Origin of the sequence: Nonomuraea sp. B19D2 (assembly GCF_040137845.1) — a bacterium.
Taxonomy (GTDB): domain Bacteria; phylum Actinomycetota; class Actinomycetes; order Streptosporangiales; family Streptosporangiaceae; genus Nonomuraea.
In genome coordinates, this window is sequence record NZ_JBEFAK010000005.1 from 280182 (window position 1) to 393642 (window position 113461).

Annotated in this window: 109 protein-coding genes and 3 pseudogenes (1 of these 112 running past the window's edge); 35 read left to right on the forward strand and 77 right to left on the reverse strand. The window is 70.2% G+C overall.

The genetic code is table 11. From position 1 onward, the window contains the following. Window positions 1-7 precede the first annotated feature (7 nt). The 12 genes from ABN273_RS12555 to ABN273_RS12610 all read right to left on the reverse strand — a co-directional run bounded on the left by ABN273_RS12555 (window position 8) and on the right by ABN273_RS12610 (window position 13040). Window positions 8-223, reverse strand: a complete 216-nt coding sequence (locus ABN273_RS12555) for a helix-turn-helix domain-containing protein (protein WP_020547488.1) — start codon at window positions 221-223, stop codon at window positions 8-10. Window positions 224-336: 113 nt separating this feature from the next. After that, window positions 337-1935 (reverse strand): ABC-F family ATP-binding cassette domain-containing protein, encoded by a 1599-nt coding sequence (locus ABN273_RS12560; protein ID WP_349448900.1) that lies wholly within the window; start codon window positions 1933-1935, stop codon window positions 337-339. Window positions 1936-2049: 114 nt separating this feature from the next. After that, complete coding sequence (locus ABN273_RS12565; protein ID WP_349448901.1) at window positions 2050-4629, reverse strand: exo-rhamnogalacturonan lyase family protein; 2580 nt, start codon at window positions 4627-4629, stop codon at window positions 2050-2052. Then, window positions 4626-5246, reverse strand: coding sequence for a rhamnogalacturonan acetylesterase (locus tag ABN273_RS12570; protein ID WP_349448902.1), 621 nt, complete (start codon window positions 5244-5246; stop codon window positions 4626-4628). Before ABN273_RS12570 ends, ABN273_RS12565 begins: the two co-directional genes overlap by 4 nt. Continuing rightward, window positions 5243-6142 carry a carbohydrate ABC transporter permease gene (locus tag ABN273_RS12575; protein ID WP_349448903.1) on the reverse strand — a complete coding sequence of 300 codons (900 nt, stop codon included), beginning with the start codon at window positions 6140-6142 and terminating at the stop codon, window positions 5243-5245. The genes ABN273_RS12570 and ABN273_RS12575 overlap by 4 nt, the downstream gene beginning before the upstream one ends. A gap of 12 nt (window positions 6143-6154) precedes the next feature. Further along, complete coding sequence (locus ABN273_RS12580; protein ID WP_349448904.1) at window positions 6155-7126, reverse strand: ABC transporter permease; 972 nt, start codon at window positions 7124-7126, stop codon at window positions 6155-6157. A gap of 56 nt (window positions 7127-7182) precedes the next feature. After that, the gene (locus tag ABN273_RS12585) at window positions 7183-8616 is read right to left on the reverse strand and encodes an extracellular solute-binding protein (protein WP_349448905.1); all 1434 of its coding nucleotides are present in this window, start codon (window positions 8614-8616) and stop codon (window positions 7183-7185) included. A gap of 116 nt (window positions 8617-8732) precedes the next feature. Next, complete coding sequence (locus ABN273_RS12590; RefSeq protein WP_349448906.1) at window positions 8733-9347, reverse strand: YesL family protein; 615 nt, start codon at window positions 9345-9347, stop codon at window positions 8733-8735. Window positions 9348-9485: 138 nt separating this feature from the next. After that, window positions 9486-10142: a DUF1961 family protein gene (locus ABN273_RS12595; protein ID WP_349448907.1), complete on the reverse strand. Its 657-nt coding sequence runs from the start codon at window positions 10140-10142 to the stop codon at window positions 9486-9488. A 117-nt stretch (window positions 10143-10259) separates the two neighbouring features. Beyond that, complete coding sequence (locus tag ABN273_RS12600) at window positions 10260-11279, reverse strand: LacI family DNA-binding transcriptional regulator (protein ID WP_349448908.1); 1020 nt, start codon at window positions 11277-11279, stop codon at window positions 10260-10262. A gap of 273 nt (window positions 11280-11552) precedes the next feature. After that, on the reverse strand, window positions 11553-12164 hold the full coding sequence (locus ABN273_RS12605) for a Uma2 family endonuclease (protein WP_349449008.1): 612 nt from the start codon (window positions 12162-12164) through the stop codon (window positions 11553-11555). A gap of 201 nt (window positions 12165-12365) precedes the next feature. Next, window positions 12366-13040, reverse strand: a complete 675-nt coding sequence (locus ABN273_RS12610) for an acVLRF1 family peptidyl-tRNA hydrolase (protein ID WP_349448909.1) — start codon at window positions 13038-13040, stop codon at window positions 12366-12368. Window positions 13041-13158: 118 nt separating this feature from the next. On the opposite strand from ABN273_RS12610, the gene ABN273_RS12615 reads away from it, so the two are divergent. Then, window positions 13159-14184: an EAL domain-containing protein gene (locus ABN273_RS12615; protein ID WP_349448910.1), complete on the forward strand. Its 1026-nt coding sequence runs from the start codon at window positions 13159-13161 to the stop codon at window positions 14182-14184. A gap of 107 nt (window positions 14185-14291) precedes the next feature. Here the strand turns inward: ABN273_RS12615 and ABN273_RS12620 are convergent, their stop codons facing one another. Further along, the gene (locus ABN273_RS12620) at window positions 14292-15575 is read right to left on the reverse strand and encodes an MFS transporter (RefSeq protein WP_349448911.1); all 1284 of its coding nucleotides are present in this window, start codon (window positions 15573-15575) and stop codon (window positions 14292-14294) included. 166 nt (window positions 15576-15741) lie between these two features. On the opposite strand from ABN273_RS12620, the gene ABN273_RS12625 reads away from it, so the two are divergent. Next, the gene (locus tag ABN273_RS12625; protein ID WP_349448912.1) at window positions 15742-16647 is read left to right on the forward strand and encodes a LysR family transcriptional regulator; all 906 of its coding nucleotides are present in this window, start codon (window positions 15742-15744) and stop codon (window positions 16645-16647) included. Window positions 16648-16730: 83 nt separating this feature from the next. Beyond that, window positions 16731-18023 carry an aminotransferase class V-fold PLP-dependent enzyme gene (locus ABN273_RS12630; RefSeq protein ID WP_349448913.1) on the forward strand — a complete coding sequence of 431 codons (1293 nt, stop codon included), beginning with the start codon at window positions 16731-16733 and terminating at the stop codon, window positions 18021-18023. A gap of 42 nt (window positions 18024-18065) precedes the next feature. On the opposite strand, the gene hisG is transcribed toward ABN273_RS12630, so the two are convergent. The 3 genes and pseudogenes from hisG to ABN273_RS12645 form a co-directional block, all read right to left on the reverse strand. Then, the gene (gene hisG, locus ABN273_RS12635; protein ID WP_349448914.1) at window positions 18066-18911 is read right to left on the reverse strand and encodes an ATP phosphoribosyltransferase; all 846 of its coding nucleotides are present in this window, start codon (window positions 18909-18911) and stop codon (window positions 18066-18068) included. Window positions 18912-18975: 64 nt separating this feature from the next. Continuing rightward, window positions 18976-19239: a phosphoribosyl-ATP diphosphatase gene (locus tag ABN273_RS12640; protein ID WP_020547470.1), complete on the reverse strand. Its 264-nt coding sequence runs from the start codon at window positions 19237-19239 to the stop codon at window positions 18976-18978. A 126-nt stretch (window positions 19240-19365) separates the two neighbouring features. Then, window positions 19366-19650, reverse strand: a pseudogene (locus tag ABN273_RS12645) (acetylxylan esterase); the annotation flags it as partial. A gap of 128 nt (window positions 19651-19778) precedes the next feature. On the opposite strand from ABN273_RS12645, the gene ABN273_RS12650 reads away from it, so the two are divergent. The 4 genes from ABN273_RS12650 to ABN273_RS12665 all read left to right on the forward strand — a co-directional run bounded on the left by ABN273_RS12650 (window position 19779) and on the right by ABN273_RS12665 (window position 24212). Then, on the forward strand, window positions 19779-20795 hold the full coding sequence (locus ABN273_RS12650) for a LacI family DNA-binding transcriptional regulator (protein WP_349448915.1): 1017 nt from the start codon (window positions 19779-19781) through the stop codon (window positions 20793-20795). A 221-nt stretch (window positions 20796-21016) separates the two neighbouring features. Further along, window positions 21017-22273 (forward strand): extracellular solute-binding protein, encoded by a 1257-nt coding sequence (locus tag ABN273_RS12655; protein ID WP_349448916.1) that lies wholly within the window; start codon window positions 21017-21019, stop codon window positions 22271-22273. Window positions 22274-22344: 71 nt separating this feature from the next. Continuing rightward, window positions 22345-23256 (forward strand): carbohydrate ABC transporter permease, encoded by a 912-nt coding sequence (locus tag ABN273_RS12660; RefSeq protein WP_349448917.1) that lies wholly within the window; start codon window positions 22345-22347, stop codon window positions 23254-23256. Then, entirely contained in the window at window positions 23256-24212 is a 957-nt protein-coding gene (locus ABN273_RS12665) for a carbohydrate ABC transporter permease (protein WP_349448918.1), read from the forward strand. The genes ABN273_RS12660 and ABN273_RS12665 overlap by 1 nt, the downstream gene beginning before the upstream one ends. Here the strand turns inward: ABN273_RS12665 and ABN273_RS12670 are convergent. The 14 genes from ABN273_RS12670 to ABN273_RS12735 form a co-directional block, all read right to left on the reverse strand. Beyond that, the gene (locus ABN273_RS12670; protein WP_349448919.1) at window positions 24202-25197 is read right to left on the reverse strand and encodes a glycoside hydrolase family 5 protein; all 996 of its coding nucleotides are present in this window, start codon (window positions 25195-25197) and stop codon (window positions 24202-24204) included. The genes ABN273_RS12665 and ABN273_RS12670 overlap by 11 nt on opposite strands. After that, window positions 25194-27686 (reverse strand): glycoside hydrolase family 2 protein, encoded by a 2493-nt coding sequence (locus tag ABN273_RS12675; RefSeq protein ID WP_349448920.1) that lies wholly within the window; start codon window positions 27684-27686, stop codon window positions 25194-25196. The genes ABN273_RS12670 and ABN273_RS12675 overlap by 4 nt, the downstream gene beginning before the upstream one ends. 87 nt (window positions 27687-27773) lie before the next feature. Next, window positions 27774-28787, reverse strand: coding sequence for a LacI family DNA-binding transcriptional regulator (locus ABN273_RS12680; protein WP_349448921.1), 1014 nt, complete (start codon window positions 28785-28787; stop codon window positions 27774-27776). A gap of 140 nt (window positions 28788-28927) precedes the next feature. After that, window positions 28928-30841, reverse strand: a complete 1914-nt coding sequence (locus ABN273_RS12685; RefSeq protein ID WP_349448922.1) for a DEAD/DEAH box helicase — start codon at window positions 30839-30841, stop codon at window positions 28928-28930. 328 nt (window positions 30842-31169) lie between these two features. After that, window positions 31170-31532 carry a metal-sulfur cluster assembly factor gene (locus ABN273_RS12690; protein ID WP_349448923.1) on the reverse strand — a complete coding sequence of 121 codons (363 nt, stop codon included), beginning with the start codon at window positions 31530-31532 and terminating at the stop codon, window positions 31170-31172. Continuing rightward, window positions 31529-31966 (reverse strand): Fe-S cluster assembly sulfur transfer protein SufU, encoded by a 438-nt coding sequence (gene sufU / locus ABN273_RS12695; protein ID WP_349448924.1) that lies wholly within the window; start codon window positions 31964-31966, stop codon window positions 31529-31531. The genes ABN273_RS12690 and sufU overlap by 4 nt, the downstream gene beginning before the upstream one ends. Window positions 31967-31968: 2 nt before the next feature. Continuing rightward, window positions 31969-33225, reverse strand: a complete 1257-nt coding sequence (locus ABN273_RS12700) for a cysteine desulfurase (protein ID WP_349448925.1) — start codon at window positions 33223-33225, stop codon at window positions 31969-31971. After that, the gene (gene sufC / locus ABN273_RS12705; RefSeq protein WP_349448926.1) at window positions 33222-33968 is read right to left on the reverse strand and encodes a Fe-S cluster assembly ATPase SufC; all 747 of its coding nucleotides are present in this window, start codon (window positions 33966-33968) and stop codon (window positions 33222-33224) included. The genes ABN273_RS12700 and sufC overlap by 4 nt, the downstream gene beginning before the upstream one ends. A 5-nt stretch (window positions 33969-33973) precedes the next feature. Next, entirely contained in the window at window positions 33974-34294 is a 321-nt protein-coding gene (locus ABN273_RS12710) for a non-heme iron oxygenase ferredoxin subunit (protein ID WP_349448927.1), read from the reverse strand. Then, window positions 34291-35412: a Fe-S cluster assembly protein SufD gene (gene sufD / locus ABN273_RS12715; protein WP_349448928.1), complete on the reverse strand. Its 1122-nt coding sequence runs from the start codon at window positions 35410-35412 to the stop codon at window positions 34291-34293. The genes ABN273_RS12710 and sufD overlap by 4 nt, the downstream gene beginning before the upstream one ends. After that, a complete protein-coding gene (gene sufB, locus ABN273_RS12720; RefSeq protein WP_349448929.1) occupies window positions 35412-36824 on the reverse strand; it encodes a Fe-S cluster assembly protein SufB in 1413 nt (470 codons plus the stop codon). Before sufB ends, sufD begins: the two co-directional genes overlap by 1 nt. After that, window positions 36821-37519 (reverse strand): helix-turn-helix transcriptional regulator, encoded by a 699-nt coding sequence (locus ABN273_RS12725; RefSeq protein ID WP_349449009.1) that lies wholly within the window; start codon window positions 37517-37519, stop codon window positions 36821-36823. The genes sufB and ABN273_RS12725 overlap by 4 nt, the downstream gene beginning before the upstream one ends. A 95-nt stretch (window positions 37520-37614) precedes the next feature. Beyond that, window positions 37615-38832 carry a multidrug effflux MFS transporter gene (locus tag ABN273_RS12730; RefSeq protein WP_349448930.1) on the reverse strand — a complete coding sequence of 406 codons (1218 nt, stop codon included), beginning with the start codon at window positions 38830-38832 and terminating at the stop codon, window positions 37615-37617. A gap of 85 nt (window positions 38833-38917) precedes the next feature. After that, on the reverse strand, window positions 38918-39703 hold the full coding sequence (locus ABN273_RS12735; protein WP_349448931.1) for a VOC family protein: 786 nt from the start codon (window positions 39701-39703) through the stop codon (window positions 38918-38920). A 181-nt stretch (window positions 39704-39884) separates the two neighbouring features. On the opposite strand from ABN273_RS12735, the gene ABN273_RS12740 reads away from it, so the two are divergent. Together ABN273_RS12740 and ABN273_RS12745 are read left to right on the forward strand one after the other, a co-directional pair. Further along, the gene (locus ABN273_RS12740; protein WP_349448932.1) at window positions 39885-40793 is read left to right on the forward strand and encodes an ABC transporter ATP-binding protein; all 909 of its coding nucleotides are present in this window, start codon (window positions 39885-39887) and stop codon (window positions 40791-40793) included. Then, window positions 40790-41587 carry an ABC transporter permease gene (locus ABN273_RS12745; RefSeq protein WP_349448933.1) on the forward strand — a complete coding sequence of 266 codons (798 nt, stop codon included), beginning with the start codon at window positions 40790-40792 and terminating at the stop codon, window positions 41585-41587. The genes ABN273_RS12740 and ABN273_RS12745 overlap by 4 nt, the downstream gene beginning before the upstream one ends. Window positions 41588-41604: 17 nt before the next feature. Here the strand turns inward: ABN273_RS12745 and ABN273_RS12750 are convergent, their stop codons facing one another. Next, window positions 41605-42807, reverse strand: coding sequence for an MFS transporter (locus ABN273_RS12750; protein WP_349448934.1), 1203 nt, complete (start codon window positions 42805-42807; stop codon window positions 41605-41607). Between the two features lie 98 nt (window positions 42808-42905). Between ABN273_RS12750 and ABN273_RS12755 the strand changes: the two genes are divergently transcribed. Beyond that, window positions 42906-43820 (forward strand): EamA family transporter, encoded by a 915-nt coding sequence (locus ABN273_RS12755; RefSeq protein ID WP_349448935.1) that lies wholly within the window; start codon window positions 42906-42908, stop codon window positions 43818-43820. Window positions 43821-44104: 284 nt separating this feature from the next. Here the strand turns inward: ABN273_RS12755 and ABN273_RS12760 are convergent, their stop codons facing one another. The 7 genes from ABN273_RS12760 to ABN273_RS59440 form a co-directional block, all read right to left on the reverse strand. Beyond that, on the reverse strand, window positions 44105-44773 hold the full coding sequence (locus ABN273_RS12760; RefSeq protein ID WP_349448936.1) for a GntR family transcriptional regulator: 669 nt from the start codon (window positions 44771-44773) through the stop codon (window positions 44105-44107). Window positions 44774-44787: 14 nt separating this feature from the next. Next, window positions 44788-45732, reverse strand: coding sequence for an ornithine cyclodeaminase family protein (locus tag ABN273_RS12765; RefSeq protein ID WP_349448937.1), 945 nt, complete (start codon window positions 45730-45732; stop codon window positions 44788-44790). Then, window positions 45729-46700, reverse strand: coding sequence for a proline racemase family protein (locus tag ABN273_RS12770; RefSeq protein WP_349448938.1), 972 nt, complete (start codon window positions 46698-46700; stop codon window positions 45729-45731). Before ABN273_RS12770 ends, ABN273_RS12765 begins: the two co-directional genes overlap by 4 nt. Before the next feature lie 64 nt (window positions 46701-46764). Further along, on the reverse strand, window positions 46765-47766 hold the full coding sequence (locus tag ABN273_RS12775) for a proline racemase family protein (RefSeq protein ID WP_349448939.1): 1002 nt from the start codon (window positions 47764-47766) through the stop codon (window positions 46765-46767). After that, window positions 47763-48656: a dihydrodipicolinate synthase family protein gene (locus ABN273_RS12780; RefSeq protein ID WP_349448940.1), complete on the reverse strand. Its 894-nt coding sequence runs from the start codon at window positions 48654-48656 to the stop codon at window positions 47763-47765. Before ABN273_RS12780 ends, ABN273_RS12775 begins: the two co-directional genes overlap by 4 nt. A 26-nt stretch (window positions 48657-48682) precedes the next feature. Continuing rightward, window positions 48683-50029 (reverse strand): FAD/NAD(P)-dependent oxidoreductase, encoded by a 1347-nt coding sequence (locus ABN273_RS12785; RefSeq protein WP_349448941.1) that lies wholly within the window; start codon window positions 50027-50029, stop codon window positions 48683-48685. After that, window positions 50026-51426: an FAD-dependent oxidoreductase gene (locus ABN273_RS59440; RefSeq protein WP_502911008.1), complete on the reverse strand. Its 1401-nt coding sequence runs from the start codon at window positions 51424-51426 to the stop codon at window positions 50026-50028. Before ABN273_RS59440 ends, ABN273_RS12785 begins: the two co-directional genes overlap by 4 nt. A gap of 105 nt (window positions 51427-51531) precedes the next feature. On the opposite strand from ABN273_RS59440, the gene ABN273_RS12805 reads away from it, so the two are divergent. Both ABN273_RS12805 and ABN273_RS12810 read left to right on the forward strand, forming a co-directional pair. Then, on the forward strand, window positions 51532-52509 hold the full coding sequence (locus ABN273_RS12805; protein WP_349448942.1) for a COX15/CtaA family protein: 978 nt from the start codon (window positions 51532-51534) through the stop codon (window positions 52507-52509). 92 nt (window positions 52510-52601) lie between these two features. Then, a complete protein-coding gene (locus ABN273_RS12810; protein ID WP_349448943.1) occupies window positions 52602-53279 on the forward strand; it encodes a SanA/YdcF family protein in 678 nt (225 codons plus the stop codon). Here the strand turns inward: ABN273_RS12810 and ABN273_RS12815 are convergent. Together ABN273_RS12815 and ABN273_RS12820 are read right to left on the reverse strand one after the other, a co-directional pair. Next, window positions 53255-54445, reverse strand: coding sequence for a PrsW family intramembrane metalloprotease (locus tag ABN273_RS12815; RefSeq protein WP_349448944.1), 1191 nt, complete (start codon window positions 54443-54445; stop codon window positions 53255-53257). The two genes, ABN273_RS12810 and ABN273_RS12815, sit on opposite strands and share 25 nt — an antisense overlap. 70 nt (window positions 54446-54515) lie before the next feature. Beyond that, entirely contained in the window at window positions 54516-55460 is a 945-nt protein-coding gene (locus ABN273_RS12820; protein ID WP_349448945.1) for a heme o synthase, read from the reverse strand. 377 nt (window positions 55461-55837) lie between these two features. Here ABN273_RS12820 and tkt point away from each other — a divergent pair, with 377 nt between their 5' ends. The 6 genes from tkt to pgl are packed head-to-tail and all read left to right on the forward strand — an operon-like array spanning window position 55838 to window position 63903. Further along, entirely contained in the window at window positions 55838-57868 is a 2031-nt protein-coding gene (gene tkt, locus ABN273_RS12825; RefSeq protein WP_349449012.1) for a transketolase, read from the forward strand. Window positions 57869-57874: 6 nt separating this feature from the next. After that, the gene (gene tal / locus ABN273_RS12830) at window positions 57875-58966 is read left to right on the forward strand and encodes a transaldolase (RefSeq protein ID WP_349448946.1); all 1092 of its coding nucleotides are present in this window, start codon (window positions 57875-57877) and stop codon (window positions 58964-58966) included. Further along, complete coding sequence (locus tag ABN273_RS12835) at window positions 58966-60579, forward strand: phosphoglucose isomerase-related protein (RefSeq protein WP_349449013.1); 1614 nt, start codon at window positions 58966-58968, stop codon at window positions 60577-60579. Before tal ends, ABN273_RS12835 begins: the two co-directional genes overlap by 1 nt. Window position 60580: 1 nt before the next feature. Continuing rightward, window positions 60581-62182, forward strand: a complete 1602-nt coding sequence (gene zwf, locus ABN273_RS12840) for a glucose-6-phosphate dehydrogenase (protein ID WP_349448947.1) — start codon at window positions 60581-60583, stop codon at window positions 62180-62182. Continuing rightward, entirely contained in the window at window positions 62182-63096 is a 915-nt protein-coding gene (locus ABN273_RS12845) for a glucose-6-phosphate dehydrogenase assembly protein OpcA (protein ID WP_349448948.1), read from the forward strand. Before zwf ends, ABN273_RS12845 begins: the two co-directional genes overlap by 1 nt. A gap of 33 nt (window positions 63097-63129) precedes the next feature. Then, window positions 63130-63903: a 6-phosphogluconolactonase gene (gene pgl, locus ABN273_RS12850; protein WP_349448949.1), complete on the forward strand. Its 774-nt coding sequence runs from the start codon at window positions 63130-63132 to the stop codon at window positions 63901-63903. Window positions 63904-64168: 265 nt separating this feature from the next. Here pgl and add read toward each other — a convergent pair whose 3' ends face one another. Further along, window positions 64169-65194 carry an adenosine deaminase gene (add, locus tag ABN273_RS12855; RefSeq protein ID WP_349448950.1) on the reverse strand — a complete coding sequence of 342 codons (1026 nt, stop codon included), beginning with the start codon at window positions 65192-65194 and terminating at the stop codon, window positions 64169-64171. Window positions 65195-65258: 64 nt separating this feature from the next. On the opposite strand from add, the gene ABN273_RS12860 reads away from it, so the two are divergent. The 7 genes from ABN273_RS12860 (at window position 65259) to ABN273_RS12890 (ending at window position 69262) form a co-directional block, all read left to right on the forward strand. Then, complete coding sequence (locus tag ABN273_RS12860; protein ID WP_349448951.1) at window positions 65259-65468, forward strand: hypothetical protein; 210 nt, start codon at window positions 65259-65261, stop codon at window positions 65466-65468. Window positions 65469-65665: 197 nt separating this feature from the next. Then, complete coding sequence (locus tag ABN273_RS12865; protein ID WP_349448952.1) at window positions 65666-66565, forward strand: DUF8094 domain-containing protein; 900 nt, start codon at window positions 65666-65668, stop codon at window positions 66563-66565. A gap of 42 nt (window positions 66566-66607) precedes the next feature. Next, window positions 66608-66814, forward strand: a complete 207-nt coding sequence (locus ABN273_RS12870) for a hypothetical protein (protein ID WP_349448953.1) — start codon at window positions 66608-66610, stop codon at window positions 66812-66814. Then, on the forward strand, window positions 66811-67164 hold the full coding sequence (locus tag ABN273_RS12875) for a hypothetical protein (RefSeq protein WP_349448954.1): 354 nt from the start codon (window positions 66811-66813) through the stop codon (window positions 67162-67164). The genes ABN273_RS12870 and ABN273_RS12875 overlap by 4 nt, the downstream gene beginning before the upstream one ends. A gap of 129 nt (window positions 67165-67293) precedes the next feature. After that, entirely contained in the window at window positions 67294-67743 is a 450-nt protein-coding gene (locus ABN273_RS12880; RefSeq protein WP_349448955.1) for an RNA polymerase sigma factor, read from the forward strand. An 18-nt stretch (window positions 67744-67761) separates the two neighbouring features. Then, on the forward strand, window positions 67762-68742 hold the full coding sequence (locus tag ABN273_RS12885; protein WP_349448956.1) for a CU044_5270 family protein: 981 nt from the start codon (window positions 67762-67764) through the stop codon (window positions 68740-68742). A gap of 325 nt (window positions 68743-69067) precedes the next feature. Continuing rightward, a complete protein-coding gene (locus ABN273_RS12890) occupies window positions 69068-69262 on the forward strand; it encodes a hypothetical protein (RefSeq protein WP_349448957.1) in 195 nt (64 codons plus the stop codon). Window positions 69263-69405: 143 nt separating this feature from the next. Here ABN273_RS12890 and ABN273_RS12895 read toward each other — a convergent pair whose 3' ends face one another. Further along, a complete protein-coding gene (locus ABN273_RS12895) occupies window positions 69406-69831 on the reverse strand; it encodes a SigE family RNA polymerase sigma factor (protein ID WP_349448958.1) in 426 nt (141 codons plus the stop codon). An 18-nt stretch (window positions 69832-69849) separates the two neighbouring features. After that, window positions 69850-70098, reverse strand: a pseudogene (locus ABN273_RS12900) (STM4011 family radical SAM protein); the annotation flags it as partial. A 242-nt stretch (window positions 70099-70340) separates the two neighbouring features. Here ABN273_RS12900 and ABN273_RS12905 point away from each other — a divergent pair. Next, window positions 70341-71087, forward strand: a complete 747-nt coding sequence (locus ABN273_RS12905) for a class I SAM-dependent methyltransferase (protein ID WP_349448959.1) — start codon at window positions 70341-70343, stop codon at window positions 71085-71087. On the opposite strand, the gene ABN273_RS12910 is transcribed toward ABN273_RS12905, so the two are convergent. The 5 genes from ABN273_RS12910 to ABN273_RS12930 form a co-directional block, all read right to left on the reverse strand. Beyond that, entirely contained in the window at window positions 71076-71663 is a 588-nt protein-coding gene (locus tag ABN273_RS12910) for a TetR/AcrR family transcriptional regulator (protein ID WP_349448960.1), read from the reverse strand. The two genes, ABN273_RS12905 and ABN273_RS12910, sit on opposite strands and share 12 nt — an antisense overlap. A 53-nt stretch (window positions 71664-71716) precedes the next feature. Then, on the reverse strand, window positions 71717-73006 hold the full coding sequence (locus ABN273_RS12915; protein WP_349448961.1) for an RNA-guided endonuclease InsQ/TnpB family protein: 1290 nt from the start codon (window positions 73004-73006) through the stop codon (window positions 71717-71719). A 6-nt stretch (window positions 73007-73012) separates the two neighbouring features. Further along, window positions 73013-73357 carry an IS200/IS605 family transposase gene (gene tnpA, locus ABN273_RS12920; protein ID WP_349448962.1) on the reverse strand — a complete coding sequence of 115 codons (345 nt, stop codon included), beginning with the start codon at window positions 73355-73357 and terminating at the stop codon, window positions 73013-73015. A 101-nt stretch (window positions 73358-73458) separates the two neighbouring features. Beyond that, a complete protein-coding gene (locus ABN273_RS12925) occupies window positions 73459-74316 on the reverse strand; it encodes an oxidoreductase (RefSeq protein ID WP_349448963.1) in 858 nt (285 codons plus the stop codon). 45 nt (window positions 74317-74361) lie between these two features. Next, on the reverse strand, window positions 74362-75111 hold the full coding sequence (locus ABN273_RS12930; protein WP_349448964.1) for a hypothetical protein: 750 nt from the start codon (window positions 75109-75111) through the stop codon (window positions 74362-74364). 72 nt (window positions 75112-75183) lie between these two features. Here ABN273_RS12930 and ABN273_RS12935 point away from each other — a divergent pair. After that, window positions 75184-75600 (forward strand): annotated as a pseudogene (locus ABN273_RS12935) (Clp protease N-terminal domain-containing protein); the annotation flags it as partial. A 222-nt stretch (window positions 75601-75822) separates the two neighbouring features. Here ABN273_RS12935 and ABN273_RS12940 read toward each other — a convergent pair. Continuing rightward, window positions 75823-76845, reverse strand: a complete 1023-nt coding sequence (locus tag ABN273_RS12940; protein WP_349448965.1) for a GNAT family N-acetyltransferase — start codon at window positions 76843-76845, stop codon at window positions 75823-75825. A gap of 158 nt (window positions 76846-77003) precedes the next feature. Between ABN273_RS12940 and ABN273_RS12945 the strand changes: the two genes are divergently transcribed. Further along, window positions 77004-78611 carry an amidohydrolase gene (locus ABN273_RS12945; RefSeq protein WP_349448966.1) on the forward strand — a complete coding sequence of 536 codons (1608 nt, stop codon included), beginning with the start codon at window positions 77004-77006 and terminating at the stop codon, window positions 78609-78611. A gap of 61 nt (window positions 78612-78672) precedes the next feature. On the opposite strand, the gene ABN273_RS12950 is transcribed toward ABN273_RS12945, so the two are convergent. From ABN273_RS12950 to gap, 5 genes are all read right to left on the reverse strand, one after another. Further along, entirely contained in the window at window positions 78673-79017 is a 345-nt protein-coding gene (locus tag ABN273_RS12950; protein WP_080037068.1) for an RNA polymerase-binding protein RbpA, read from the reverse strand. A 73-nt stretch (window positions 79018-79090) separates the two neighbouring features. Next, complete coding sequence (gene secG, locus ABN273_RS12955) at window positions 79091-79321, reverse strand: preprotein translocase subunit SecG (RefSeq protein ID WP_139630497.1); 231 nt, start codon at window positions 79319-79321, stop codon at window positions 79091-79093. Window positions 79322-79420: 99 nt separating this feature from the next. Continuing rightward, on the reverse strand, window positions 79421-80203 hold the full coding sequence (gene tpiA / locus ABN273_RS12960) for a triose-phosphate isomerase (protein WP_349448967.1): 783 nt from the start codon (window positions 80201-80203) through the stop codon (window positions 79421-79423). A 7-nt stretch (window positions 80204-80210) separates the two neighbouring features. Continuing rightward, complete coding sequence (locus ABN273_RS12965) at window positions 80211-81398, reverse strand: phosphoglycerate kinase (RefSeq protein ID WP_349449014.1); 1188 nt, start codon at window positions 81396-81398, stop codon at window positions 80211-80213. Between the two features lie 62 nt (window positions 81399-81460). After that, complete coding sequence (gap, locus tag ABN273_RS12970) at window positions 81461-82465, reverse strand: type I glyceraldehyde-3-phosphate dehydrogenase (RefSeq protein WP_349448968.1); 1005 nt, start codon at window positions 82463-82465, stop codon at window positions 81461-81463. Between the two features lie 184 nt (window positions 82466-82649). On the opposite strand from gap, the gene ABN273_RS12975 reads away from it, so the two are divergent. Next, window positions 82650-83288, forward strand: a complete 639-nt coding sequence (locus tag ABN273_RS12975; protein WP_349448969.1) for a hypothetical protein — start codon at window positions 82650-82652, stop codon at window positions 83286-83288. 259 nt (window positions 83289-83547) lie between these two features. Here the strand turns inward: ABN273_RS12975 and whiA are convergent, their stop codons facing one another. The 7 genes from whiA to ABN273_RS13010 form a co-directional block, all read right to left on the reverse strand. Beyond that, window positions 83548-84528 (reverse strand): DNA-binding protein WhiA, encoded by a 981-nt coding sequence (gene whiA, locus ABN273_RS12980; RefSeq protein WP_138670245.1) that lies wholly within the window; start codon window positions 84526-84528, stop codon window positions 83548-83550. 71 nt (window positions 84529-84599) lie between these two features. After that, complete coding sequence (locus ABN273_RS12985; protein WP_349448970.1) at window positions 84600-85571, reverse strand: gluconeogenesis factor YvcK family protein; 972 nt, start codon at window positions 85569-85571, stop codon at window positions 84600-84602. A 269-nt stretch (window positions 85572-85840) separates the two neighbouring features. After that, window positions 85841-86707 (reverse strand): RNase adapter RapZ, encoded by an 867-nt coding sequence (gene rapZ / locus ABN273_RS12990; RefSeq protein ID WP_349448971.1) that lies wholly within the window; start codon window positions 86705-86707, stop codon window positions 85841-85843. Between the two features lie 82 nt (window positions 86708-86789). Further along, window positions 86790-88694 (reverse strand): excinuclease ABC subunit UvrC, encoded by a 1905-nt coding sequence (gene uvrC / locus ABN273_RS12995; RefSeq protein ID WP_349449015.1) that lies wholly within the window; start codon window positions 88692-88694, stop codon window positions 86790-86792. A 109-nt stretch (window positions 88695-88803) separates the two neighbouring features. Beyond that, window positions 88804-89211 carry a Rieske (2Fe-2S) protein gene (locus ABN273_RS13000; protein ID WP_349448972.1) on the reverse strand — a complete coding sequence of 136 codons (408 nt, stop codon included), beginning with the start codon at window positions 89209-89211 and terminating at the stop codon, window positions 88804-88806. 75 nt (window positions 89212-89286) lie between these two features. Continuing rightward, window positions 89287-89748: a Rieske (2Fe-2S) protein gene (locus ABN273_RS13005; RefSeq protein ID WP_349448973.1), complete on the reverse strand. Its 462-nt coding sequence runs from the start codon at window positions 89746-89748 to the stop codon at window positions 89287-89289. A gap of 104 nt (window positions 89749-89852) precedes the next feature. Then, complete coding sequence (locus ABN273_RS13010) at window positions 89853-90284, reverse strand: Rieske (2Fe-2S) protein (RefSeq protein WP_349448974.1); 432 nt, start codon at window positions 90282-90284, stop codon at window positions 89853-89855. 183 nt (window positions 90285-90467) lie between these two features. Here ABN273_RS13010 and ABN273_RS13015 point away from each other — a divergent pair, with 183 nt between their 5' ends. After that, window positions 90468-91184: a DUF2306 domain-containing protein gene (locus ABN273_RS13015; protein WP_349448975.1), complete on the forward strand. Its 717-nt coding sequence runs from the start codon at window positions 90468-90470 to the stop codon at window positions 91182-91184. Between the two features lie 377 nt (window positions 91185-91561). Here ABN273_RS13015 and uvrA read toward each other — a convergent pair whose 3' ends face one another. Then, the gene (gene uvrA, locus ABN273_RS13020; protein ID WP_349448976.1) at window positions 91562-94402 is read right to left on the reverse strand and encodes an excinuclease ABC subunit UvrA; all 2841 of its coding nucleotides are present in this window, start codon (window positions 94400-94402) and stop codon (window positions 91562-91564) included. A 216-nt stretch (window positions 94403-94618) separates the two neighbouring features. Between uvrA and ABN273_RS13025 the strand changes: the two genes are divergently transcribed. Together ABN273_RS13025 and ABN273_RS13030 are read left to right on the forward strand one after the other, a co-directional pair. Continuing rightward, the gene (locus tag ABN273_RS13025; protein WP_349448977.1) at window positions 94619-95092 is read left to right on the forward strand and encodes a maleylpyruvate isomerase N-terminal domain-containing protein; all 474 of its coding nucleotides are present in this window, start codon (window positions 94619-94621) and stop codon (window positions 95090-95092) included. A 142-nt stretch (window positions 95093-95234) separates the two neighbouring features. Then, window positions 95235-95891, forward strand: a complete 657-nt coding sequence (locus tag ABN273_RS13030; RefSeq protein WP_349448978.1) for an MBL fold metallo-hydrolase — start codon at window positions 95235-95237, stop codon at window positions 95889-95891. A 99-nt stretch (window positions 95892-95990) separates the two neighbouring features. Here ABN273_RS13030 and ABN273_RS13035 read toward each other — a convergent pair whose 3' ends face one another. From ABN273_RS13035 to ABN273_RS13095, 13 genes are all read right to left on the reverse strand, one after another. Then, window positions 95991-96266, reverse strand: coding sequence for a hypothetical protein (locus tag ABN273_RS13035; RefSeq protein ID WP_349448979.1), 276 nt, complete (start codon window positions 96264-96266; stop codon window positions 95991-95993). Between the two features lie 36 nt (window positions 96267-96302). Next, on the reverse strand, window positions 96303-97130 hold the full coding sequence (pssA, locus tag ABN273_RS13040) for a CDP-diacylglycerol--serine O-phosphatidyltransferase (RefSeq protein ID WP_349448980.1): 828 nt from the start codon (window positions 97128-97130) through the stop codon (window positions 96303-96305). Beyond that, entirely contained in the window at window positions 97117-97758 is a 642-nt protein-coding gene (locus ABN273_RS13045; RefSeq protein WP_349448981.1) for a phosphatidylserine decarboxylase, read from the reverse strand. Before ABN273_RS13045 ends, pssA begins: the two co-directional genes overlap by 14 nt. A 108-nt stretch (window positions 97759-97866) precedes the next feature. After that, a complete protein-coding gene (locus ABN273_RS13050) occupies window positions 97867-98850 on the reverse strand; it encodes a TerC family protein (RefSeq protein WP_349448982.1) in 984 nt (327 codons plus the stop codon). A gap of 179 nt (window positions 98851-99029) precedes the next feature. Next, a complete protein-coding gene (locus ABN273_RS13055) occupies window positions 99030-100169 on the reverse strand; it encodes a glycosyltransferase (RefSeq protein ID WP_349448983.1) in 1140 nt (379 codons plus the stop codon). A 77-nt stretch (window positions 100170-100246) separates the two neighbouring features. Beyond that, entirely contained in the window at window positions 100247-101920 is a 1674-nt protein-coding gene (gene murJ / locus ABN273_RS13060) for a murein biosynthesis integral membrane protein MurJ (protein ID WP_349448984.1), read from the reverse strand. Between the two features lie 73 nt (window positions 101921-101993). After that, on the reverse strand, window positions 101994-102857 hold the full coding sequence (locus ABN273_RS13065; protein ID WP_349448985.1) for a hypothetical protein: 864 nt from the start codon (window positions 102855-102857) through the stop codon (window positions 101994-101996). Window position 102858: 1 nt separating this feature from the next. Continuing rightward, window positions 102859-103836 (reverse strand): copper transporter, encoded by a 978-nt coding sequence (locus ABN273_RS13070; RefSeq protein ID WP_349448986.1) that lies wholly within the window; start codon window positions 103834-103836, stop codon window positions 102859-102861. Then, window positions 103833-105029: a putative cytokinetic ring protein SteA gene (gene steA / locus ABN273_RS13075; protein ID WP_349448987.1), complete on the reverse strand. Its 1197-nt coding sequence runs from the start codon at window positions 105027-105029 to the stop codon at window positions 103833-103835. The genes ABN273_RS13070 and steA overlap by 4 nt, the downstream gene beginning before the upstream one ends. 73 nt (window positions 105030-105102) lie before the next feature. Beyond that, the gene (recN, locus tag ABN273_RS13080) at window positions 105103-106812 is read right to left on the reverse strand and encodes a DNA repair protein RecN (RefSeq protein WP_349448988.1); all 1710 of its coding nucleotides are present in this window, start codon (window positions 106810-106812) and stop codon (window positions 105103-105105) included. A 95-nt stretch (window positions 106813-106907) separates the two neighbouring features. Continuing rightward, on the reverse strand, window positions 106908-107807 hold the full coding sequence (locus tag ABN273_RS13085; RefSeq protein ID WP_349448989.1) for an NAD kinase: 900 nt from the start codon (window positions 107805-107807) through the stop codon (window positions 106908-106910). Next, window positions 107804-108616 carry a TlyA family RNA methyltransferase gene (locus tag ABN273_RS13090; RefSeq protein WP_349448990.1) on the reverse strand — a complete coding sequence of 271 codons (813 nt, stop codon included), beginning with the start codon at window positions 108614-108616 and terminating at the stop codon, window positions 107804-107806. Before ABN273_RS13090 ends, ABN273_RS13085 begins: the two co-directional genes overlap by 4 nt. Further along, complete coding sequence (locus tag ABN273_RS13095) at window positions 108613-108771, reverse strand: hypothetical protein (RefSeq protein ID WP_349448991.1); 159 nt, start codon at window positions 108769-108771, stop codon at window positions 108613-108615. The genes ABN273_RS13090 and ABN273_RS13095 overlap by 4 nt, the downstream gene beginning before the upstream one ends. Before the next feature lie 126 nt (window positions 108772-108897). Here ABN273_RS13095 and ABN273_RS13100 point away from each other — a divergent pair, with 126 nt between their 5' ends. Together ABN273_RS13100 and ABN273_RS13105 are read left to right on the forward strand one after the other, a co-directional pair. After that, window positions 108898-109245: an SCP2 sterol-binding domain-containing protein gene (locus tag ABN273_RS13100; RefSeq protein WP_349448992.1), complete on the forward strand. Its 348-nt coding sequence runs from the start codon at window positions 108898-108900 to the stop codon at window positions 109243-109245. A gap of 279 nt (window positions 109246-109524) precedes the next feature. Continuing rightward, window positions 109525-109869, forward strand: coding sequence for an ABC transporter permease (locus tag ABN273_RS13105; RefSeq protein ID WP_349448993.1), 345 nt, complete (start codon window positions 109525-109527; stop codon window positions 109867-109869). Between the two features lie 37 nt (window positions 109870-109906). Here ABN273_RS13105 and ABN273_RS13110 read toward each other — a convergent pair whose 3' ends face one another. Further along, window positions 109907-110878, reverse strand: coding sequence for an HAD-IIA family hydrolase (locus tag ABN273_RS13110; RefSeq protein WP_349448994.1), 972 nt, complete (start codon window positions 110876-110878; stop codon window positions 109907-109909). Between the two features lie 388 nt (window positions 110879-111266). After that, on the reverse strand, window positions 111267-111689 hold the full coding sequence (locus tag ABN273_RS13115; protein ID WP_349448995.1) for a tetratricopeptide repeat protein: 423 nt from the start codon (window positions 111687-111689) through the stop codon (window positions 111267-111269). A 118-nt stretch (window positions 111690-111807) separates the two neighbouring features. On the opposite strand from ABN273_RS13115, the gene ABN273_RS13120 reads away from it, so the two are divergent. Continuing rightward, window positions 111808-113461, forward strand: the 5' portion of a protein-coding gene (locus ABN273_RS13120) for a DUF1015 family protein (protein WP_502911011.1). Its footprint extends 206 nt past the window's final position; 1654 of the gene's 1860 nt are visible here — the first part of the coding sequence; its start codon is at window positions 111808-111810; its stop codon lies beyond the right edge, outside the window.

Genomic DNA, 113461 nt, shown 5'->3' on the forward strand with positions numbered 1-113461 from the left:
GCGGCCGTCAGCGCTTGGACTTGCCTCGGGTCGCCCCGCCGCGCCCGCGCAGAGTCACACCGGACTCGCTCAGGATGCGGTGGATGAACCCGTAAGACCGACCGGTCGAAGCGGCCAGGGCGCGGATGCTCTCACCCGCGGCGTAGCGCTTCTTGAGATCGCCGGCCAGTTTTTCCCGGTCGGCCCCGGTGACCCGGGTGCCCTTCTTCAGTGTCTCGGCCACGAGTACCTCCTGTAGTGCCGGACTTCCGCAGCGTTACTCCGCCATGATCAGTCATTTCAGCGGGATCGGCTACCTACTCCACGGGAAAAGATCCGTACCCACTCAAATTAAGATCAGGCAAGTGCCACAAGATCGGAAAATTCGTCGCTCCATGCGTCTTCAGTTCCGTCAGGTAGCAAGATCACCCTATCCGGTGACAGGGCGTCAACGGCACCCTCGTCATGTGTGACTAGGACGATTGCTCCTGAATACGACCTCAGAGCATTGAGAACTTGCTCGCGACTGACCGGATCGAGGTTGTTCGTGGGCTCGTCGAGAAGGAGGACATTGGCGCTCGAGAGCACCAGGATCGCCAGCGCCAGCCGGGTCTTCTCACCACCCGACAGCACCCCAGCGGGCTTGTCGACGTCGTCGCCCGTGAACAGGAACGAGCCGAGCACCTTGCGCAGCTCGGTGTCGGTGAACTGGCCGCCGGCCGACTGCATGTTCTCCAGCAAGGTGCGGGCGGGGTCGAGGGTCTCGTGCTCCTGTGCGTAGTAACCGATCTTGAGGCCGTGACCGGGACGGACCTCGCCCGTGTCGGCCTTCTCGATGCCGCCGAGCAGGCGCAGCAGCGTGGTCTTCCCCGCGCCGTTCAGGCCGAGGATGACGACCCGGTGACCTCGGTCGATGGCCACGCTGACGTCGGTGAAGACCTCCAGCGAGCCGTACGACTTGGACAGCCCCTCGGCCGTGAGCGGGGTGCGCCCGCACGGCTGCGGCTCGGGGAAGCGCAGCCGCGCCACTTTGTCGCTTTTACGCTCTTCTTCGGTGCCCGACAACAACCGGTGCGCACGCCGCATCATGTCCTGGGCGGCCTTGGCCTTGGTGGCCTTGGCGCGCATCTTGTCGGCCTGTGCAAGCAGCGCACCTGCCTGTTTCTCGGCGTTGGCGCGCTCGCGCTTCCTGCGCTTCTCGTCGGTCTCGCGCTGGGCGAGGTACGCCTTCCAGCCGACGTTGTAGTGATCGATCATCGAACGGTTGGCGTCGAGGTGCAGGACCTTGTTGACCGTCGCTTCAAGAAGACCGACATCGTGGCTGATGATCACCAACCCACCTTGATGGGATCGCAAAAAATCACGAAGCCACCCGATTGAGTCGGCATCTAGGTGGTTTGTCGGCTCGTCTAGAAGGAGAGTTTCCGCCCCGCTGAAAAGAATTCGCGCCAATTCCACGCGCCGGCGCTGACCCCCGGAAAGCGTTTGCAACGGCTGTGAGAGCACGCGATCCGGCAGTCCGAGGCTGGAGGCGATGGAGGCCGCCTCGGCCTCGGCCGCGTATCCGCCCAGGACGTGCATCTGGTCCTCGAGCCTGCCGTACCGCTTGACCGCCTTCTCCCGGGTCCGGTCGTCGGCGGAGGACATGCCGAGCTCGGCCTCGCGCAGCTTGCGCAGCACCTCGTCGAGTCCGCGCGCCGACAGGATGCGGTCGCGGGCGAGCACCTGCAGGTCACCGGTGCGCGGGTCCTGAGGGAGGTAGCCCACGCTGCCGGTGGTGGTGACAGCGCCGGCCGCGGGCAGGCCCTCGCCCGCCAGCACCTTGGTCAGGGTCGTCTTGCCCGCGCCGTTGCGGCCGACGAGCCCGATCTTGTCGCCCGCGTTCACCCGGAACGAGGCCTTCTCGATGAGCAGCCGCGCGCCTGCGCGCAGCTCGATATCACTGGCGATGATCATGTTGGCGGAACACTCCCGAGCTAGGAAACGGAGGATTGGGCGTGGGACGCCAGATCAATCGGGAGTATGCATACAGATCAGTGTAGGGCCCCTGGCCCGGGGCCCCACCTCTGGTTAACGCTCCAGGTGCTTGCCGATCAGGGCCAGGTTGTGGATCGCGGCCAGGCCGTACTGGCTGGCGTCATTGGTGCTCACGAACGGCGCCTCCTGCACGGGAACGAGCACGTTCGGACCGTCCACCGGGGTCAGGCGCCAGTCCTTCTGCCGCTGCAACCCGTTGCGGTTGAGCTGGTCGCCCTCGTCCACGAAGAACTTGCGCCACGCCCAGGCCGCCAGGTCCGCGTCCCCGGTGCGGGCGGCCGCGTACGCGGTGAGCCTGCTGTGCGCCTGGATCAGCGAGATCCCGCTCAGCCGCTCCCCCACCTCCGCCTCCTGCTGCTCGGGCGTGGCGAGGTAGAGCCGGCAGTACTGCAGCCATGCCTGCTCGAACCCCGGCACGTCCAGGTCGAGCGCGATCAGCTCCGCGCACATCTCCGGCAGCCCGAACAACGACGACAGGTGCGAGACGAAGATCTTGTCGCGTGCGGTGTCGAACCGCCCGGTCGCCAGGTCCAGCCTGGCCTCGCCGGTGAGGAAGCCGTGCGGCAGCGCCCCGATGTCGGCCATCGTGCCCAGCAACCGGTCTCTGGCCCGCTCGTCGCCGTGCCGCTCCCACCGCGTCAGCCACGCGGCGGCCAGCGACCCCCAGTCGGTGCCGAGGCCGACCGACAGGGCCGACGGGTCCGGGGTGTAGACGTCCTCGCGCACCTTGCGCGTGGGGTCGATGACCACGAACGTCTCCTCGGGCGTGCTCAGCTCGTCCAGCAGGTCGCCCGTGCGCTCGTCGGCGGTCAGGTAGTAGTAGAAGCGCCGGTAGGCGGCGTTGGAGATGCGCAGCTGCTTGCAGCTGCACCCCCAGTGCTGCACGTTGTGCCTGGTGCCCAGGCCCTTCCACCTGCCCGCGTGGTAGACGTCGACCTCGCCGGTGTGGCGGGTCATCGACTCGGCGAAGCGGAAGACGTCCGATCGTCCCGTGCGCAGGTACTGCAGCCACAGCCACAGGTCGGGCGAGAGCTCGGAGTTGTCCCAGGCGTAGCCGCCCACGTCGTAGCGCCAGGTGTGGCGGTCCGGGTCGTAGGTGTGCATCACGTCGCCGTAGTCCCAGAAGCCGTACCACCTGCGCTGCTCGCGCTCGCGCACGTACAGGTCGAACAGGAAGTCCAGGCGGTCCTCGACCTGGGCCTGCGCGGGCGTGGAGCGGTCGGGCAGCTCCCACACGCCGAACACGCCGGCCTCGCGCATCCGCGAGGGGCTGACCGCCAGCAGCCCCGGCTGGTTCAGCGCGGCCGCGTGCTCCGCGAGGGCGCGCGACGGCGGCGTGGCGTCGTGGGCGAGCAGGGTCAGCTCGTGCGTGCGCGCCACGCCGTGGGCGTCGCCGAAGCCGGGCTCGTAGTCCTCGTACGTGATCTCCAGGCCCTCGAGCTGCTCGGCGAACGTGTCCTGGCCCATGCCGTCGTGGTAGAAGCGCAGGTCCATGGCCGGCGCGGACGGCGACCACATCCAGACGGTCACGGTGGCCAGGTCGGTGGCCGCGTTCCTGATGTCGAGGCGGGTGGGGTGCAGCCGCCAGAAGTCGCGCAGTCCGAAGCCGAGGCCGCCGCTGACGCCGCCGACGTAGCCGTACCCGGCCGAGCGGGTGCCCGAGGGGATCGTCACCCAGGCGTGGCCTTCCGCGGTGCGCTTGCGCAGGGTGAAGCCGTCGGCGGAGCCCTGGTCGAGCGTGTAGTCGTTCCAGGCGGGGATGAGGTGCAGGCGGCCGGCGACCTCGGGGGCGATCTCGCCGGCCGGCCGGCCCTCGACCTGCGCCCGCCGTGCGGGCTCGCCGGGGTCACGGCGCAGCCCGGTCAGCCCGCGCTCGGCCTCGGTGAGGAAGCCGCCGCTGCCGGCCAGGCGCACGTGCCGGTCGTGCGGCTCGTCGCGCATGACCACGTCGGCGCGCAGCCCGAGCCCGGCCAGGAAGTCGCGCTCGGGGTCGCCGTCCCAGACGAAGGTGTGCATGATCCGCACCTGTTCGGCGCCCGCGTGGAAGTACAGGCGGACGGTGAACGGCAGCCAGCCGCCGTGCCTGCCCTCCAGCCGCACGACGGCGCGCACCGGCCCGTCCTGCTCGACCGTGACCGCGGCGACCTGCCCGGTGGTCTGCGAACGGGCCACCGGGCCGCCCTCGTCGGGCGTGGGCTCGCTCTGGCGGAGGCTGACCAGGCGGACGTCCCGGGCGATCTCGCGGCTCCCGCGCGAGATCGAGCGGGCCAGCGTGCCGCCGGACTCCTCGATCGTCCAGGTGACCACACCGGTGCTCACAGTGAGCAGGCCGTTTTCGCGGACGACGGTGACGGGCGTGAGCGCGGCGGCGGGCTCGCGTCCCGGCTGGATCCGGTACGAGTACGCGGCCGGCTGCGCGCCGATCGCGTGAGCCGACCACTTGACCGAGCCGTCCGGCCAGGTGGCGGTCACCCAGCTCTGGACGGGCACCTCGCGCCCCTCCGCGTCGGCCAGCGCGAACGGCGCGTCCCGCTCGACCTCGCCACGCGGCCACGGGACTCCCCAGGTCACCCCCTGCTCGCCTGGTCGGTCCAGCCAGCGAAGCGCCGTCATCGAATCTCCTTCAGTCGCTCGGCGACGATCGCGGCCACCTCGTCGGCGCCGCGGAAGCTGAAGTGGGTGTCATCGGCCACCCCGTCCGGGTAGAGGGGGTGCTGCCCGGGCGGGAAGTGCGTGAACAGGGCCTTGGAGCCGTCGGGGCCGAGCCGCTCGTACAGCTCGGTGGTGGCGGCGGTCAGGTCGATCAGCGGCACGCCCTCGGCGGCGGCCAGCGCCCGCACCCGGCCGGGATAGTCACCGTGCGTGGGCGCCAGCCGGTCCCCGTCGAACCTGCGCCGCTGCACCGGCGTGCAGAGCACCGCCAGCGCCCCCGCCCTGCGCGCCTCCTCGACGAAGGCGCGCAGGTTGTCCTGGTACGGGATCGCGGGATCCTTCTGGTCGTTGTGCCCGAACTGGATCACCACCGTGTCCCCGGGCACGGCCTCGCGCAGCAGCGCCACCCACAGCCCTTCGGCCCGGTGGCTGGCCGTGGTGGCGCCGCCCTTGGCGAAGTTGCGCACGGGCTCGCCCGCGTACGCGCCGAGCTGCGCTCCCCACCCGGACATGGGCGCCTCCCACGCCGGGCACGAGGCGACCGTCGAGTCACCGGCCAGCAGGATGGCGCGGGTCACTCCTTGACGCCCCCGATCAGCACGCCCTTGGTGAAGTGCTTCTGCAGGAACGGGTAGAAGAACAGGATCGGCAGCGTCGCGATCACCACGACCGCGAACTTCAGCCCCTGCTCCGGCGGCACGAACGTCCTGTCCATGTTCGCCAGCGCGTCGGCCTGGTCGGCGCTGGTCAGCTGGCGCACCAGGACCTGCAGCGTCCACTTGCTAGGGTCGGTGATGTACAGCAGCGGCGACATGTAGTCGTTCCAGATGCCCACCGCGTAGAACAGCGCGAAGGTCGCGATGATCGGTTTCGACAGCGGCAGAACGATCTTGAAGAATACGCCCATCTCGTTGCAGCCGTCGATGCGCGCCGCCTCCTCCAGCGCCTGCGGCAGCTCCTGGAAGAAGCTCTTCACGATGATCAGATAGAACGGGTTGATCGCCAGCGGCAGGATCAGCGCCCAGTAGCTGTCCAGCAGCCCCAGGTCGCGCACCACCAGGTAGGTGGGGATCATGCCGCCGGAGAAGACCAGCGTGAAGATCACCAGGTTGAGCACCAGCGTCCGGCCCGGCAGGTACCGCTTGGCCAGCGGGTACGCCATGCTGAACGTCAGCACCAGCTGCACCACCGTGCCGACCGCCGTCACGACGATGGTCGTGAGCAGGGCGCGGACGAAGGTGGGGGTGGAGAAGATGAACGTGTACGTGTCCGTGACGAACTTCTCCGGCCACAGGAAGAACGGCCGCGCGGCGATCTCCGACTCGCTCGCGAAGGACCCCGCCAGCACGTACAGCAGCGGCAGCACCGTGATCAGCGCCAGGCCGACGAGTATGGCGACGTTGATCACGTCGAACACCCGGCTGCCCACGGTGCTGTATTCGGTGTTCAGCTTCTTGTGCTTCATGCTGTTCATATCCAGGGCCCCCTAGAGCAGTCCACGCTGGCCGAGGCGCTTGGCCAGCCAGTTGGAGCCGAAGATCAGGATGCAGCCGACGACGCCCTTGAACAGGCCGACGGCGGTGGAGTAGCTGATGGCGCCCTGGGTGATGCCGGTGTAGTAGACGTAGGTGTCGAACACGTCGGCCACCGAGCGGTTCAGCGACGTGGTCATGAGCCAGATCTGCTCGAAGCCCGTGTCGAGCAGGTTGCCCGAGGTGAGGATGGCCATGACGACGATCGTGGGGCGGATCGCGGGCAGCGTGACGTGATAGAGCTGGCGGAAGCGGCCGGCGCCGTCCATGCGCGCCGCCTCGTACAACTGCGGATCCACACCGGCCAGCGCGGCCAGGTAGATGATCGTGCCCCAGCCGGTCAGCTTCCACAGCTGCTGCAGGATGATCAGCGGCCGGAACCACTCCTCCTGCGCCATGTAGTCGATCTTCGCGGTGTCGCCGAGTATGTCGCGGATCCATCCGGAGATCACCCCGAAATCCGCGGAGAACAGCAGATACGTCAGCGACGCGACGATCGTCCAGGACAGGAAGTGCGGGATGTACATCACCGACTGGACCGAACGCTTGAGCACGTTGACCCGCAGCTCGTTCAGCAGCAGCGCGACGACGATCGGCGCGGGGAAGATGAAGACCACGGTCAGGAGCGCCAGGAACAGCGTGTTGAACATCAGCCGGCCGAAGTCCGGCCCGGTGAACAGATCCTGGAAGTGCTTGAAGCCCACCCAGGGGCTGCCGGAGTAGCCGAGGAACGGCAGGAAGTCCTGGAAGGCGATGGTGATGCCGTACATCGGCAGGTACTTGAAGAGCGCGAAGTAGACGACGCCCGGGATGAGCATCAGGTAGAGCCAGCGGTAGCGCGCCAGGGACGCGCCCAATCCAGGCCTCCGGCGTCGGCCGGGCTTGCTCGCCGCCCTCGCGGGAGGCGGCGCCAGGTCGGTGGCCACAGCGGCCTCCTTTCATAAAGGGGCCCGGGCACGGCGGCCCGGGCCCCCCGGGCGGGTCAGTTGGTGCCGAGCTTGGCGACCAGGTCGTTGATCTCGGTGGCGACCTGCGTGCCGCCGGCGTCGTACCAGCGCTTGATCTCGCCCTTCAGCTGCTCTTCCGTCATCTCACCCGACAGGTACTTGATCCGGGCGTCGGGGATGATGTCGTCGAGCTGCGCGCCCTTGGCGACCTTTGTGGGTGAGACCACAGGCAGCGCCGGGTTGAACACGGCCGTCTTGAGGTCCTCGTTCATCAGGTCCAAGCCCAGCTTGATGATGTCCTTGTACGGCTGGCCGGACGGCGTGCGCGCGTAGGCGAGGCCGCCGTACGTCGTGTCGCCCTGGAAGCCGAGCTGGGTGAAGGCCTGGTCGACGTTGTCCTGGACGGCCCGGACCGCGGGGTCGGTCTCGTTGATCAGCGCGGCGGTGTCGCCCTCGGCCTTGAAGTTGCGTCCCTCGATGCCGTTCTGGACCAGGACCTGGCCCTCCTTCGACCCCAGCTTGTCCAGGACCTTCAGGATGTTGTCGAGATCCTGCTCGGTCCGCACGTTCTGCTTGGAGATCGCGATGGCGTCGTTGTAGCCGGTGAACGGCATGGAGAACTTCTTGCCGTCGGAGCGCTTGAGGTTGCCGACCATGGCGACCTTGTCACCGTAGTTCTTGTCGCCGTCGTCCCTGAACTTGTCGAGCAGCGCCCGGGCGCGGACGTTCACGTCGATGATGATGCCGCCCTTGCCCTGGAAGAACGGATCGTCCCACTTGGCCGTGTCGTAGCTGGCGAAGTCCGGGTTGACCAGGCCCTCGTCGATCATCTTCTTCAGGAACTTGTTGGCCTCGAGGAACTCGGGGGTGTCGAAGCCGGGGACCAGCTTGCCGTTGCGCTCGCCCCACTCGTTCGGGGCGCCGAACCAGGTCTCCAGCACGTCATAAGGGCTGGAGCTGGCGTACTTGCCCGGCCACTTCGGGATGATCAGGCCGTAGGTGTCCTTCTTGCCGTTGCCGTCGGGGTCCTTCTCGGTGAACGCCTTGGCGATGTTGTAGAGGTCGTCGACGGTCTCGGGCTGCTTCAGGTCGAGCTTCTCCAGCCAGTCCTTGCGGAGCATGACCGCCGAACGCAGCATGGGCCGCATCCGGGGGATGGCGAAGGCCTTGCCGTTGATGGAGGCGTTGAGCACGCGGCGCTCGTCCGTCGGCTTCAGGTTCGGATACTTGTCCAGCTTGCCGGTCAGGTCCCAGAACGCCCCGGCCTGCGCGGCCTTGACGAACGCCGGGCCGTGCGGGTCCACGACCATGAGCTGCGGCACGTTGCCCGAAGCCAGCGTGACGTTGACCTTCTCGGCGTACTCGGCGTTGGGAACCCAGGTGATCTGGAGCTTCTTGCCGAGGAACTTCTCGACCGCCTGCTGCATCTCGCCCTTCGGGTCGGGCGCTGCGCCGAACAGCTTGGTCATGATGGTCACCGTGTTCGGATCGGTGGCGGGCGCGTCACCGCCTGAGCAGGCCGAGGCGGTGAGTGCAGCCGTTAGCGTTAACACCCCGGCAATGAGCCGCCGGCGACGGGATGCGCTCATGAGTTCCCTTTCGAATGCAATTGCGCCTCGTTCTCCGCGAAGAAGCGCTGGCAGAGCCACGTATTGAGGTAGGTCCACGCGCCGAAGCTGATCAACGGGGCGAGGATGGGCGCCGCCGAGGTCGCGTAGGCGATGGCTAGGAGTGCTAGCAGCAACAGCACGGACGAGGCCGGACGCATGAGCGCTAGCTGCGCCGCCTTGGGCCAGTAGGCCCGTAGCGGCAGGTCGTAGTGCGCGTAGAGCGGCCCTACGTACGCCCCCACACCGGCCAGTGCGAGGAGCGCCACGAAGGTCGCGATCCGCAACGCTCCCATGCTGGGCCCGAGTGCGGAGAGGTACAGATAGTTGCCGAACAGGACGGTGGCAAGTGCCGCCGCCGGCAGGACCAGCAGCGAGGCCCGGACGAACTCCCGTCGGTAGACGGTCCAGAATTCGGCCCAGGCATGAAACGTTTCATTGCGCACATGCCGCCGAGCCAGCGTGTAAGCGGCCACGGTAGCGGGCCCGAGCCCGAGAACCACGCCTCCAGCGAGCGTGAAGACGAGCCACATCAGGTTCAGGCGGACCGCCCAGATGAGCTCTGAGCAGGCAGCTTGGATCCTGATCGACATGGCGGGATGATTCATCCGGCACCACCTCTCGTGGCATGTGCACGGATACGGGGGTGGGTTGTTGCACCGTGGTTCCTGCCTAGTTACAAGCCAGTGAACGGCGGGTTGGTGCGAAATTAGTGTTGAATCGACTCAAAGTCAATGACGAGAGACCCGGAGATTTGCGTACTCTCCGATCAGCGGCGCCATCTGCCGAAAGCCGATCTTGCCTCCTGCCAGGGCGGGACCGCCGATCGAGCCGTCGTCGGCCCACCGGAACGAGACCAAATCGTTGACCGAGAACGTGATCGTCCCGGCCTCGACCTCGAGGCGCATCGCGTACGGGCCCTCTGCGTCGAGCACCGCCGGCAGCGGGTCAGGGCCCTGCGCGACCAGGTGGAAGCCGTGGCTCTTGCGCAGGTTGCAGGTGTGCAACGAGCGTTCCGAGGCCCACATGCGGCGGAAATAGGAGACGTGGTAGGCGTCGATGTCGCCGTGGTGGTACTGGTCGTAGGGGCCGGTGCGCGCCGCCAGGGCGGGGTCGAACAGGTCCTCGCCGTTCCTGCCCCTGGCGTGGAAGAACATGATGGCCAGGCCCGGCTCTCTTATGGGCCAGAAGTCCCATTCGATCCGCACGTCGGCGGGGAACTCCTCGGGGCACCAGAGGACCAGATTGGCCGCCTGGCCGTCTGAGGGCGGCCTGAGGCTCTCCAGGCGCATGCGTCCCTGGGGGAAGGACGTGGCGCCGTCCCCCTCCATGCGGAAGCCTTCCAGGTCAGCGGGGGTGGCCAGAGGGTTGCGGTAGAGCTCTGTCAAGGGGGCTCCTTCAGGGGTTCGCCCTGTGCGGCGCACGTGTCTCGCGCTCATGCGCAGGGTGTTTCAGGGCAGGCGGCGGCCCCGAATGAAACGGTTCATGGGTGACAGCGCCGGGGGTCAGGCGTCGCGGCGCAGCGCGCTGGACTCGCGGATCACCAGGTCCGGCTGGAAGATGACCTGCCGGTGGCGGTGCTGCTCGGGGTCCGCGACCTCCTCGAGCAGCAGGTCGATGGCCGTACGTCCGAGCAGCTCGCGCGGCTGCCGGATGGAGGACAGCGGCACCGCGGCCGCCGCGGCGAAGTCGATGTCGTCGTACCCGATGATGGCCAGGTCCTCGGGCACGCGCAGCCCGTGCGTGGCCATCGCCTGTAAGAAGCCCAGCGCCATCATGTCGTTGGCGCAGAACGCCGCGGTGGGCCGTTCCTCGGGGGGCAGGGCGGCCACGCGCTCGCCGACGGCCCGTCCCTCCGCGACGGTCAACGTCGGGGACGTGGAGGTGAGCAGCTCGACGGTGCCGTCGGCGGCCGCGACGGCGCTGCTGACGCCCGCGTGCCGGTCCGCCACCTGTCTTATGGACGGCGGTCCCCCGACGAACAGGATCCGCCGGTGCCCCCGCTCGATCAGGTGGGCGCCGGCGATCTGTCCGCCGAGCCGGTCGTCGACCGCCACCGAGCACTGAAGGCCGGTCGCCGGGCTGTCGACCAGCACCACGGGCGTGCCGCGGCCGGCCAGCTCCTCCAGCCAGGGGCTCTCCATCTCGACGGGGGTGATCAGTATGCCCATGACCCGCTGCTGTTCGAGCTGGTCGAGGTGGCGGCGCTCGCGGCCGGGGTCGCCGGCGCTGTTGCAGAGCACCACCATCGAGTCGTGGTCGTCGGCCACCGACTCGGCGCCCTGGGCCACGTCCACGAAGAACGGGTTGGAGACGTCGAGCACGACGAGGCCGACCGTGCGGCTGCGGCCCACCCGCAGGTGGCGGGCCACCTCATTGCGGACGAAGCCGAGTTTCTTGATCGCTTCGAAGACGCGTTCGCGTGTGGCAGGGGACACGATCTCCGGGCGGTTGAGCACATTGCTCACCGTGCCCACAGAGACGCGCGCCAGCTGCGCGACCTCCTTGATGTTCCTTGTCGCCATCGATCCTCACGAGGCCGTGCTGCTCTTGGGTGCAGAAATCGCTGGTGGACCGCTGGGCGCGGCCCATCGTGAACTCTGGCATCATAGCGGCATTCAAGATTCTTTTGAATCGTCTCAACCGCAAACCGGTCACGAGGGCGAAGCTGTGGCGTTGAACTGCATACGTGGAGCATCAGGGTCAGGTATTTCGCGGGGTTCGCCGCCACAGGCGGCGAAGTGCCAGATCGGTACGTTCACCCTCTATAGGGTGCGAGGTCGTGACTCCGACGGGTCTTAGAGCCCGGAGAAGACAGCGGTGTCGAGATCGAAGCCGATCGGGTCAGGGATGTGCATCGTGGATCCCATGGCGACACGGGTGACGGTCTGGTATTCGCCTTCTTTGGCATCGCTGAGCACAGTGACGGTGGGCGGTATGGCGACCGGGTCCACCAGAAGCATGACTGGAACCCCGCCTGCGGCGTACATGGGAGGCTTCTTCACCCGATCGTCTTCGGCGCTGCTCGGCGAGACCACCTCGGCCACCATGAGCAGACCCGAAGACAGCAACTCCCGGTCGCCCCAGCGGCGGCAGTCGGGCGGGGCGACCACGAAATCGGGCTCGACCGGGGTCCGCGGTCCATCGATGCAGACATCCACATTGCCCGCGAAGCCGTCCCAGCCGCGTTGAACGAGCAGAGGAAGCAACGCACGGTAGATCAGCATCGCGATTCTCGCGTGCTCGGGGGTGCCGACGGGACTCACGATCAATCTCCCATCGATGACTTCGGTGCGGAGGCCGGGAAGAGGCGGCAGCGCGTCGAACAGCTCGCGGACTGTGGCGGGTAGCCGTGCGGTGTCGGTCTCGGGCGTGAGCCTGCAAGGGCGCCTGCGTGATGCCATGACCATGATGGGCTCCCTACGTGTTCGTACAGACACGTAGAGTATCGCATGGTCGAAAGGCCGGACAGCCGATAGGTACGGCTGCCCGATGTCGCAACGGAACCCTTGTTGCCGCTCCTGCCAGACCCAAGTGACCGTCACCCCAGGGCGCGCCCTCGCCCGCCGGCTGCGCCGCCCACCGGACGGCCGTGTTCAAGGACCTTGAGCTCATCCCGGAGGGCTGACGTCCGGGGGATCCACCACGCGGACACGGACCGCGCGGAAGTTGGCCGGGGTGTCGCGGAGCACGGCCAGCCTCGGGTCCGGCACCACCAGGAACGGCTCGGCCTCCAGGGCGAGCAGGGGCGCCAGACGCCGGTCGGCGCGCAGGGCGTCCACGGTGCGGCGGTCCCCGCCCAGCACCACCCCCTCCAGCTCCCCCAGGTACGGCGTCAGCACCCGCACGGCCGTCTCCACCGCGTCGTCGTACGCCTGGACCGCCTGGTTGCGCCGGCGCCGGGCGAAGCGCTGCTGCGACCACCCGCCCGCCGCCGTACGCCCCTGCACCAGCCGCGATCCCACCTTGGACGCCACCAGCGAAGCCCCGGAGAAGACCCCGGCCGCGTAGCCCCCGAGCCGCACCAGGAACACCCCCACCCGCCGCTCCGCCTGGGCGTGGGCGACGAGCCGGGTGACGTGCGGCGGCCCGGGCGGCACCATTGGCGGGAACGGCACGTGCAGCTCGGCCAGCGCCCCGTCGGCGGCCACGAGCCGCACGACCCGGTCATCCCCGGAAGCCGAGAAGGGCCCGTGACGGCCCGCGAACCCGTCGATCCACGGATGCAGGCGCTCCGGCGGCACCGTCACCCACCGGCCGCCGCCCCTGGCCGGACGCGCACTCATGCCCCGAAGGTTAACCGAACACCATCGCCTCACAGCGCCCGCGGAGTCAAAGCGAAATGTCGGTTAATTTTGGCTCGCGGGACTTCTGCGCCACTCGCCGTTGCAGCAGCATCTGTACGTGTCCTCCCTGCTCACAAGCCCCTTGGTGGATCTCGACACCGGGGCGGTCATCGCCCACCCGGCCGTCGTCGACTCCACGGGCACGCTCAGGGCGGCCCCTCTGCCCATGGTGCTGGAGCTGCCCGTCGGGGTCGTCCTGGCGGGCGCGGGCGCGCTGGCGCCGCTGCACGAAGCCCTCAGAAGGGCGGGCAGGCATCCGCGCGAGGCCATCCTGCTGCTCACTGGAGCGTGCCAGAAGCAGGACCGCCCGCTCCTGAAGGTCGGGCTCGACGGCCTGCGCACGATCGGCTACCTGCTCGGCTTCGCCGACGTCGGGACGGTCGGCGCGCCACTCGACCTGGCCACGGAGGCGAGCCCGTACCTGCTGGCCCTCGACCCCGAGCTGGTCGCGCGCATCCCGGGCGACCACCGCGCGTCGGCGGTGGCGCGGGCGGTGGTCGCGCTGGCCCGCGGCATCGGCGCCCACGTGCTCGCGCCAGGCGTCGAACGCGAGCCGCAGCTTGCGGTGGCCCGCGGCATCGGGGTACGCCTCGCGCACGGCCCGCTGCTCGCCCCCGGGCCTGACGGCAAGGTACGGGTGCCGCTGCCCGTCACCGACGAGCCGGCCGCGGTCATGCTGGGCCCGCGCGTCCAGGAGCTGCTCATCCCAGCGGTGACGCTGCCCGCGGAGGCCAAGGCGGAGGACGCGGTGAAGGCGTTCGGGCAGGAACCGACGATCACCAGCGTGATCCTGGTGGACGAGTTCCAGCGGCCCGAGGCCAGCCTGGACAGGAGCCGCTTCCTGCTGTCGATCGCGGCCCGCTACGGGCACGCCCTGCACGGCCAGAAACCGGCGCGGCGGCTGGCCGACCCGCCCCGCACGGTGCCGCGGACGACCCCGGCGATAGCGGCCATGCAGGCCGCGGGCCGGGACAGGGCCCGCGTCTACGACGACCTGGTGGTCACCGACGAGATGAACCGCTGCCTCGGCATCGTCCGCGTCTCGGACCTGATCAGGCAGGTGACCTCGATCAGCGGCCGATGACTGGCCGGCGGCGCGGGCTCAGAGCGGCACGGGCTCAGACCGGCGCAGACTCGGAGCGACGCAGGCCCAGAGCGGCGCGGCACCCGGTCAGAGCGGACCGCCGGGACTCAGGCCCGCCTGCGCCACCACGTGACGAGCACGCCGCCCGCCAGGACCACGGCCGCCACGACGCGGTATCCGACGCTCATCCCGTACGTGGTCATCACCGTCCCCATGACGGCGACCCCGACCGCGCTGCCGAGCTCACGGGTGGCGCTGTTGAGCCCGGAGCCGAGCCCGGCCCGCTCGCGCGGCAGCGCGGCCATGATCTCGTGCGACAACACCGGCAGGCAGACTCCCATCGCCGCCCCCATGATCAACAGTCCGGCGGCGTACGCCGGGTAGGGCATGGCCGCGTCGGCGAACGACAGCAGCACCAGCCCCGCCACGATCCCCGCCAGGCCGGCCGGGACAGCGCTCCGGGCGGGCAGGCGGCCCGAGAGCCGCGACAGGACGATCATGGGGATGGTGAGCGGCAGGATCGCCAGGCCTGTGACCAGCGGCGAGAAACCCTTGACCGCCTGCAGGTAGCGGGCGTTGACGAAGAACATCGCGAACAACCCGAAGAACGTCACCGCCACGCCCAGCGTCCCTGCCCGCAGACGCGGCAGCGCGAACAGCCGGGGGTCGAGCAGCGGCCGCCGCGCGCGAAGCTGGTGCCCGGCGAAAACGCAGAACAGCACGGCCGCCACGCCGAACGCCGACAGCACGAGCCCGCTGCCCCATCCGGCCTCGGGCCCTTCGATGAGCCCGCCAAGCAGCGCCACGGACGCGGCCGTGAGCAGCGCCGTCCCCGGCAGGTCGAGCGGGGTGGCCGCCAGGCGGGGCACCCGCGGCACGACCACGGCGATCAGCACGGCCAGCACGCCGGCCAGCAGCACCGGCACGCCGAACAGGGCCCGCCATGGCAGGTACTCCATGACCACACCCCCGCCCACATTGCCGACGACCCCGGCGGCGCCGGTGGCGGCGGTCCACGCGGCGACGGCGTGCCCGCGTTCGGCGGCCGGGTAGGCGCCCACCGTCAGGGCCAGGGAGGCGGGCATAGCCATGGCCGCTCCCGCGCCGCTCACCGCCCTGGCGGCGATCAGCGTGGCGACGTCCGGCGCGAGCGCGGCCACCAGGCAGCCGGCGGCGAACACGCCCATGCCCGAAAGCAGCACCCCCTTGCGGCCGAACCGGTCCCCGGCCGCTCCGGCAGGAATGAGCAGACAGGCGAAGACGATGACGTACGCGTCGACGATCCAGAGGATCTGCGACGGCGATGGGCGCAGCTCGCTCGCGGCGAGCGTGGGGATGGCGAGGTTGACGGCGGCGACTAAGGCGACCGCGAGTATCACGGATGAGGCCATCGCGGCCATGATCCGCGTTCGGGCCGGATGTCCGGTTTCCAGCATCGTTGCGGGCATGCGAAACCCCCGGTTGTGGAGATGGGTGATGAGTGAGCGGAGGCCTCCCGCGGGTTCACCGTAGACTCGGCGCTGGCCTTACCTCAAATGCATCTTTGACAGGTGATATATGCGTCAGACGCAACCGAGCCTGGACCTGCTGATTGCCCTGGACGTGCTGCTGGAGGAGTGCAGCGTCTCGGCGGCCGCGCAGCGGCTGCACCTGTCGGAGCCCGCCATGAGCCGCACGCTCGGCCGCATCCGCAAGGCGATGGGGGATCCCGTGCTGGTGCGCTCGGGGCGGCAGATGGTGCCGACGCCGCGGGCGCTGGCTGTGCGGGGGGAGGTCCGGGCGCTGATCGAGGCGGCCAGAAAGGTGTTCACGCCCCCTGGCCGGCTGGACCCGGCCACGCTGGTGCGGCGGTTCACCATCCTGGCCTCGGACGCGGTGATCACTGCCATGAGCGTGGCGCTGCTGACGGAGGCGGCCGCGTCGGCTCCCGGCGTGCGATTCCATTTCATCCCCGAGGGGTACGGCGACGCGCGGGCGCTGCGTGACGGGAGCGCGGATCTGGAGGTGACCGTGATCTCGGACCCGGCGCCGGAGACGCGCGTCGAGCCCATCATGGTGGACCGGGCAGTGGGCGTCGTACGTCCCGGGCACCCGCTGCTCGACGGCCCGATCACGGCGGAGCGGCTGGCGGCGGCCGAGCACGTGATCGCCACCCGGCGGGGCCGCGCGCAAGGACCCGTGGACGAGGTCCTGGCCGGCATGGGGATGACGCGCCGCGTCGCGGGCTCGGTGCCGACGTTCGAGGCCTCGCTGATGGTGGTGCGACAGTCCGATCTGGTGGGAACGACGCCGGAGCGGCTGACCAGGCCGCTGGTGGAGGCGCTGGGGCTGGTGACGTTCCCGATCCCCTTCCCGTTGCCGGAGATGAGGCTGTCGCAGGCGTGGCATCCCCGATACGACATGGACCCCGCGCATGTGTGGCTGCGGGAGCTGGTGCGCGAGATCCTCGGCGGCCAGGACTGAGCGACGTCAGCCGGGGCGGCGCGGGGACGGTGCGGCTCGCGTGGTTCCTGGGCGGCGGCGCGTCGCCGGGATAGGAATGAGGCATGCGTCTGAACAGGAGGGCATTCCTGGGGGCGGGAATGCTGGCCGGGGTGAGCGCCGGATGCGCCACCACGTCATCGGGCCAGACTGGGAAGGGGCCCGGGTTCGACTCCCAGGACTGGGCGTCCGTGCGGGCCCAGTTCCAGCTGGACCCCGCGTACGGGCAGTTCGCCGCGTTCATCCTGGCCCCTGCCCCGGCCCCGGTCCGCGAGGCGATCGCGAAGTACCGCGACGCCCTGAACGCCGACCCCGAGTACACCCCGCCCGGCCCGCAGGCCCCCGACCAGGCGATACGCGAGGCCGCGGCCCGCTACCTGGGCGCCCGGGCCCAGGAGATCGCGCTGACCGACAGCACCACCATGGGCCTCGCCCTGGTCTACTCCGGCATCAGGCTGCGCCCGCACCAGGACGTGCTGACCACCGAGCACGACCACCTCGCCACCCACGAGGGCCTGCGCCTGCTGGCCGGGCGCACGGGCGCGGAGGTCCGCAGGGTCCGCCTGTACGACGACCCGGCCCGCGCCGCCGAGGACCGGATGGTGCAGGCGCTCAAGGCCGGCCTCGGCCCGCGTACCAGGGTGGTCGCGATCACCTGGGTGCATTCGAGCACCGGCGTCCGCGTGCCCGTCCGCGCCATCGCCGACATGATCGCCGAGGTGAACGAGGGCCGCGACGAACACGACCGGGCGCTGCTGTGCGTGGACGGCGTGCACGGGTTCGGCGCGCTGGCCGACGGGATCGCCGACCTGGGCTGCGACTTCCTGGCCAGCGGCACGCACAAATGGCTGTTCGGGCCGCGCGGCACCGGCATCGTGTGGGGCAGGACCTGGGAACCGGTGGCCCCGATCATCGCCAGCTTCAGCAGGGCGGCGTTCCAGGCCTGGCTGCACGGAGGGTCCCCGGGGCCGAGCACGGCCGAGCTGGTCACGCCGGGCGGGTTCAAGGCGTTCGAGCACCGGTGGGCGATGCCGGAGGCGTTCGCGTTCATGACGGCGATCGGCAAGGACCGCGTGCAGCGGCGCACGCAGGAGCTGGCCACCCGGCTGAAGGCCGGCCTGAGCGAGCTCCCGCACGTCACGCTGGCCACCCCCATGGCGCCTGAGCTGTCGGCGGGCATCGTGTGCTGCGCCGTCGCGGGCATGCAACCGTTCGAGGCCGTGGAGCGGCTGCGCGCGAGCAAGGTGATCGCGAGCGCGACGCCGTACAACCCGTCGCTGCTGCGGTTCGGCACGAGTATCGTGACCAGCCCCGAGCAGGTGGACCATGCGGTCGAGGCCGTGGCCGGGCTGAGCTGAGCCGAACGGCGCCGGACACTCCAGCCCGGCGCCGGGGCAGGCTCAGAGACGGCAGGCGTAGATGTCGGTGACCAGGATGGCCCGTGCGCCGATGTCCCACAGCTGGTCCATCACCCGCTGGTGGCCGTGGCGGCGGACCATGGCGCGCACGGCGACCCAGCCCTCGCGGTGCAGCGGCGAAACCGTGGGGCCCTCCATGCCGGGCGTGAGCGCGATGGCCTCCTCGATGCGCTCGGCGCGGATGTCGTAGTCCATCATGACGAAGTCGCGGGCGTGCACGACTCCCTGGAAGCGGCGGACGAGCTGCTCGACGCCGGGTGTGTCGGGCGAGCTCTGCTGCTTGATCAGCACGGCCTCGGAGCGCATGATCGGCTCGCCGAACACCTCGAGACCGACGTTGCGCAGCGTGGTGCCGGTCTCCACGACGTCGGCCACCGCGTCGGCCACGCCGAGCCGGATAGCGGTCTCGACGGCGCCGTCCAGCTTGATCACGCGGGCGTCGACGCCGGCGTCGGAGAGGTATTTGTCGAGCAGGCCGGCGTAGGAGGTGGCGATGCGGCGGCCGTTGAGGTCTTCGACCGAGCTCATCGTGCCCGCCATGGCGGCCAGGCGGAAGGTGGAGCCGCCGAAGCCGAGCGGCATGATCTCCTCGACCGGGGCGCCGGAGTCGACCAGCATGTCCCTGCCGGTGATGCCGACGTCGAGCGTGCCTTCGCCGACGTAGACGGCGATGTCGCGGGGGCGCAGGAAGAACAGCTCGCAGCCGTTGGCCTCGTCGACGACGACGAGCTCCTTGCTGTCCCTGCGTGACCGGTAGCCGGCCTCTTTGAGCATGTTTTGAGCGGCTTCGCTGAGCGCGCCCTTGTTGGGTACTGCCAGACGCAGCATGTTCAGGTCCTCGAATTGTCTCGCTGTTGCTTCTCCAGGGGCTTGGTGGCGGGCGCCGGGCGCCCTAGAGATGCTTGTAGACCTGGTCGAGGCCGATGCCCTTGGCGATCATGAGCACCTGCACGTGATAGAGGAGCTGCGAGATCTCCTCGGCTGCCCTGTCGTCCGACTCGTGCTCGGCGGCCATCCAGCTCTCGGCGGCCTCCTCGACGACCTTCTTGCCGATGGCATGGACACCGGCGTCGAGCGCGGCCACGGTGCCCGAGCCCGCGGGCCGGGTCCTGGCCTTCTCTGACAGCTCGGCGAACAGCTCTTCGAAGGTCTTCATGGTCTCTCTCGTCGTTCGGCTGACGTGCTTGATAAGCCTAGTCTGCGCGACGGGGTGACGCCGCCTTCCGTCCGCCACACGAGACGGCGTCACCCTCTCACTCATCCGAGCGCCCTCACCTGCGTAGTGGTTGTAGGCGGCGGACACCGTGGACGGCGGCGTGATCCCGTCCTGCAGCCCGACCGAGAACAGCGCCGGCGTGGTGGTGCGGGCCTCGGCGAGCGTTCGGTCCCAGAAGGCGGCGAAGTCGGCGGGCTCGGGGAGGTACTCGCGCAGCTGCGCGAGCGCGGGACTCCATAGGACATATCGGACGAGGTGCTCATCCGGCCTCGAGCGGGGATCGGCTGACATGCCAGCACCAAACCCGTCCAGTGGCAATGGCCGTCCCTCTTGATTACTGAACCGCTTCATGGAAGCCTGGCACGTCCTTCCTGGTCACCGCCTCGCGTGGCCCGGAAGCACTTCTCGGAGACGAAAGACGGCAGGGCGGCGGACAATATCGCTGATACGGTTCAGTCAGTTCGCGAGAGGAGTACGGGGTGAAGAGGCCAACGATCGCCGACATCGCCAGGCGGGCCGGCGTGTCCAAAGGTGCCGTCTCCTACGCCCTGAACGGCCAGCCCGGCGTCTCCGCGGAGACCAGGGCGCGCATCCAGGCGATCGCCCAGGAGATCGGCTGGCGCCCCAACCTGGCCGCGCGCTCGCTCAGCGGCGCCAGGGTCGACGCCATCGGCCTCGTCCTGTGCCGCCCCGCCCGGTTCCTCGGCGTGGAGCCGTTCTTCATGGAGCTGATCAGCGGCATCGAGGGCGAGCTGGCGGCCAGCTCGTGCGCGCTGATGCTGCAGGTGGTGCCCGACCACGAGGCCGAGATCGCGATCTACCGGCGCTGGTGGGGCGAGGGCAGGGTGGACGGCGCGATCCTGGTCGACCTGCACGCCGACGATCCCCGGGTGCCGGTGGTCGAGCGGCTCGGCATGCCGGCGGTGGTGACCGGGCACCCGTCGGGCGCGGGCTCGCTGCCCGCGGTGTGGTCGGACGAGGTGGCCGTGTTGCGCGAGGTGATCGAGTATCTCGCGGCGCTCGGCCACCGGCACATCGCCAGGGTGGCCGGGCTGCCGGCGCTGCTGCACACCAGGATCAGGGACGAGGCGTTCTCGGAGATCTGCGCCGAGCTGGGCGTGAGCGAGCATCCGGTCGCCCACACCGACTACACGGGCGAGCAAGGTGCCCGGGCGACCCGGCGGCTGCTCAGCTCCCGCTCCAGGCCCAGCGCGATCGTCTACGACAACGACATCATGGCGGTGGCCGGGCTGTCGGTCGCCCAGGAGATGCGCCTCGACGTCCCCGCCGAGCTGTCGATCGTGGGCTGGGACGACTCCCCGCTCTCCCAGGTGGTGCGGCCGGCGCTCACGGCGGTGACCCGGGACATCCCCGCCTCCGGCGCGCACGCCGCGCGGACCCTGCTCCAGCTGATCGGAAGCGGGGAGCCGGGGAGCCTGGAGGGGCCGCCGGCGCGCCTGCTGCCCCGGGGCAGCACCGCTCCCGCACGGCCGTGACCGAACCGTTTCACAGGCCATGTAGCCACAGGTCAGCGGCGCTGCGAGGGGAAACATTTCAGCAACCTCAGAGACTGGCTATTGTAACTTATCCGTTTAAGTGGTGAGATCCCTACACCCATAGAAATTGGGCACCGGTCGTGGGGATGCCCTCGCACATCCGCACGCCCCGCCGACGGGGAGCTCCGGCGCCCATCCGACCGATAGATCGGATAGCCCCCATGCGACGAACGATGGCAGCGTGCAGCACGGTCCTGCTGACGGTCCTGAGCGCGGCCTGCGCCACGAGCGGCCAGACCCAGACCAAGCAGGCCGACCAGAACGCCCCCGCGACCCTGTCCTTCTGGTCCACGGGCGGAGATGACGAGACCGCCACCTTCCAGAAGGCGGCCGACCTCTATCACCAGAAGCACCCGAACGTGACGATCAAGGTGCAGACCCTGTCGTGGAGCGATGCGTACGCCAAGCTGCTGGCGGCGGCCACCAGCCGCAGCGGACCCGACATCATCTCCGGCGGCATGACCTGGACCATCCAGTTCGGCGCCAGGGGCGCCATGGTGGATCTGCGCAAACACGGCGTCGACGCGCTCAAGGCGCAGGCGCTGCCCGCGCAGTGGGAGTCGGCCGTCTCCCCCGACGGCTCGGTGTACGGCGTGCCGCTGGACATGTCGACCCTCGCCCTCTACTACCGCACCGACCTGCTGGAGAAGGCCAAGGTCGAGCCACCCAAGACCTGGGACGAGCTGACCGCGGCCATCGACAAGCTCAAGGCGGCCGGCGTGAAGAAGCCCTACAGCCAGGACTGGGGCAACCTGGACTGGATCGGCTACTTCAACTACCTCTACCAGGCGGGCGGCTCGTTCTACACACCCGACTGCAAGCCCTCGCTCAACACCCCGCAGGCCGAGCAGGCGCTGAAGTACTGGGTGGACCTCTACCGCAAGCACGGCGCGCCCACCGCCACCGTGGAGGGCTCCGACGCGCTGGACACCGGCACCGCGATGGTGGTGGCGGGCAACTGGATCGCCAAGGGCATCGACGTCAACAAGCCGAAGCTGAAGGACAAGTGGGCGATGACCACGATCCCCGCGGGCCCCTCCGGGCCGACCGCGTTCATCGGCGGCCGGGCGATCGGCGTGACCTCCTTCAGCAAGTACGTCCAGACCGGTGCCGACTTCGTCAACTTCATGTACAGCGACGAGGCCGTCACCGCGATCGCGGACGAGGCCAGGAAGCGGAACATCTCCTACATCCCGCCGCGTCCCGACAAGATCGTGGACGGCTCGGTGTTCGCGCCCGAGCAGGCGAAGGTGTTCGAGGCCTCGATCAAGACCGGCAAGGCCGCGCCGGGCTGCCCCGGCTGGGACGAGAGCGCGCCGGACGTGGCCAAGCAGCTCCAGTCGGCCATCCTGGGCAAGTCAGACGCCAAGACCGCGCTGGCGGAAGCCGCCAAGGTCATGGAGCGCAACGCCGGATAGCCGCCCGCCGGGACCGGCGCGGCTGCCGGTCCCGGCACTCCGATCCCAGGAGTCCGACCCAGGAGTCTGACATGGCCTCCCCCATCCCCCTGCGCAGCAGGCTGCGCCGCTACGGCACCTCGTACGCGATGCTGCTGCCCTTTCTCGCGCTGTTCGCGGGGTTCCTGCTCTGGCCGCTGGCCAACTCGCTCTACCTGAGCTTCACCAAGTTCGACGGGATCAATCCCGCGGCGTTCACCGGTCTGGACAACTTCCGGCAGCTGGCGGAGGACGCCAGGTTCCGCCACGCGCTGGGCAACACCGCCCTGTACGTGGTGGGGTCGGTCGTGCTCGGCACGCTGCTGTCGCTGGGCCTCGCCCTGGCGTTCAACGGCACCAGCTGGCCGCACCGGATCATGCGTACTGTGTTCTTCCTCCCCTCGGTGACCTCCTCCATCGCGCTCATGCTGATGTGGAAGTGGGTCCTGTTCCCCAGCGACGTGGGCCTGGCCAACACGATCGTGGCCTGGTTCGGCGGCGACGCCGTCGCCTGGCTGGCCACACCGGGCCTGACGATCCCGATCCTGGTGCTGATGTCGGTGTGGGGCGGCATGGGCTACGGCATGGTGCTGTACGTGGCCGGGCTCGGCGCGATCCCCCAGGAGTACTACGAGGCCGCCAAGATCGACGGCGCGTCCACCTGGCGGCAGTTCCGCCACATCACGCTGCCGCTGCTGCGCCCCGTCACCACGTACGTGGTGGTGACCGGCCTGATCGGCGCCTTCCAGGTGTTCGAGGCCGTCTACATCGTCTTCCAGCAGGGCGCCAACACCATCGGCGGCGTGCTCGACTCGGGCCTCATGATCGTCCCCTACCTCTACGACCAGGGATTCACCCACTTCAGGCTGGGCTACGCCTCGGCGATCGCCTGGGTGCTCTTCCTGATCATCTTCGCGCTCAGTCTCGTCAACCTGCGCCTGGGCCGCGCCACGAAGGAGCTGTGATGGCCGTCGCCCCGATGGACACGATCGCCCCGGTCCAGCAGTCCGGGCACAGCGCGGAGACCGGCGGCAGCCGGCGCTCCCGGATCAACGGGCATCTGCTGCGCCTGCCGTTCTACCTGCTGTCGCTGACGATGATCGTGCCGTTCTACTGGCTGGTCATCACGGTGTTCAAGCCGCCGAGGGAGCTGGCCAGGACGCCGCCGTCGTTCGTGCCGCAGTCCCCCACGTTCGACAACTTCTACGACCCCGACTGGACCCCCAAGGGGATCAACCCCGGCCACCTGCAGGGCATCTTCCAGCGTTACCAGGTGGACCTCGGGTTCTGGCGGTTCCTGCTCAACAGCATCGTCATCACCACCACCATCACCGTCGCGTCGCTGCTGATCTGCTCGCTGGCCGCGTACGTGATCGCCAAGCACGACATCAAGGGCCGCCGGACCATCTTTCTGATGATCATCGCCTCGATGATGGTGCCCTGGCAGACCACGCTGATCCCCAACTACGTGATCATGCGGAACCTGGGCTGGCTGGACAGCTACGCCGCCTACATCATCCCGGCACTGGCCAAGGCGTTCGTGCTGTTCTTCCTGGTGCAGTTCCTGCAGTCGATACCGAACGAGCTGATCCAGGCCGCCAGGGTGGACGGCGCAGGCGAGTGGCGGATCTGGTGGAAGATCGTGCTGCCGCTGCTGCGGCCCGCGCTCGCCGCGATGTCGATCTTCATCGTGCTCGCGGAGTGGAACAACTTCCTCTGGCCGCTCATCATCGTGCAGAGCGACGAGATGGCGAACATCCCCGTCGCGCTGGCCAGGCTCAACTCCTACTTCGGCGGGCCCGACCACCAAGGCGCGATCATGGCGGGCGGACTGATCGCCTCGGTTCCGACGATCGCCTTCTTCCTGATCTTCCAGAAGTACTTCACCCGCGGCATCGCGCTCAGCGGCCTCAAGGGCTGACCCGGTGCGCTTGGAGCAGCTCCAGGAGGTCTCTGTCCACCAGGAACCCGTCGAGCTGCTCGAAGCGCGCCCCGGGCCGCCGGTGCCCGATCACTCCGAACGGCCCTTGGAACTCCCACAACGCGTAGCCCCAGCCGAACGAGGCGAACACGCCGAGCACGTCGGACAGCCAGCGCAGCGCGACGTCGTTCGGCGTGTGGTCGTAGCAGCCGAACTCGCCCACGTGGACGGGCACGCCCTCAGCGGCCACCGCCCGCCACGGGGTGTAGAAGTCACGCAGCCCGGCCCTGTCCCAGTGCCGTTCCTCGTAGTCGCACGGGTAGGCGGGCTCGGCCAGGCCCTGTGAGCCGTCCCACCACTCGGCCCGGTAGTGGCTGACGCTCATCGGCTGGTAGCCGCGGGTGCTGTGGATCACGCCGAGGTCGGCCAGCTCCGGCATGGCCAGGTGGCCGCCGCCCAGCCCGTCGATCACGATCGGCCGGTCCGGGTCGGCCTGCCTGACCTCCGCCACCACGCGGCGGATCACGGCCTCGTGCGCCGCCCTGGTGAACCCCCGCTGCCCCACGGACGGTGGCTCGTTGACGAGGTCGAAGGAGAGCTCGTCGCCGAGCACGCCCCGGTATCGGCGGGCGAAGCCGGTCCAGATGGCGCTGAAGCCGTCCTGCGCCTCCCGGTCGGCCCAGAGGTTGTGGTGCTCGCTCTCCCAGCCGGTGATCACGTAGCCGGGGGCGCGGTGGAGGTTGAGCGAGAGGTGCAGTCCGCGCTCGCGGCAGGCGTCGAGGTAGGTGTCGAGCACCTCGAGCACCCGCTCATCCGGGTTGGCGTAGTCGAGCCCGTCGGTCCAGAAACGGTAGTCGCACGGCATGCGGACGAAGTCGAAGCCCCACGAGGCGATCGCGTCCAGCACCCGCTCATCCGCCGACGCCGGCTTCACGCCCGGGTCTTTCCAGAACATCCACTGCAGGTTGAACCCGTAACGCCTCATCTCGTCACCACCTCATTCACAGAACGAAGCACAGGTGCACGGACCAGGGCACGCTCGTCCAGGCCCGCCGTACTGATCAGGAACTCGGCCCGCTCGCCGGGCAGCAGCGTGACGAGCTGGTCGTCGACCTCGGCGTCAGGGTCGAGCCGGTCGGGGAAGACGGCCAGGTCGCGCAGGAGCGTGCGGGCGGTGACCGTCAGCCGGAGCCCGTCAGGGGCCGGCTCGGCCGCGGCGTCGTAGCGTGGCTCGGGCAGGCGCAGGTCGCGGTCGGGCGCGAAGAACCACAGCGCCCGGCCCACCGGCGGCCCGCCCGCCGGTCCCCCGGCGCCGCCCGGCCCGTCAGCCGGCCCGCCCGCCCGTGCCCCGGCATCGCCCGGCCCGTCAGCGCTCAAGGCGCCGTGGTGCTCGGTGACGTCGACGGCGATGAGCTCGGTCGCCGGGTCGCCCGGCTCGGCGACGGACGCGACCAGCGGCACGGTGACGGCCGCGCGCGGCGGCACGTCCAGCTCGAGGGCCTGCGCCGCGAGCGGGGTGCCGTCGAAGTCGTGCCGTACGGCCTCGGCCGTCGCCCGCCACGGCCGCCCGGTGTCGTTGACGGCGACCAGCGCCAGGCCGCCGTCGCGCGGCTGCACGGTCAGCAGCCGGTCGGCGTAGGCCCGGCGCAGCGCGTGGAACAGCGGCTTCTTGCGGCCGTCCCCGTCCACCGCCGACCACGAGGTGACCGGCCAGCAGTCGTTGAGCTGCCACACCACGCTGCCCGCGCAGTGCGGCCAGAGCGACCTGAAGTGCTCCACCCCCAGCTGGATGGCGCGTGCCTGGTTGACCTGGGTGAGGTAGTGCCAGTCGTCGAAGGTCTCGGGGACGGGGAAGTGCGGCTTGAGCCCGGCGGCCAGCTTGAGGTTGCCGTCGATGGCCTTCTGGTGGTGCAGCAGGCCGCGGGAGTCGGGCAGCAGCGGGTCGTCGCTGATCGCCCTGCGGATCGTGGCGTACGCGGCAGGGGCCTGGAAGCCGTACTCGGCGGCCATGCGGGGCCGGTAGTCGCGGTAGACGGTGTAGTCACGCTGGTTCCACACGTCCCAGATGTGCATGGTGCCGTGGCCCGGGTCGTTGGGCGGCAGGTCCGTGGAGCCCGAGTAGGGGCTGCCCGGCCAGTACGGGCGCGTCGGGTCCAGCTCGGCCACGATGCCCGGCAGCAGCTCCAGGTAGAAGTGCCCGCCCCAGCTGCGTCCCTGGAGCGGCTCCTGCCAGCCCCAGTCGGCGTAGCCCTCGAGGTTCTCGTTGTTGCCGCACCACAGGACCAGGCTCGGGTGCCGGCTCAGCCTGGCGACCTGCTCGCGCGCCTCCGCCTCGACCTCGGTCCTGATCGGCTCCTCCTCGGGGTAGGCGGCGCAGGCGAACGGGAAGTCCTGCCAGACCAGCAGACCGAGGCGGTCGCACAGGTCGTAGAAGTGCTCGCTCTCGTACAGGCCCCCGCCCCAGACCCGGACCAGGTTGGTGTTCGCCTCGCAGGCCTGGGTGAGCCTGGCGGCGTAGCGGTCGCGGTCGATCCTGGTGGGGAAGCAGTCGTCGGGGATCCAGTTGACCCCTCTGACGAACACGTCGACACCGTTGACGGCCAGCGTGAACGCCCCGCCCTCGGTACGCAGGCTCACCTCGCGGAGCCCGATCTCCCGGCGCCACACGTCCTCGCCCGCCGTCACCTCGAGCTCGTGGAGCGGCTGCGCGCCGTACCCTCTCGGCCACCACAGCTCCGGGTCGGGCACCTCCAGCGTGATCACGGCCTCGCTCCGGCCCTCGGGGATCACGGCGCGCCCCGACACGCCCTTGATCGCCGCGGTCACCTCGACGGCTCCCGCCTTCTCCACCTGGACGTGGACGTCCACCCTGGCCGCCCCGTCGCCGAGGGTGACGAGCGGCCGCACCTCCGCGATCCTGGCCCCGCTCCACTCGTGCAGCCCGATCGGCCGCCAGATGCCGGCCGTGACCAGGGTCGGCCCCCAGTCCCAGCCGAAGTTGCAGGCCATCTTCCTGATGAACTGGTAGGGCTGGGTGTAGGCGCCCGGCCGGTCGCCGAGCTCCTCCTTCAGCCGCTCGGCGTACTCCATCGCCGACCCGAACGTGACCGTCAGCCGGTTGCCGCCGATCCGCAGCGCGTGGCGCACGTCGAACCGGTAGGAGCGATGCATGTTCGCGGTCTCGCCCACCCGGACGCCGTTGAGCTCGATGACGGCCACGGTGTCGAGCCCCTCGCACACCAGGTCGGTGCGCTCGTGCTCGGTGCCGTCCCAGGTGAACTCCGTCTCGTAACGCCATTCGGTACGCCCGATCCAGGCCAGGCGGACCTCGTTGTCGTCGAGGTAGGGATCGGGGATCAAACCCGCGGCGAGCAGGTCGGTGTGCACGCAACCCGGGACGGTGGCCGGGGCCTGGATGTCACCGCCCGCCGAGCGGACGGTCCAGGCTTCATGCAGGGGGCGGAACAGGGTCATCAACCCTCCGGGCTCGAGCGGCGGAGATTGACATCGCATCACTAAACCCGTTTAGTTGCAATGCCGATCGCTGAGGTTTCTGCTCGGTCAAAGAGCGGGCGGGGCGGTGCTGCCTCTGGAGACCAGGCGCGGGTTGCCCTGTTCGGTGTCGGCCACCTCGCGGCCCTGGACCAGGTCGAGCAGGGACCGGGCGGCCTGGGCGCCGTAGGCGGCGATGTCCCTGCTGACCGCCGTCAGGTGCGGCCGGGCCAGCAGGCACAGGGCGGAGTCGTCCCAGGCCACGACGGACAGCTCGCCCGGCACCGAGATCCCCGCCTCGCGGGCGGCGGCGGTGCCCGCGACGGCCATCACGTCGTTGTCGTAGACGATGGCGGTCGGCCGCTCGGGCCTGCGCAGCAGGTCGAGCGTGGCCCGCTCGCCGCTCTCGCCGCTGTAGTCGGCGTACACGGTGCTGCTCTCCACGCCCAGCCTGGCGGCCGTCTCCCGCATGGCGGCGGTCCTGACGCCGGTGTGCATGAGCTCCTCAGGCCCCGCGACCCTGGCGATCCTGCGGTGCCCCAGCCCGGCCAGGTGCTCGACCACCGCGGTGAGCGCGCCGCCGTCGTCGATCCAGACGGCGGGCAGCCGCCCCGTCCGCTCCGGGCCGCCGATGACCAGGGCGGGCAGCCGCAGCTCCTCCAGCACGTCGATCCTGGCGTCCTCGGTCCGCAGGTCCACGACGAACACCCCGGCCACCCGGTGCTGCGCCCACCATTTCCGGTAGATCGCGATCTCGGCCTCGTGGTCCTCGGTCATCTGCAGCAGCAGCCCCACGGACGCCGCCGACAGCGTGGCCTCGATGCCGGAGATCAGCTGCATGAAGAACGGCTCCAGCCCCAGCGTGCGCGCCGGCCGGTCCACCACCAGGCCCAGCACGTCCGGCCGGCCGTCGAACAGGGCCCGCGCCAGGCTGTTGGGCTGCCAGCCCAGCTCGGCGGCGATGGCCTGGATGCGGCGGCGCGTCTCGCTGGAGACGCCGGGACGGCCGTTCAGCGCGAACGACACCGCCCCTTTCGAGACGCCGGCCCTGCGTGCGATGTCGTCGATCGTGGGTCGCTTCATCGGCCGTCCCTTGACGTTTACCGGTTCATGTCTGCCGCCAGCGAGACTCTACGACAAACGACACCGCCCGCCGCATCCCCCTACGGGGAGGCGGCGGGCGGGTGCACGATCAGCCGGGCGTCGTCCGGTCGAACCTCGGGTCAGCGGTCGAAGCGGCGGCCCGAGTTGCGGCGGTAGCCGCCGCCGTTGCCGCGCTCGTCCGAACGGCCGCCGCCGGAGCGGTAGCCGTCACGCGGGCCGTCGGAGCGGTAGCCGCGCTCCCCCGCCGACGCGCGGTCGGCAGAGAACGGGCGGCCGCGGTCGGAGGCGTAACGCCCGCCGCGGTCGTCCGAGCGGAAACCGCCGCGCTGGCCGCGGTCGTCCTGGCGGAACGGCCGGTCGTCGGAGCGGTACCCGCCGCTCGAACGCCCGTCGCGGCGCCGGTCGTCCCCGAAGCTACGCGGCTCCTGCGAGCGCCCGAACGGCCGGTCGCCGTCGGCGCGCCGCCGGGGGCGCCGGTCGTCGCCGGAGCCGAACGCGCGCTCTCCATCCTCGTGACGCCGAGGACGGCGCTCGCCGTCGAACTCCCTGCGCGGGCGCCGGTCGTCGCCGGAGCCGAACGGCCGGTCACCGTCCTCGTGACGGCGCGGACGACGGTCCTCACCGGACCCGAACGCGCGCTCTCCATCCTCGTGACGCCGAGGACGGCGCTCACCGTCGAAGTCGCGGCGCGGGCGGCGGCCGCCGCGGCGCTCGCCGTGACCGCCCTCGCGGCGCGGGCGGAGCGGCTTGCGGACGTCCGGCTCCCAGACCGGGATGGCCTCGCCGCTCGGCGTGCGGGCGCCGGTGACCTCGGCCACCCGCGGGTGACCGGGCGTGGCCTTCAGGCGGAACGGGTGGATCCCGGCGCGCCGGGTGAGCGCGTCGGTGGAGCGGCGCTCGCTGGGCAGCACCAGCGTGACCACGGTGCCCTTCTCCCCGGCGCGGGCCGTACGGCCGCCCCGGTGCAGGTAGCTCTTGTGGTCCTGCGGCGGGTCGACGTGCAGCACCAGGCTGATGTTGTCGACGTGGATGCCGCGCGCCGCGACGTCGGTGCAGACGAGCACGTTGATGGCGCCCTCGCGGAACTCGGCGAGGATGCGGGTGCGCTGGTTCTGGCGCTTGCCGCCGTGCAGGCCGCCCGCCTTGACGCCGACCCTGGCCAGCTGCTTGCACAGCCGGTCCACGCCGTGCTGGGTGCGGACGAAGATGATCGTACGGCCCTCGCGGTTGGCGATCTCGGCCACGACGTCGAACTTCTCGTCACGCGTGACCTGCATCACGTGGTGCTCCATGGTGTCGACCGGCGAGGTCGCGGGCGCCACGGAGTGGGTGATCGAGTCCTTGAGGAACCGCTGCACCAGCTTGTCGACGTCGCCGTCGAGCGTGGCCGAGAACAGCAGCCGCTGCCCGTCGGCCGGGGTCTGCGCGAGCAGGTCGGTGACGACGGGGAAGAAGCCGAGGTCGCACATGTGGTCGGCCTCGTCCAGGACGCTGACCTCGACGTCGCCGAGCGAGCACTCGCCCTGCCGGATCAGGTCACCCAGACGGCCGGGGGTGGCGATGACGATGTCGACACCGCGCCGCAGCGCCTCGATCTGCTTGCCCATGGACATGCCGCCCACGACGACCTTCATGCGCAGCCCCAGACCGCGGCCGAGCGGCTCCAGTGCGTCGTGCACCTGGAGGGCGAGCTCGCGGGTGGGCACCAGGATCATCGCGCGAGGGCGGCCGGGGGCCGGCCTCACGCCCGCGATGCGGGCCATGGTGGGCAGGCCGAACGCGAGCGTCTTGCCGGAGCCGGTCTGGCCGCGGCCGAGCACGTCGTTGCCGGCGAGCACGTCGGGAATGGTCGCGCTCTGAATGGGGAACGGGCTGTCGATGCCCTGCTTGGCCAGCCCGGTGACGAGCGGCTTGGGCAGGCCGAGCAGCTCGAACTCGGACGGGCCCCGCTCGGGAGCGGCCTCGCCGCGCGAGCCGGAGCCCTCAGCGGTGGAGTCCACCGCGCCAGGGGCGGTCTCATCGAATGCGGGCATGACAGAGTCAAGCATGGTCACGAAAGTCGTGCCTTTCCGTGGAAGTGGCGCGTCACTTCTGCGAAAGGACGAGCCGGGGCGTACGGCACACGCCGTACAGGGGTCAGGGCGCCCGCCATCGGGGCGGGTCAATTCTCACAACACATGAGGGGGACGCACCTGGGCGCCGGCCGCAGGCGGCGCGAAACGCGCAATGAGACGTCAGGTACATCTGTTACCAACGCCGGGGATGTTATCGGAAATTCCCCGGATGGGCCCGGACCTTCCGAAACCCTCTATGGCACGCTGAAACGGCTGACGTTTACGCCAGCCGTAACAGCAGCAAAGATCAGACGTTGAAGCCTAGCATACGGAGCTGCTCGCGCCCCTCGTCGGTGATCTTGTCCGGGCCCCACGGCGGCAGCCAGACCCAGTTGATCTTCACGTCGGACACCATGCCGTCGAGCGCCGAGTGGGCCTGGTCCTCGATGACGTCGGTCAGCGGGCAGGCCGCGCTGGTCAGCGTCATGTCGATGGTGGCCACCGGCTGCCCGCCGTCAGGGCCCGTGTCAAGGTTGAGGCCGTAGACGAGGCCCAGGTCCACGACGTTGATGCCGAGCTCGGGGTCCACGACGTCCTTGAGCGCCTCCATGACCTCCTCGACGTTCGTCTCGCCGTCGAAACCGGTCGGAGTCTCCACAGGCTTACTCATCGGGCGCTCCTCACAACCGCATCCTTATAGGCCATCCAAGAGAGCAACGCACACTTGACCCGTGCCGGGAACTTGGCGACGCCCGCGAACGCGACCGCGTCGCCGAGCACCTCCTCGTCGGCCTCCACCTGTCCCCTGCCCTGCATGAGCCTGGTGAACTCGTCGACCACGGAGAGCGTCTCCGCCACCGTCGAGCCGGTGGCCAGCTCGTGCAGCACGGAGGCGGCGGCCTGGCTGATCGAACAGCCCTGTCCGTCATAGGAGACGTCGAGGACCTTGCCGCCGTCGCCCACCTTCACCCTGAGCGTGATCTCATCGCCGCACGTGGGGTTCACGTGGTGAACCTCGGTGTCGTACGGCTCGCGCAGCCCCCGCCCCTGCGGGTGCTTGTAGTGCTCCAGGATCAGCTCCTGGTACATCGACTCGCCGATCATGGCTATGCGAACACCTTCTGAACGTGATGGAGGCCGCGGACCAGGGCATCGATCTCGCCCGTGGTGTTGTACAGGTAGAACGACGCCCGCGTGGTCGCCGGTATTCCGAAGCGCAGGTGCAGTGGGCGCGCGCAGTGGTGACCGACGCGTACGGCGACGCCGAACTGGTCGTCCAGAATCTGCCCGACGTCGTGCGGGTGGATGCCCTCCAGCGTGAACGACACCGTGCCGCCCCGCCCCTCCAGCGAGTCGGGCCCGATGAGCCGCAGGGTGGGCACCTCGCGCAGGGCGTCGAGCGCGTAGGCCGTCAGCGTGCGCTCGTGCGCCTCGATGGCCTCCATGCCGACCTCGGTGAGGTAGTCGACGGCTGCGCCCAGCCCGATGGCCTCGACGATCGGCGGCGTGCCGGCCTCGAACTTGTGCGGCACCGGCGCGTACGTCGAGTGGTCCATCCAGACCGCCTCGATCATCTCGCCGCCGCCCAGGAACGGGGGCATGGCGTCGAGCAGCTCGGCCTTCCCCCACAGCACGCCGATGCCCGAGGGGCCGACCATCTTGTGGCCGGTGAAGGCCACGAAGTCGGCGCCCAGCTCGGCGACGTTCACCGGGTGATGCGGCACAGACTGGGACGCGTCCAGCGCGATCAGCGCACCGACCTCATGGGCCCGCCTGGCCACCTCGGCGACCGGGTTGACGGTGCCGAGCACGTTGGACTGGTGGGCGATCGAGACGATCTTCGTCCGCTCGGTGATCACGGACGGGTCGTAGTCGAGCCGTCCCTCTTCGGTGACGCCGAACCACTTCAGCGTCGCACCGGTGCGCTGCGCGAGCAGCTGCCACGGCACGATGTTGGAGTGGTGCTCCATCTCGGAGATGACGATCTCGTCGCCGGGGCCGAGCGTGAAGCGCGGATCGGTGTTGATCGGGTTGCCGAAGGCGTACGCGACGAGGTTGAGCGCCTCGGAGGCGTTCTTGGTGAAGATCACCTCGTCGCGCGACGGCGCCCCGACGAACGCGGCGACTCTGTCGCGGGCGCTCTCGTAGGCGTCGGTCGATTCGGCGCCGAGCACGTGCATGGCCCGTCCGACGTTGCTGTAGTGCAGCGCGAAGTGGTCACGCATGGTCTCGATGACCTGGTTGGGCTTCTGTGAGGAGTTGCCCGAGTCGAGATAGACGAGCGGGCGCCCGTCGGGCAGCTCGCGGGAGAAGATCGGGAAGTCCTTCCTGATCTTCTCCACGTCAAAGCTGAACTGAGTCATGCAGATGCCTTCGTGTACTGCTCGTAGCCCTCGGCCTCGAGCTTGTCGGCCAGCTCGGGGCCGCCTTCCTCGACGATCCTGCCGCCCGCGAAGACGTGCACGAAGTCCGGCTTCACGTACCGCAGGATGCGGGTGTAGTGCGTGATCAGCAGCACGCCGGTGTCGCCGGAGGCGCGGAAGCGGTTGATGCCCTCCGACACCACGCGCAGCGCGTCGACGTCGAGGCCGGAGTCGGTCTCGTCGAGCACGGCGATCTTCGGCTTGAGCAGCTCGAGCTGGAGGATCTCGTGGCGCTTCTTCTCACCGCCGGAGAAGCCCTCGTTCAGGTTGCGCTGGGCGAACGCCGCGTCGATGGACAGCGCGTCCATGCCGTTCTTGAGGTCCTTGGCGAACTCGCGCAGCTTGGGCGCCTCGCCGCGGACCGCGGTGACGGCCGAGCGCAGGAAGTTCGAGACCGAGACGCCGGGGACCTCGACCGGGTACTGCATGGCCAGGAACAGGCCCGCGCGGGCCCGCTCGTCGACCGACAGCTCCAGCAGGTCCACGCCGTCGAGCAGCACCTGGCCACCGGTGATCGTGTACTTGGGGTGACCGGCGATCGCGTAGGCGAGCGTCGACTTGCCCGAGCCGTTCGGGCCCATGATGGCGTGGGTCTGGCCCGAGTGGACGGCCAGGTTGACGCCGCGCAGGATTTCCTTGTCCTCGACGGCGACGTGGAGGTCGCGGATCTCAAGGGTGGACATTGGCTTTATGACTCCTTCGAGAGCGAGACGAGGACGTCATCGCCGTCGATCTTGATTGTGTAGACGTTCACGGGCTGGGTGGCGGGCGGGCCTGTGGGCTTGCCGGAGCGCACGTCGAAGCACGAGCCGTGCAGCCAGCACTCCAGCGTGCCGTCGTAGACCTCACCCTCGCTGAGCTTCACCTCGGCGTGGGAGCAGACGTCGTGCAGGGCGAACACCTCGTTGCCCTTGCGCACGAGCGCCACCGGCGTCTCGCCGACCTCCACCCCGATGACTCCCCCGTCGGGGATGTCGTCGAGCTTGCACACCTTCTCGAACGAACTCATCGCGCGAGCTCCGCCTCCAGCGCGCTCAGCACGCGCTCGCGGATCTCCTCGATCTCGATCTTCTCGACGAGCTGGCCGAGGAAGCCCCTGATGACCAGGCGGCGGGCCTCGTCGTAGGGGATGCCGCGGGCCTGGAGGTAGAAGATGTGCTCGTCGTCGAGCCGGCCGGAGGCGGAGGCGTGCCCCGCCCCGGCGACCTCGCCGGTGAGGATCTCCAGGTTGGGCACCGAGTCGGCGCGGGCGCCGTCGGTCAGGATGAGGTTGCGGTTGAGCTCGTAGGTGTCGGTGCCCTCGGCCTCGACCCTGATGATCACGTCGCCGATCCAGACGGCGTGCGCGTCCTCGCCCTGCAGGGCGCCGCGGTAGTCGACGTTGCTCTTGCAGTTGGGCTGCGAGTGGTCGACCAGCAGGCGGTGCTCCAGGTGCTGCCCGGCGTCCACGAAGTAGACGCCCGACATGTCGGCGTCGCCGCCGGGAGCGGTGTAGGACACGTTGGGCGACAGGCGTACGAGGTCGCCGCCGAGCGTCACCGCGAAGCTGCGGAACGTCGCGTCCTTGGCCAGCTGGGCGTGGTGGTGGGAGACGTGGACCGCGTCGTCGTCCCAGTCCTGCAGGCTGACGACCCTGAGCGAGGCGCCGTCGCCCACGACGAACTCGATGTTGTCGGCGTAGACCGCGCTGCCCTTGTGGTCGAGCACGATCACGGCCTCGGCCAGCGGCTCCACCTTGACCACGATGTGGCCGTACGCGGCGCCGTCGCCCGAACCGGTCAGCGTCAGCACGGTCGGCTTGGACGTGACGGCCTCGCGCGGCACCGTGACCACGGTGGCCTTCTCGAAGCTGGTCCACGCCTGGGCGCTGACCCGGTCGGTGGGCATGAACGACTTGCCGACGCGGGCGTCGTCGCGGCCGACCGTCTCCACGGTGACCTCGGGCGCCGCCTCGACGTCGACCCGGACGTGGCCCACGGCTTCGGCCTTGCCGTTGTGCAGGCCCTTCAGGCGCGAGAGCGGCGTGAAGCGCCACGCCTCCTCGCGCCCGGTCGGGACCTCGAAGTCGCCCAGCTCGTAGGACGCCTTCTCGTGCAAGGTCGACAGGGGCTTCTCGTTCAGGCCCATCAGCCGACGGCTCCTTCCATCTGCAGCTCGATCAGCCGGTTGAGCTCGAGCGCGTACTCCATGGGCAGCTCACGCGCGATCGGCTCCACGAAGCCGCGCACGATCATCGCCATCGCCTCGTCCTCGTCGAGCCCGCGGCTCATGAGGTAGAACAGCTGGTCCTCGCTGACCTTGGAGACCGTGGCCTCGTGGCCCATCTTGACGTCGTCCTCGCGGACGTCGACGTACGGGTAGGTGTCGGAGCGGCTGATCTGGTCGACCAGCAGGGCGTCGCACTTGACGGTGCTGGCGCTGCCGTGGGCGCCCTCCTCGATCTGCACGAGACCGCGGTAGGAGGTGCGACCGCCGCCGCGCGCCACCGACTTGGAGATGACGCTGGAGCTGGTGTTGGGCGCCAGGTGCACCATCTTGGAGCCGGCGTCCTGGTGCTGGCCCTCGCCCGCGAACGCGACGCTCAGCGTCTCGCCCTTGGCGTGCTCGCCCATCAGGTAGACGGCCGGGTACTTCATCGTGACCTTGGAGCCGATGTTGCCGTCGATCCACTCCATGGTCGCGCCCTCGTAGGCCACGGCGCGCTTGGTGACCAGGTTGTAGACGTTGTTCGACCAGTTCTGGATGGTCGTGTAACGGCAGCGGGCGTTCTTCTTCACGATGATCTCGACGACCGCGCTGTGCAGCGAGTCGGACGAGTAGATCGGCGCGGTGCAGCCCTCGACGTAATGGACGTAGCTGTTCTCGTCCACGATGATCAGGGTCCGCTCGAACTGGCCCATGTTCTCGGTGTTGATCCGGAAGTAGGCCTGCAGCGGGATCTCGACCTCGATGTTCGGCGGCACGTAGATGAACGAGCCACCGGACCACACGGCGCTGTTGAGGGCGGCGAACTTGTTGTCGCCCACCGGGATGACCGAGCCGAAGTACTCCTTGAAGATCTCCGGGTGCTCCTTCAGGCCCGTGTCGGTGTCGAGGAAGATGACGCCCTTCTCCTCGAGGTCCTCACGGATCTTGTGGTAGACGACCTCGGACTCGTACTGGGCGGCGACACCGGCGATGAGGCGCTGCTTCTCCGCCTCGGGGATGCCGAGCTTGTCGTAGGTGTTCTTGATGTCGGCGGGCAGCTCGTCCCAGGAAGCGGCCTGCTTCTCGGTGGAGCGCACGAAGTACTTGATGTTGTCGAAGTCGATGCCGGTGAGGTCAGAGCCCCAGGTGGGCAGCGGCTTCCTGTCGAACAGGCGGAGGCCCTTCAGGCGAAGGTCGAGCATCCACTCCGGCTCGTTCTTGAGAGCGGAGATGTTGCGGACGACCTCCTCGGACAGGCCGCGCTTGGCCGCAGCGCCCGCGGCATCCGGGTCGGCCCAGCCGAACTTGTAATTCCCGAGGCCTTCCAGCTCCGGGCGGTCGGTGACAGTCACCTTCCGGTCTCCTTGATCTTGTCTCTATGTGCGGATTCACCCAGCGACTGTGGGCTCACATGTGTCGTGCAGACCCCGTCGCCGTGGGCGATCGTGGCCAGGCGCTGCACCGGGGTGCCGAGCAGCTGCGCGAACGCCTCCGTCTCGGCCTCGCAGAGCTGCGGGAACTCCGCAGCCGCGTGTGCCACCGGGCAGTGGTGCTGGCAGAGCTGGTCGCCGCCGGACTTGGCCTTGCTGGCCGAGGCCGCGTACCCCTCCGCCGACAGCGCCTGCGCCAGCACCTGTACGCGCTGGTCCGCCGGCACCGTCCGCATGACCGGCTCCAGCCGCCTCAGCAGGCCTGAGACCTGCGAACGGGCGAAGTCGGCCACCGCTTGCTCTCCCATGTGCTCGCCGATGTAACGCAGAGCGCTCTCGGCCAGGTCGTCATAGGCGTGCACGAAGGCACTGCGCCCCGCGTCGGTGATGGCGAACAGCTTGGCCGGCCGTCCACGTCCGCGCTGCCCGCGCGGCCTCACCATGCGAGGCTCTATCATCCCGTCGGCCAGCAACGCGTCGAGGTGGCGGCGGACGGCGGCGGGCGTGAGCCCGAGCCGCTCGCCCAGCGCGGCGGCCGCGACGGGACCATGCTCGAGGATCAGCCTGGCCACGCGGGCACGCGTGCTGTGCTCGCCGCCTGGCTCGATCCCTTGCATGTTTTTCACAACATCAGTGTGCCGTAATTCCTTCCCGGTTCACAAACGGATCTGAGCAGCTCGAGAATGGAATTTCTCACGCAGGGTAGCCTTACCTAACCCTTCCTCAGGAAGGCGAAGGTCAAGCCTGAGCAAAGGATGAGCCCGAGCATCACGCAGGCCATGGGCACGGCGCTGCCCGCACCCACGAGGCCCACCAGCGGGGCCGCGGCGGCACCCAGCGCGAACTGCAGCACGCCGAGCAGCGCCGAGGCGCTGCCCGCGACCTGCGCGGGCTGGCTCGCCAGGGCCAGCGCGCCGGTGCCGGGCATGACCAGGCCCTGGCCGAGCATGATGACGAACAGCCCGGCCACGATGCTCCACAGGCCGAGCCCGGTGAGCGCGGCGGCCAGCAGCAGCGCGGCGCCGGCCAGCGCGACGACGAGCCCGGTGGCCACCAGGGCCACCGGCGGCACCCGTCCCGACAGCCGGCCGCCGAGCTGGGCCATGGCGGTCAGGCCGAAGGCGTTGAGCCCGAAGATGAGCGAGTACTGCTGGGGCGTGGCGCCGTACACCTCCTGGAGCACGAACGGCGAGCCGGAGATGTAGCCGAACATCGCCGCGAAGGCCAGCCCGGCGGTGAGGGCGGAGCCCATGAAGGCGCGGTCGCGCAGGAGCTTGCCGAAGGTGCCCACGGTGTGCTTGAGGCCGCCGCTCTCGCGCTCGGCCGCGGGCAGCGTCTCGCGCACGCCTGACAGCACCGCAAGCAGCAGCACCACCCCGGCGACGCTCAGCGCCACGAACACGCCGCGCCACGACGTGAAGGACAGCAGCTGCGCCCCCGCGATGGGCGCGAGGATCGGCGCCAGGCCGCTGACCAGCATGAGCGTGGCGAAGATGCGGGCGATGGCGGCGCCGTCGTACAGGTCGCGGACCACGGCCCGCACGATGACCAGGGCCGCGCCGCCCAGCACGCCCTGCAGCAGGCGGAACGCGACGAGCATGGGCACGGAGGGCGCGAAGGCGCACAGCAGCGAGGCCACCATGAACCCGGCCACGCCCACGATCAGCGGCACCCGCCTGCCGCGCACGTCGCTCACCGGCCCGGCGATCACCTGGCCGACGGACACGCCGATGAGGCAGGCGGTGAGGGTGAGCTGGACCTGCGCGGGCGTGCTGAGCATCTCGGAGGTGATGGCGGGCAGCGCCGGCAGGTACATGTCGATGGAGAGCGGGCCGATCGCCGACAGTGCCCCCAGGATCACCAGTAGCAGTCCGCGGCGGTCCTTCCGCTGCTCGATGGCGACGATGGACGTGACTTCTGCCACGGACATGCGTGATCCCCTTCTCCCTCGCAGGCCTCTGGCCCACGGGGGCCGAGGGATCAAACCAGGTTCCGGTCCTCCGAATTCCCGGTCATCAGATATTTCCTCCTGGTTCGTTCAGCTGGATGACGGAGAAGGTCGCGCCCTGCGGGTCGGTGAGCATCGAGAACCGGCCGGGAGGCGCCTCCATCCCCCGCACCAGCACGGCCGCGCCCGCCCGCTCGGCCGCCGTCGTCGTGGCGTCGACGTCGGCGACCGCGAAGTACGTCATCCAGAACGACGGCGTGCCCGGTGGGTAGCCGGCGGACATCTCGACCATGCCCGCGACGGCCCGCTCCCCCAGGGTCCACTCGGTGTACTCGAACCCCGCCGTGTCCGCCGGCCGGGGCGTCCAGCCGAAGACGGCCGGGTAGAAGCGCCGCGCGGCGGCGGGATCGCGCGTGACCAGCTCGTTCCAGCAGAACGAGACAGGCTCGTTGACCAGCTGCGCGCCGTGGTGGTTGCCCGCCTGCCAGGCCGCCGCGTACGAGCCGTCGGGGGCCTGGAAGGCCGTCATGACGCCTTCCTCGAAGACCGCCATCGGCTCCATGGTGACGGTGCCGCCGGCCTTCGTGACCCGGTCGGCGAGGGCGGCGGCGTCGTCGGTGGCGACGAACATGTTCCAGAACGAGGCCGGCCCCACGTCCGCGACCGGCCCCACCCCGGCGACCTGCTTGCCCTCGTGGACGAACATGCCGTAGCCGTCGGCCTCGGGGTCGTCGATCATGTCGGCCCGCCAGCCGAAGATCTCGCCGTAGAACCGGGCGGACGCCTGGACGTCGGTGCTGGAGAGGTCCACCCAGCACGGGACGCCGGGGTCGTATCCACTGCGTTGTGACATCGCACCCTCCTGCGACATGGAGCTCGTCGTCAGACTTTCACCTCCGGCGCAGCCCTTCCGGGGAACGTGCGGGTCAAGAACTATCCAAATCAGCCCATATCTTCCCGACGTCCGCCCAGGGAGCACTTCTGGCGCTCACCTGCGGCCCGGACCGCGCGCCGCAGTCCCTAAACTCGTGGCCATGGAATCCCCAGCCGTCGAGATCATCGACCTGGTCAAACGTTACGGCGGCACCACGGCCGTGGACGGCCTCACGCTGCGCGCCGCGCGCGGCGCGGTCACCGCGGTGCTCGGGCCCAACGGCGCGGGCAAGACGTCCACGGTGGAGATCTGCGAGGGGTTCCGCAGGGCCGACGCGGGCACGGTCCGCGTGCTCGGGCTGGCGCCCACGCTGCCGGAGCTGCGGCCGCGCGTGGGGGTCATGCTGCAGTCGGGCGGCGTGCCGCCGGCGATGCGCTGCGGGGAGTGGCTGCGGCTGGTCTCGCGCTTCTACGCCCATCCGCTCGACGCCCGGGCCCTGCTGTCACGGCTGGGGCTGGCTGATCACGTGCGCACCCCCTACCGGCGGTTGTCGGGCGGGCAGCAGCAGCGGCTGTCGCTGGCCGCGGCCGTCGTCGGGCGGCCCGAGCTGGTCTTCCTCGACGAGCCGACGGCCGGGCTCGACCCGCAGGCCCGGCACGCCTGCTGGGAGCTGGTGGGCGAGCTGCGCGGGGCGGGCGTGTCGGTGGTGCTGACCACGCACCACATGGACGAGGCCGAGCGGCTGGCGGACCACGTGGTGATCATCGACAAGGGCCGGGTGGTGGCCGAGGGCAGCCCGGCCTCGCTGACGGGGGCCGAGCGGCAGCTCCGCTTCCGTGCCCGGCCGGGGCTGGCGCTGGAAGAGCTGCTCAACGCGCTCCCGGCGGGCAGCGCGGCCAAGGAGTCGCCCGCCGGGCACTACATCATCGAGGGCCAGGTGGGCCCCGAGCTGCTGGCCACGGTGACGGCCTGGTGCGCGGCGGAGGGCGTCACGGCCGACGACCTGCGCATCGAGCGCCGCACCCTGGAAGACGTCTTCCTCGAACTGACGGGCAGGGAGCTGCGATGACGAGCCAAGGGCACTCCTCCGCGGGGGAGCTCGCGCTGGACTTCACTCCCGCGCCGGGGGCGGCGCCGTTCCCGCGCATGGTGCTCGCCCAGGCGGGCGCGGAGATCCGGGCGATGCTGCGCAACGGCGAGCAGCTGCTGCTCACCATGATCATCCCGATTCTGCTGCTGGCCGGCTTCTCGCTGGCGCCGCTGATCGACGTCGGGGGCGGCAGGCGGGTCGACTTCCTGGTGCCCGGCGTGCTGGCGCTGGCCGTCATGTCCACGGCCTTCACCGGACAGGCCATCGGTACCGGGTTCGAGCGCCGCTACGGCGTGCTGAAGCGGCTGGGCGCGACCCCGCTGTCCAGGGCCGGGCTGATGCTCGCCAAGACGAGCGCCGTCGTGGCCGTGGAGGTCATCCAGGCCGCGGTGATCGTGGCGGTCGGGCTGGCGCTGGGGTGGCGGCCGCACGGGTCGTTCCTGAGCGCGGCGCTGCTCGTCGTGCTGGGGACGGCGGCCTTCAGCGGGCTGGGGCTGCTCATGGCGGGCACGCTCCGCGCGGAGGCCACCCTGGCCGCGGCCAACCTCGTCTACCTGGTCCTGCTGGGGGCCGGCGGGGTGATCTTCCCGCTGTCGAAGTTCCCCCACGGGATGCGGCAGGTCCTGGAGGTGCTGCCCATCTCGGCACTGACCGGCGGCCTGCGCGCGGTGCTCGGGCAGGGCGCCGCCCTGCCCCTTGCCCCGCTGGCCGTGCTCGCGGCGTGGGCGGTGCTGTCGCTGGGCCTGGTCTCGCGCACGTTCCGCTGGGAGTAAGCCCGCGGGGAGTGCGCTCACTCCGGTTGCGGCCGGGCGGCCTCCGTACGGCCGTAGCGGCGCCGGGTGAGGGCGGCCACCGCGGTCAGCGGGATCGCGGCGCCGGCCGCCAGGCCGAACAGCAGGGTGTAGCGCCCGTGCTCGGCCAGCGGCCCGGCCGCCCACGACGAGACCGCGCTGCCCACGAAGAGCGCGCAGGCGAAGAACGCGATCGTGGTGCCCCTCGCCTCCGGCACCACCGAGGTGGCCCACGTCTGCAGCGAGGAGTGCAGGAACGACCAGCCGCCTCCGAGCAGCAGCGCCGTGACCGCCACGGTGGCCATGCTGACGTGCACGGAGACGATCACGAACCCGGCGGTGAGCTGCGCGCCGCCCACCGTCATCAGCACGGGAGCGGGCCAGCGCCCCGCCAGCCGCTTGACGAGCTTCGCGAACGACCACAGGCCCAGCCCGTACGCGGTGATGGCGAGCCCGGCCACGGCCGCGGCGTATCCCGCGTGCTCCAGCGCGGTGGCCAGGAACGGCATGGCGCCGAGCATGATCGCGCCTTCGACGAAGGCGAGCCCGAACACCAGCAGCGCCCAGCCGTGCCCGAGCACCGCGCCGAGGTAGCGGGCCACACCGAGCGCGGCACCGTCCAGGCGGACGCGTGGCGGCTCCGGCAGCGAGCCGAGCGTGAGCGCGCAGGCCAGGGCGCAGGCGGCGGGCACGGTGAAGGCCACCCGCCAGTCCACCAGGCCCGCGAGCACCCCGCTCAGCCCGGTGGCCAGGGCCGTGCCGAGGGCCGCGGCGGCCATCAGGTCGGTCAGCGCGCGTTGCCGTACCGAGGGCTGGACGGTGTCGCCCACGTACGTGAGCCCGGTGGGGATCACCGCGCCGAAGCAGGCGCCCGTCACGACCCTGGCCACCACCAGCGCCCCGAGCACCGGCATCAGCGCCGAGGCCAACCCCGCCAGCGCCGCGCCGAACAGCGCCACGCGCATGACCCGCACCCGGCCGAACCGGTCGGACAGCAGCCCCCACAGCGGCTGCGTCAGCCCGTAGGCCAGGTAGTAGCCGCTGGCGGCCGCGACGGCGGCGGAGAGCGGGACGTCCAGGTCCACCGCGATGAGCACGAGCATGGGGCTCACCGCGAAGCGGTCGAAGCTGCTGACGAACGAGGCCACGGACAGGGCCAGCGGCGGCCGGGTGAGGCTCTCGGGAGGGGCGGGCGATTTCATGCGTCCAATGATCCAGCAGACAGTAGTGACACCTTATGTCGGGAATGTCGTGCGGCCTCAGTACGCTCTGACCTGTCGTTCCTCTGAATGGGAGTCCCGTGACCGCCTTCGCCCTCGACGATCCCTTCGACCGCGGCTCCGGCCTGCCCCGGCCAGGAAGCCTGCTGCGCAGCGCCGCCGACTCGATCCCGCCCTCCGGGCTCGTGCTGCTGGGCATCGTCTCGGTGCAGCTGGGCGCCGGGTTCGCGAAGGAGCTGTTCGCGGCGCTGCCGCCGAGCGCGGTGGTGTTCCTGCGGATCGCGGCCGGGGCGCTGATCATGGGGGCACTCGTACGGCCCCGGCTGAAGGGCCTGTCCTGGCGCGACTGGGCGGTGGGGATCGGGTTCGGGCTGACGCTCGCCCTCATGAACCTGGTCTTCTACGAGGCCCTGGCGCGGCTGCCGATGGGGATCGCGGTGGCCATCGAGTTCCTGGGGCCCCTGGGGGTGGCCGTGGCGGCCTCGCGGCGCAGGATCGACCTGCTGTGGGTCGGGCTCGCGGGCGCGGGCGTGGTGCTGCTCGCGCCCTGGGGGCAGTCGGCCTCGGTGAGCTGGCTCGGCATCGGGTTCGCGATGGTGGCGGGGGTCTGCTGGGCCGGGTACATCCTGCTGTCGGCGGCGGCCGGGCGGCGTTTCCCCGGCACGAGCGGGCTGTCGTTCGCGATGATCGTGTCGGCCGTCGTGGTCGCTCCCGTCGGTGTCACGACGGGAGGGGCGGAGCTGCTGCAGCCGGAGTTGCTGCTGATCGGGCTCGGCGTGGGGCTGCTGTCGTCGGTGATCCCGTACTCGCTGGAGCTTCAGGCGCTGCGCCGGATGCCCACGCACGTGTTCGGCATCCTGATGAGCCTGGAGCCGGCGGTGGCGGCGCTGGTCGGGGTGCTGCTGCTGAACGAGGTCCTGCACGCCCAGCAGTGGGCGGCGATCGTCTGCATCGTGGCCGCCAGCCTGGGCTCGACCCGGCGGCGCAAGGCATAGAGGTGGCGAGCCGCCGCGCGCCCGTGGGATGGGGTCTCGGGCGCGCGGCGGGGGGCTCGGCTCTCGGTGGGCGGGTGTGCCGAGCCCATGGAAGGTCAGCGGAGTGCGGGTGTCCGCCTGACCAGGCATACGCCATCCACCGCAATCGGTGGTGGCCGGTCCGATGAGGACCAGGACGTCGGGGCCGCCGGCGGACGCGCTCGGCGTCGCTCATCCGGCCCGCATCGAGCGTACCGCTATCGGCGCGCGTGCGATCCCTAAATGTCAGAACTTAGTGCGCAGTTTCAGTGTTCGGCCCAAATACCCCGAACGTGGCCGATGTGTTCGACCATGAGGTGGCGGACGGCCTCGCTGTCGCCGTTCTTGAGAGCGTCGAGCAACTGGAGGTGCTCCCTGGCCGAATCGGCGAGCGCGCCGCGCTCCGCGAGCTGGGACAGGCCGTAGAGCCTGGCCCTGTTGCGCAGGTCGCGCACCACCTCGACCAGGTGGCCGTTGCCCGCCAGGGTCAGCAGCTCGACGTGGAAGCGCAGGTCGGCGTCCACGTACGCGAGCAGGTCGGCGCGCTCGGCGGCCAGCACGATCTCCTCGGCGATGGGCCTGAGCCGTTCGAACTCCTCCGCCCGCGAGCCGCCGGCCAGCCTGGCCACGGTGGGCACCTCGATGAGCTGGCGGATCTCGGTGAGCTCGTCGAGATCGCGGTCCGACAGCTCGGTCACCCTGAAGCCCTTGTTGCGCACCGCCTCGACCAGGCCCTCCTTGGCGAGGTCGAGCATGGCCTCGCGGACCGGCGTGGCCGAGACGCCGAACTGGGCGGCCAGCACCGGCGCGGAGTAGACCACCCCCGGCCGCATCTCACCGGTGATCAGCGCGGCACGCAGCGCCTGCGCCACCTGCTCGCGCAGGCTCTGCCGCTCTCCCACCATCGGCAGGTCGAGCCGCTCCTCGGCAGCCATCCGCCCATCCCTTCCTAAGCAGTCCACGCCTCGTAAGCGGCGGACGCGACCACGAGGTCCTCCCACGCCATGCCCGTGCTCTTGAACACCCGCGGCCCGGTGCCGGCGACGACCCTGCCTGCCACGAGGTCGGCGAGGTTGCCGGCGAGATGACCAGCGGTGATCGTACCCTCGTGGATCGGGATGAGCACATCCCCCGCCTCCTCGAGGGCGGCCGCCCTGGCCTCGACGACCACGGTGGCGCGGGTGACGAGGTCGCCGTCGAGCTCGCGGGCGCCGGGCTCGTGCGACCCGACCGCGACCACGGTGACGCCGTCGCGGGCGAGCTTACCCGGGAACAGCGGCTCCCTGGCCGTCGTGCAGCACGCGACGATGTCGGCCTGCGCCACCGCCGCCGCCACGGGGTCCGGCTCGTGGGGCAGGGCGCGGGCAGTCAGGCCGAGCGCGCGGCAGCGTCCGGCGAGCGCCTCCGCACGGCCGAGGTCGCGCCCGATCACCGTCACGTCCGCCACGGGCCGCACCTCCCGCAGGGCCAGTACGTGCCCCCACGCCTGAGGCCCGCTCCCGAACACCACCAGCCGCCGGGCGTCCCCGGAAGCCAGCCGGCTGACGGCGAGGGCGGAGACGGCGGGGGTGCGGAGCGAGGTGAGCGCGACCCCGTCCAGGGCCGCGAGCGGGCTCAGGGTGTCGCCGTCGAACAGCAGGTACGTCCCCTGGATGCGGGGCAGCCCCAGATCGGGATTGCCGGGCGCGATGGTGACGGCCTTCACCCCCGCGTACCGCCCGGCCGCGGCGGGCATGAGCAGGAGCTGCCCGGCCGGCACGTCCACGATCGGCCGCTGCGGCGTGGCCTCGGGATCGAGCCCCGCCCGCAGCGCCTCCTCCAGGATCCGCACGGCCCGCCCCATGGGCACCAGCCGCTCCAGCGTGGCGGCGTCGAGATACGGCAACCCGGTCATCGCAGCGTGAACCCCAATCCCATCGGATCGTCGGGATCGAGCTCGAAGGCGTGCCGCCCCGTCCGGTACGCCATGCCCTCGATCTCCGGCACGATCCCGTCGGGCAGGACCCCGGCCACCCGGGCGCGGAAGGTGCTCCCGACGATGCTGTCGTGGATCAGCGGCCCGCGCAGCCCGGAGTCGTGCAGCAGCGCCAGCCGGGCCGCCGTGCCGGAGCCGCACGGCGAGCGGTCCACCTCCCCGTCGGCGAACACCGTCACGTTCCGCTGGTGCGCGACCCCGTCCACGTCCGGCAGCTCGTCGTAGAAGATCACGCCGTAGACGCCGGACAGCCGGTCGTCGGAGGGGTGCCGGGTGGCCGGGTGGCCGACCAGGTCGGCCTTGATCCGGCGGGCGTGGGCGATGAGCGCCGTCAGGTGCCCGGGCTCCACGGACAGGCCCAGCGCCCCGGCGGGCACGGACACGTAGATCGCACCGCCGTACGAGACGTCGACCTTCGTCCCGCCGGCCGCCACGTCGCGTGCCAGCACGTACGACGGCACGCTGACGAACGTCACCCCGCGCACCCGCCCGCCGGAGCAGCGCACCCGGGCCGTGACGCGCCCGGACGGCACGTCGATGACCACGTCCGTCTCCCCGTCGGGATCCGCCGCGACCAGCCCCTCGTGCACGGCGTAGGCGCCCAGCGCGATGGTGCCGTGGCCGCAGGCGGTGGAGAAGCCGTCCTTGTGCCAGAACAGCGCCCCGAACAGGGCACCCGGGTCGTCCGGGGGGACGAGGAAGCAGCCGTACATGTCGGCGTGCCCGCGCGGCTCGTGACACAGCAGCCGCCGCACGTCGTCGAACTCGGACTCCGCCATGGCGGCGGCCCGCCGCGAGAGCACGTCGGCTCCCGGGATCTCGGGCACGCCGCCGGTGACGATCCTGAACGGCTCCCCACCTGTGTGGTAGTCGACGGTGGTAATCATGGTCCCGGCTTCGCCGGAACCATGATCAAGATGCTGCGTTGATTGGTTCACTCGCTGCGCTCGCTCACAGTTCGAATCCGGCGGGGAACGGGTCGCGCGGGTCGAGGAAGTACTGGGCGGTGCCGGTGATCCAGGCCCGGCCGGTGATCGACGGGACGACGGCCGGCGCGCCGCCCACAGTCGTCTCCTCCAGGAGCCGGCCGATGAACCGGGTCCCGATGAACGACTCGTTCACGAAGTCCCGGCCGAGCGGCAGCTCGCCGCGGGCGTGCAGCTGCGCCATGCGGGCGCTGGTGCCGGTGCCGCACGGCGAGCGGTCGAACCAGCCCGGGTGGATGGCCATGGCGTGCCGCGAGTGGTGGGCGTCGGAGCCGGGTGCGGCGAAGTAGACGTGGTGGCAGCCGCGGATGCGGTCGTCCTCGCGGTGCACGGGCTCGTCGGCCGCGTTGATGGCCTCCATGGTGGCCAGGCCGGCGGCGATGATCTCGTTCTTGGCCTTGCGGTCGAAGGGCAGGCCGTAGGAGTCGAGGTTGACGACGGCGTAGAAGTTGCCGCCGTACGCCAGGTCGTACGGGATCTCCCCGAACCCGGGCACGCGCACGGTGGCGTCGAGCCGGTCGCAGTACGACGGCACGTTGCGCAGCGTCACCGACATCGCCTGCCCGTCCTCGACGGCCACGTCCACCTCGACGAGCCCGGCGGGGACCTCCAGGCGCACAGTGGTGACCGGCTCGACGACCTCCACCATGCCGGTCTCGACGAGCACGGTGGCCACGCCGATGGTGCCGTGCCCGCACATCGGCAGCAGCCCGGACACCTCGATGAACAGCACGCCGTAGTCCGCGTCCGGCCTGGTGGGCGGCTGGAGGATGGCGCCGCTCATGGCGGAGTGGCCGCGCGGCTCGGTCATCAGCAGGGTGCGGATGTGGTCGAGGTTGTCACGGAAGTAGACGCGCCGCTCGGCCATGCTGGCGCCGGGGATCACGCCGATCCCGCCGGTGATGACGCGGGTGGGCATGCCCTCGGTATGGGAGTCGACGGCGTGGAAAACGCGCTTTGTCCTCATCGCAGCCCTTCTGCAAGTGCCTTCTCGGTCGCCGCACGCACGATAGCGGCCTGCTCGTCCGTCAGCGGCAGCCTGGGGTGCCTGCACGGCCCGCCGCGGCGGCCCGCGAGGTCCATGGACAGCTTGATGGCCTGGACGAACTCGGTCTTCGAGTCCCAGCGCAGCAGCGGGTGCAGGGTCCGGTAAAGAGGCAGCGCGGTCTCCAGGTCCCCGGCGACCGCCGCGCGGTAGAGCTCGACGTTGGAGGCGGGCAGCGCGTTAGGGTAGCCGGCGATCCAGCCCACCGCCCCGGCGATGGCGAGTTCGAGCAGCACGTCGTCGGAGCCGATCAGCAGGTCCAGCTCGGGGGCCAGCTCGGCGATCTCGTACGCCCTGCGGGCGTCCCCGCTGAACTCCTTGACCGCCACGATCAGCCCCTCCTCGTGCAGCTTGGCCAGCAGCGCGGGGGTCAGGTCGACCTTGGTGTCGTACGGGTTGTTGTAGGCCACGATCGGCACGCCCGCCTTGGCGACCTCGCGGTAGTGCTCGACGACGGCCCGCTCGCCGGCCCGGTAGGAGTTGGGCGGCAGCAGGAGCACCGAGCCGCAGCCCGCCTCGCGCGCCTGCTCGGCCCAGCGGCGCGACTCCGCGGCGCCGTACGCGCCCGCCCCGGCCATCACGTTGCGCCCGCCGACGGCCTGCACGGCGGTCTCGATCACCTTGGCGCGCTCTTCCGGGCTGAGCGTCTGGTACTCGCCCAGCGATCCGTTCGGCACGACGCCGTCGCAGCCGTTCTCCACCAGCCAGCGGCAGTGCTCGGCGTAGGCGTCGAAATCGACGGACAGGTCGTCGCGCAGGGGCAGCGCAGTGGCGACCATGACGCCGTGCCAGGCCTTGCTGCGGTTCTCCATTGGGAAGTCCTCCATGTCAGGGCGGTTCATTCAGCGGTGGGATCGTCTGAGAGGTCGGCGAGGGCGCCGAGGGTGACGGGCTGGGCGATGGGGCGGCGGGGCGGCTGCGGCGGCTCGCCGGCCAGGCACGAGACCGCGTAGCCGCAGATGCGGCCCTGGCACCAGCCCATGCCGGGCCTGGCCAGCAGCTTGATGGAGCGCGCGTCGGTGGCGCCGAGGTCCTGCGCCTCGCGTACCCGGGCCAGCGGCACCTCCTCGCACCGGCAGACCAGCGTGTCGTCCCGCAGCCAGCCCTGCCAGCCGGGCCTGACGGGGTACGCGTGCTGCAGCGCCTCGCCGAACGCCCGCCACCGCTCCCGCCGCCGCAGGAGCACGCCGGGCACGGCCGCTCGCGAGGCGCCCGAGTCGGCGGCGATCGCCAGGCCCGCGACGCGGCCCTCCACTTCGGACAGGCGCCAGCCGCCCACGCCGGTGGGCTCGCCCGCGGCCCAGACCCCGGCGACGCTGGTGCGCTGGCCGGCGTCCACGGCGAGCACGGGGCTGCCGTCCACGTCCTGCCTGGTCTCGCAGCCGAGCTGCGCGGCCAGTTCGATCTGGGGCACGAACCCGTAGCCGACGGCCACGGTGTCGCACTCGACGACGCGGGTGGCGAGAACGTTCCAGTCCTTGTCGAGGCGGGCCACGGTGACGGCCTCCACCTCGCGCTCGCCGTGCGCCGCCACGACCGCCTGGCGGGTCCGGTACGGCACCAGGTGCCGGGCCAGGTCCAGCGCGTACCCGCCGGCCTCCCCGGCCTTGCCCAGGGCCAGCAGCGGATGCCTGGCCAGCCCGAGTCCGCCGTTGGCCTCGAGCACTCCGAGCACCCGCGCCCCGGCCCCGGCCAGCCCGGAGGCCACGGGGAGCAGGAACGGCCCGGTGCCGGCGACGACGATCCGCCTGCCCGCCACGACGCCGTTGCCCTTGAGCAGCGCCTGCGCGCCGCCGGCGGTGAGCACGCCGGGCAGGTCCCACCCGGGGAAGGGCAGCGGCCGGTCGTGCGCGCCGGTGGCGATCAGCACCCGCCGCGCGTCCAGCGGGACCGCCTTCCGTTCGGGGGTCGTGCAGTGCACGACCAGGCCGCCGTCCGGCTCGCGGACGAGGCTCCAGACCTGGTGCCGCAGCAGCACGTCGGCGCGGGAGTCCAGGGCGCGGGCCTGCCGCAGGAACCGGGCCAGCCCGGGCGCGGGCTGGGGGTCGGCGGAGTGTCGGAAGTACTGGCCGCCGAGCCGCGTGGCGGAGTCCACGAGCGCCACCCGCAGCCCGGCCTGCGCCGCCGTGAGCGCGCCCGCCACCCCGGCGGGCCCGCCCCCGATCACTACCAGGTCGTACGTCATGACGTGGTCACCTCGTCACCGGGCGCGGCCTCCACGAGGCAGGCCCGCTCGGGCGCCCGCCCGTTGACCGAGATCAGGCAGTCGAAGCAGACCCCGATCCCGCAGAACAAGCCGCGGGGCCGCCCGTCGAAGCGCGTGCTGCGCCACGACCGGACCCCGGCCGCGTGCAGCGCGGCCCCGATCGTCTGACCGGGAGTCACGGGAACAGGACGCCCGTCGATCGTGATGTGGAACGTCAAAGGGACTCCTCCGAGAAACGATCCGGCCGGAAGGGCCGCAGGTCCAGGTCGGTCGGAGAGCCGGTGAGCGCCTGCGCGAGCAGGTGACCGGTCGCCGGGGCCAGCCCGATGCCCGCACCCTCGTGCCCGCACGCGTGGTACAGCCCGGGCGCCCGCGGATCGGCGCCGATGACGGGCAGGTGGTCGGGGCAGTACGGCCGGAACCCGCAGTACGACCTGATGGCCCGCACCTCGCGCAGCGCGGGGAACAGCGCCACCGCCTGCGCGGCCAGCCGGGCCATCAGGTCGCACCGGCACCGACATGGTCCGGTCGAAGCCGACCCGCTCCCTGCTGGCCCCGATGAGCACGGTCCCCGAGGGCGTGCCCTCCACGACGGCCGAGGTCTCCAGTCCGGCCGAGTCGCTGGCCACGTTGGTCACATAGGCGGCGGTGTAGACCTTGTGCCTGATCAGGGGCTCCGGCAGCGGCTCGGTGACCAGGATGAACCCGCGCCTGGGCAGGACCGGGAGGTCGACGCCGGCCAGCGCGGCCACCTCGCCGCCCCAGGTGCCCGCGGCGTTGATCACCGCGTCGCCGAGCACGTCGCCCTGGGAGGTGCGCACGCCCGTGATCCGCTCTCCTTCGCGGACGAATCCGGTCACCGCCGCCCCGAGGCGGAGCCGGAGCGTGCCCCGGCCGAAGCTCTCCGCACCGTGCCTGAGCAGGCGCGCGGCGGCCAGCATGGGCTGCACCTGCGCATCCTGCGGGTAGAACACCCCGCCGGCCAGGCCGTCGGCGAGCTCCGGCTCGTAGTCGCGCAGCGAATCGCCGGGCACCAGGGTGTGCGCCACGTCCTGCTTGGCGGCCAGCTCGGTGAGCTGCCGCTGGACCTCGCCGGTCTCGGCGACGACCAGCCCGCCCTTGGCCTCGAACTCGAACCCGCCCTCGTACTCGCCATGGTCGGCCAGCTCGCGCCACAGCCGGTTCGAGAGCACGGCCAGCTCCAGCTCGGGCCCCGGTTCCTTGTCGGACACCAGGATGTTGCCCTCACCCGAGCCGGTCGTGCCGCCCGCGACCGGGCCGCGGTCGACCACGGTCACGTCGAGGCCCGCGCGCGCGGCGTAGTAGGCGCAGGCGGCGCCCACCACTCCGGCGCCGACCACGATGACGTCGGACATCCATCACCTCCCCCGGTAATATGTCACATACCTTCTTTCTTGAGAAGCCCGGGCCTGCGGCGACCGGTGACGGGACCGACCGATCGGGCCCGTACCATCGATGGCGTGAAGCTACCCACCGACCACCCGAATCCTCTCGTGCGCCGCCTGTTCTCCTTCTGGGCGCCCACCGCGGAGTCGATGCGGGGCTGGGCGCTGGCGTCCGTGGTGGTCAACGCGGGAATCACGGTGACGGGCGCCGGCGTGCGCGTCACCGGCTCCGGGCTCGGCTGCCCGACCTGGCCCAAGTGCACGCCCGACAGCTTCGTCCCGGTCGCGCACCCCGAGATCTCGATGCTCACCATGCTCGTCGAGTTCGGCAACAGGCTGGTGACGTTCCTGGTGCTGGCGGTGGGCATGGCGTGCGTGATCGCGGCGCTGCGGCTGACGCCGCGCAGGCGTTCGCTGGTGCTGCTGTCGTGGCTGCAGCCGCTGGGGGTCCTGGCCCAGACGCTGTGGGGCGGGCTGGTGGTCAACACGATGCTCAACCCGTTCACGGTGGGCATGCACTTCCTCATCTCCATCGGCCTGATCGCGGCCTGCTGGATGCTCTACGCCCGCGCCGGCGAGGGCGACGGCCCGGCCCGGCGGGTGACCCACCGCGACATCCGCAGGCTCGGCTACGTGCTGCTCGCGGCCGTGTTCGTGCTGCTGGTGGCCGGGGTCGTGGTGAGCGGCACGGGCCCGCACTCGGGCGACGAGATGGCCTCCCGCTTCGACCTCGACATCGAGGCCGTGGCGCGGCTGCACGCCGACTTCGTCTACATCGTGGTGGGGCTGACGTTCGCGCTGCTGTTCGCGCTGCACGTGAGCCACTCGCAGCGGCCCGCCAGGCGGGCGGCGCTGGGGCTGCTGGGCGTGGAGCTGGGCCAGGGCGTGATCGGCTACACGCAGTACTTCCTGGCCGTGCCCGCCGCGCTGGTCCTGCTGCACGTGCTCGGGTCCACGCTGGTCTGGATCGCCGCGCTCAGGGTGGTCACCTCGCTGCGCACCCGGGCACCGCTGCCCGACCACTCCCCCACCGAAGTGCCCACCGCCGCCTGAGCGGTTGTGCCAGGGTATGGGGTGATAAGTCGGCCACTCCCCCACTCCCTGGAGAGCGCGATTTGCTGCTGAATGTCCGCCCCACTCGGAAAGTGGTGCGCCGCGCTTACCAGGCTCTGGTGCTGGTCAGCGTGCTCGCCCTGGCGCCCATGACGTGGGCCTGGCTCGGCAGCTCGGCGCACCGGGAGACGGCCGAGGGCGACGGCTGGCTCGGCCACGTCCCCCCGGCGCAGGCCGCGCTCGTGCTGGGCGCGGGTCTGTACGGCACGCAGCCCACGCCGATGCTGGCCCGCAGGCTCGACATCGCCGCCGAGCTCTACCGGTCCGGCAAGGTGCGGGCGCTGCTGCTGTCGGGCGACAACAGCCGCAAGGAGTACGACGAGCCCACGGCCATGCGCGACTACCTGCGCGGCAAGGGCGTGCCCGACCAGGTGATGGTGCTGGACTACGCCGGGTTCGACACCTGGGACTCGTGCGTGCGGGCGCGCAAGGTGTTCGGGGCCGGCCAGGTCACCGTGGTGACGCAGGAGTTCCACCTGCCCAGGGCCGTGACTCTGTGCCGCACGGCCGGGCTGGAGACGTTCGGGGTCGGCGACGACTCGACCAGGCAGTTCGCCTCGACCACGTACGTCTACGCCGCCCGCGAGCTGTTCGCCACCGCCAAGGCGTTCGCCGACGCGATGGTCCTGCACTCCGACCCGGTCTACCCCGGCCCGCGCGAGGTCTCCCTGGACCGGATCCTCGCTCAGCCGGGCGCGCCGGGGGCGTAGCCGGGCGGCGGCGTGCCTCTCGCGACCGATCTGGCGTGCGCCGACGGCACCGGGAAGTCGGCGCGGGCGGTGCTCATGCACTCAAGCAGCGCCCGCTGCTCCTCGTGGAAGGTCTGCTCGTCCACCATGTGGCGGGCCGCCCGCTCGTGCAGCAGGCCCAGCTCGGTGGCGGCCAGCTGGTAGTCGCGCATGGCGCGCAGCCCGCGCTTGCCGCCGTGGGCCTTGGCCCACTGCCTGGCCTGCCGCCGCCTGGAGAACGCCGACAGCATGTAGATGTCGGCCTGGGTGACCAGCTTGGTCGGCTCGTAGGGCGGCAGGTAGCGCTGGATGAGGGCCACGATGCGCCGCCGGTCCCTGAACACCACGCCGATGAGCACGATGAGCACCACCAGCAGCGCCAGGTAGGCCACCACGAGCCCGGGGAAGCCGCCGTAGGAGGCCAGGCCGTTCCACAGACCGTGCAGGATCATCGCACCCGACCAGCCCGCCAGGATGTAGAAGACCCGCTCGGGCCCGCTGCGCTGGGCGGCGTAGGCGACGGCGACGCCGATCATGGAGCTGAACAGCGGGTGCGCGAGCGGCGACAGGATGCCGCGCAGCACCACGGTGACCGCCAGCCCCTTGACGCCGGAGCCGGACAGCGCGGCGATGTAGTAGCTGACGTTCTCGCTCATGGCGAAGCCGAGCCCGACCATGCTGGCGTAGATGACGCCGTCGGTTGGCCCGTCGAGCTCGGCCCTGCGGAACCTCAGCAGCCCCAGCAGCACCAGCCCCTTCATCGTCTCCTCCACCACGGGCGCGCCGAAGGTGGCCGCGATGTTGCGGGCGCTGGCCTCCGACAGCTTGGCGGTGTCGATGATGTAGTGCAGGTTGAGCGAGTTGATCACGCCGGCGACCAGCACCGCGATGCCCGCGCCCCAGGCGAAGGCGAAGACCAGGTTGCTGCGCGGCTCCGGCTCCATCCGGTCGAGCGCCAGAATCGCCGCGAGCAGCATCGGCACCGGCGCGAGCGCCAGCATGAGAGCGATGAAGAACTGCACCGGGGCGCCGTTGAACACGTCGAAGGAGAACGAGACAAGAGCGCAGATGCCGGTGAGGACCAACCCGATGATCAACGCGGACGACGGGCGGTCCTTCAACACCCAGCGTGGATCACGGGTCGCCATACGGTGACTTTAACGGATCAGAGTGCCGGGGTCCGTGCCGGTCAAAGCAGCATCACCGTCCGGACACTCGTCAGGCCAGCAGCGGGTCGATCGCGACCGCGAGGAAGAGCAGCGCCAGGTAGGCGTTGGACCAGTGGAAGAAGCGCATGGGGCGCAGGTCGACGCCGCTCTTGCCGGCGTTGAGCCGGGCCAGCAGGCGGTGGACCTCCCACAGGCACATGGCGCCGAGCACGGCGGCCACGATCGGGTAGAACAGCGTGGTGTCGGCCACCGGCCACAGCGCCAGCGAGCACAGCACGGTGGCCCACGTGTAGGCGATCGACTCCAGCACGACCCGCCGCTCGGTGGCCACCACAGGGAGCATGGGCACCTTGGCCGCCGCGTAGTCCTCCTTGTAGCGCATGGCCAGCGTCCAGGTGTGCGGCGGCGTCCAGAAGAACACCACCCCGAACAGCACCAGCGGCGCCCAGTCGAGCCGCTCCGTGATGCCCGCCCAGCCGATCATCACCGGCATGCAGCCCGCGATGCCGCCCCACACGATGTTCTGGGCCGTGCGGCGCTTCAGGATCATCGAGTAGACCAGCACGTAGAACAGGATCGCCCCGGTGGACAGCATCGCGGCCAGCCAGTTGGTGGTCACCCACAGGCCCACCAGGGACAGCACGCCGAGCACGATGCCGAAGATCAGCGCGCCGCGTGGCGAGACCTGGTGCCTGGCCAGCGGCCTGCGGCGGGTGCGGCGCATCTTCTGGTCGATGTCGCGGTCCACGTAGCAGTTGAGCGCGTTGGCGCTGCCCGCCGATAGGGTGCCGAACACCATGACCGAGATCGACGTCCACAGCGGCGGCAGGCCGCCCGCCGCCAGGAACATCACCGGCAGTGTCGTGATCAGCAGCAGCTCGATGATCCGCGGCTTGGTGAGCGCGATGTAGGCCTTTACGATCATGCCGATCGAGCGCGGCCCCTCCACCTGCGGAGATCGGGCCGTCGCCTGCCTGTTGGTCAGCACCGTCAAGGCGCTTCCAGCCTGTGCGGAGTCAACGCGTAACCTCTGAATAGAGCGGATCCATGGGTAGGCGCCGTGACGCCCCTGCGAACAAACAAACTGTAGTCGCAGGGTCGGCCGGTCCGGCCAATGGGGGGCTTGCGCCGTACATGGACGCGCGCGGGTGGAATGGGAATCGATCGCCAACTCCACTCGGTTAGGGTCCGGTATAGGTGCGAACTACGCTGCCTGCGCTGGACCGCCGACCGCGGCCCACCGTGGGCGGGATAGCCGACACCAATGACAACTAGATTCCGGAGATCGAGCAGTTGAGCACCGAACTCGTGCCAGCCCTTGACTGGACCGACCTGGACAACCAGGCGGTCGATGTCGTTCGGGCCCTGGCGATGGACGCTGTGGAGAAGGCGGGCTCGGGTCATCCCGGCACCGCCATGAGCCTGGCCCCCGCCGCATACCTGCTGTTCCAGCGTGTGATGCGGCACGATCCGACCGATCCCGGCTGGGCGGGGCGCGACAGGTTCGTGCTTTCGTGCGGCCACTCGAGCCTGACGCTCTACATCCAGCTCTACCTTTCCGGCTACGGCCTCACGCTCGACGACCTGCGGCGGCTGCGCCAGTGGGACAGCCTGACGCCCGGCCACCCGGAGCACGGCCACACGGCGGGCGTGGAGACCACGACCGGCCCGCTCGGCCAGGGCCTGGGCAACGCCGTCGGCATGGCGATGGCGGCCCGCCGCGAGCGCGGCCTGTTCGACCCCGACACCGAGCGCGGCACCTCGCCGTTCGACCACCACATCTGGTGCTTCGTCAGCGACGGCGACATCGAGGAGGGCATCAGCCACGAGGCCAGCTCGCTTGCCGGCCACCAGAAGCTGGGCAACCTCATCGTCATCTGGGACGACAACCACATCTCCATCGAGGACGACACCCTCATCGCCAAGTCGGAGGACGTCGTCGCCCGCTACGACGCCTACGGCTGGCACACCCAGAGCGTCGACTGGACCGCCACCGGCGACTACGTCGAGGACGTCCAGGCCCTCTACGACGCCCTCCAGGCAGCCAAGGCCGAGACCGACCGGCCGTCGTTCATCCGGCTGCGCACGATCATCGGCTGGCCGGCCCCCAACAAGCAGAACACCGGCAAGATCCACGGCTCGGCCCTGGGTGAGGCGGAAGTCGCCGCCACCAAGGAGGTCCTGGGCATGGATCCGGCCAAGACCTTCCACGTGCCCGCCGACGTGCTCGAGCACGCCCGCGGCATCGCCCAGCGCGGCCGCACCGACCACGCCGAATGGGAGAAGTCCTACGCCGAGTGGCGCCTGGCCAACCCCGAGCGGGCCGACGAGTTCGACCGCATCTCCGAGCGCGAGCTGCCCAACGGCTGGGCGCGGGCGCTGCCGTCGTTCGAGACCGGCACCTCGATCTCGACCCGCAAGGCCTCCGGCGAGGTGCTGAGCGCGCTGGCGCCGGTGCTGCCCGAGCTGTGGGGCGGCTCGGCCGACCTGGCGGAGTCGAACAACACCACGATGAAGGGCGAGCCGTCCTTCATCCCCGAGGAATACCAGACCAAGGAGTTCCCGGGTAACCGCTACGGCCGCACGCTGCACTTCGGCATCCGCGAGCACGCCATGGGCGCCATTCTCAACGGCATCGCCCTGCACGGCGGCACCCGCCCCTACGGCGGCACGTTCCTGGTCTTCTCCGACTACATGCGCCCCTCGGTGCGCCTGGCCGCGCTGATGAAGCTGCCGGTCACGTTCGTCTGGACGCACGACTCCATCGGACTCGGCGAGGACGGCCCGACCCACCAGCCGATCGAGCACCTGTGGTCGCTGCGCGCGATCCCCGGCCTCGACGTGGTCCGCCCGGCCGACGCCAACGAGACGGCGTACGCCTGGAAGGCCGTGCTCAAGCACACCGACCGGCCCGCCGCGCTGGCTCTGACCAGGCAGAACCTGCCGGTCTTCGAGGGCACCACCGCCGAGGGCGTGGCCCGCGGCGGCTACGTGCTGCGCGAGGCCTCCGACGGCCAGCCCAAGGTCATCCTCATCGCCACCGGCAGCGAGGTGGAGATCGCGCTGGAGGGCCGCGAACTGCTCGAGGCGAAGGGCATCCCGACCCGGGTCGTGTCGATGCCGTGTGTCGAATGGTTCAAGGGGCAGGACATCGCATATAGGCAGACGGTCCTGCCTTCGTCGATCCGGGCTCGAGTCGCGGTCGAGGCGGGCGTCGCGCTCGGCTGGCACGAGTTCGTCGGCGAATGCGGCGAAGTAGTCGGCCTCGAACACTTCGGTGCTTCGGCCCCGTACAAGACTCTGTATGAGTTGTTCGGGCTGACGGCGGAGCGCGTGGCGGCCGCGGCACATGCGAGCCTGGCCAAGCTCGGCCAGGAAAAGGGCGAGACGACGGGAAACTGAAGGAAGATGAGCGAGAACCTCAAGAAGCTGTCCGGCCAGGGCGTTGCCATCTGGCTCGACGACATCAGCCGCGAACGGCTGCGCAGCGGCAACCTGGAGCAGCTGATGCGCGAGAAGAACGTCGTCGGGGTGACCTCCAACCCGACGATCTTCGCCAACGCGCTCAGCAAGGGTGACGCCTACGACGCCCAGCTGCACGACCTGGCCGTGCGCGGCGTGGACGTGGGCGAGGCCGTGCGCGCCATCACCACCTACGACATCCGCTGGGCCGCCGACGTGCTGCGTCCCATCTACGACGCCACGGGCGGCGTGGACGGCCGCGTGTCGCTCGAGGTGGACCCGCGCCTGGCCCGCGAGAGCGAGAAGACGGTCGCCGAGGCGCGGGCGCTGTGGTGGCTGGTGGACCGGCCCAACCTGTTCATCAAGATCCCGGCGACGGTCGAGGGGCTCCCCGCGATCACCCAGGCGCTGTCGGAGGGCATCAGCGTCAACGTCACGCTGATCTTCTCGCTCGAGCGCTACCGCGCGGTCATGGACGCCTGGCTCACCGGGCTCGAGGCGGCGCAGGCCAAGGGGATCGACCTGGGCTCGATCGAGTCGGTGGCCTCGTTCTTCGTCAGCCGCGTCGACACCGAGATCGACAAGCGCCTCGACAAGCTGGGCAAGCCGGACCTGAAGGGCAAGGCGGGCATCGCCAACGCCCGCCTGGCGTACGCGGCGTACGAGGACGTGATGAACTCCGAGCGCTGGCAGCGCCTGCGCGCGGCGGGCGCCCGTCCGCAGCGGCCGCTGTGGGCCTCGACCGGCGTGAAGAACCCCGAGTACTCCGACACCATGTACGTCGACCAGCTCGTCGCCCCCGGCACCGTCAACACGATGCCGGAGAAGACGCTCGACGCCACGGCCGACCACGCCAACGTCACCGGCGACACGGTCCGCCCCTTCTACGAGCAGGCCTGGAACACCATGGCCGCGCTCAAGGACGCCGGCGTCGACTACGACGACGTGGTGAAGGTGCTGGAGGACGAGGGCGTCGAGAAGTTCGAGGCGTCCTGGAACGAGCTGCTCGAGAGCGTCACCAAGAACCTGGTCCCGTGATGGAAGTGACCTACCGCGAGGAGGGGGTGGCCTCGGCCGCCTCCTCCGTCGCGGGGCGTCTCGTCGCCGACGGCGTGCCCGCGCGGCTCGCCGCCGGCGACCCCACGCTGTGGGGCGAGGACGCCGAGGCGGCGGCGGCTGTCAGGCTCGGCTGGCTGCGGCTGCCCCGCACCTCTCGCGAGCTGCTGCCCCGGCTGGGCAAGCTCGCCGAGCGGGCCCGCGCGGCAGGTCTGACGAACGTGGTGCTGGCCGGGATGGGCGGCTCGTCGCTGGCGGCGGAGGTCATCTGCGCCACCGCCGACGTGCCGCTCACCGTGCTCGACACGACCGACCCCGGGCAGGTGCGCCGCGCGCTGGCCGACCGGCTCGACGCCACGGTCGTGGTCGTGGCGAGCAAGAGCGGCTCGACCGTGGAGAGCGACTGCCACCTGCGGATCTACGAGGAGCTGTTCGCCGACGCGGGCATCGCGCCCGCAGACCGCATCGTGGCCGTCACCGACCCCGGCTCGCCGCTGGCCGAGCGGGCCGCCGACGGCGGCTTCGAGCTGGTGCTCGCCCAGCCCGACGTGGGCGGGCGCTACTCGGCGCTGTCGGCGTTCGGGCTGGTGCCGAGCGCGCTGGCGGGGGCCGACGTGCAGCGGCTGCTCGACGACGCCGAGGAGGTGCTGCCGCTGCTGGCCCGCGACACCGGCAACCCCGGGCTCGACCTGGGGGCCGCGCTCGGCGGCGCGGTGCTGGCCGGGCGCGACAAGCTGCTGCTCGAAGACCAGCTCTCGGCCATCACCGGCCTGCCCGACTGGATCGAGCAGCTCGTCGCGGAGTCCACCGGCAAGCAGGGCAGGGGGATCCTGCCCCTCGTGGGCGCCGAGCCGAACGAGAGCGGCGACGAGCTGATCGTCGCCATCGAGACCGACCTCGGGGACGTGCGCGTGGACGGGCCGCTGGGCGCGCAGTTCCTGGTCTGGGAGTACGCCACCGCCGTCGCGGGGCTGCTGCTGCAGGTCGACCCGTTCGACCAGCCGAACGTGGCCGAGTCGAAGGAGAACACCGCGGCCCTGCTGGCGCTGCCCGACCTGCCGACGGGTGCGCCAGCGTTCGCGGACGGCCCCGTCGAGGTGTACGGGTCGTCCACGGCCAAGGACCTGCCGGGGGTGTTCGCCGAGCTGCTGCACGCGATACCGGCCGGCGGCTACCTGGCGATCATGGCTTATCTCGACCGGCTGGCCGCGTTCGACGCCCCGGTGCCTGACGGGGCCGACTTCGAGCAGATGACCGACGCGTGGATGTGGGCCGATCCGGCGACGCTGCGGCCGCTGCTCGCACTGCGTACCAACCGGGCGGTGACGTTCGGGTGGGGGCCGCGGTTCCTGCACTCCACCGGGCAATATCACAAGGGCGGGCCCCAGAACGGGGTGTTCCTGCAGATCACCGGGGCGGTGGCCGAGGACGTCGCGGTCCCCGGCAGGCCGTACACGCTGGGGCGGCTCCAGCTCGCCCAGGCGCTCGGCGACCTGGGAGCGCTCGAGACCCGCGGGCGGCCCGCCGTACGCCTGCATTTGACCGATCGCGCGGCGGGTGTCGCGCGCTTGCTCGCAGCTGCACAGGAGGCTTGAGATGACAGACCCGGCAGCACCCGCGGAGGAAGCCGTCACAGCGGCGGCGGCCGTCGCGGGCACCGCCACCACCGAGGAGGTGGTCGCCGCCAACCCGTTGCGCGACCCGCGTGACAAGCGGCTGCCCCGGGTGGCTGGACCGTGCGTGATGGTGTTGTTCGGCGTGACGGGCGACCTGGCCAAGCGCAAGCTGCTGCCGGCGATTTACGACCTGGGGAACCGGGGGCTGCTGCCGCCCGGCTTCTCGCTGGTCGGCTTCGCCCGGCGGGATTGGAAGGACCAGGATTTCGCCCAGTTGACGCACGACGCCGTCAAGGCACATGCCAGGACGCCCTTCCGCGAGGAGGTCTGGAAGCAGATCCGCGAGGGCATCCATTTCGTGCCAGGCGAGTTCTCGGACGACGGGGCGTTCGACGCGCTGGCCATGGCGCTCGCCGAGATCGACGAGACCCGGGGCACTGGCGGAAACTACGCTTTCTACCTGTCGGTGCCGCCGAAGTTCTTCCCCGTGGTGGTGGAGCAGCTCAAGCGGACCGGGCTGGCCGACGCGCCCGAGGGATCGTGGCGCCGGGTGGTCATCGAGAAGCCGTTCGGGCACGACCTGAAGTCGGCGCACGAGCTGAACGAGATCACCACCTCGGCCTTCCCGGAGAGCTCGATCTTCCGGATCGACCACTACCTGGGCAAGGAGACCGTCCAGAACATCTTGGCGCTGCGGTTCGCCAACAACCTCTACGAGCCCATCTGGAACCGCGGCTTCGTCGACCACGTGCAGATCACGATGGCCGAGGACATCGGCATCGGCGGGCGGGCCGGCTACTACGACGGCATCGGCGCGGCCCGTGACGTGATCCAGAACCACCTGCTCCAGCTGCTCGCACTGGTCGCCATGGAGGACCCGACCTCGTTCGACGCCTCCGCGCTGCGCCGGGAGAAGGAGAAGGTGCTCAAGGCCGTGCGGCTGCCGTCCAACGTGGGCCTCAACACGGCGCGCGGCCAGTACGCCGCGGGCTGGCAGGGCGGCGAGAAGGTGGTCGGCTACCTGCAGGAGGACGGCATCTCGCCCGAGTCCACCACCGAGACGTACGCGGCCATCAAGCTCGAGATCGCCAACCGGCGGTGGGCGGGCGTGCCGTTCTACCTGCGCACCGGCAAGCGCCTGGGCCGCCGGGTGACCGAGGTGGCGGTGGTGTTCCAGCGGGCGCCGCACCTGCCGTTCAGCAAGACAGACACCGAGATCCTCGGGCAGAACGCGCTGGTGATCAGGGTGCAGCCGGACGAGGGCATCACGGTGCGTTTCGGCTCGAAGGTGCCGGGCACGGCGATGGAGGTACGCGACGTCTCCATGGACTTCGCCTACGGCGAGTCGTTCCTGGAGTCGTCACCCGAGGCGTACGAGCGGCTGCTGCTCGACGTGATGATCGGCGACCCGCCGCTCTTCCCGCACCAGCGGGAGGTCGAGCTGTCGTGGACCATCCTCGACCCGATCGAGGAGTTCTGGGCCACGCAGGGCCAGCCCGAGCCGTACGAGTCCGGCTCGTGGGGGCCGCCGTCGGCCGACGCGATGATGGCCCGCGACGGCCGCGTCTGGAGGAGACTCTAGTGACTACTTTCATGCTGGCGGACACGACGGCCGGCAAGATCTCGGCGCAGCTCATGCACCTGCGCCACCAGATGGGCGCGCCGGCCATCGGCATGGTGCTGACGCTCGTGGTGGTCTGCGAGGAGCGCCACCAGTACGACGCGCTCCGCGCCGCCACCGAGGCCGCCCGCGAGCACCCCTCGCGCATCATCGTCGTGGTCAACCGCGAGGCCGAGGAGCCGAACCGGCTGGACGCCGAGCTGCGCATCGGCGAGTCCACGCCCGGCGAGGTCGTGGTCCTGCGCCTGTACGGCGAGCTGACCCAGCACGGCGACTCCGTGGTCAGCCCGCTCCTGCTGCCCGACACGCCGGTCGTGGTGTGGTGGCCGGGCGCCGCCCCCGACGTGCCGTCCCAGGACGCGGTCGGCGCCCTCGCCCAGCGCCGGATCACGGACGCCAGGGGCTTCGACCACGGCGGCGTCAAGTCGCTGGTGACCAGGGCCAAGGGGTACGCCCGCGGCGACACCGACCTGGCCTGGGCCAGGCTGACGCCGTGGCGCAGCCTGCTGGCGGCCGCGTTCGACCAGCCGGTGGGCAAGGTGCGCAAGGGCGTCGTGGAGGCCTCTCCTGGCAACCCGAGCGCGCCGCTGCTGGCCGCCTGGTTGTCGGAGCGGCTCGGCGCCCCGATGAAGGTGACCGACTCCTCCGGCCCGGGGCTGACGGCCGTGCGCCTGCAGCTGAACGACGGCGAGCTGACCGTCTCCAGGCACGACGCCCGGCTGGCCACGCTGTCGCGGCCCGGCCAGCCCGACAGGAACGTGGCCCTGGCCAGGCGGCAGACCTCGGAGCTGATGGCCGAGGAACTGCGCAGGCTCGACAGCGACGAGATCTATGAGGCCGCGGTCAAGCGGTTCGCCCGTACGTACAAGGGATGACCTGTGACGTCAGTGGCTGAGAGAGTAGTACCCGTGAGCGTTCCCAACGTAGTCGTCCACCGCGACGCCGACGTCCTGGCCAAGGCGGCGGCGGCGCGGATCATCACGCGGCTGGTCGACGTGCAGTCGGCCAAGGGGTCGGCGTCGATCGTGCTCACGGGCGGCACGGTCGGCATCGCGACGCTGGCGGCCATCGCCGCCACGCCGGCCCGCGACGCCGTGGACTGGCGCCGCCTGGACATCTGGTGGGGCGACGAGCGCTTCCTGCCCACCGGCGACAAGGAGCGCAACGAGACCGGCGCCCGTGAGGCCCTGCTCGACCAGGTGGACGTGGATCCGGACCGGGTCCACGTCATGCGCGGCCCCGACTCGGGGATGACGGCGGAGGAGTCGGCCGAGTCCTACGCCGTCGAGCTGCGCAAGGCCGCCAGGCCGGAGGACCACGGCCCCGTGCCGAGCTTCGACGTGATGCTGCTCGGCATGGGCCCGGACGCCCACGTGGCGTCGCTGTTCCCGGGCCTGCCCGCCCTGTACGACACCCGCTCGGTGGTGGCCGTGCACGGCGCGCCCAAGCCGCCGCCGACCCGGATCTCGCTGACGCTGCCCGCCATCCAGTCCTCGCGCGAGGTCTGGGTGGTGGCGGCCGGTGAGGAGAAGTCGGGCGCGGTACGCCTGGCGCTGTCGGACTCGGGGCACGTACAGGTGCCCGCGTCGGGCGCCAGGGGTCGTGCGCGCACGCTGTTCCTGCTGGACCGGGCGGCGGCCAGCAAGATCCCGCCGGAGCTGGGCCGCATCTCGTCGCCCTGACTCCAGCCTCATGCTGCTCGCCGGGCCGCGCCCTGCTCGCCCAGCGGGTCCTGCTATCCCGGCCTCGAAAGCCGGCCGTCACGTCACCGGCGGCCGAGCCACGTCCGGTGCGTGGCTGGCACACGGGCGGGGCGAGCGGCGGCACCCACCGTGGCCGGCCCATGAACCAGACCCCGGTGCCCGCCTTTCCGGCTGGGCGGTGCAGGCGCGGGGCGGGTGACCGTGCCGGGAGAAGCACGGCGCGGACGTCGCCGGGGCGGCGGCGTCAGGCCCCTTGGACCGCCAGCAGGTCGTCGATCTCCTTGACCAGCGCCTGCTTGCGCTCCTCCGCCAGGTAGGACGCCTGGACGCCGTTCTTGGCGAACTGCGCGAGCTCTTTCCTGCCGAAGCCGAAGGTCCGCGCGGCTACCCGGTACTCCTGCGCCAGCGTCGTGGCGAACATGGGCGGGTCGTCGCTGTTGAGCGTCACGTACAGGCCCTCCTCCAGCATCAGCGGCAGCGGGTGGTCCTCGATGCGGGCGATCTGGCCCGTGCAGAGGTTGGAGGTGGGGCACACGTCCAGCGGGAGCCGGGTTTCGCGCAGGTAGGCGACCAGGCGCGGGTCCGCGAGGCAGTTGATCCCGTGTCCGATGCGCTCGGCGCCGTAGCCCTCGATGACCTCCCAGATCGTCTCAGGGCCGGACATCTCGCCGCCGTGCGGGACACTGTGGAGGCCCGCCGCGCGGGCGGCCGAGAACGCCGAGCGGTACGCGTCACGATATTTCGGGCGCTCCTGCTCGATGCCGCCTATGCCGAAACCTACCAGCGCGGCGGGAGGTTCCTGGAGGGCGTGCTCGAGCGTCACCTTGGCTGCCTCCTCGCCGTACTCGCCGGGGATGTCGAAGATGTACGCCATCTCCACCCCGTGGTCGCTCAGGGAGCGGCGGGCGGCCAGGTCGAGGGCCTCGGTGACCTCGCGCATGGGCATGCCGACGATGTGGTGGGCGTACGGGGTCACCTGCAGCTCCACGTAACGGGCGCCCTGCGGGGCGAGGTCGCGGGCCAGGCCGAGGACGAGCGTGGCCACGTCCTCGGGCTCGCGGACGAGCGCGTTGACGGCCCGGTACACCTGGGCGAAGTGGGGGAAGTCGCGGAAGGTGTAGAAGGCGCGCAGCTCCTCCTCCGTCGAGGGGACCGGGCCGCCGGGGTGGCGGCGGGAGAGCTCGAGGACGGTGGGGACCGAGGCCGAGCCGATCAGATGCACGTGGAGCTCGACCTTGGGGAGGGCGTCGATGAAGGCGTCGATGGTCATGGCGACGACCATACGGGCGGAATTTCCCAAAAAAACAGCGTTAGGCACGAAATTTCACACATAAATGTCAGGTTCAACGCGGAGCCAGGCCGAGCCCGTGACCAGCGGCCACCGCACTCACGACGGCACCGCCGACCAGACGGGTCTGCACCACGAGAAGAAGGGCGGCGCGTCGCTGACCGTCGTCTCCACCGGAAACCTCGTCAGGAACGTGCCCAAGCCCCTGGTCAAGGTGCCGAATGACGCTACCGTCAACGTGGGCGCGGGCCCCTGACCTCCCTCTGGCCCACCTGCCGTGCACGGCATCGCGAACCGTCGCTCGGCGGGCGCCTCGGCCCGATCATGCCGCAACTGACATACGGTCACGCCGAAATGCGCGAGGTGCTCACCTGCAGAGGCGGCTCGGATGTCCGATATGGTCTCTTTTGGTCATCTCTATGGACGGTCTTGGGGGACGGTACCGTGCGCGGAATGCTGCTGACCGTGGCTCTTGTCTTGAGCCTGTCCGGCTGCGGTGTGGTCGCCAGGCTGGGCGCCAGGCCTGCCGACGCGCCCACGCCGACCCCGGTCACGTCGCAGGCCCCCTCATCGGGTACCACCCCCACCCCTTCTCCGGCCAGGGCGGCGCTGACCATCCCCCAGGCGAGGCAGGCGATGCAGGAGTGGGTGGGCAAGTACAACGCGACGCTCAAGAAGCGCAAGTGGTGGCGGCAGAACGCCGGGCTGGAAGCGCTGTTCATCGAGGCGGCGCTGCACGAGGGCGTGCTCGAACGCAACCACGAGACTTCCAAGTGGAAGCCGGGGCACAAGCCGATCAACCTGACCGGCACGCCGACGATCTACCTGCCCAGGCCGGAGCAGCAGCCGCAGATCGGTGACTGGTTCATCGCGCAGGCGACCTACAAGGACACCAAGGGTCATGCCCGCCCGCACGTACTCGCGTTCTTCCGCTCCCCCGGGCAGCCCTTCAAGCTGGCCGTCGCGACCCCGATCCACTGGGGCCAGCGGATGCCCAAGCCGCGCCTCGACGCCGACGGCTACGTCACCGACATGGACAACGCCGTGGCGCGCGCCGTGGCCAAGGAGTACCTCAACTTCTGGAACAACAAGAAGAAGGAGGGCGCCTCCGGCTACCGCCTGGCCAGGAACAGCTACAGCCGCAAGGCGTTCCCCGCCGTCAACAAGGGGCTGTACGTCGCGTTCGCCGGCCACGGCTCGGTCTTCGGCTTCCGTACCGCGGACGGCGGCTCGTTCTTCCTGTTCGCCATGGTCAACGACGCCAAGAGCGTCAACCAGGTCCTGAGTGAAGCGCTACTGGTGCCCAAGGGCAGCAAGACCATCCAGGAGCTCGGCGCCAACTGGTTCTCCTAGGGAGTCTTACCAGAAACGGCCCTCAGGAGGGTTCAGACGGCGGTGCGTCCACCGGCAGGACAGTGCGGCAACGCCGTCCGCACCGACACCCACGCCCAGCAGCTTCGCCAAAAAGCAGACCAGATCGACCGGCGAGCCGCCCATTCACCCGAACCGATGGCCAAGAGGCTGCGCAAGAACGCCGCCAAGCTGCGCGAGCTCGCCGACCACCACGACGCCACCGCCCGAGCCGCAGAGGACGTCGCATGAACCAGCAACACCAGGACGAGCGCACCCGCATCCGCCAGGCCATGGACCGGCTCCCTAAACGACGAGGCCAGCACGAGTTCTACGAACGGGTACGCACCGAAACCCAGCAGGTCCCCGAACACGAACAGGAGCTTCGAGAGACCATCGCCACGCTCAAGAAGACGATCGCCAACCAGAACGCCGAACTCCAAGAACTGGTGACCAGCCTGACCCTCGCCGGCGCCGTCCTCACTCACACCATGCCGACCCTGCCTGCGCCCACCCCGCCGCCCGACAACGTCTTCACGCTCCGGCCCCGACCGGGCTTGATACCCCTGGGGAGGTTCTCAAGGAGGTTGGGTCCGGGCTGACGGGCGTCGGCGCCTCCTCCTCTACCGCGATCAATCGCAAGGTGACGCAGATCACATCTCATAACGTGAACTCGCGTCGGCCGTCCGGGCGAAAGCTGGCGAATCGATGTGTAGGGACGGGAGCAGCATGTGATCGCCAACGAATCCGGCAGGGCCGATGACGCCGAGCTGATACGGCGCTCGGAGCGCGATCCGGAGGCCTTCGCCGACCTGTTCGAGAGGCACGCACCCGCGTTGCGGCGCTATGTTGCCCGGAGGCTGGGCCCTTCCCTGGCCGACGACATCGTCTCCGACGCTTTTTTGGCCGCTTTCCGGCGTCGCGGCCGCTACGACCTGAGCCATCCAGACGCGCGGCCCTGGCTGTACGGCATCGCCGCCCGGCTCGTCAGCCGGCATCGGCGGGTGGAGATCCGCTTCTACCGGGCGCTGGTCCGCAGCGGCGTCGACGAGATCGTCGAGCCGTACGCCGAGCGCGTCGACGACCGGGTTGCCGCGCAGCAGGCCGGGCTGGCGGCGGCTCTGATGCAGCTGCCCGGACCAGGACACGCCAGGCGCTCGGTGGATCAGACCTTGCGATGACGCGAAAGGAGTCTTCGGATGGATGAGCTGCGATCGTTGCGCGAGTGGCGCGCCGCGGTGCCCGAGCCCGGCCAGGACTGGATCATTCCGGAGCGGCGGCGGCTGCTGATGCGGATGCGGGGGCGCAGGCGGGCACTGGGGCGTCGCCTCCTCGTGGTTGGGGCGTTGGGGGCCGCCGCCGCGGTCGCCGTGGCGACTTTTCGGCCGCAACCTCCCGCTCAGGAGCCAGCGGCCACACCCTCGGTCGTCCGACTCGACTCCGATGTGGTGCTGGCCCGCGCCGCCGAGGTGGCGAGCAGACGCGAGAGCACCCCGGTGCCGCTGCCGACGCAGTGGCACTACACCAAGACCCTGGACAAGCAACCGAACTCGGACACGATCGAGACCAGTGAGCAATGGCTGCGCTATGACGGCATGCAGGCCGCCGGCTTCGGTGAGGACGGAAAACTGCACGTCGGCCCTGAGGGCGATCCCCTGGATCCGGGCGACGACGACCTGTCGCCGCAGCAGTACGACGCCAAGCTGCGCGAGCTGCCGACCGACCCGAGGAAGCTGCTGGCCAAGATCACGGGTGACCGCCACTGGATCAAGGGAGCCCGTGAGGAGAAGGTTCCCAAGACCATCGTGCCCGCCGACGTTCGGGCGTATAACGTGATCATGCTCTACCTGAGCAGGTACGGTTCGATGCCGCCGCGGCTGGAGGCGGCCATGTTCCGCGCTCTCGCTCTCATTCCCGGCGTCCGGATCGAGCAGGGCGTGAGCGACGCCGCCGGCCGCAGCGGGCTGGGCGTCTGGCGGGAGCAAGCCGGTGATGCACGGCCTTACCGCAAATACGAGATTTTGGACCCCGCTACCTACCGCTACCTGGGTAGCCGGACAGTCTGGCTGCGGGATGAGGTGCGGCCCGGCGTGACGGAACCCCTCGCCCGCAAGGGAGCGGTGTGGAGCACGGCCCTGCTGGCATCGATGATCGTCGACCGTCCCGGCCAGCGGGGCTGAGCGCCCATCGCACGGGCGTGAAGACCGACGACACGACGTCCTTGATCATGTCGAGAAACGATCGATTCTTTGGACAAGATCACCGCCACATCGGTCTCGCAAAGCTCCCGGGTCGCTGACGATCAGGCGGCCAGGCCGACGTCGGTGAAGTAGACCTCCTCCAGGAGGGGGTCGAGCGGGTCGGGCCGGCAGCGCAGGCCGTAGGCGCCGAAGCGGCTGATGTGGGCGCGCCGGAAGTCACGAAGGCCAGCCCTTCGCGGATCTCCGCCAAAGCCCGGCGCGCGCCCCGGCCCGCGACACGCGTTGCTCCTTGGTGGTAACTGCGGTGGGCGACGTCGAAGAAGACCGTTGCCGCGCTCATCCCGAAGGCCACGACGAACAGCTGCGGGACGCGCTCGCGCTCTCCCCGATCGGAGGCGCGCACATGCTGTTCGCCGACAGGAAGGGCGACAGGCCCGAGGCCATCGGCAAGCTGGTGAACGCGATCATCGCCGACGTCGTGCAACGGCGCCTGTTGTGAGGCCGGAGGGCCGCGGTCATATCGCCCCGGGAGGGCCGGGCATGGCGATCTCGAAGATGCCCTGTGCCCTGTACGTGGTGAGTTCCCTGACCTTGCCGGTCCTGACATTCACCGCGTACGCCGTGAATGTCCGGTACGGCGGGTCAATCTGCGCGGGCTCGTCGTCCGGCAAGTTCGGCGGTCTCCCGTTCCGTGCGGTCCTCGTAAAAGCGCAGCACGATCACCGTCCGCTGCCGGGGCGGCAGTCCCATGAGGGCCTGGCGCATGACGAGCCGTACGAGGGTGGAGTCCTCGCCGGAGTACGGCCGGTCGGGAGGTTCGGCGGTCGGGAGCTCAGTCCTGACCCGGCGCCGCCGCCACGAGATGTGCTGATTCACCAGCGCCTTACGCGCGTACGCCTCGGGGCGCTCGACGTGCGACAACCGGGACCAGCGCCGCAGCACCTTCAGCAGGACGCTCTGCAGCAGGTCCTCGGCCTGGTGGGCGTCTCCCGTGAGCAGGTACGCCGTGCGCATCAGCGCTTGCTGGTGCGCGGCGACAAACTCACGGAAGCTGTCATTGCGATCCAAGACGACTCCTCTCGACCGTTACCGACGCCGGAGAGGGGCGGAAAGGTTCGATCCGCGCTGGAAACCCGGGATGCGTTCGAGCACGCCACCGGCGAAGACGTCGTACAGGTTGCCCAGCACCTCCGGCACGAAGTGGGAGCGGCGGACGGTGCCGTCGCCGTACACCGAGATCACGCTGTCGCCGGTGCGGCACGGCAGGCCCGCGCTGGCGTGCGGGAAGCGGCTGTGGTGGAAGAGGGGGTCGATGGCCGCCCACTCGGCCGCCTCGGTGCGCGGGGTCGTCGAGCGCGGCCCTGTCGGCGCGCAACTGCTCGGGCGTGTCCACATCCCGAACACATTAGCGATCTTGAGATCACCGGCTCTGAGCTGGTCGAGGCGGCGCTCCTCGTCCGTCAGCCGGGCGGCGAGCGCGGCGGCCGGCCTTACGGTCGGAATTCCGGAAAAAGCAGCGTTAAGCACGAAATGTCACATTCGGATGTCAGGTTCGGCCGCTGCGTTAAGCTGAGCCCGTGACCAACGCCGAAGCGTACGATCGCGGCTTCGCCCAGCTGAGCTCCCACACCGTCGGCCCTCTCCTCGACTGGACATGCGCTCCCCGCCTGCTCGACGTCGGCTGCGGCACGGGCGTGGTCACCGCGGCGGCGCTCGCCTTAGGCGCCGAGGTCACCGCCGTGGACGTCAATCCGGCCATGCTGGAGCTGACCGCCCGCCGCCATCCGTACGCGACTATCCTGCAGGCCGCGCTCCCTGACCTCCCGTTCAAGGACGAGGAGTTTGACGCCGTAGCGGGAAATTTCGTCATCAATCATGTGCCCGACACGGCCAGGGCGCTCAAGGAGCTCCACCGCGTGCTGCGCCCCGGCGGCACGCTCGCCCTGACCTGGTGGAAGTCCGACGAGATGACCGCCACAAATGTCTTCACCGACGCCATCGCCGCCGCCGAGGTCCCCTACGAGCCCCCCGCCCGGCCGTTCGCCGGCGACGACACGCCGCAGCGCTTCACGGAGCTGCTGGCGCAGGCGGGTTTCGAGGGGGCGGCCGTGGAGACCCTGTGCTGGCGCCATCAGGTGCACCTCGCGACGTGGTGGACCGACATCGTGCAGGCGGGCGGTCCGCGCTTCGCGGTGATCGCTCGGCAGCCGCCGGAGACCGTCGAGCGGATCAGGGACCACTACACCCGGCTGGCGACCCCGTACGAACGGGAAGGTTTTCCCGTGTGCGCCCACCTGGCGCACGCCACTCGCTCAGCCCTTTGACCTGCCCTTTGACCAGGCAGTCACTACCGGCATCAGCACGCCGTCGACCGACTCCGCGACGAACTCAGAGCCGAACGGCGGCCCGGCGAAGATCATTTGATGCCACACCAACGCCTCGGCCAGCGCGAAGAGCCGCCCGGGATCAACCGGCCCGGCCAGTTCCCCGCGCTTCACGGCCCGCTCCAGCGGGTCACGCACGGCGTCGAGGTCCCTCACGCGCAGGTGCGCGCGCAACGTGCGCGCCAGCTCCTGGTTGGACACCAGTGTCGAGGACAGGCCGATGATGAGCGTGTGCTTGCGCTCCACCGTCTCGCAGAGGCTGCCGAAGACGGCGGCCAGGTCGTCACGGAGCGAGCCGGTGTCGGCACCCTGCGGCGCGTCCATGTCGAACCGCCGGCAGATGACGTCCACCACCAGCTCGGGCTTGCCCGCCCAGCGCCGATAGATGGTGGCCTTGCTGGCCTTGGCCCGCCTGGCGATCTGGTCGACCGACATCCGGTCGTAGCCGACCTCCGACAGCAGCTCTATCGTGGCATCGAGGATGGCCCTTTCACGCTCGGGATCGAGTGGAGCCACGTACACATCCTTCTAGCTGTAGGCGATTTCCTCGATTGAAGTGCTCCCCACGACTAAAGTCGGGGGATTCCAGCCAGCTCGGGCTCCGTCTGCGCGGTGGCCTGGGCTGCTGTTGCTTGGCGGTTCACCTTCCGGCCCACACGGTTGCGTGGTTTGCGCGCCCCAGCTCGCACACCCGGTCCGGGCTGCACGAACTCCGCCCTCCCGGCGGTGAGGATGTTCTTGGCGGCGTTCACATCGGCGTGCTCGGTGTGTCCGCACGAGGTACACCGGAAGACCGCTTGGCTCTGGCGGGACTTCCCATCCACCACCGTGCACACATTGCACGTCTGACTCGTGTACGCCGGGTTGACAGTGATCACGCAGGTGCCCGTGTAACGGGCCCTGCTGCGGGTGGCCAGCTCGATCCGGTGCCAGCCCTTGTCCAGGATGGACCGGTTCAGACCGGACTTGCTCGCAGCCCCGTTGGGCAGGAACGCGCCCTGCTGCTCGGGGTCTGGCTTGGATGCTACCCCGGCGGTCATGTTTGTGGTCGCCAGGGCCTCGAACACGATCAGCTCGAAACTCGTGGCCAAGGCGTGAGCGATCTTGGCGGCGAAGTCAGCGCGGCGACGCCGCACCTTCGCCAACGCCTTGCCCAGCTTCGCAGCAGCATGCTTGCGCCGGGCCGAGCCCTTCCGGGTGCGGGCCAGGCGACGCTGGAGCGTGGCGGCGTGTTCGACCTCCCGCCCGCGGGCGAACACCTGGTGGTGGAAGAGCCCGTCGGAGCGGGTGACGACCTTGGCCACGCCCCGATCGATGCCGACCGCGCTACCCGGATTGGCATGCCGCTCGGGTGTGATCACGCCGTCTTCGACGAGGAAACTGACATACCAGTGGTCGCCGTCCCAGCTGACCGTGGCGTTCTTGACCGTCCCGCCGAGCGGGCGGGTGATGCGGAAGCGGACCCAGCCGAGCTTGGGAAGTTTCGCCCGTGCCCAGCGCCGGTTGAGCCGCTCGATGGCGATCTTGGCGCCCTCGGGGAACCGGAACGACGGCCGCGTCCTGGCCCTGGACTTCCAACGGACCTTCCACGTCCCGTGCCGGGCACACGCCTGGTCCAGGTCGATGAGCGTCTGCTGAAGGCAGTGGCCGGGCACCTCTGCCAGCCACGCGAACTCGCCCTTGGCCTCAGCCAGTTGGCGGGCCTGTTCGTGGTAGCCGATCCACGCCTCCCGGCGGCGGTAGCTGCGGCGCTGCTCCAGCGCGGTGTTCCACACACTGCGGCAGACGCCGCCGATCCGCTCAGCGAACTCTGCCTGACCAGGCGTAAGGTCCAGGCGGTACTTACGTCCGATCAGCATCCACGATCACCGGTTCTGCTGGTTCTCGACGTACCGCTCGACCACATCCACGGGTGCTCCGCCCACGGTGGCCACGAAGGAGGAGTTGTTCCACAGCGTCGGGAGTTTGGACTTCAGGTGCGGGAACTCCTGACGCAGGACGCGGGAGGAGCGGCCCTTGATGGCCTTGACCGGCTTGTGGATCCCGAACTGCGGATCCGCCTCAACCAGCAGGTGTACGTGGTCGGGCATGACTTCCAGTCCCACCAGCCATGCCCCTTTCTCCTCGATCACCTTGCAGATCAGCTCTTTCAGCCGCGTCTCGATCCGTCCGCCCGGCACCCGCCTGCGGTACTTGGGGCACCACACCACAAGGTCACAGTCACACCGATCACTATACGGAGTTGATCTATCTACCGCTCAAAGATTCGATAGAAGGGCTTACCCCCATGGCTTCAGCCAGGGCCCGCGCCCTAGATCTCCGGTCGTACGCCCGTCAGCTCGGCCGACACGTCCCAGAGCCTCCTGGCGAGCTCTTCCGACCTGGCCGCGGCCGACGGCGTGAGGATCTTGAGCTTGGGGCCGACGAACTCGCCGCCGTGGATGTCGGGAGAGGTCGCGGCGTAGAGCGAGGGCAGCGCGCCGGCCGCCGCCGACTTGAGGAACACGCCCACGAGGGGCTGTAGCGGCCCTATCTTGACGATGTTCGTGGCCGTCGCGCCCGGGTGGCTGGCGACGCTTGTCAGGGCCACACCGGCCCTCTCAGCGCGTCGCTGGAGCTCCAGGGTGAAGAGCAGGTTGGCGAGCTTGGAGCGTCCGTACGAGCTCATCCGGCGGTAACCGCGCTTCAGGTCGAGGTTGTCGAAGTCGATCTCGCCCCAGGCGTGCGCGTCGCTGGAGACGGTGACCACGCGGGCACCGGGAGAGGCGAGCAGGAGCGGCAGCAGCAGGCCGGTGAGCGCGTAATGGCCCAGGTGGTTGGTGCCGAACTGCATCTCGAAGCCGTCCTTGGTCTCCTGCCTGGAGATCATGCCGATGCCGGCGTTGTTGATCAGCAGGTCCACCTTGTCGACGCCCTCGGCGAACCGCCTGACCGAGGCCAGGTCCGCCAGGTCGAGGCGGCCGTACTCGACCTGGCCGCCGGGGACCGCCCGCTGGATCTCCGCGACGGCCGCGCCGCCCTTCTCCGGCGAGCGCGCGGCGACGACGACACGGGCGCCGTGCCTGGCCAGCTCCAGTGCGGTGGGGAGCCCGATGCCGCTGTTGGCGCCGGTCACGATGGCGGTCTTGCCGGTCAGGTCGGGCATGGAGTCAGGGGTCCAGCCAGTCATCGCCACTCCTCTGGAGCACTGTACGAAACGGTTTCGTACACCACCCTAGCCTAGTCGTTGACGCGCGTGGCGCTCCTCCCGCCGCGTGACTTCGAGCCGCTGTTCGGCCTCGGCGAGCCGCTTGCGGGCCTTGGCGAGCTTCCGCTCCAGCCGGGCGACCCGCTCGGCGCGCTCGTCGTGCTCCTTGACGGCTGCCTCCAGCGCCTCCTGCCACTCCCTGTGCGCGGCCTCGGCCTCCTGGCGCTCCTTGGCCTTCCTGGCCTCGGCCTCCTCGCGCTCTCTCGCCTCCTCCTCGGGAGGCTTGCGCCTGGCGGCGGGCCGCTCGCGCGGGATGGGCGCGGGAGCGAAGCCGCTGTAGTTGAGCGGCTTGACCAGGCGGCCGCCACGCACCTGCCCGGCCGCGTCGGCGTCCACGACGGCGGCCTCCAGCGTCTGGTCCACCTCGGCCGCCGCCGCGGGCGACAGGCCACTGTCCTGCCTCGCCAGCCGGCCCACCTTGGCCGTCACGTCGCCGCGGCGCCGGGTCAGCTCCGCCAGCGCGTCGGCGTCCTGCTCCTGCCAGGCGGCGCGCAGCCGCTCCCCCACGTCGAGCAGTTCGGCCAGTTCCGTGGAGTGCTCCCGGGCGAGCCGGTTCACGGCCCAGGCGGACACCGTCGGCTTGCGCAGCTTCGCGATCTCACGCGCGAGCCGTACGTCGCCTGCTTCCTTCGCCGCGCGGGCCTCGGCCTCGCGCGCGGCGGTGAACTCGGACGGCGGCAGCGCATAGAGCCTGCCGGCCACCTCGTCAAGATCCACACAGGACAAATACCCCACATCCGCTGGTTTGTAGCGCATAGTGGAGGCAGTGGCTGTCGAACGGAGGCCCCCGTGTTCGAACGCTTCACCGACCGTGCGCGCAGGGTCGTCGTCCTCGCCCAGGAGGAGGCGCGGATGATGAGCCACAACCACATCGGCACGGAGCACATCCTGCTCGGCCTCATCCACGAGGGCGAGGGCCTGGCCTCGCTGGTGCTCGACGGCTGCGGCGTGGAGCTGAACCACGTACGTGCCTTCGTCGAGCATGAGGTGGGCCGCGGCGCCAAGGCGCCCGGCGGGCACATCCCGTTCACGCCGCGCGCCAAGAAGGTGCTGGAGCTGTCGCTGCGTGAGGCCCTGCAGCTGCGCCACAACTACATCGGCACCGAGCACATCCTGCTCGGGCTGATCAGGGAGGGCGAGGGGCTGGCCGCGCAGGCGCTCGTGGACGCGGGCGCGGATCTGGCGGACGTACGGCAGCGCCTGGTCGACCGCGTGGGGCGCGCCGCTAAGGAGCGCCCGAGCGAGATGTTCTTCGCCGGCGGTTCGGTGCTGGGCGAGCGGCTCACGCGGATCGAGGAGAGTCTGGAGCGCATCGAACGCCACCTGGGCATCCGGCCGCCCGCCACCGAGAAGCCCTCTGACGTCGCTGAGAAGCCCTCTGACGTCGCCGGGAAGCCTTCAGAAGAGCCGCCGCCGGCCGAAGAGGGTCTAGGCTGACGCCATCGCGCCGACCGGCAGCCTGGCCTCCATGACACCGGGGTCCTCGGTGTAGCCGAGCGTGGCGCCCAGGGAGATCAGCATCCGGCGCATCCTGGCGTTGTCGGACAACAAGGTGGCCCTGACTTCCGCGTACCCGAGATCGCGAGCCCCCCGCACCAGCATCCTGGCCAACGCCGTGCCCAGACCGCGCCCCTGCCAGCGGTCCTCGACCAGGAAGGCCATCTCGGCGATGCCGGGGTCGGGGGTGAACATGAGGTTGGCCATCCCCACGACCTGCCCGTCGTGCCCGGCCACCAGCGAATATCCCCTGCTCCTGTCGCACAGCCGGTCGAACGTGCTCGCCGGCAGCGCGGGCATCGAGGTGAAGTAGCGGAACCTGCGCGACTCCGGCGAGCACCTGTCGTGCAGGTCGCGCACGGCCTCGCGGTAGATCGAGGTGAGCGGGCGGATCGTGACCTCCGCGCCGCCGGAGAGCTTGATCGCGCGGTCGGCCGTGGCCTGCTCGGTGGCGGGCTGGGCGAGCCGGGCGAAGGAGGCAGCCCTGGCCGCCTCGGTCAGGGTGAACGGCAGCTCCGCGCGGCGCAGGCGTACCGCACGCCTGGGGGCCACGGGCACGACGAGCTGGGTCGGGTCGGGAAGATCACTCACCGCTTCACCATAGATCCACCTGGCGTCGTCGGCGCGCAGCAACTCGGCCAGGAGCTCGGGCAGCCGCCACGGCATGGAGCGCAGCCTGGAGGCCAGCAGCAGCGCCCTGGTTGGCTCGTCGGTCAGCTCGTGGGCGGTGGCGGAGACCACCTGGACCTGGCGGCCGCCGGCCGCCTCCAGCGCCTCGCGCACCGTCTCGGGGCTGGCGGGGATGTCGGCGACGAACTCGTCGACGGTGCCGTCCGTGTCAGACTGCACGCTGAGGCCGAGAATGTTGCCGCCCCTGGCCGCCAGGGCCTCGGCGAGTGAGGCCAGCCGGCCGGGCCGCTCGTCCACCGTGGTACGGATGCGCAAGAATCCCATGCACATGAGCATGACCGGTGGCTGTTACGCAACCGCTAACGATGTGTTTCATCGCGTATTTCATCGCGAGAAGCGATGATTTATCCCGGTTTAGCGCGACGATGTACGGCGGGCTCGGGGGGCGCGAGCCAGATCCACCGCCGAGAAAGGAAGCCCCCATGAAGATCCTCTTCCGAGGCGGCCGCGTCTTCACGCCGAAGGGCGTGCGGGCCGAGGCCGTGCTGGCGAGCGACGGCGTGATCGCCGCAGTGGGGCCGGAGGCCGAGCTGGCCCGGCAGGCGCCGTCCCACGAGACGGTGGACCTGGACGGCGGCCTGCTGGTGCCGGGTTTCACGGATGCGCACATGCACCCGGTCCAGGCCGGCCTCGAACGGGCGAAGTGCGACTTGTCCGAACATTTCGGCCTTGACGCGTACATAGCCGATATAGCCGACTATGCCGCGAAAAATCCTGGCAAAGAGTGGATCGATGGCGGGGGCTGGGACATGTCGGCGTTCCCCGGCGGCCTCCCCCACCGTGACCAGCTCGACTTCCTCGACCGCCCCGCGTACCTGATCCAGCGCGACCACCACGCCGCCTGGGTCAACACCCGAGCCCTGCGCGAAGCGGGAATCACGAAGGACACGCCGGACCCGGCCGACGGCCGCATAGAGCGCGACGCCGCAGGCGAGCCCACCGGGGTCCTGCACGAGGGCGCAATGGACCTCGTCGGCCTGCTCACCCCCCGCCCGACCGCCCAGGACCTGGACGACGCGCTGGCGGACGCGCAGCAGCACCTGTTCTCGCTGGGCATCACGGGCTGGCAGGACGCCATCGTGGGCTCCTACGCGGGCTCCCAGGACCAACTGCCCACCTACGTGTCCGCGGCCCGCTCAGGCAGGCTCAGGGCGCGCGTGGTGGGCGCCTTGTGGTGGGACAGGACGCGCGGCCTGGACCAGATCGAGGAGCTGGTCGAACGACGGGCCGCCGCCGAGGGCCTCGACCGCTTCACGGCCACCTCTGTCAAGATCATGCAGGACGGCATCACCGAGAACTTCACCGCCGCCACGCTGGAGCCGTACTGCCTGTGCGGGGGCACGGGCCTGTCGTACGTGGACCCGCACAAGCTCAAGGAGTACGTCGCCGAGCTGGACAGGCTGGGCTTCCAGGTGCACTTCCACGCCATCGGCGAGCGGGCCGTGCGCGAGGCCCTGGACAGCCTGGAGGGCACGAGCCCCGGCAACCGGCACCACATCGCCCACCTGCAGATCATCGAGCCGTCGGACGTGCCGCGCTTCGCCGCCCTGGGCGTCACGGCCAACCTGCAGCCGCTGTGGGCCACGCACCACGCCCAGATGGACGAGCTGACGCTGCCGTACCTGGGGGAGCCGCGCTCGTCGTGGCAGTACCCGTTCGCGGACCTGCTGGCGCACGGCACCCGCTTCTGCGCGGGCAGCGACTGGCCCGTCTCCAACGCGGACCCGCTGCAGGGCATGCACGTCGCGGTGAACCGCACGGAGCCGGGCAGCTCGGTCCACGCGACCTACCCCACCGCGCAGACCCCGTTCCTGCCCGGCCAGCGCATCGACCTGGCCACCGCCATGACGGCCTACACGGCGGGCTCGGCCTGGATCAACCGCTCCCCCGCCGGCGCCGTCAAGCCGGGTCGCCCGGCCGACCTGGTGGTGCTGGACCGCGACCCGTTCGAGCTCCCGGCCGGCGACGTCTGGACGACGCGCACACGCATGACGTTCGTGGACGGCGACGCGGTCTACGAGCGCCGCTGAGCGGCCGGGAAACGGCGAAAGGGCCCCGGCAGACCCGAGACCCTTTCGCCGAACTCAGCCACTACCAGGGGGACTTGTTGTTACGCAGGCGCTCCAGTGCCTCCTCGAGGATCGCCTTGCCGTCCTTGTCGCTCCTGCGCTCCTTCACGTAGGCAAGATGCGTCTTGTACGGCTCGTTCTTCGGCGGGGCAGGTGGGGCCGACTCGTCCTGTCCGGCAGGAAGGCCGCAACGTGGGCAGTCCCACAGCTCGGGGACCGCCGCGTCGCTGGCGAAACTGGGGCGCGTCTCGTGCATGTTGGCGCACCAGAACGAGACCCGCACTCTCGGAGCTGCCTCGCCGCGCTCGGCCTCCCCCATGGGGCCGGCGCCGACTCGGCTGCCACGGATCGCGTTGCCACTACCCACGGATGAACTCCTCGCTCGATCGCCCCGCGCGCAGACACGGGGGGAGAATCACTGTCACGCGTTAACTTGTTGCTCAGGGCTTCATGAGCAAGCCGAGAGCGATGATGCAGACGAACCAGATCGTGCCCGTGATCACGGTCAGCCGGTCGAGGTTGCGCTCCACCACCGAGGAACCACCGAAGTTCGACGAGAAACCGCCGCCGAACATGTCAGACAGGCCGCCACCCTTGCCCTTGTGGAGCAGCACGAGCAGGATCATGAGACCGCTCGCCAGGATGAGGGCGATGGAGATTCCGATTTCCACGGTATGCCTGTTCCTTCAATGCTTTGTTACGCGTGACGATTCAGACTTGCCTTCTGAGGGTACGGCCTGTTGTCAAGTCGCACCCCCGGAACGGCTCAGTTAGCCCGGCATATCGTAGAAGCGGCAGATCTTCGCGAACTCCCCGGCGTCGATGCTGGCACCGCCCACGAGCGCGCCATCGACATCGGGTTGTGCCATGATCCCCGCGATATTGCCTGACTTGACCGAGCCACCGTAAAGGATACGGACACCGGAGGCCACTTCGGAGTCGTAGAGCTCAGCGAGTCTGACTCGCAGCGCGCCACAGACCTCCTGGGCGTCCTCCGGGGTGGCCACCTCGCCGGTGCCGATCGCCCACACCGGCTCGTAGGCCACCACTATCGATTTTGCCTGCTCGGCGGTGATTTTGCGCAGCGCGCCGTCGAGTTGGCCGAGACTGTGCGCGATGTGGCCGCCCTCTTGGCGCACCGCCAGGCCCTCCCCGACGCAGAGGATCGGGGTGAGCGAGTGGCGGTAGGCGGCCTGCACCTTGGCGTTGACCAGGTCGTCGTCCTCGCCGTGGTACTGCCGGCGCTCGGAGTGGCCGACGACCGCGTACGTGCAGCCGAGCTTGGCCAGCATGGCGCCCGAGATCTCACCGGTGTAGGCGCCGGCGTCGTACTGCGACAGGTCCTGGGCGCCGTACTCGATCCTGAGCTTGTCGCCGTCGACCAGCGTCTGCACGCTGCGCAGATCGGTGAACGGCGGCAGGACGGCGACCTCGACTTTGTCGAAGTCCTTGTCGTTGAGGGCGAAGGCGAGCTTCTGGACCAGCGCGATGGCCTCGAGATGGTTGAGGTTCATCTTCCAGTTGCCGGCGATGAGCGGCTTCCGGGTGCTCATGGGTGTCTCAGTCCTCCAAAGCCGCGAGTCCGGGAAGGGTCTTGCCCTCGAGGTATTCGAGGCTGGCCCCGCCACCGGTGGAAATGTGCGAGAAGCCGTCCTCGGGAAGCTCCAGCTTCCGTACGGCGGCCGCCGAGTCGCCGCCGCCCACCACGGTGAAGGCTGCAGAGGTGATCAGTGCCTCCGCCACCGCCCTGGTGCCGCCGGAGAACGCGTCGAACTCGAACACGCCCATGGGGCCGTTCCAGAAGACGGTCCTGGCGTCGGCCAGCTTGGCGGCGAACAGCTCGCGCGTCTTGGGCCCGATGTCGAGCCCCTCGCGGTCGGCCGGGATCGCGGTGGCCTCAACCACGTCGTGCTCGGCGTCCGGCGCGAACGTGACCGCCGCCAGGATGTCGACGGGCAGCACCAGGTCGACGCCGCGCTCGGCGGCCTCGTTGAGGAAGCCGCGCACCTGGTCGAGCTGGTCCTCCTGGAGCAGCGACTTACCGACCTCGTAGCCCTGGGCCTTGAGGAAGGTGTACGCCATGCCGCCGCCGATCAGCAGCCGGTCGACCTTGGTCAGCAGGTTGGCGATGACGCCGAGCTTGTCGGACACCTTGGCGCCGCCCAGCACCACGGCGTAGGGCCGCTCCGGGCTCTCGGTCAGCTTCTTCAGCACCTCGACCTCGGCCATGACGAGCCCGCCCGCCGCGTGCGGCAGCAACTTGGGCACGTCGTAGACGCTGGCGTGCTTGCGGTGCACCGCGCCGAACCCGTCGCCCACGTAGAGCTCGGCCAGCCCGGCCAGCTTCGCCGCGAACGCGGCCCGCTCGGCGTCGTCCTTGGACTCCTCGCCCGGCTCGTAGCGCAGGTTCTCCAGCAGCGCCACCTGGCCGTCCTGGAGCGTGTCAACCGTGCTCAGGGCGCTGTCACCGACCACGTCGGCGGCGAAGGCCACCTCCTGGCCGAGCAGCTCGCCCAGGCGACCGGCGACCGGCCTGAGCGAGTATTTCGGATCGGCCTTGCCCTTGGGCCTGCCCAGGTGGGCACAGACGACGACCTTGGCGCCACGTTCCACCAGCGTCTTGATCGTCGGCACCGACGCCCGGATGCGGCCGTCGTCGGTGATCGTCTCCCCGTCGAGGGGGACGTTGAGGTCGGCGCGCATGAGCACGCGCCGCCCCTTCACGTCGAGATCGTCGAGCGTGCGCATGCTCATGCTCCTGTTCATTGCCTCCACTCCGTGGAGGCGGCTCGGTCGCGGGCGCGGCGGGATCAGAGGCCGCGGCCGACCAGCTCGACGAGGTCGGCGAGGCGGTTGGAGTAGCCCCACTCGTTGTCGTACCAGCCGACGACCTTGACCTGGTTGCCGATCACCTTGGTCAGGCCGGCGTCGAAGATGCACGAGGCCGGGTCGGTGACGATGTCGGAGGAGACGATCTCGTCCTCGGTGTAGCTGATGATGCCCTTGAGCGGGCCCTCGGCGGCGGCCTTGACCGCGGCGTTGACCTCCTCGACGGTGACCTCGCGGCTCACGTCGACCGTGAGGTCGGTGGCCGAGCCGGTCGGGATCGGCACGCGCATGGCGAAGCCGTCGAGCTTGCCCTTGAGCTCGGGCAGGACCAGGCCGATGGCCTTGGCGGCGCCGGTGGAGGTGGGCACCACGTTGAGCGCGGCGGCGCGGGCGCGGCGCAGGTCCTTGTGCGGGCCGTCCTGAAGGTTCTGGTCCTGCGTGTAGGCGTGGATGGTGGTCATCAGACCCTTCTCGATGGTGAAGGTGTCGTGGAGGACCTTGGCCATCGGCGCCAGGCAGTTGGTGGTGCAGGAGGCGTTGGAGATGATCGTGTGGCTGGCCGGGTCGTACGAGCCCTCGTTGACGCCGAGCACGATCGTGACGTCCTCGTTCTTCGCCGGGGCGGAGATGATGACCTTCTTCGCGCCGTTCTCGGCGTGCACCTTGGCCTTGTTGGCGTCGGTGAACAGACCCGTCGACTCCAGGACCACGTCGACACCGAGGTCGCCCCAGGGCAGCTTGCCCGGGTCGCGCTCCTCGAAAACCTTGATCGCCTTGCCGTCGACGGTGATCTCGTCACTCGTGGCCTTCACCTCGTACGGCAGGCGGCCCAGGATGCTGTCGTACTTCAGCAGGTGAGCGAGCGTCGCGTTGTCAGTCAGGTCGTTGACCGCGACGATCTCGATGTCCTTGCCGCTGGCGGCGACAGCGCGCCAGAAGTTGCGGCCGATACGGCCGAAGCCGTTGACGCCTACGCGGATGCTCACGGGAACCGATCTCCTCGAACCAGATGGCGGGCTGAAACCTCAACCACGAACCTTATCGGACCCAAATTGGTTTAGACCACTACAGGTACCCAGTCTGAATCCGTGTTCAGGCGGCGCGTTTTGCGGCGTTCGAGTAAAGTGCCCGACTCATCGATGTAAATTCGTGCATTCTCTGGGGGCTGAGATGTCACACAAGCGGTCGGGCCTGCTGCCCGGGCTGGTCGCAGGGCTGCTCGCCGCGCTGGTCTGCGCGGCGGCGCTGGGGGCGGCCGTCCTGTTCCAGAACCGCCTTCCCGCCGCCGTCGCGACGTTCGGGAACGGCCATCCTCTCTCGCTGGTTTCGTCCCTGGCGATCGCCCTGATCGTCGTCCTGGCGATGGGCGCGGCACGCCCCCGCAGCATCGTCCTGGTCCCCGTGGCGGCCCTGTACGCGGGCGGCGCCGTGGCCGCGGGCCAGATCGCGGGATCGTCGATCATGATCGGCGCCACCCTGCGCACCCCGCCGGCCGAGCGCGGCCCGGCCGACCTGGCCGACATCACCCTGGACAACTTCTCCGCCGGCCTTCCCTACGCGCCGTCGCTCTACCGGGACCCCTTGTCGCAGACATGGGCCGCCTGGCTCTACATCGCCGTGGCCGCTCTCGCCGCGCTCGCCCTGCTCACCCTCCGCGTGGCCCGCGTCCGCCGCGCCCAGCGCGCCCTGGCGGCCGAGGAGGCGAAGCAGCAGGAGCCCGAGTATCGCGCTCCGTTCGAGCCCGCCCAGGCCCCGGCCCCGAAGCCCACAACGGACCTGTTCACTCCCCGCAAGCCCGCCAAGGACTGAGACCCCACCCGCCGCCACGGCTCTCACCTCGGCGGGCTCCGTTGGAGCCGCTCGGAACGGCACACCACTCGAAGCGCGGGCCCCAGGGCCGACGGCCGTGGGGGACGGTCACGTCGTCATGGCGACCGGCCTACGAGCCTTGGCGACGACCGGCCATGACAGCCGGCACCCCACGTCGGCGACGTGCGGTCCACCGTGCGCAGCCGTAACGGACGGGGGTTCTGATCGGCGACGGCGCGCCACGAGACACGGCGAGCGCTCAGGGGGCGAGCATGTCGACGGTGAGGTTCGCCTCGGTGTTCGGAATCCCCAGGTCGGAGGCGCGTTTGTCGGCCATGGCGAGCAGGCGGCGGATGCGCCCCGCGATGGCGTCCTTGGTCAGCGGCGGGTCGGCGATCTGCCCCAGCTCCTCCAGAGACGCCTGCTTGTGCTCCACCCGCAGCCGCCCGGCCACCACCAGGTGGTCCGGCGCCTCGTCCCCGAGGATCTCCAGCGCCCGCTGCACCCGCGCACCGGCCGCGACCGCCGCACGGGCCGAGCGCCGCAGGTTGGCGTCGTCGAAGTTGGCCAGCCGGTTGGCGGTGGCCCGCACCTCGCGGCGCATCCGCCGCTCCTCCCAGGCCAGCACGCTGTCGTGCGCCCCCAGGCGGGTGAGCAGCGCGCTGATCGCGTCGCCGTCGCGCACCACGACGCGGTCCACTCCGCGCACCTCACGAGCCTTGGCGTGGATCTTGAGGCGCCGCGCCGAGCCCACCAGCGCGAGCGCCGCCTCCGGGCCCGGACAGGTGACCTCGAGCGACATGGAACGCCCCGGCTCGGTGAGCGAGCCGTGCGCCAGGAACGCGCCACGCCAGGCGGCCTCCGCGTCGCAGGCGGCGCCCGCCACCACCTGCCGGGGCAGGCCGCGCACCGGTCGGCCGTGGTTGTCGATCAGGCCCGTCTGCCGGGCCAGGGCCTCGCCGTCGCGGTAGACGCGTACGACGTAGCGCGAGCCCTTACGCAGCCCGGCGGGGGCGAGCACGAGAACCTCGGCCTTGTGCCCGAACACCTCGCCGATGTCCTTGATCAGCCGCCGCGCGGTGGCGTTGGTGTCGAGCTCGGCCTCGATCACGATCCGCCCGCCCACCAGGTGGAGGCCGCTGGCGAACCGCAGCAGCGTCGAAACCTCCGCCTTACGGCAGCACGGCTTCAGCACCGGTAGGCGGCTCAGCTCGTCCTTCACCACACCTGTCATGGCCATGCGTTAGTCCTCTCCCCCATTCAGACCGGCTCTCAGCAGTCTCTCGCACCTTCGCACCGCGCCGGCCAGGATCAACGCTTCTGGAGGAAAATCTCGTCCAGGACGGAGGCAAGACGTCGTGGGTCATGCCTCGGCGAGCCGTCAGCGGTGCCCACGTCGGCCATCACGAGCCGCGCGCCGAGTGCCCCGGCGGCCTTCTCCAGGGCACCTGGGTCGTCCACCACCCCGGTGTCGGCGAGCACGACGTCGATCGACAGGTCTGGGGCGTGTTGTCTGAGCACCTCCAGGTGTTGCTGGGGAGAGAAGTCGTCGGTCTCGCCCGGCTGGGGCGCCAGGTTGAGCGTGACGAGCCGCTGCGCCTTGGTCGTGTGCAGCGCCCTCGCGAGCTCGGGCACCTTGAGGTGCGGCAGCACGCTGGTGAACCACGACCCCGGCCCGAACACCACCCAGTCGCCCGCCAGCACCGCCTCGACCGCCTCGGGGCGCGCGGGCGGGTCCTCCGGCACGAGGGAGATCGCCTGCACGCGTCCGGGCGTCAGCGCGCAGGCCACCTGCCCGCGCACGGTCGAGATGACGCCGTCGAGCTCGACCTGCGCCACGATGTCGAGCGGCACCGACGCCATCGGCAGCACGCGGCCGTGCGCCCCCAGCAGCCGCCCGACCCAGTCGAGCCCGGCCACCGGGTCGCCGAGCAGCTCCCACAGCGCGACGATGAGCAGGTTGCCGACGGCGTGCCCGTGCAGCTCGCCCTCGCTGCGGAAGCGGTGCTGCACCACCTCGCTCCAGGTGCTGCCCCACTCGTCGTCGCCGCACAGCGCGGCGAGCGCCATCCGCAGGTCGCCAGGGGGCAGCACGCCGAGCTCGCGCCTGAGCCGCCCGCTGGACCCGCCGTCGTCGGCGACGGTCACCACGGCCGTCAGCCGATCGGTCACCATCCTTAACGCGGACAGGGACGCGTAGAGCCCGTGCCCGCCGCCCAGCGCCACGACGTGCGGCCCGAACCCCGAGAACGTCCTCGGCTGCACCCCGCGTTCTCCCGGCACCGGACTCCCTTCGGCCGAGCGCGAAAGCCGCACCGGGCACACGCCACCGCCGGCCTCTCCCGAGGCCGGGCCGCCACCAGGCCGTTTCCCGCCGCCATCCGAGGCCAGGACGCCATCACGCGCGTCATCGCCGGCCGACTGTGCGAGCCCTGCGAGAGCCGGGCCGAAGTCAGGCGCGTCCCTGACCGGCAGGGCATGCTCGCCCCCGGGCACGGGAGGATCGCCCGCTACCGGATGCGGCAAAGCTGCCGCTGCGCCGCCTTCATCGGTCACTCCCGCCCCACATCCCGGTGGCTCACCTGGACCTCCATCTCGCGGTCGTGCAGGCGGGCGGCGATCTGCTCGGCCATGGCCACGCTGCGGTGCTTGCCTCCGGTGCAGCCCACCGCCAGCGTGGCGTAGCTCTTGCCCTCTCGGGCGTATCCGGCGGCGACCACCTGCAGGACCTCCTCGTACGCGTCGAGGAACTCCTTGGCCCCCGGCTGCCCCAGCACGTAGTCGCTCACCGGCGCGTCGAGCCCGCTCATCGGCCGCAGCTCGGGCACCCAGTGCGGGTTCGGCAGGAACCGGCAGTCGATCACGAGATCGGCGTCCACCGGCAGCCCGTACTTGAACCCGAAGGACACGATGTTGAGCCGCAGCCCCGGCCGGTCCTCACCGCCGAAGTACGCGACGATCTTGTTGCGCAGGTCGTGGACGTTGTGGGAGGAGGTGTCGATCACCAGGTCGGCGTTGGCCCTGACCTCCCGCAGGATGCCCCGTTCGCGGGTGATCCCGTCGACCAGCCGCCCCTCGCCCTGCAGGGGATGCGGCCTGCGGACGTTCTCGAACCTACGCACCAGCTCCTCGTCGCTGGCCTCGAGGAACACGACCCGCACCCGTACGCCGCGCCCTTCGAGCTCCTCAATGGCCGCGTTGAGGTCGGTGGTGAAGGCCAGGCTGCGCACGTCCACGACGGCCGCCACCTTGTCGGCGGCCAGCTTGACCTTGCCCGCCTCCTCCGCCATCGCGAACAGCAGCCCGGGCGGCAGGTTGTCGATGACGAACCAGCCCAGGTCCTCCAGCGCTTTGGCGGCTGTGCTGCGCCCCGCCCCTGACATGCCGGTGACGATGACGAACGCCGGCTCGGTGCTCATTTCCTCTCTCCGTCCCGCGCGCCCTGCCCGGGCGCACCACCATAGCGGAGGCACCCGGACAGGCCCTGGTGTCCTGGCGAGATCAAGGTGACTCTCCCTTCAGCGTCGACACGATGACCTCGGCGATGGACGGGCCGATGCCTGGAACCTCGCAGATGTCCGCGGCAGTGGCCTCGCGTAGTTTCTTCACGGAGCCGAAGTGCTTGAGCAGCGCCTGCCTGCGCGCCGGCCCGAGGCCCGGCACGCTGTCGAGCGCGCTCTCCTTCACCGTCTTGGACCTCTTGGACCGATGGTAGGTGATGGCGAACCTGTGTGCTTCGTCCCGTACGCGTTGCAACAGGTAGAGACCCTCACTTGAACGTGGCATGATCACCGGCTGGTCGTCGCCGGGCAGCCACACCTCCTCCAGCCGCTTGGCCAGGCCGCACACCGAAACGTCGTCGATGCCGAGCTCGTCGAGCGCCCGCTGCGCGGCGGCCGCCTGGGGGCCCGCGCCGTCGACGACGACGAGGTTGGGCGGGTAGGCGAACTTGCGCGGCTTGCCTGTCTCGGGGTCGATGGGGCCGTGGCCGCCGTCGTCGTCGGGAGCCAGCTCGCCGGTGGCCGAGCGCTCCTCGAGGTAGCGGCGGAACCGCCGCGTGATCACCTCGTAGATCGAGGCGACGTCGCCCTCTTTGGTCTTGACGGCGAAGCGCCGGTATTCGCTCTTGCGCGCCAGCCCGTCCTCGAAGACCACCATCGACGCCACGACGTTCTCGCCCTGCAGGTGGGAGACGTCGTAGCACTCAATGCGCAGCGGCGCCTGGTCGAGGTCGAGCGCGTCGGCGATCTCCTGCAGCGCCTTGCTGCGGGTGGTCAGGTCGCTGGCGCGACGGATCTTGTGCTGCGCGAGCGACTCCTTGGCGTTGCGCTCAACGGTCTCCATCAGCGACCTCTTGTCGCCACGCTGTGGCACGCGCACCTCGACGCGGGCGCGGCGCTGCTCGGTCAGCAGCTCGGCGACCGCTTCACAGTCGGGCGGCAGTGCGGGCACGAGCACCTCGCGCGGCATCGCGTCGGGGCTCGCCTCGGCGTACATCTGGAGGAGGAACTGCTCGACCAGCTCGCCGGGCGAGGTCTCCTCGACCTTGTCGACCACCCATCCCCGCTGGCCGCGGATGCGGCCGCCGCGCACGTAGAAGACCTGAACGGCGGCTTCGAGCGGGTCCTCGGCCAGCGCGATCACGTCGGCGTCGGTGCCCTCGCCGAGCACCACGGCCTGCTTCTCCAGCGCCCGCTGCAGCGCCTGGATGTCGTCGCGGAGCCGGGCCGCGCGCTCGTACTCCTGCTCCGCGGCGGCGTCGCGCATCTCCTTCTCGAGGCGCTTGATGAAGCGGCTGGTGTTGCCCGCCATGAAGTCGCAGAAGTCCTCGGCCAGCTCGCGGTGCTCCTCCGGGGTGACCCGGCCGACGCAGGGCGCCGAGCACTTGTCGATGTAGCCGAGCAGGCACGGGCGGCCGATCTGGCCGGCCCGCTTGAACACCCCGGCGCTGCACGTGCGCACCGGGAAGACCCGCAGCAGCAGGTCGACGGTCTCACGGATGGCCCACGCGTGGGAGTAGGGGCCGAAGTAGCGCGTGCCCTTGCGCTTGGCCCCGCGCATCACCTGCACGCGCGGGAAGTCCTCGCCCATGGTGACCGCGAGATAGGGGTAGGACTTGTCGTCGCGGTATTTCACGTTGAAGCGCGGGTCGAACTCCTTGATCCAGGAGTATTCGAGCTGCAGCGCCTCGACCTCGGTGCCGACGACCGTCCAGTCGACGTCGGCGGCCGTGGTCAGCATCGACTGGGTGCGCGGGTGGAGCGCGGAGAAGTCGGCGAAGTAGGAATTGAGCCGCTGGCGCAGGCTCTTGGCCTTGCCGACGTAGATCACCCGGCCGTGCGCGTCCCTGAACCGGTAGACCCCCGGGGAATCGGGGACCGAACCCGGCTTGGGCCGGAAACTCAAGGGACTGCCCGCTGATCTCGCCACATTCAAAGCCTAGTAGCCCGTACCGACAAGGTGACCCGCCGCGCCTTCCGCGGGCGCGACGAGCCTCCCCGCCGGGGACGCCCGGCTACGCGAGCGTAATCTGGTCGCCGTCAACCTTGATCTGCTGCGCGGGCAGCGGCTTGTCGGCAGGCCCGGCCTTGACCGAGCCGTCCGCGATGGCGAACTTGCTGTTATGGCACGGGCAGACGATCATTCCGTCCGAGACGTTGCCGACCGTGCACCCGTTGTGCGTGCACACGGCACTGAACGCCTTGAACTCGCCCGACGTGGGCTGGGTGATCACGATCTTCTGCTCCTTGAAGACCGTGCCGCCGCCGACGGGGATGTCGGCGGTCTTGGCCAGCGCCCCACCGGACGGCGCGCCGGACTGCGGCGCGCTCGACCCGGCGGCTGCGGGCTGTGTGGTTTCAGTGCTGCCGCCACAGGCGGTGAGGGCCAGCGCCAGGCCACCGGCTCCGACACCAGCGATCATGACACGGCGACTCTGTAGGTCTTCTCCCATGCGCTCACCCAACCGCACTCAGGTGAGAAATTCATGAGACACGGCTTATGCGAGCCGGATCTTGTCGCCGTCCACAGTGATCTTCTTCTCCGCGAGCGGTTCGCTGGCGGGCCCATCCTCGACGGAGCCGTCGTTGATGTTGAACTTGCTGCCGTGACACGGGCAGTTGATCGTTTTGTTGGAGACGCTGGCCACCGTGCAGCCCTGGTGGGTGCAGACCGCCGTGAACGCCTTGAACTCCCCGGCGGTCGGCTGCGTGACCACGACCTTCTCGCTCTCGAAGACCTTCCCGCCACCCTCGGGGATGTCAGCCGTGTCGGCCAGGGCCTTGCTCTGCGGAGCCGTTTTCTTCTTCTTCGGTGACGACGACTCCGAGGGCTCCTCCGTCGGCGGCTCCGCACTCGCCTCCGTGGTCGGCGAACCGTAGCTCGCGCATGCCGTCAGAACCGCCGCGAGTCCAGCGCCTCCGGCGCCGAAGACCACTGTCCGGCGCGTCGTATCCGTCATGGTGCGTTCCTCCCAGATTGGCTTTCACTTCAGGTACGGCCGGCGCCCTCGTGCCGGTTCAGCGTGCCCGAGCCCAATCCGGGTCTCCACGCATAAGTACGCGTTCAGGCGACCACGATGCCGTCGCCCTCGACCTTCACCTTGTACGAGGCCAGCGGGGCGGTCGCGGGTCCCTTGGTGGCCTTGCCGCTGTCGGCGGAGAACTCGCTGCCGTGGCAGGCGCACCTGATGACGTTGTCCTTCGGTGTGCTGACGGCGCAGCCCTTGTGCGTGCAGATGGAGCTGAACGCCTTGTAGACGCCCTGCGTGGGCTGCGTCACCACGACCTGCAGGTCCTCGATCACCGTGCCCCCGCCCACGGGCACGTCGGCCGTCTTGGCGATGACCTTGCCCTTGAGGCTCGGCTGGGCCTTGCTCGCTCCCCCGCCGCACCCGGCCAGCGCCAGCCCGCACACCGCGATCCCGGCCGCCCCCAGAGCCTCGCGCCGCCCGAACCCGTTTTCGGGCATGGCTCCGCCCTGCTCAGTAACCGTCATGATTTGCCGACCCTCCGCGTCGCCGCTGACCCCCTGCAGGTCAGGCCGTTACCGATACTCAACCTTATTGGCGGCACCCCTCGGTCCGGCGAGCGGGTGGCGGCCGCGAGCCGGCCGCCACGGGCGGGGCGGCGGTCAGTGAGCGGTAGGCCGGCGGTCAGCGGCGGGGCCGAGGCTGCGTGCATGACTCTTACGACAGAACGCCCGCCCGCCTCCCCGTCCGGGCCCCGCTGGTGGCGGCGTCCCTGGGTGGCCCCGCTGGCGGTGGTGTCGGCCGTGTTCGTCGCGTACTCGCTGCCGCCGTACCTGTCCCTGGACCCGGCCCGGTCCCGCGTGCCCGCTCCGGACTTCTTCCCGCCGCACTTCGCGGTGCTCTCCTTGCACGTCGTCTTCGGCTCGATCGCGATGATCACATGCTGCCTGCAGATCTGGCCGTGGTTCCGCGGACGCTATCCGCGCGCACACCGGATGATCGGCCGGGTGTACGTCTTCGGCGGCTGCCTCCCGAGCGGCCTGCTGGGACTGGTCGTCAGCGTGACCACCCCGTTCTTCGGCCCCGTGACGGCGGCCAGCGGCGTCGTGCTGGCGTCCGTCTGGGTGGGCTGCACACTGGCGGGCTGGCGGATGGCGAGGCAGCGCAGGTTCGTCGATCACCGCCGATGGATGGTCCGCAGCTTCGCCCTGACCATGTCCATCATCACGAACCGCCTCTGGGGCGTCGTGTTCGTCATCGCCCTGTCGCCGCAGCTGGACACGACCTTCCACGGCGACGAGACGCTGCTGGCGAGCACGGTGGCGGCGCTGAGCGCGTGGCTGGGCTGGGTGCTGCCGCTGCTGGTGGCGGAGTGGTGGCTGGAGCGCGGCGACGCCGCCAAACGCCGCGCCCGCGCCACCCGCTGATCGCACCCGGCCGCGCCACCCGCTGATCACACGCCGCCACGCCCGAACCCGCGCCACCCGCTGATCACACGCCGCCACGCACGGGCCGGTGACCGCTTCTGGCGCGCCTGCACCGGCTCACGAGCCGCCAGCCACCCATCGCCACCGACCACCGCGCCGATCGAGCGGCGCAGGCCCGGCCGACGCGCCGAAAAACGGCGCAGCCTCGCGCCGGAGCCGCCCGGCTCACGGGGCTCCGGCACCGAGGGACACCGCCGAGCGGCGTCAGCACGCACGCCGCAGGCGCCACCGTTCCGGCATACCGCGGACGTGACCTCGACCGGCCCGGGGCGTGTCGTCACGCGCGGCCCCGCACGACAGGGACCGCGCGAGGCCGCTCAGAAAGCGAGGATCTTCCGCAGGAAGCGCCCCGTATGGCTCTCGTCCACCAGGGCGACCTCCTCGGGCGTCCCGCTGGCGACCAGCGTCCCACCGCGGGACCCGCCCTCGGGCCCCATGTCGATGATCCAGTCGGCCGTCTTGATCACGTCGAGGTTGTGCTCGATGACGATCACCGTGTTGCCGCCGTCCACGAGCCGCCCGAGCACGCCCAGCAGCCGCCGGATGTCCTCGAAGTGCAGGCCGGTGGTCGGCTCGTCCAGCACGTAGATGGTCCGCCCCGTCTGCCGCCGCTGCAGCTCCGACGCGAGTTTGACCCGCTGTGCCTCGCCGCCGGACAGCGTGGTGGCGGGCTGCCCGAGCCGTACGTAGCCCAGGCCGACGTCGTGGAGCGTCTGCAGGTGGCGCTTGATCGCGGGAATCGCCTCGAAGAAGCCCAGGGCCTCCTCGATCGGCATGTCGAGCACCTCGGAGATCGTCTTGCCCTTGTAGTGGACCTCCAGCGTCTCCCGGTTGTAGCGGGCGCCGTGGCAGACCTCGCAGGGGACGTAGACGTCCGGCAGGAAGTTCATCTCGATCTTGATGGTGCCGTCGCCCGCGCACGCCTCGCAGCGCCCGCCCTTGACGTTGAAGCTGAAGCGCCCGGGCTGGTAGCCGCGCACCTTCGCCTCGGTCGTGACCGCGAACAGCTTGCGGATGTGGTCGAAGACGCCGGTGTACGTGGCCGGGTTGGAGCGGGGGGTGCGCCCGATCGGCGACTGGTCGACGTGGACGACCTTGTCCACGTGGTCCATGCCGTTGATCCGCGAGTGCCGCCCCGGCACCGTGCGTGCGCCGTTGAGCTCCTTGGCCAGCGCGTTGTAGAGGATGTCGTTGACCAGCGTCGACTTCCCCGACCCCGACACGCCCGTGACCGCCGTGAACACACCCAGCGGGAAGTCGATGTCGACCCCCTTGAGGTTGTGCTCGCGCGCCCCCTTGACCGTGATCTGCCGCTTCTTGTCGCGCTTGCGGCGCTTGGGCGGGATCGGGATGCTCTTGCGCCCGGACAGGTACTGGCCGGTGATCGACTCCTCACTGGACAGGAGCTCCTGGACGGTGCCGGACACGACGACCTGCCCGCCGTGCTCACCGGCGCCGGGCCCGATGTCGACCACCCAGTCGGCCGCCGCGATCGTGTCCTCGTCGTGCTCGACCACGATCAGCGTGTTGCCCATGTCGCGCAGCCTGATCAGCGTGTCGAGCAGCCGCATGTTGTCGCGCTGGTGGAGCCCGATGGACGGCTCGTCGAGCACGTACAGGACGCCGACCAGGCCGGAGCCGATCTGTGTGGCCAGCCTGATGCGCTGGGCCTCGCCGCCCGCCAGGGTGGCGGCGGCGCGGTCCATGGTCAGGTAGTCGAGGCCGACGTCGAGCAGGAAGCCCATGCGGGCGTTGATCTCCTTGACCACCCGCTCGGCGATCTGCATGTCGCGGTCGGACAGCTTGAGCCCGGCCAGGAACTTCGCGCACTCGCCGATCGACATGGCCGCCACCTCGGCGATCGACTTGTCGGCGACGGTGACCGCCAGCGTGACCGGCTTGAGCCTGGCGCCCTTGCAGGCCGGGCAGGGGATCTCGCGCATGTAGCCTTCGAACCGCTCGCGGGTCGAGTCGCTCTCCGCCTCGGCGTGCCGGCGCTGCACCCACGGGATGACACCGTCGTAGGTGGTGTAGTAGGAGCGCTGCCTGCCGTAGCGGTTGCTGTAGCGGACGTGCACCTGCTCGTCGTGCCCGTACAGCAGCGACTTCTGCGCCTTCTTCGGCAGCTTCTCCCACGGCGTGTCGAGCGTGAACCCGACCGTGTGGCCGAGTGCCTCGATCAGCCTGACGAAGTATTCGCTGGTGTGACCGCCCGACCACGGGTGGAGCGCGCCGTCGCCGAGCGTGCGCTCGGGATCGGGCACCACCAGGTCGGGGTCCACCTCCATCTTCGTGCCGAGGCCCGTGCACTCGGGGCAGGCGCCGAACGGCGAGTTGAACGAGAACGAGCGGGGCTCCAGCTCCTCGAACGACAGGTCGTCGTACGGGCAGTAGAGGTGCTCGGAGTAGAAACGCTCCCGGCCCGGGTCATCCTCGGGCAGGTCGACGAACTCGAGCGTGATCGTGCCGCCCGACAGCTGCAACGCCGTCTCGACCGAGTCGTTGAGCCTGCGCCGCGCCGACTCCTTGACCGACAGGCGGTCGACGATGACCTCGATGTCGTGCTTCTCGTACTTCTTCAACGTCGGCGGCTCCTCCAGCCGCACGACGGTGCCGTCGACCCTGGCCCGGGCGAAGCCCTTGGTCTGCAGCTCGCGGAACAGCTCGGCGTACTCGCCCTTGCGGCCCCTGATCACCGGCGCGAGCACCTGGAAGCGGGTGCCCTCCTCCAGGTCCATCACGCGATCGACGATCTGTTCGGGCGTCTGCCTGGCGATCGGACGCGAGCACACCGGACAGTGGGGCTTGCCGATGCGCGCCCACAGCAAGCGCAGATAGTCGTAGACCTCGGTGATCGTGCCGACGGTCGAACGGGGGTTCTTGCTGGTCGCCTTCTGGTCGATCGACACCGCGGGCGACAGGCCCTCGATGAAGTCGACGTCGGGCTTGTCCATCTGGCCGAGGAACTGGCGAGCGTACGCCGACAGGGACTCGACGTAGCGCCGCTGACCCTCAGCGAAGATCGTGTCAAAGGCCAGGCTCGACTTGCCGGAGCCGGACAGGCCCGTGAAGACGATCAGCGAGTCTCGCGGCAGGTCGAGCGAGACATCCTTGAGGTTGTGTTCTCGTGCACCACGCACGATCAGGCGGTCAGCCACGGCGATCCCGGAGGTCAAAAGGCGGATAGGTCCACGGGGATGGTAGACGGGGGCTCCGACAATTTCGGCGGACCGTTGCCCGGCCCCCGAAAATCCGTCCTTCACAGACTACGACCATCTCCCACCCTGGCAGGAGCCCTTCCGCATTCAACCAGCTGACCTGCGGCTTTATGCCTGGCCCCGGCCCAGACACCCTAACTGATGAAATATCCAGACATGACCGTTCTACCCGCGCTGCAGGCCGAGCCGACCTCGGCCACCGGCCAGTTGCCGGCCACGGCCGCGTCCCTGTCCGACGCCGACCTCGCCGCGCCCTCCCTCCTGCCCGGCTGGACCAGGGGCCATGTGCTCGCCCACCTGCGCCTGGAACGCCGGCTCCCACATCAACCTCCTCACCTGGGCGAGGACGAGGTCAAGATCCCCCAGTACACCTCCTGCCAGGCCAGGGCCGCCGCCATAGAAGCTGTGCCCATGGTCGCGCTCGCACGGGGCTCCGCTGGTCACGCAAGCTCCGGAACCGTTCGTCCTGCGCGAACTCCACGTCTGCAGCGCATGCCGGCCACACGCCCGCAGCATGGTGAGCGAGGTCGTACTCAAGAACGCCTCCGGCGGCATCATCGACAGGTGGCCCGGCCTCGGCCCCGGCCCCGGCGGTCGAGGGCGCGCCCGCCGACATGCCGGCCTGGCTGACCGGAAGATCGAGCGGCGAGGGCGTTACGCTGGTGCCCGTGGGGCAGCCGTTCACGCCCGGTGGCGCCGTCCTTCCAGAGCCGCCGTGGCCGACGATGCCGGCCCCCGCTGATCTGCCCGCGACACCCCCAGAGGACTACATATGACCTACACAGGTGACGTCCAGGTCGGCGGTCCCGCCGACGTGCGCGAGCTGCCCGCGCTCACGATCTGCAAGCTGGCCGTCGGCCCGTACGACAACAACGCCTACCTACTGCGGTGCACGGAGACCGGCGAAGGGCTGCTGATCGACGCGGCCGCCGACGCCGACCGCCTGCTCGCGCTGATCACCGACCAGCCGGTGCGCTCGATCGTCACCACCCACCAGCACGGCGACCACTGGCAGGCTCTGGAGCAGGTGAGCAAGGTGACAGGCGCCGACGTGATCGCCCACCCGCTCGACGCGCCCGCCCTCCCGGTGCCGGTGGAACGCACGGTCGAGCACGGCGACACGATCGCCGTCGGCGCGGTCACCCTGGAGGTCATCCACCTGCGCGGCCACACGCCCGGCTCGATCGCCCTGCTGTACGACGGGGGCGAGGCGGGCCACCACCTGTTCACGGGCGACTCGTTGTTCCCGGGCGGCGTGGGCAACACCTGGAAGGACCCGCAGCGCTTCACCCAGCTCTACAACGACGTGGTAGAGCGGATCTTCAACCGCCTCCCCGACGAGACGTGGGTGTATCCGGGCCACGGAAAGGACACCACGCTGGGCGTCGAGCGCCCCGCCCTCCCGGAATGGAAGGCCCGCGGCTGGTAGCGCCGCCTCTGCCGGCCGGGCCGACGCCGGTGACCGTCTGTCACGGCCGGTTGTGCGGGCTCACGGGTTGCCCGCGCCCGCACGCAGCGATGGGCGGGATCAGTGGCGCGCGGCCAGGACGTGGACGATGCGGTCGGCGGCGAGGGCCGGGTCGTCGGCGATCCCCACGAGGTCGCCCCATGACCACCGGTAGAACCATCCCTCCGGCAGCGGAACGCAGTCGACGGTCTCCGCCAGCATCACCGTGTCGGGGTCGCTGATGCGCAACGCGGGCGGGTAGGACCGCAACGTGGCGGTCAGCCCGCGCTGCTCCAGCTCCGTGGCCAGCTTGCCGAGATAGTACGTGCGCGTGTGCTCGCGCGGCGTAGCCGACATGGCTCCATCAAAGCCGAAGTAAGACGAAAAATCCCGTCAGTTGCCGACGCGCGTGGCCGCTTCCCGGCGCTGCTCCCGCTTGTAGACCATCATCCGCAGCGGGATCGCCGCCACGAGCGCGATCTGCATGCTCGCGCCGATCTTGATCGGCAGGTCGCCGCCTTCCGGCCAGGCCACCCAGAAGGTCAGGAACGCCACGTTCACCAGGATCCAGCCCAGGACGCCCGCCGCGAGCTGCCCCTTCGGCTTGGGGTACTCGATCCGGCTGACCATCAGCCACGCCACCCCGAGCACGGCCAGCAGCGACCAGATGCTCGGCTGGAACAGCAGCACGATGGAGATCACGGTCATGGCGCCCATGGGGATGGGCAGGCCCATGAAGTCGCCGCTCTTGGTCTTGACGCAGGCGAACCTGGCCAGGCGTACGACCCCGGCCACCAGCACGGCCGCCGCCGCGGCGACCACCATCGTGAACGGCACCTGGTCGGTGAACCCGCCCCAGATCACGACCATGAACGCGGGCGCGAAACCGAAGCTGATGACGTCCGCCAGGTTGTCGAGCTCGGCGCCCATCGCGGAGGCACGGAAGCGCCGCGCGACGAGGCCGTCGAACAGGTCGCACGTCGCGCCGATCAGCAGCAGCACGATGGCGGTGGCGAAGTAGCTCGGGTCGGGCGTGAAACGATGACCGCCCTGGAGCTGCTGGATCGCGGAGTACGCCAGGACGCACACGGCGAGGAACCCGCAGACCGCGTTGCCCAGCGAGAGGGAGTCCGCAGCCGACAGGCGGAACGCCTTGCCGACCGGACCACGAGGTTCTTCCTCCTCATCCGCCTGCCAACTACCGGCGTCAGCCGCGGTCAATTCTGGTCACCCCCGCAACCGTCTTTTCGCCCACGGACACCGCGGGAGATATCCCTTCGGGAAGGTAGATGTCGACACGCGAACCGAACCTGATGAGCCCGATCCGCTCGGCCTGCGCGACCTTCGCGCCGCTGCTCACGTACGGCACGATCCTGCGCGCGACCGCGCCCGCGATCTGCACCATCTCGATGTCGCCCAGCGCGGTCTCGAAATGCCACACCACGCGCTCGTTCTGGTCGCTGTCCTTGTTGAACGCCGGCAGGAACCCACCTGCCACATGCTGCACGGATGCGACATTTCCCGCAAGAGGGGCGCGGTTGACATGTACGTTCAGGGGGCTCATGAAGATCGCGACCCTGGTGCGGCCGTCCGGCCATGGGTCGATGCTCTGTACCACCCCGTCGGCGGGCGACAGGATGCGGCCCTCGCCCGGCGTGCGGTCAGGGTCGCGGAAGAACCAGAGCATGCCCCCGGTGAGCGCGCTCAGCGGCGCCGCCGCGAGCGCCCATCGCCGGTCCTTGCGCGTCAGCAGCGCGGTGGCGGCCGCCGCGGCCGCCGTCGGGATGAGCCACGGGGAGACCCCGCGTGCGAGCCGGACGCGGCTCGACTTGGCAGAATCGTCTGACACGTACAACCTTTGGTGGAGACTGAATTGGGCGCTTTGCCGTGATGTTACAGAACAAGCAACTATGACACGGCGCAACTACACAAGCAAAGCGCCTCGAAGTCCTTTTCGCTAGACCTGCTCCGGGTGTGGCTCCTCGTCCTGGCGCGCGTCGATGCGCGCTTTGACCAGGCTGGCCACGGTGGTGACGACCATGGTGGCACCAATGACCGAGAGCGACACCCAGATGGGGATTTCGGGCGCCCAGGAGACATGGCTGGCGTGCAACGCCTCCAATATCAGCTTAACCCCGATGAACCCGAGGATGAACGCCAAACCATAGCTGATGTACACCAGTCGCTGGAGCAGCCCGCCCAGCAGGAAGTAGAGCTGACGCAGCCCCATCAGGGCGAACGCGTTGGCCGTGAAGACGATGAAGGGGTCCTTGGTGAGCCCGAAGATCGCGGGAATCGAGTCGAGCGCGAACAACAGGTCGGTGCTCCCGATCGCGACCATCACGATGAGCATCGGAGTCACCATGCGCCTGCCGTCGATCTTGACGGTGACCTTGGAGCCGACGTACCCCTCAGTGGTGGGGAACGCCCGGCGCACCCACCTCAGCACGACGTTCTCGTTGAACTCCTCTTCCTCGCCCTTGAGGTGCTGGCGGACGAGGTTGATCGCCGTGTAGACGAGGAAGGCGCCGAACACGTAGAACAGCCAGCTGAAGCGCTCCAGCGCCGCGGCCCCGAGCGCGATGAAGACGCCGCGCATCACGAGCGCGAGCAGGATGCCCACGAGCAGGACCTTGTGCTGGTAGGCCCGCGGCACGGCGAACCTGCTCATGATGATGAAGAAGATGAACAGGTTGTCGACACTCAAGCTGTATTCGGTGATGTAGCCGGCGAAGAACTCCCCGGCCTTGTCACCCCCGAACGTGGCCCAGAGAACCACGCCGAACACCGCGGCGAGAGCGACGTAGAACGTTACCCAGTATCCGGCCTGCCGCATGGAGAACTCTCGGGCTTCTCCGCGGTCGACGATCCACAGGTCAATGGCGAGGACAACGATGAGACCGCCGATCACGGCGATCCAGGCCCACACGGGTACAGTCACGTCTCAAGACCTTCCGGCATGCACGACTCATTGCCGGAGGTCTCTCCCGCCCGCTCACAACCGCGGACCGGCAGCCCCGGGGGCCCCGTGGAGTGGGGCTGCACCGTGATGACGAGGCTGTCGCGAAGGGATACTCCCCTCCCTAACCCAGGCAGTATATGAGAACGCCCTCACCCGGCCTAATCATCCTCCCGATCTTGAGGGCCGTACACGGCCAGCACGCTCTCCACGGCATCGTCCGCGCCGGGCATCTCCCGCCCCCGCCGCTCGGCCGCCGCTGCCAGAGTTTCCGCAGGTCCCGGCGTTGTGATCAGCTCTCGTACGGCCGCGCGCAGCCCCTCGACGTCCCCGTAAGGGACCAGGATCCCGGCATCCCCCAAAATTTCTGGAATCCCCCCTACCTCGGAGGCGATTGCCGGTGTTCCCGACATGAGCGCTTCGCGAAGGGTGAGCGGCTGGCCCTCCCAGCGGCTCGGCATCAGCAGGGCGGCGGCGGCCCCGAGCAGGTCGGGCACGTCCTTGCGGTGCCCCAGCAACAGCACGGGCAACTTCTCGTCCTCGATCCTGCGCCGCAGCTCCTCGCGCAGCGGCCCGTCGCCCGCGATCACGAACAGCGGATCTCCGGACGGCCAGGGCCCGGCGGCGACGTCGAGCAGCGTCTCGAGCCCTTTCTGCTGGGCCAGCCGGGCGACCGTCAGCAGAACAGGCCGCACGCCCGCGCCCAGCTCGTCCCTGACCTCCTGAGGCGTGCGTTTCGCCGGCCCAGGCGCAGGTGCGGGCACCACGGCGGCCCGCACGTCCCGGGCGCCGAGCCTGGACATGCCCTCGCCGAGGTCCGGCGACACCACGAGCACGTGGTCGGCCCGCCGGGCCACGATCCGCTCCAGCACCCCGTAGACGAGCCCGATGAACCCACCGGCGGTCAGCGCGTTGTGCAAGGTGACAGCCAGCCGCGGCCGACCCGCCCGCCCAAGCCTCGCGAGCCCGGCCCGCTCCAGCCTCCCGAGCCCCGTCCGCCCCAGCGTCGCAAGCCCGGCCAGTGCTCCGGCTCTCAGCCCGTGGGCGTGCACGACGTCGGCGTCCCGGGTCAACCGCCTGATGGTCAGGACCGCACGCAGGTCGTTCACCGGGTGCGGCCGATCCGACACGGCCACCTCCGCGAAACGGGCTCCCGCACGGGTGTAGGAGAACTGCTCCTCCACGCTGCGCGGCCCGATGACGGCAACCTGGTGCCCCCGCCGCACCAACCCTTCGACCAGCATCAGGACATACCGCCCGGTGCCGCCGGACGTGGTGCCCAGCACGAAAGCCACCCGCACAACCCGCTCCTCAGGTGCTGCCCGACGCGAACGCCGTTCCGTATGCGATGCCCGTCACGGAAGGCACCGTCCCTTGCTCAGCCGGCGCCATCACGCGGCCCGCCCCGTCGCAGCAGTGCGGCCACGGTGGCGGCATCGGCCCTGTCCACGACGGCCATGACCGCCGCACCCACCACCAGCGCCACGAGAGCGGCCAGCACGGCGGCCCACACGTTCGGCCAGATGCCGCCGGCCCCGATCAGCCCCACCACGCCGGCTCCCGCCAGGTACCCCAGCAGGCCGCCGCCAAGCGCCGCGCCGGCGGCCCTGGGCAGCCCGGCCACGGCCCCGCTCCCTCGGGCACGGATCACGGAGCCCAGCAGGAGCGCCCCGCCCACACTCATGCCCACGCTCATGCCGAGCGCCATCCCCCCGATCCGCCACCCGTCGGGCAGCGCCAGCGCGAACACCACCTGCGCGACCATCGCCACCATCCACCCGGCCACGGTCCCGGTGGCCGCCGCCCGGCCGCGCCCGGCCGCGTACAGGACCCGGCTCAGGTGCGCGATGAGCCCGTATCCCACCAGCCCCGGCGCGAACAGCGCGATGGCACGGGCCAGCTCGTCCGCCGGGACCTCGGACTTGAACCCGAGGAACACCACGGCGCCGGGCCAGGACGCGGCGGCCAGCACGCCGGCCGCCAGCCCGGACACCAGCACCACGGCCCGCGTGGTGCGCGCCGCCAGCTCGGAGAACGCCTCCGGCTCGCCGGCCTGCGCGGCCAGCCGGGGAAAGGCGCTGGTGGCGATGGGCACGGCCAGCACCGCGTACGGCACCAGGTAGATCGCCCACGCGTAGTTGTAGACGGCGATGGCGCCGTTGCCGACCGCCTTGTTCGCCAGCACCAGCACCACGATCATGGCGGCCTGCTGGGCGAGGAGCGCGGCGATCCCGGCCACGGCGAGCCTGCGCACCTGGCCGGCCACCCCGTCGGGGAATCTCAGGGTGGGCCGCCACCGCAGCCCCAGCCGGGCCGTGGGCCCGATCACGGCCAGCACCAGCGACAGCACCCCCAGGCTCGTGCCTGCCGACAGCGCCAGCTCGGCCGGGCCCGGCAGCGTGGCAGGATCGGACGCTCCGCCGCTGAGCGGCACGAACAGCAGATAGGCCACGATGACCACGATGCTGGACACCAGCGGCGCGACCGCGGGCCCGGCGAAGCGCTTGTGCGCCTGCAGCACGCCATAGAGCACGACGGCGACGCCGTACAGGGGGATCTGGGGGGCGAAGACGACCAGCATCCGGGCGGCGACCGCCGTCACCGCCCCGACGTCCTCGCACCCGTCGATGGCCGTGCCGAAGAACAACCCGATGATCGGACCGGCGAACAGCGCGGTGAGCACGCCCAGCGGGACGAGCACCACGACGACCCAGGTCAGCAGCGCCGAGCCGATCCACCCGACCCGCTCCACCGAACGGCCGGCCGGGTGCGGACCGGTGACGCCCTCATCCGGAGCCGGCCTCCCCGGCGTGCGGGCGGCCGCCCCGGCCAGCACTGGGACGACCATCCCGGCCAGAGCGCCGCCGACGACCACCTCGAAGACGATGTTGGGAATCTGGTTGGCGGTCATGTAGGCCGTGGCGAGGCAGTTGGTGCCCACCGTCTGCGCGAAGGCATACTGCTTGGCGAAGCCGGCGATGCGCGCCAGCACGGTGATGGCTCCGATGAGCATGGCGCCGCCCGCGACCCCGCGCGCCGTCACCACAGCCACCCGGCCCCCTCAGCCCCGCTCCCGACCACGCTTACGCAGAACATCCTGGCAGGCCGTACCGACAAACGCGGGCTCACACAGGGTCGGCGGGACGGCGGCCGAGCATGTCGATGCGGTTGAGCACGGGGTTGCCCGCGATGACCTTGGTGAAGCTGACCTTCTCCGCGGCGGTGGTCAGCGCCACGACGGTGCCCAGCAGGACGTACCGGCCGGGCCTGCCCAGCTTGGTGACGGCGGCGAGCCCGAGCAGGGCACCCAGGGCGTTGGCGCCGGCGTCGCCGAGCATGGCGCGCTCACCGAGGTCCTCGGGCAGCAGCGCCGCGGCGGCCCCCAGTGGCACGGCGGCCAGCGCGGCGGCGGCGGGCGCGTCGCGGAAGAGGGAGGCGGCCAGCAGCGGCCCGCCCGTCAGGAGGCCCACTTTGATGGCCCGGCCGGGGCGCAGGTCGAAGAGGTTGGCGAGGTTCGCGGCGCCGGCGATGGCCGCGCCGTTGACCAGGATGTCGGCCGGTCCCTGGGAGACGAGGGCGGCTGCGCCGAGCCCTGTGGCGCCGATGCCGAGGATCTTGACGGCGCCGCTGGTGACCTCGCCCCGGGCGAGCGCGGTCAGGTGACCCTTGAAGCCTTTGGAGGACGTGGTGCCGTACAGGTCGTCGTACGCGCCGAGCGCGCCGCTGCCCCCGCCCACGACGAGCGCGGCCAGGCGCAGACGGCCCGGCAGGCCGGGCGCGAGCGCGGCCGCGGCGCCGGCCCCGGCCACGAACGCGGGGCCTTCGAGGAGTGTGATGGGCTCGCCGCGGTGGTTCTTGCGCGTCCAGCGGCCGGTCAGGTCGGCCGGGCGGTTGCGGGTGAACGCGGAGTACGCGACGCGGGCGGCTGCGGCGCCGATCGCGGCACCGGCGAGGGCGTAGAGCAGGCCACGGACCCGGGTGGCAGGCATGTCAGCTCCCTGACTGGGTGGTGGGTGACGGGGTGGCGGCCGGCACCGAGGGCAGCGGTGCGGAGATGCCCTTGCCGATGCCGTACTGGCCGGCGCGGCCGCTCATCTGCTCCCGGAGAGAGTAGACGATCGCGACGCGGCCTGCGGGCATGTCCGCGGTGTCGACCGCGGTGACGCGCTTGGCGATCTCGCTGTCGTCGCGCAGGGCGCCGATCGGATCGCCGGGGACGGCGGTGGCGGCGGCGATCCCGGCCAGCACCGTGCCCTTGCCCGCCACGTCGAGGCCGTTCGCCATGGAGACGAGCGCGCCCGCCTGGAGCTCGGCGTTCTCGCCCTCGTACGGCTTCTCCGGCGCGAACATGACGGCGAGCGTGGCCCGCTTGAGCGGGTCGCCTTCGGTGGTGAGCAGCCCGCCGGTCTCGAACGCGCTGACGACGTCGGCGGTGGCCGGGTTGGGGGTGCCCACCTGCGCCTGGTCGGTGGTGACGAAGGCGGCCGACAGCAGCGTGGCGGCCCTGTCCCAGGGGGTGGCCGTGGCGGGGAACATCATGTTGGCCGGTTTGAGCTGGTTGACCAGGCCGTCGAGCACGCCGGTGCCCTTGGGGTCGAGGAGCTTCTCCGTCAGCGCGACCCGCCCGGAGATCTGGGCGCCCGCCTGAGTGAGCACCTGCTGCGCGGCCTCGCGTACGGAGGTGCTGGAGCCGGGCGTCTCGACCAGGAGCACCCGCTGGCCCGTCAGGCCGCCCGCCACCAGGCTCGGCGTGATGGCGGCGATGACCGCGTCGTTGCTGGCCTCGCGGCCCTGGAGGGCGTCGAGCTGCGTTCGCAGGTCCTCTTTCGACTTGGTGAGCTGGGCGGCCACCTCCTGCGCCGACTTGACCGCCGGCTCCTGCAGCAGCGTGGTGCCCAGCACGATCCCCACCGCGAGCGCCAGGAAGATCGCGACGATGGAGACGAGGTGATAACGGAAATCGATCACGAGAAGAGTCCGACCAGCCAGAAGATGAACGCGTTCCAGGCATCTTGCAGTCCGTTCAGCCAGGTCTGGCCGATCGGCGAGAGGAAGAGCGCGACGCTCATCGTGATCAGCGCCGTGATCACGAGTAGCAGCAACTGCGGGGTGGAGATGCGGCTGCGGTAGAGCCTGCTCACGCCCTTGGCGTCGATGAGCTTGCTGCCGATGATCAGCCGGGTGAGAAAGGTGCTGGCCATGCCGGAGCGTCCCTTGTCGAGGAACTCCTCCAGCGTGCCGTGGGTGCCGACGGCGACGATCAGCTCGGCGCCCTTCTCGTCGGCCAGGAGCATCGCGATGTCCTCGCTGGTGCCGGTAGCGGGGAAGATCACCGCTTCGCGGCCGAGCTGGTGCACGCGCTCCAGGCCCGGCGCCCTGCCGTCGCGGTAGGCGTGCACGATCAGCTCGGCGCCACTGGTCAGGGCCTTGGTCGAGACCGAGTCGAAGTCGCCCACGATCACGTCGGGCAGGTAGCCGGCCTCCAGCAGCGCGTCGGCCCCGCCGTCGACGCCGATGAGGACGGGGCGGTATTCGCGGATGTAGGGGCGGAGGGTGGCGATGTCTTCCTTGTAGTGATATCCGCGCACCACGATGAGGACATGCCTGCCCTCCATGGGGGTGCGGATCTCAGGCACGCCCACTCCGTCGATGAGCAGCCTGCCCTCACCACGAACGTACTCCATCGTGTTGACGGCGAAAGCCTCGATCTGCACGGCGAGCCCGGCGCGGGCCTCGGCCATGGCCGCCTCGACGGCCTCGACGGTCTGCTCGTCACCCTTGCCGACGATGTCGTCCTCGAGATAGACGACGCCGTCGTTGACGCGGACGACGTCGCCGTCCTTGACCCGTTCGAACAGATCCCGGGTGGCGTTGTCGACGAACGGCACGCCCGCTTCGAGCAGGATCTGTGGCCCCATGTTGGGGTAACGGCCGCTGATGCCGCTGGCCACGTTGACTACGGCCGCGGCACCGCACGCGACGAGTGCCTCCGCGCTGACCCGGTCAACGTCGACGTGGTCGATAATCGCGATTTCCCCGGGCTGGAGACGCTTTGTCAGCCTCTTGGTACGCCGGTCGATTCTCGCCACTGCCGTTACACCGGGAAGGTCACCAACCTTCCTGCCGCGGAGGCCCGGCATCTTGCTCCCCGGAACCTTCATCAAGACCATCCTGCCAGAGCGAAACAGCGCGGAGGCCACGCATCACGCGGCGTGTCCGCTATGTCACTCAAGATCACCTGTCTGCCGCGGCCAGACCGAGTAGTTCCTCCGCGTGTGCCCGGCCCAGTTCGGAGTCCTCCAGACCGGCCAGCATGCGGGAGAGCTCGCGTACGCGGCCCTCGTGGTCGAGCGTGACCACCCCGCTGCGCACGACGCTGCCGTCGCTGGCCTTCTCGACCACCAGGTGCTGGTCGGCGAACGCGGCGACCTGCGGCAGGTGCGTGACCACGATGACCTGCGCGGTGCGGGCGAGCCTGGCCAGCCGGCGCCCGATCTCAACCGCTGCCTTGCCGCCCACACCGGCGTCGACCTCGTCGAACACGAACGTCGGCACCGGGTCCGCGCCGGCGAACACCACCTCGATCGCCAGCATGACGCGGCTCAGCTCGCCGCCGGAGGCGCCCTTGTTGAGCGGGAGGGGCGGCGCGGCGGGATGGGCGGCCATCCGCAGCTCCACCTCGTCGCGGCCCTCAGGACCGAAGTCCTCGCTCTGGCCGAGCTGGACGACGACTCTGGCGTGGGGCATGGCCAGCGCCGTCAGCTCCTCAGTCACCGCCTGGCCGAACCGCTCGGCGGCGGCCTGGCGGACCCCGGTGAGCTCGCCTGCCAGGTCGGTGAGCCGGGCGGTCAGCTCCTCGTGCTCGCGGGTCAGCTCCTCGATGCGCTCGTCGTCGCCCTCGAGCTCGGACAGCCGCGTGGCGGCCTGCTGCGCCCATGCCAGGACGCCCGCGCTGTCCTCCGCGTATTTCCGGATCAGCCCGGACAGCACCGACCGGCGTTCCTGCACGGCCGCCAGCCGCGCGGGGTCGGCCTCGACGGACTCCGCGTACGCCGCCAGATCGGTGGCCACGTCGGAGATGAGGTATCCGGCCTCGGCCAGCCGGTCGGCCACGGAGGCGAGCTGGGGGTCGAAGTCGCGCACGACCTCCACGGCCGCCCGCGCTTCGCCGAGCAGGGAGATCACGTCGTGCGGGCTGCCCGCCGCCTCCATCGGGTCGCCGAGCAACGCCGTGTGCGCGGTCGTGGCGGCGCTGCGCAGGGCGTCGGCGTGCGAGAGCCGCTCCTCCTCGCCGCGCAGCTCGGCGTCCTCGCCCGGCTTGGGGTCGACCTTCTCGATCTCCTCCAGGCCGAAGCGCAGCAGATCGGCCTCCTGCACCCGCTCCCTGGCTCTGGTGGTCAGCTCCTCGAGCAGCGCGCCGACCTGCTTGTGCCGTTTGTAGGCCTGAGAGTAGGCGCGCAGCGGCTTGACGAGCTCGTCACCCGCGTAGCGGTCGAGCGCGGCGCGCTGCCTGGCGGGCTGGAGCAGCCGCTGCTGGTCCATCTGCCCGTGCACCGCCACCAGGTCGTCGGCCAGGTAGGTCAGGGTGCCGACGGGCACCGTGCGCCCGCCGAGCCAAGCCCTCGACCTGCCCTCGGCCGAGACGGTGCGCGAGATGATCAGCTCGCCGTCCTCGACCTGGCCGCCGATGTCCTCCACCTGCTGGGAGACGCGCCCGCCCGGCTCGATGACCAGCGTGCCCTCGACGGAGGTGCGCTCGGCCCCAGGGCGGATGCGCGAAGGGTCGGCCCGGCCGCCGAACAGCAGCCCGAGCCCGGTGACGACCATCGTCTTGCCCGCGCCGGTCTCGCCGGTGACCACGTTGAAGCCCGGCGAAAGCTCGAGAACGGCCTCGTCGATGACGCCGAGCCCCTGGATGCGGACCTCCTCGACCCTTGGTCGCACTGCCCACTCCCGTTCACTGCCGTGTCCGATGGTCACACGCGTCGTTTCCGAACACCTGCGCCCATGTGATCCTACGCGCTCTCCCATCCATTGACTCAGGGTCGCACCCTTCCGCGCCAGCCCTGAACAGGAAGCTCGAACTTGGCGACCAGCCTGTCGGTGAACGGCGCTCCGGTGCTCTCCACGCCGTGCAGGCGGGCCAGGCGCACGGGATCGGCGCCCCTGCGCACCTCCACCCGAGAGCCCGACGGCAGCTCGAAGCGGCGGCGGCCGTCGCACCACAGGACGCCGCCCGGCGTGTCGGGCAGGATCTCGACGGCCAGCGTGGAGCGCGGGGAGACCACCAGCGGCCTGGCGAACAGCGCGTGCGCGCTGATGGGCACCATGAGCAGCGCATCCACCTCCGGCCATACGACGGGTCCGCCCGCCGAGAAAGCGTAGGCGGTCGAGCCGGTCGGAGTGGCGCAGATCACACCGTCGCAGCCCCACCGCGACAGCGGCCGGCCGTCGATCTCGGCGACCACTTCGAGCATGCGCTCCTGCTTCTCGACGGTGACCTCGTTGAGCGCCCACGTGTCGGCCAGCACCCGGCCGTTCAGCCTGGCGAGAACATCGATCGTCATGCGCTCCTCGACGTCGTAGCGGCCCGCCACGACGCTGTCGACCGCGGCCGCCAGGTCGGCGACCTCCGCCTCGGCCAGGAACCCGACATGCCCGAGATTGACCCCCAGCAGCGGCGTGCCGGCAGGCCTGGCCAGCTCGGCCGCGCGCAGCAGCGTGCCGTCGCCGCCGAGCACCATCATGACCTCGGCGTCCTTGACGGCACCCGGGTCTCCTGGCACCGACTCGACCCCGCGGCAGCCGATCTCGCCGAACTCCGACTCGAGCACCCTCACGGCGATCCCGGCGTCGACCAGCCGGTTGATGACCAGGCGGGCGCTCTCGACTGCGGCGTCACGCCCGGTGTGTACGGCGACCAGCACGGTCCGTTTCATTGCGGCCCTTCCGCGACGGCACGCTGGATCTCGGCTTCGAGGTCGGCAATCGGCGGCTCGCCCTCACCCTTGCCCAGCCAGAGCAGATATTCGACATTTCCCGACGGTCCCGGCAGCGGGCTCGCGGTCACGCCCCGCACGGTCAGCCCCAGCTCCCGGGCCTTCGCGGCAGCGTCACGCACGGCGCCCTTGCGCAGCTCGGGATCGCGTACGACGCCGCCTGCCCCCACGCGCTCCTTGCCCACCTCGAACTGCGGTTTGACGAGCATCACGAAGTCGGCCCGCGGCGCGGCGACCGAGGCCAGCGCAGGCAGCACCAGCCGCAACGAGATGAACGACAGGTCGCCGACGATCAGCGTGGGCGGCTCGCCGACCATGTCAGGGGTCAGGTCACGGACGTTGAGTCGCTCCATCACCGTCACCCGCTCGTCGGTGCGCAGCGACCAGGCGAGCTGGCCGTAGCCGACGTCCACGGCGAGCACGTGGGCGGCGCCCCGGCGCAGCAGCACGTCGGTGAAGCCGCCGGTGGAGGCGCCCGCGTCGAGGCAGCGCCGGCCCTCCACCCGCAGGCTCTCGAACGCCTCCAGCGCACCGAGCAGTTTGTGCGCTCCTCGCGAAACATAGTCGGGGCCCTCTTCCGAGGACGCGACGACGATGGCGGAGGCGGTGTCGACCTGGGTGGCGGGCTTGCGGGCCGGCTGGCCGCCGACGGTGACCCGGCCTGCCTCGATGAGCTGGCCGGCCTGCTCGCGCGACCTGGCCAGGCCGCGGCGTACCAGCTCGCTGTCGAGGCGGATCCTGCGGCTCACTGCTCTTCCACGGCGGCCAGTGTGGACTCGAGCCCGGAGAACGCCTCCTCGAAGACCTGCACATGCCCGCTCACCGGCAGCTCGCCCAGACGGCCCAGACCGGCCACGATGGCGTCGACCCGCTCGTCGCCGGTCTCCTCCTGCAGCTCACTCATGACTCGACCGTAACGCCTCCCGCGAGCGCCCGGGACCTCGGCAGGCGTGTCATTCGTTGAAGCTCATACGGTGGTGCTACTCATGTGGAACGCTACCCTCCGCAAAAGGAAGAAAGGATGCGCATCATGGCAAGCGTCGAGGAGTGCCGGTCGGCACTGGCCAAGCTCGTCGCCCAGTTCGACGAGATCGACGCGGAGGACCGCGCCAAACACGTGGTCGAGCGCACGGTCAGCTGCCGGGTCAGCGACCTCGACGTGATCTTCTACGGCCGGCTGCACCACGGAGGGCTCGACCCGTTCACGGAGCAGCCGCCGCCGGACGGCAAGCCGGCCGACGTCAAGCTCACGATCGCGAGCGACGACCTGATCGCGCTGGTGGACGGGGAGCTGGACCTGGCCAGGGCGCTGCTCGGCGGACGGGTGAAGATCGACGCCAGCTTCGGCGACCTGCTCCGCCTGCGCAAACTGCTCTGACTCCTTCGCCCTCTCGCGACCCCGAAATCGCACATCCACCCCCGCAACGCCCCACCTACCCCTACCTCCTCCAAGGACCCGCACCAGCCTCATCCATCCCACTGAACCCGATTGAGCCGCCACCCCGCCCAGTTATTTAATGCCTTCATTAACCATTAAGCGCTAGGCAAACCAAATGGGTCTGATCATCGAAGCAGATCAGTTGAGCCGCGCCTTCGGCGACCGCCTCGCCGTCGACTGTTCTTCTCGGGCGCTCTGGGCGGCGCGGTCGATCCGCGGGTGGTGGGCACGGGCGACTACATCGCGTTCTCGGTGCCGGGCATCATCGCCTTCACCGTGGTGGGCAACGGGGTGACGGCGGCGATGCCGCTGCTGTTCGACAAGGAGTCGGGCTATCTGGACAAGCTGCTCAGCATGCCCATCAGGCGTAGTTCGCTGATCGTGTCGCGGTTCGTGTTCCAGGTGGGGATGAACGCGGCCCAGGTGGTCGGGATCCTGCTGGTGGCGTTCGCCCTGGGCGTGCGGCCCGCGTCGGGGCTTCTGGGGTGTTGGCGATCCTGGTGGCGTCGGCGCTCGGCACATACGCGGACACGCACACACCAGGTCGCACGGACGCTCTCCTGACCTGATCGCCCTGCTCCGGCACGATGCCGCCATCCGCTCAACCGAGCCGATCCAGCACGGGCTTGACGGCGTCCTCCTCGATCCGCCCCGTACCAGCCACAGCCCAGGCCGCGTCACAGACCGCCCGCAACCCGTCGATCCGGCTCCCGTCACCGTCGAGGCGCAGAACGCCGTCCTGCCACCAGGCCCGCCAGCCTCCGCAAACCCCGTCCCGCACCTCGGGATACGGCAGGAGCAACGCGCGCAGGTCCACACCTACATAGGTGGGCCGATGCCGCGGACCCGCGGTCAGCACATCGACAGCCGTGGCCACCCCGGTCAGCACCAGCAGGCTGTCGACGCCCGCATTGGATGCCCCCTCGATATCGGTGTCCAGCCGATCCCCCACGACCAGCGGCCGGCGAGCCCCCGTACGGATCATGGACTCCCGATGCAGCGGCGGATCCGGCTTGCCCGCGTAAACCGGCTCGACCCCGGTGGCTGCGGCAATCACCCGGACCATCGCCCCGTTCCCCGGCAATTCCCCCCGCTGCGTAGGCATCGTGCTGTCCCCGTTGGAGGCCACGAACCACGCCCCCTGCCGAACGGCCAGCGCCCCTTCCGACAGCAGCCCGTACGACAAGCCGGGCGCGATCCCCTGCACCACGGCGACAGGCGACTCGGCAGCCGTCGAGACAGGCCGCAATCCTCGATCCCGTACGGCCAGCCGCAGCCCCGACCCGCCGACGACGAGCACGTTCGCCCCGGGCGGCACCCTCTCGGCGATCAGCCGGGCGGCCGCCTGCGCCGAGGTCACCACGTCACCGGCCGTTGCAGGCGCTCCGAGCTCACGCAGGTGCGTGGCGATGGCGGCAGGCGTGCGGGAGGCGTTGTTGGTGACGTACGCGAGCCGCACCCCTCGCCGTTGAGCCTCCTCCAACGCCGCCGGAGCCCCAGGAACCGCGTGACTGCCGAGGTAGACCACGCCGTCGAGGTCGAGCAGCAGGGTGTCATAGCCGTCGATCAGCACAGCGCCTCTCCCCGTTCGCCTTTCACACCGCGTGAGACTCTAGCGCCAGCCCTACAGCCATCTGCAGAAGGGCCGACCATCCACACACCTCACCTCAACTCCCACCCTGCCCCCAACCAAAGCCCAGCCGCTACGCTCACCCCGCCTACCGGGGACGCCCCGGCACCAGCCCGCGACCCAACTTGACCAACGTGCCAAAGGGTTTGCGCAACCACCGATACCCCCAGATCGCGTCTCTCAGCCCAGACGCCACCGCACGAACGCCCCCGCTTGAACCGGTCCCCACCGACCGGCCTCACGTCCCGACCCACACCCGTTCCCAACAAGGACGAGACCGACCGCAGAGAAGAAAGGACCAGCCCACCTACGTCATCGCGACACTCCCTGGCTACATTTCTCGGCGAGCCCGCAAGGTAGCGCGAACACTCTTCAAGGCCGAGACATAATGCCGCTCATCCGGACGCATGGCCACCGCGATGGCCAGCGGTTCCTGGGCGCCCTCCACATCCCCAGTCCGCCACAACGACAACCCCAGCCCAAAGTAGGCATAATCCTCAGCCGGATTAGCGTCCACGATCTGCCGGAAACTGGCCGCGGCCTCCGCGTACTGCCGTGAGTTGAACTGCGCCCGAGCCAACGCCTCCAGAATGCTGCGCGACTCCGGCTCAGCCGCGGCGGCGCGCTCCAGCAACGCGGCAGCGGCAGCCGGGCTGCCTTCCTTCAGCAACTTCACCCCACGCTGGTACCAATCGTAAACGCCACCCCTGGGAGCGCCCGAGTCGTCATCGTGAACGTTTCCATCGTGGGTCATGCGTGAGGACTCCTTCAGCGGTGAGCGGCGATCCCGCCCGCCCTGCTGCGGAACGGGCACGACTGCAACCAAGGGGCGACTTCCGGAAGGCACAAGCATTTATGGGAGCATGCCCGGTATGGGGACTCCTGAACTGCCGTTGCCGGATGGACTCGTGCTACGGCCCTTCCGAGGCGTACGTTTCGCTGTCGAAGATCCCGCCAAGGTGACCTCCCCACCGTACGACCTGATCTCCGACGCCGACGTCGACGCCCTCCTGGACTCCCATCCAAACAACGTCGTCCGCCTCATCCTTCCCCGCTCCCCTCGCGGCGACTCCCCAGCCCAGCGCCCGGCCACCCACCGGCAAGGGGAACCAGAGCCCTCGCTCAGCCGCCAAATCCCAACGGACACCACAACCAGCAGCAGCGCCTCAGCCGACGCCGAACCGGCCCCCAAGGCACAAGCCGCCCCTTCCCTGCCGAACGAGACAGCGGTCGAAAACCGCTACACCGGGGCCAGGGACACGCTGAGAGCCTGGCTCGACTCCGGCATCCTGGTACCGGACGAGGCGCCGGCGCTCTACGTGTACGAGCAGAGCGGGCCAGGTGTTCTGCAACGCGGCTTGATCGGCGACGTAGGCCTGGCCGACCCGGGGCAGCGCATCATCCTGCCCCACGAGGACGTCCTGCCGGGACCCATCGCCGACCGGCTCGCCCTCATGAGCACCACTCAGGCCAACCTCGAACCCATCTTCCTCCTCTACGACGGCGACCACGGCACGGCCACCCGCGTGGTGGACGAGGTGGCTTCGACGCGGCCTCCCCTCGTATCCGCACACACGGAAGACGGCCTCACGCACCACCTATGGGCGATCACGGACACGTCCGAAATCGATGCCATAAACGCCGACCTCCACAACCGCCAAGCTCTGATCGCCGACGGCCACCACCGGTACGCGACGTACCGCGTACTCCAACGCCAGGAGCACGCCACCCACCACCGCGCACAGACCAGACCACCAGTCCACACCGCCACCGGCGAACCCACACCACCCAGCCCCAGAGCCGCCACTCCACAAACGCCACCACGCACCACCACACCTGGGGCTGGCGCTGAGGACGCTGGTGCCCGCCTGCACCCCAATGCCGGCGCTGAGGACGCTGGTGCCCGCCTGGACGGCGATGCTGGCGGAGGCACCGCCGGTACTGATGGTGATAAGGGTGCTTTTGCGAGCCTGAGTGCCAGCGGTGTGATCGGAGGAGTCGGTGGCGCCGAGGACGCAGCAGCCGAACACACCGGCACCGTGACCTCCGGAATCGAGCACGCGGGGACCCAGACCACCCAATCCGGGACTGCCGGAGGCGGGAGCGCCGAAGGTGGAGGCGTCGGAGGCGGGGGTTGGTCTCCGGAGGACGCGGAGCCCGTCGTCGGACCGTGGGACTTCGGGTTGGCCCTGCTCGTCGACTCCACCGCGTACCCGCCCAACCTCCAGGCCATCCACCGCGTGATCCCCGACCTCCCCCTCGCCGAGGCGGCGGCCAAGGCCAAGGGCTCATGGCGTGTGCGCGACTTCGACGACCTGGCGCAGGGCTTGGCCGCGCTAGAGGAGGCCCCCGAACCGAGCTTCCTGCTCGCCGGTGAAGGCGGCGCGCACCTGCTCACCGACCCCGACCCGATGCAGCTCGCCCGCGCCATGCCGCCCGACCGCTCCGAGCGCTGGAACTCCCTCAACACCTCCATCCTTACGGAGTTCGTGCTGCCCAAGGTGTGGGGCATGCGTGACGACGAAC

What these genes read in the sequence shown, in the direction of transcription:
- ABN273_RS12560 (WP_349448900.1), bottom strand. Translation starts at nt 1,935, where the DNA reads ATGATCATCGCCAGTGATATCGAGCTGCGCGCAGGCGCGCGGCTGCTC.
- ABN273_RS12565 (WP_349448901.1), bottom strand. Translation starts at nt 4,629, where the DNA reads ATGACGGCGCTTCGCTGGCTGGACCGACCAGGCGAGCAGGGGGTGACC.
- ABN273_RS12575 (WP_349448903.1), bottom strand. Translation starts at nt 6,142, where the DNA reads ATGAACAGCATGAAGCACAAGAAGCTGAACACCGAATACAGCACCGTG.
- ABN273_RS12585 (WP_349448905.1), bottom strand. Translation starts at nt 8,616, where the DNA reads ATGACCAAGCTGTTCGGCGCAGCGCCCGACCCGAAGGGCGAGATGCAG.
- ABN273_RS12590 (WP_349448906.1), bottom strand. Translation starts at nt 9,347, where the DNA reads ATGTCGATCAGGATCCAAGCTGCCTGCTCAGAGCTCATCTGGGCGGTC.
- ABN273_RS12600 (WP_349448908.1), bottom strand. Translation starts at nt 11,279, where the DNA reads ATGGCGACAAGGAACATCAAGGAGGTCGCGCAGCTGGCGCGCGTCTCT.
- ABN273_RS12605 (WP_349449008.1), bottom strand. Translation starts at nt 12,164, where the DNA reads ATGGTCATGGCATCACGCAGGCGCCCTTGCAGGCTCACGCCCGAGACC.
- ABN273_RS12610 (WP_349448909.1), bottom strand. Translation starts at nt 13,040, where the DNA reads ATGAGTGCGCGTCCGGCCAGGGGCGGCGGCCGGTGGGTGACGGTGCCG.
- ABN273_RS12620 (WP_349448911.1), bottom strand. Translation starts at nt 15,575, where the DNA reads ATGGCCTCATCCGTGATACTCGCGGTCGCCTTAGTCGCCGCCGTCAAC.
- ABN273_RS12625 (WP_349448912.1), top strand. Translation starts at nt 15,742, where the DNA reads ATGCGTCAGACGCAACCGAGCCTGGACCTGCTGATTGCCCTGGACGTG.
- ABN273_RS12630 (WP_349448913.1), top strand. Translation starts at nt 16,731, where the DNA reads ATGCGTCTGAACAGGAGGGCATTCCTGGGGGCGGGAATGCTGGCCGGG.
- hisG (WP_349448914.1), bottom strand. Translation starts at nt 18,911, where the DNA reads ATGCTGCGTCTGGCAGTACCCAACAAGGGCGCGCTCAGCGAAGCCGCT.
- ABN273_RS12640 (WP_020547470.1), bottom strand. Translation starts at nt 19,239, where the DNA reads ATGAAGACCTTCGAAGAGCTGTTCGCCGAGCTGTCAGAGAAGGCCAGG.
- ABN273_RS12655 (WP_349448916.1), top strand. Translation starts at nt 21,017, where the DNA reads ATGCGACGAACGATGGCAGCGTGCAGCACGGTCCTGCTGACGGTCCTG.
- ABN273_RS12660 (WP_349448917.1), top strand. Translation starts at nt 22,345, where the DNA reads ATGGCCTCCCCCATCCCCCTGCGCAGCAGGCTGCGCCGCTACGGCACC.
- ABN273_RS12665 (WP_349448918.1), top strand. Translation starts at nt 23,256, where the DNA reads ATGGCCGTCGCCCCGATGGACACGATCGCCCCGGTCCAGCAGTCCGGG.
- ABN273_RS12670 (WP_349448919.1), bottom strand. Translation starts at nt 25,197, where the DNA reads ATGAGGCGTTACGGGTTCAACCTGCAGTGGATGTTCTGGAAAGACCCG.
- ABN273_RS12675 (WP_349448920.1), bottom strand. Translation starts at nt 27,686, where the DNA reads ATGACCCTGTTCCGCCCCCTGCATGAAGCCTGGACCGTCCGCTCGGCG.
- ABN273_RS12680 (WP_349448921.1), bottom strand. Translation starts at nt 28,787, where the DNA reads ATGAAGCGACCCACGATCGACGACATCGCACGCAGGGCCGGCGTCTCG.
- ABN273_RS12685 (WP_349448922.1), bottom strand. Translation starts at nt 30,841, where the DNA reads ATGCCCGCATTCGATGAGACCGCCCCTGGCGCGGTGGACTCCACCGCT.
- ABN273_RS12690 (WP_349448923.1), bottom strand. Translation starts at nt 31,532, where the DNA reads ATGAGTAAGCCTGTGGAGACTCCGACCGGTTTCGACGGCGAGACGAAC.
- sufU (WP_349448924.1), bottom strand. Translation starts at nt 31,966, where the DNA reads ATGATCGGCGAGTCGATGTACCAGGAGCTGATCCTGGAGCACTACAAG.
- ABN273_RS12700 (WP_349448925.1), bottom strand. Translation starts at nt 33,225, where the DNA reads ATGACTCAGTTCAGCTTTGACGTGGAGAAGATCAGGAAGGACTTCCCG.
- sufC (WP_349448926.1), bottom strand. Translation starts at nt 33,968, where the DNA reads ATGTCCACCCTTGAGATCCGCGACCTCCACGTCGCCGTCGAGGACAAG.
- ABN273_RS12710 (WP_349448927.1), bottom strand. Translation starts at nt 34,294, where the DNA reads ATGAGTTCGTTCGAGAAGGTGTGCAAGCTCGACGACATCCCCGACGGG.
- sufD (WP_349448928.1), bottom strand. Translation starts at nt 35,412, where the DNA reads ATGGGCCTGAACGAGAAGCCCCTGTCGACCTTGCACGAGAAGGCGTCC.
- ABN273_RS12725 (WP_349449009.1), bottom strand. Translation starts at nt 37,519, where the DNA reads ATGCAAGGGATCGAGCCAGGCGGCGAGCACAGCACGCGTGCCCGCGTG.
- ABN273_RS12730 (WP_349448930.1), bottom strand. Translation starts at nt 38,832, where the DNA reads ATGTCCGTGGCAGAAGTCACGTCCATCGTCGCCATCGAGCAGCGGAAG.
- ABN273_RS12735 (WP_349448931.1), bottom strand. Translation starts at nt 39,703, where the DNA reads ATGTCACAACGCAGTGGATACGACCCCGGCGTCCCGTGCTGGGTGGAC.
- ABN273_RS12740 (WP_349448932.1), top strand. Translation starts at nt 39,885, where the DNA reads ATGGAATCCCCAGCCGTCGAGATCATCGACCTGGTCAAACGTTACGGC.
- ABN273_RS12745 (WP_349448933.1), top strand. Translation starts at nt 40,790, where the DNA reads ATGACGAGCCAAGGGCACTCCTCCGCGGGGGAGCTCGCGCTGGACTTC.
- ABN273_RS12750 (WP_349448934.1), bottom strand. Translation starts at nt 42,807, where the DNA reads ATGAAATCGCCCGCCCCTCCCGAGAGCCTCACCCGGCCGCCGCTGGCC.
- ABN273_RS12760 (WP_349448936.1), bottom strand. Translation starts at nt 44,773, where the DNA reads ATGGCTGCCGAGGAGCGGCTCGACCTGCCGATGGTGGGAGAGCGGCAG.
- ABN273_RS12765 (WP_349448937.1), bottom strand. Translation starts at nt 45,732, where the DNA reads ATGACCGGGTTGCCGTATCTCGACGCCGCCACGCTGGAGCGGCTGGTG.
- ABN273_RS12770 (WP_349448938.1), bottom strand. Translation starts at nt 46,700, where the DNA reads ATGATTACCACCGTCGACTACCACACAGGTGGGGAGCCGTTCAGGATC.
- ABN273_RS12775 (WP_349448939.1), bottom strand. Translation starts at nt 47,766, where the DNA reads ATGAGGACAAAGCGCGTTTTCCACGCCGTCGACTCCCATACCGAGGGC.
- ABN273_RS12780 (WP_349448940.1), bottom strand. Translation starts at nt 48,656, where the DNA reads ATGGAGAACCGCAGCAAGGCCTGGCACGGCGTCATGGTCGCCACTGCG.
- ABN273_RS12785 (WP_349448941.1), bottom strand. Translation starts at nt 50,029, where the DNA reads ATGACGTACGACCTGGTAGTGATCGGGGGCGGGCCCGCCGGGGTGGCG.
- ABN273_RS59440 (WP_502911008.1), bottom strand. Translation starts at nt 51,426, where the DNA reads ATGTCCGACGTCATCGTGGTCGGCGCCGGAGTGGTGGGCGCCGCCTGC.
- ABN273_RS12815 (WP_349448944.1), bottom strand. Translation starts at nt 54,445, where the DNA reads ATGGCGACCCGTGATCCACGCTGGGTGTTGAAGGACCGCCCGTCGTCC.
- tkt (WP_349449012.1), top strand. Translation starts at nt 55,838, where the DNA reads ATGGACGCTGTGGAGAAGGCGGGCTCGGGTCATCCCGGCACCGCCATG.
- tal (WP_349448946.1), top strand. Translation starts at nt 57,875, where the DNA reads ATGAGCGAGAACCTCAAGAAGCTGTCCGGCCAGGGCGTTGCCATCTGG.
- ABN273_RS12835 (WP_349449013.1), top strand. Translation starts at nt 58,966, where the DNA reads ATGGAAGTGACCTACCGCGAGGAGGGGGTGGCCTCGGCCGCCTCCTCC.
- zwf (WP_349448947.1), top strand. Translation starts at nt 60,581, where the DNA reads ATGACAGACCCGGCAGCACCCGCGGAGGAAGCCGTCACAGCGGCGGCG.
- add (WP_349448950.1), bottom strand. Translation starts at nt 65,194, where the DNA reads ATGACCATCGACGCCTTCATCGACGCCCTCCCCAAGGTCGAGCTCCAC.
- ABN273_RS12860 (WP_349448951.1), top strand. Translation starts at nt 65,259, where the DNA reads ATGTCAGGTTCAACGCGGAGCCAGGCCGAGCCCGTGACCAGCGGCCAC.
- ABN273_RS12865 (WP_349448952.1), top strand. Translation starts at nt 65,666, where the DNA reads ATGCTGCTGACCGTGGCTCTTGTCTTGAGCCTGTCCGGCTGCGGTGTG.
- ABN273_RS12875 (WP_349448954.1), top strand. Translation starts at nt 66,811, where the DNA reads ATGAACCAGCAACACCAGGACGAGCGCACCCGCATCCGCCAGGCCATG.
- ABN273_RS12885 (WP_349448956.1), top strand. Translation starts at nt 67,762, where the DNA reads ATGGATGAGCTGCGATCGTTGCGCGAGTGGCGCGCCGCGGTGCCCGAG.
- ABN273_RS12915 (WP_349448961.1), bottom strand. Translation starts at nt 73,006, where the DNA reads ATGCTGATCGGACGTAAGTACCGCCTGGACCTTACGCCTGGTCAGGCA.
- ABN273_RS12925 (WP_349448963.1), bottom strand. Translation starts at nt 74,316, where the DNA reads ATGACTGGCTGGACCCCTGACTCCATGCCCGACCTGACCGGCAAGACC.
- ABN273_RS12940 (WP_349448965.1), bottom strand. Translation starts at nt 76,845, where the DNA reads ATGGGATTCTTGCGCATCCGTACCACGGTGGACGAGCGGCCCGGCCGG.
- ABN273_RS12945 (WP_349448966.1), top strand. Translation starts at nt 77,004, where the DNA reads ATGAAGATCCTCTTCCGAGGCGGCCGCGTCTTCACGCCGAAGGGCGTG.
- tpiA (WP_349448967.1), bottom strand. Translation starts at nt 80,203, where the DNA reads ATGAGCACCCGGAAGCCGCTCATCGCCGGCAACTGGAAGATGAACCTC.
- ABN273_RS12965 (WP_349449014.1), bottom strand. Translation starts at nt 81,398, where the DNA reads ATGCGCACGCTCGACGATCTCGACGTGAAGGGGCGGCGCGTGCTCATG.
- ABN273_RS12975 (WP_349448969.1), top strand. Translation starts at nt 82,650, where the DNA reads ATGTCACACAAGCGGTCGGGCCTGCTGCCCGGGCTGGTCGCAGGGCTG.
- whiA (WP_138670245.1), bottom strand. Translation starts at nt 84,528, where the DNA reads ATGGCCATGACAGGTGTGGTGAAGGACGAGCTGAGCCGCCTACCGGTG.
- rapZ (WP_349448971.1), bottom strand. Translation starts at nt 86,707, where the DNA reads ATGAGCACCGAGCCGGCGTTCGTCATCGTCACCGGCATGTCAGGGGCG.
- ABN273_RS13000 (WP_349448972.1), bottom strand. Translation starts at nt 89,211, where the DNA reads ATGATCGCTGGTGTCGGAGCCGGTGGCCTGGCGCTGGCCCTCACCGCC.
- ABN273_RS13005 (WP_349448973.1), bottom strand. Translation starts at nt 89,748, where the DNA reads ATGACGGATACGACGCGCCGGACAGTGGTCTTCGGCGCCGGAGGCGCT.
- ABN273_RS13010 (WP_349448974.1), bottom strand. Translation starts at nt 90,284, where the DNA reads ATGACGGTTACTGAGCAGGGCGGAGCCATGCCCGAAAACGGGTTCGGG.
- ABN273_RS13015 (WP_349448975.1), top strand. Translation starts at nt 90,468, where the DNA reads ATGACTCTTACGACAGAACGCCCGCCCGCCTCCCCGTCCGGGCCCCGC.
- ABN273_RS13025 (WP_349448977.1), top strand. Translation starts at nt 94,619, where the DNA reads ATGACCGTTCTACCCGCGCTGCAGGCCGAGCCGACCTCGGCCACCGGC.
- ABN273_RS13030 (WP_349448978.1), top strand. Translation starts at nt 95,235, where the DNA reads ATGACCTACACAGGTGACGTCCAGGTCGGCGGTCCCGCCGACGTGCGC.
- ABN273_RS13035 (WP_349448979.1), bottom strand. Translation starts at nt 96,266, where the DNA reads ATGTCGGCTACGCCGCGCGAGCACACGCGCACGTACTATCTCGGCAAG.
- ABN273_RS13065 (WP_349448985.1), bottom strand. Translation starts at nt 102,857, where the DNA reads ATGCCTGCCACCCGGGTCCGTGGCCTGCTCTACGCCCTCGCCGGTGCC.
- steA (WP_349448987.1), bottom strand. Translation starts at nt 105,029, where the DNA reads ATGAAGGTTCCGGGGAGCAAGATGCCGGGCCTCCGCGGCAGGAAGGTT.
- ABN273_RS13085 (WP_349448989.1), bottom strand. Translation starts at nt 107,807, where the DNA reads ATGAAACGGACCGTGCTGGTCGCCGTACACACCGGGCGTGACGCCGCA.
- ABN273_RS13095 (WP_349448991.1), bottom strand. Translation starts at nt 108,771, where the DNA reads ATGAGTGAGCTGCAGGAGGAGACCGGCGACGAGCGGGTCGACGCCATC.
- ABN273_RS13100 (WP_349448992.1), top strand. Translation starts at nt 108,898, where the DNA reads ATGGCAAGCGTCGAGGAGTGCCGGTCGGCACTGGCCAAGCTCGTCGCC.
- ABN273_RS13115 (WP_349448995.1), bottom strand. Translation starts at nt 111,689, where the DNA reads ATGACCCACGATGGAAACGTTCACGATGACGACTCGGGCGCTCCCAGG.